Below are 115,343 nucleotides of genomic sequence, written 5' to 3' on the forward strand. Positions count from 1 at the left end.
CCATCTTATTATTCTGACTGGTGTTAAACATAGTTCCAAGACTACCTCTTATTTTAAGAGAGGCGAAGTGTCTGGTGATCTATGGGGCTAATCTAAGTGGAAGAATCCGGACCGTACTTCTTTATCCAGGCGTAAAGACTGTGAGTGGTGATATCGAGACGTGTTGCAACACTGGAAACAGAATGACCACGATCAACAACCTGTTTGACTGCTTCAATTTTAAACTCTTCAGGATAACGCTTACCGCTCATGGGCACCTCTCTTTAAGTCATCTTAAATGACTCTGAGGTGTCTGTTAAACCTGTGGCGATTCAACCACACAGTTAACGTTCGATTTTGCCAAATAATTTCACATATAACCTAAGCCTAGGTTATATGTGAAATGTTAATCCTTGTTGCTGTTTTTCTGTAGGTACCATTATCACACAAGCGTTTACGCCACTGACCGTTCATGAGATCATGTAAACAAACGTTAGCCATGGGACTATTGATTAAATTTGCTGATACATCGTTTGGAATTCGAGCGACCAAGCACCTTGGCAGATCGTCATTCAAACGAAACAAAAACCTTAATTTACAATATGTTATCCGATCAGCTTATATTAATTTCTTTATAAACGAGAAGATTGTTAGATGAAAAAAGTATCTTGTGTTGATTTATTTTGTGGTGCAGGCGGGTTAACACATGGTCTTGTACTTGAGGGAGTACCTGTTGTCGCAGGTATTGATATTGATCCTGCCTGCAAATTTCCCTATGAGACTAATAATCAAGCAAAATTTATTGAGAAAAGCGTAAGCGATTTCACATCTTCAGACTTGAATGACCTTTACGCTGATTCTGATGTGAGGATTCTAGCTGGCTGTGCACCTTGCCAACCTTTCTCAAGCTATGCAAGACGTTATGAGCACGGTGGTAAGGATGGAAAATGGGGGTTATTGTACGAGTTTTCTCGCTTGGCTGAGGAAACTCGCCCCGATTTGATTACCATGGAGAATGTCCCCTCCGTTGCAAAACATGAAGTTTTTAACGACTTTGTCGACACCCTAGAACGCATTGGTTACCACGTTTGGTTTAGTGTTGTTGATTGCACTCAATATGGTGTGCCCCAGATGCGTAAGCGCATGGTACTGCTTGCCTCTTTACATGGTGAGATAAAGCTCTCTGAGTCAACATGTACTCAGCCTGTTACCGTAAGACAGGCCATAAGCAATTTGCCTGCTTTAAAAGCAGGAGAAACTGGTACTGGGGATAAGCTACATGTAACTTCAACGTTGTCGGAAAAGAATATGCAACGTATCAAAGCCTCAAAACCGGGTGGAACATGGCGTGACTGGCCTGAACATTTAATTGCTGATTGCCATCGAACGGATCGAGGCAAAACATACTCTAGTGTCTATGGTCGAATGGAATGGGATAAACCGGCTCCGACTATGACTACTCAATGTTATGGTTTTGGAAATGGCCGCTTTGGTCACCCAGAACAAGATCGCGCTATCTCGTTGAGAGAAGCGGCTATTCTTCAGAGTTTTCCCCAAGATTACGTATTTATACCCAATGAAAGTAATGTAAACCTTAGAGTTCTGGGTCGAATGATTGGAAATGCAGTTCCGGTAAAGCTCGGTCAGGCAATCGCTCGCAGTATAAATTCACACCTTGATGATTTGAACTTAGTCGCAACAAAGTGAAACTTTAAACAGCCATTGGGCGGTACTGAACCGGAATCTGAACATCTTATGGATATTTCAAATCAAGCAGATCAGTCTCAACAAATTACTCCTGAGCCAGGACAGCTCGTTGAAGTTCGCCGACGCCAATGGCTTGTTGTAGAAGTCTCATCTTCTCAATTACCAACCGCTTCATTTCAGCAGCATGCAGTGACTCTTTCTTCTATTGATGAAGATAGTTTAGGGGAACTACTTGAGGTCATCTGGGAAATTGAACCAGGGGCTCAAGTAATTGAACGTGCTGGTTTGCCATCAATTACTGGCCTTGATGACTCTGACACCCTTGAGGCCTTTCTTGATGCTGTGCGCTGGGGGGCAGTAACCAAAGCAGACCACCGTAATTTCTTACAAGCACCTTTTCGTAGTGGCGTCAGCATTGAGGACTTCCAACTGGATCCTTTGGTACGTGCAATTGACATGGCTCGTGTCAATTTACTCATCGCCGATGACGTAGGCCTTGGTAAAACCATTGAGGCTGGGTTAATCATTCAAGAGATGTTACTTCGACATCGTGCTCGTACGGTTTTGATTGTCTGTCCTGCATCGCTGCAGGAGAAGTGGCGTTTGGAAATGCTGGAAAAATTCGGTCTAGAATTTCATATCGTCGACACCAGTTATATCAAGAGATTAAGACGTGAACGAGGAATTCATGCCAATCCGTGGACATCGCATCCACGATTAATCACTTCGATGGACTGGGCCAAGAGCGGCGAGGGCCTACGCGCCATGCGTGATGTTCTCCCCTTAAAGGTCAGTTATCCACGCAAATTTGACATGCTGGTCATTGACGAAGCACACAACATCGCACCAGTAGGTGGAGCAAGCTACGCCATGGAAAGTCAGAGGACTCGATTCATCCGTTCGATCAGTCCTCACTTCCAGCATCGTTTGTTTCTAACCGCTACACCCCATAATGGCTATACCGAGTCTTTCACTTCTTTGCTAGAACTGCTGGACGATCAACGCTTCGCTAGGAACGTACTTCCAGACGAGAAACTGCTGAATCAGGTAATGGTACGTAGACTCAAAAGTGATTTAGTCGATTCTGAGGGTAAGCTGCTCTACGCTCAACGCAAACTCGAAGCCCTATCCGTCGCATACTCAGCACAAGAGCGCTCCATCCACGATCAACTAAATGAATACTGCAAAAGCAGAGAACAAGGTGCAGAGAAAGCTAATAAAATCTTTGGGACTGCCTTTGTCAATCAGCTACTGAAGAAACGACTATTTTCCTCACCTGCAGCCTTCGCATCCACGCTTGAAAAACACATAGCAACTTTAACTCATGGCAAACAAACCAGTGACAAGAACGCTATGGCAGAGCGTATTCTACGTAAAGCAATTCTTCGGGCCGAAGAAGATTACGCCGACGATCAAGAGGTAGAGAATGCCCAAGCAGAGGCCGTTGAAGAAGCCTCTCGTCACACCCTACCGCTCACGCCCAACCAGAAACAGATATTGAATGATCTGCGCCAATGGGCACAAATAGCCAAGAACCAAGTAGATTCTAAAGCTAAGGGTGTTCTTGATTGGATTGACACAAATTTAAAAACACATGGTCAGTGGAATGAACAACGGGTGATTCTGTTCACCGAATATCGAACCACTCATCAATGGATGCACGAGATTCTTGCCAGTCATGGGCTTGGTGGCGAGCGCTTGGCTATTCTTCATGGAAGCATGCCGCAGGATGAACGCGAGAAAGTCAAAGCAGCATTCCAGACATCACCTAAAACCTCTCCCGTTCGCATCCTACTTGCTACTGATGCCGCTTCAGAAGGTATTGATCTTCAAAATTACTGTAATTACCTGATCCATTTAGAGATTCCTTACAACCCTAATGTAATGGAACAACGCAATGGACGTATCGATCGCCACGGACAGCGCCAGAAAGAAGTCGTGATCTGGCATCCCGTGGATGGAAGTGAAAACGGTGATCTTCGTATCGGTGGTCACGGTGACGACATCCTTCGAGCTCTACGAAAACTCGAATCAATGCGAGCAGACATGGGCAGTGTCAATCCAGTCATCGCACCACAAATGTCAGGTTTGATTGAAGGCTCTATCAAAGAAATTGATACTCGTCTAGCTGAATCCAGAATCGCAAAAACCAAACGCTTCATTACAGCTGAGCGCGAACTAAAAGAACGAATTGCTAAGCTACATGATCGACTTCTGTCTGCTAAGCATGATTTTCATCTTACTCCTGAGCATATCCACATGGCCGTTAATACCGGTCTCACACTTGCAGGCCGTCCAAATCTAGAGCATTTTGAGCTACCGGATATACCTCCTGGCTCTGTATTCAAGATGCCTGCTCTGTCAGGTACATGGGCACGCTGTCTTGAAGGATTGCAACACCCCTACACCCAGCAGATTCGCCCCATAACATTTGATCACTCAGTAGCTAAAGGCCGTGATGATGTCGTACTGGTCCACTTGAATCACCGTTTGGTACAGATGTGCCTGCGTTTACTACGAGCCGAGGTGTGGGCACATGATGATGTAAAGAACTTGCATCGAGTTACAGTACGCTCAGTACCAGACACATTACTTGATAGTCCTGCTGTGGCCGTCGTCTCCCGATTGGTCATCATTGGGGGTAATCACCATCGACTTCATGAAGAGTTGACAGTAGCGGGGGGCTATCTTGGTGACAAAGCTTTTCGACGTGAAGAAGGCGTCAATAAAATTCAACAATGGTTGGAACAAGCTAAATCATTGACCACTGAATTTGCGCTATTTGATGCCTTCCGCATTCGTTTTAATCGTGCACAAAACAGCATTCTTCAGTCTGTTGAGGCAAGATCAAAAGACCGTCTGCAAAATTTAACTAATACCCTTCAGACCCGTAAAAATCGTGAATTGGCTGATATCAGTAATGTTCTCAATGAACTTGAAAGAACTATTACTGCTGAGTTGGCGAAAGATCAACAACCTATGCAGTTTTCACTATTCTCAGAAGATGAACGAATACAACTCAGACGTGATAATGCTGCCTTGGAAGCTCGTCTTGCGCGCATACCGACAGAGCGCGAACAGGAAATACAAGCTATTGAAACTCGCTACACCAAAATTGATGACTGCACTTTCCCGGTTGCAGTCATTTTTCTCGTTCCTGAATCTTCTATTCAGAGGGGTGTAGTATGAGTTTGACTAATTTACACGCTGATTGGCTATCACTGATCGACATTTCAGGACCCTTTCTCGCAATCCCCGTACTGATGGAAGCCTTCCCTCAGGGGCTGGAAGAACTCAACGGAACCAAACGCAAACGGGTACGGCAGGCCTATGATGAATGGCGTGAAGCACTGGAACAGGACGATCCTCAGTTAATTGAATTGCACTATGCATGGCTTGATGAGGTCCTATCTCGAGTTCTTGATCTTGATGAAGATAGTAAAAGTGATGTACTAAAACGCGTAGAATGGTGCGCAAACCATCTGGAATCTGTGTTACCGGATCATGGTGTAGCCCAGTATCCAGATTTAGCCGTTGTTGATGAGCAACGTGCAAACAAGCCATTGATGCTCATCCACACCTATACACCGGATGTGGAGCTTGAGGCCACGATGAAAAGGGATGGATGGCTAACTACCCCGGCAGACCGCATGGTCCAGTTATGCCGCTCTCTTGATTGTCGTCTCGGGTTAGTGACTAACGGTGAACGCTGGATGTTAGTAGATGCGCCAGTTGGTGCGGTTACCTCCTTCGCCAGCTGGTATGCACGCCTATGGAACCAAGAGCCAATTACATTGCAGGCTTTTGTGCACCTGCTCGGAATCCGTCGTTTCTTCGTTAATGAATCCGAACAATTACCAGCATTGTTCGACTGTTCGCTAAAATACCAGGACGAAGTGACCGACGCTTTAGGTGAACAAGTCCGCCGCGCCGTAGAAGTATTAATACAGTCCCTCGACAAAGCTGATCAAGATCGTAATCGCGAACTACTGCACAACGTCAAAGAGACCGAGCTTTATGAAGCCGCACTGACTGTCATGATGCGTCTGGTATTCCTTCTCTCGGCAGAGGAGCGCGGACTACTACTCTTGGGCGACGAACGCTACGAGACCAATTATGCGATTTCCACTCTACGCATGCAGTTACGTAAAGAGTCTTCAGAAATCCTCGAACGACGTTGGGATGCCTGGTCACGCCTGCTGGCAATCTTCCGTGCAGTTTACTGCGGCGTAGAGCACGAGAACTTGCGTCTACCCGCATTGGGTAGCTCACTGTTCGATCCCGACCACTTCCCTTTCCTTGAGGGAAGGGCCAAAGATTCTAATTGGCGAACAGATACAGCGAAACCATTGCCAATTGATAACCGTACAGTTCTGCTCCTACTGGAAGCTATTCAACAGTTCCAGGGTCGCACACTCTCTTACCGTGCATTGGACGTAGAACAAATAGGTTATGTCTACGAAGGTCTGCTTGAACGCACCGTCAGGCGCATCGGTGAAGTCACGCTAGAACTAGATGCAACAAAAAAAGCGCAATCACCTTGGGTCAAATTGGCTGAGCTGGATTCTGCAAACATGGATGGTATCGAGTGCTTGGTCGAATTACTGCAAGAACGCTCTGGTAGTTCTGTAAGTAGGGTGCGAAAAGATCTGACTAAGACAGTTGATGACACCTTAGCCGATCGCCTCTTAACAACTTGTCAAGGCGACATACAACTACGCGACCGAATCAAACCCTACGTTCACATACTTCGAACCGATCCTTGGGGTTATCCTTTGGTCTATCCTGCCGGGGCTTTCATCGTCACCAGCGGTTCTAATCGACGCGAGACTGGCACTCACTACACACCGAAATCGCTCACCGAAGCCATCGTTACTGAAACGCTAACACCGATGGTCTATATCGGGCCAGTGGAAGGTACTCCACGTGAAGCGTGGAAACTTAAATCCCCCGCCGAACTTCTTGATATTAAGATCTGCGACCCAGCAATGGGCTCGGGTGCTTTTCTTGTACAAGCCTGCCGCTGGCTGGCCGATCGTCTCGTTGAGGCTTGGTCGCTGGCTGAAGAAGCAGGAAAAACGGTGAGTGCGGATGGCTACGTACTGGAGATGCCTGACACAAAAGAGCTACTGCCACGCGATACCGATGCTCGCATCGTCATCGCCCGCCGCCTTATCGCCGAACGCTGCCTGTATGGTGTCGACTTGAATCCACTGGCAGTTGAGCTTGCTAAGCTTTCCATCTGGCTAGTAACGTTAGCTAAGGGTCGACCATTTGGGTTTCTTGACCACAATTTACGCTGTGGTGACAGTTTGCTTGGCATCCATCGGATTGATCAGCTCACCCAGCTTTCGATGAATCCTACAACTCAAGGACAGCTGCGTCTGTTCGGCAAAGATATTAAGCAAGCTGTACACGAAGCCATTGCGCTGCGCCAGCAATTACGTGAGACACCTATCCGCGATGTGCACGACGTGGAGTCTATGGCACAACTGAACACCAATGCACGAGTCAGACTAGATGTGCCGGGAAGTATTGCAGATGCGTTTATCGGGGAAGTATTAGCAGCGAGAGGCAATGCCGTAGCATTGGAAACCGCTTTAGTATCTCTTGCCATCCAAGCCGAGCAAGCGATGGAAGGTGATAAAGAACAACTTGTGTTAATGCAGCAAAGGGCTATCACTACTTTTTCTACTGATTTACCCGCCAGTAAGCTGCCTCGTAAACCTTTCCATTGGCCATTAGAGTTCCCAGAGGTGTTTGAGTCTTGTGGAGGATTTGACTGTATTGTCGGTAATCCACCATTTTTAGGTGGGCAAAAAATCACTGGTACCATGGGTGATTGCTATCGAGAGTATTTAGTAAACGCAATCGCAGGCGGCAAACGGGGCTCTGCTGATTTGGTTGCCTACTTCTTTATTAAAGCTAATTCTTTACTTGGTCCTAACGGATTTTTTGGGTTGATCGCGGTGAATACCATATCCGAAGGAAATACCAGAGAAGTTGGGCTTGATTCAATACTTAATTTAGGCTCCATCATTTATAGAGCAAACCCAAATTTAATTTGGCCAGGAAAAGCCAATGTTGTTACGAGTAGTGTATTTATTTCAAAGTTATGCTGGAAAGGTCCTATTTATATATCAGATAAACAAGTTCCTGTCGTCAGTGCAGCATTGACGCAGCGAGAAAACTGGCGACCAGTCAAGTTGAAGGATAGTTGCGGTCTCGTGTTTCAAGGCGTTATTACTCTTGGTGATGGCTTTTTAATAGATAATGAAACGTATGAAAAATGGATGGAACGTAGTGACGAGTCCTGTAATGTTGTTTTCGATTATTTGATTGGAAAAGAGGTCAATCAATCACCTGAGCATCATCCCGGTCGGAAAGTAATTAATTTTTTTGACTGGAGTATTGATACCAGTTCAAATTTCAAAAGTGCTTTTGAATATGTGGTTGAATATGTGAAACCATACCGAGAAATCGATAAAGATAAGGGTGCAAGAGAAGCTTGGTGGAGATTTCTCAGACCAAGACCTGAACTTTTCCATTTGCTTGGCAGAGGTCACTCTTTTGAAAAACATCCTAAAGGGTGGCATAGAAACAAAGATCCGCTTGAGAGAGTTATTGTGTTTGCAACAGGTGCAACAAAATATCCCTGTTTTACTCTTGTACCAAACACATATATCTATGCACACACACTCTGTGTTATTGCTAGCGATAGCTATTCACTATTTGCTTGCCTATCATCCGATATTCACGCGGTTTGGGCTTGGGAACATGGTTCTCGAATGAAGCAAGACTTACGTTATACGCACGGAGATATCTTCGAAACCTATCCTTTCCCTTCAGGTGTTATAGATCAAAACGATCAATTATTATCTGCTTTGGGAGCAAGTTTTTTCGAAGAAAGAGCGACATATATGTTGAATAAAAATCAAGGAATGACTAAGTTCTACAATGCCTTCCACAATCCAGCAATATCTTCTCCATCTCTCAGCAAATTACGCAAGCTGCAAGTAAAAATAAATCTAGCTGTGTTACATGCCTATGGTTTCGATGACCTGGACTTAAGCCATGATTTTCATGAAGTGGCATACTTACCAGAAGGAAAAAATATTCGCTATACCATCAGTGAGTTTGCCAGAGAAGAATTGCTCTATCGCTTGGCTAACCTGAACAGAATCCGGCATGAGGAAGAACAAAGAAAAGGATCAAAGTAATAAGAGAAAATAGGTTCCCAAACCAATAGAGCATCGGAACCGTGTATAAGGCAGTATTTTGGGTAAGGAGCCCGTATGACAGAGAAAAGCAAATCAACTATATCGCCTAATGCATGGTTCGCTATTGACCGTGACCGAGTGAAAGATCCCACCTTAGCCTCATTTACGCTGCAATTAAAAGGTGGACGTTCACTTAATCAGGGTATTTCCAATAATGATTGGGTACTGATCCTGGATAAAGCAGGTCATATCACTCGAGTGGGGCGTATTCTGCGAATTCGTTCTGATCTCGAAACCACCACACTCTTTTTCGATCGAATGTTGCAGGTTGAGCCATCGGTTTCAATTGGTATGACCTCCATCAAATTACCTGCTAAAGGAAGCTCTGGTCGCATTCAATGGAAAGATTTCATTGAAATGCTCCCCGATGTACTGCACACGAGCGTTGGTGAAATACCAACGATCGAAGATCAAACCTACATCCGTGAATTACTGCAGTTGGCTGTGATGGATGACTTACTCGGTCCGGCAGCCGGTCCTAATGAACTTATAGTCGATATGGGGGTGAGAGACCGCTATTTGGTCGGTAAGCTTGCGCCACGTGAAGCTGCGGAAAAAGGAATGGAGATTCCAGTAAATCCTGAGGATGCGGTTGATAACCCTCCAGACCTGATTGTGAAGGCTCAGACAGCAAAAGTTAAATCGCCGACAGAACCTGGTCGTGGGGAGCCCGATACACAAGAGGAAATTGATGCCGCTAGCAACCAATCATTGGTACCAAGCAGCCTCGGAATGACTTTCTGTGTAGATGGTGATATTACTCAAATTGAAATCGAAGCTCGTTGGGGTCGTTACGAACGCAGCGAAGATCATGAGATCTACCGGACTCGAAAAAATAAGGAAACTGGAGTCGAAGAACAGACGAAAGCCAAGGTGTGGCAGCGCATCCCTTGCGGTGGAAAATTATCGTTATTGTTAAAAGAAGGGGTAATTTCACCTCAATCACTGGACAGTTCCTCCCCAGAAGTATTGGTACAAGGCACCATCCGTTCAAAGAATCCTAATGGCGATCGTCTGGTCACACTATTCCTTGTAAATACGCAAAAAGAGCCAGAAACCAACCGTGATACAGCATGGATCTTCCAACCCGAATTGATCGTTCGTCCCGAAAAGGATGCAAACGAACAAGCTATTTTCAGACGTAAGCCCGTTCTGGACGCTAACGGTATGGATCCAGAACGCGAAGCACTGGAAATGATTTACCTGAACCGCGTAGAGTTTGCAGTAGGACATGGTGTTGCGGTGCATGCTGAAACTGCAGATAACGTAGAACTAGCAACAGAAATTCGTACGACGGTGATACCTCAGTACGAGGTACAAAGAACTGAGACTCCAGGTCTTGATATATCTGATCGGCCAGCGCTGCAGAAAATGGTAAGTAGTGGTTTCCTTGACATGCAGACACTGGCGACTTTGGATATAGATGCGCTCGTAAATGCATTGAGTATGCTGACCAAGGACTACGATGCTTGGATATGTGAACAGTACTCAAGCATAGGAACCAAGGCTACAAGATTTGACGCCCAAGCCCTAGCAGCCATGGATAGATGCAAAGAGATTCTTATCCGCCTACAACAAGGTATCGACACCCTTAAACATAATGAAAAAGCGTTGACGGCTTTCCGTTTCGCTAACCGGGCAATGGCAACACAGCGCATACGCAGTTTGTACGCACTGGAAAAACGTCGTGGAAAAGATGTTACGGTCGAACAATATAATGAAGAAAAAAACCGCAGCTGGCGCCCTTTTCAGTTGGCATTTCTGTTGCTTTCCATCCCATCGTTGGCGGACCCACGCCATCCTGATCGAGTACAACCTGTAAATGCTTATGCTGACCTGTTGTGGTTTCCTACTGGTGGTGGCAAGACCGAAGCCTATTTAGGCGTAGCAGCCTTCACTATGGCCATACGGCGCCTACAGGGTAATTTAGGCGGGTATGACAGCTCACGCGGCTTGGCCGTGATCATGCGCTACACACTTCGCCTGCTAACACTGCAGCAATTTCAACGTGCAACAGCATTGATTTGCGCAATGGAAGTATTGCGCCGCGAATCAATTGATAATGGAGATAAATCCCTCGGCATAGAGCCATTCACTATAGGGCTTTGGGTCGGAAATAAGGTGACTCCTGGTACTACCGAAGACAGTCATCGAGCCGTAGAAGATGCCCGTAATCCAGACAAATACAATGCTGCAGCAGCGTCACCCGCCCAATTAACAAGCTGTCCTTGGTGTGGTAGCGAAATAGTACCAGGGCAGGATGTTGAAGTTCGCAAGGACAAATCGGGTGGCCAAACCTTCGTTTACTGCGGTGACAAAAAAGGGCGTTGTGATTTTTCAAAGGGCAAATCAAGCAATCATTCACATCCAGGTATTCCAGTATTGGTAGTGGATGAAGAGATCTATCACCGCCCTCCGACGATGATGATTGCCACAGTGGACAAGTTCGCCATGATGGCGTGGCGCGGTCAGGTACGGACACTTTTTGGCCGGGTGGGACAGGAATGTCCGCGACATGGTTTGCTCTGGCCAGGAGCCAACTGCAACGGCAATCATCCAGCCGCCAAGGGGCAACCTTCCACCAAGGCGAAAACTATCGGCCCTATCCGGCCACCAGACCTGATTATCCAAGATGAATTCCATCTAATCAGTGGGCCTCTGGGCACCATGGTAGGATTATACGAAACCGCTGTTGATGAGTTATGTAGTTGGACACTTGATGACAAGAACGTCAAACCGAAAGTCATCGCTTCTACAGCAACCGTCCGAAAAGCTAAAGAACAAGTAAACAGCGTCTTCATGCGCCAAGTAGCAGTGTTTCCACCACATGGATTAGATGTTGAAGATAACTTTTTCTCGGTTCAACGTGCAATAAAAGAGAAGTATGGTCGTCGTTACCTCGGCGTATGTTCACCCGGTAGCTCAAGGCCTGCAATGCTGATTCGCGTTTACACTGCTTTCTTGACCGCTGCACAAGAGTTATTTAACCACTTCGGTGAACCAGCCGATCCCTACATGACTATGGTCGGTTATTTCAACTCGCTACGTGAATTAGGTGGGATGAAACGACTTGCAGAGGATGATGTACAGACACGTTCTTATCGGGTCCAAATGAGTATGGTTGAGCGGCCTGCACTGGCACAACGCAGCATAAGCAACATTCGCGAACTAACTTCCCGTGTATCCAGTCAAGACATTCCTAAATACCTTGATAACTTAGAGGTTAAATTCAAGTCTGAATTTGATACAACTACCGGTAAATATGTTACCAGATGGCAGGAGGGTGATACTCGAGCCATTGATATAGTACTCGCCACCAACATGTTATCAGTAGGCGTTGATATCAATCGACTTGGCCTCATGGCAGTGAATGGTCAACCCAAAGGAACAGCGGAATACATTCAGGCTACCAGTCGCGTGGGACGCTCATTTCCTGGTTTAGTTTGCACAGTACTCACATGGGCTCGTCCGCGAGACTTATCTCACTACGAAACATTTGAACATTATCACGCCACTTTCTACAAACATGTAGAGGCTCAATCGGTCACCCCATTCTCTCCTCGAGCAATGGATCGCGGTTTAACAGGAACTCTGTTAAGTCTTGTACGTCTGGAGAATGATGCATTCAGCCCGAATGAAGGTGCTGGCCAATTGAGTACGTCTAATCAATTCGAGGTCAGCAATGCCATCAAAGTGCTGGCAACACGGGCAGGGAATGTTGCGGAAGACAACTCGCGTAAAAAATTAGCAGAGAATGAATTGAAAGAGCGCGCCGACGAATGGACGAAAAAAGCATCTATGGGTGGAAGAATTCTCGGATATGAAAAGCGTGGGCCTGAAAAGGATAAAACAGTTAATTTAATTGAATCACCAGGTCTGAAGCCCTGGAATAACTGGACGGTTCCAATGTCAATGCGAGAAGTCGAACCTGGCGTACAACTGATAATGAACAAAAGTCATATCACTGATGATAAAGATTGGAAGCCACGTCCAACAACGAAGGATGAGGATTGAATATGAGTCTTGATGAGAAAACACCCGTTGGTGAAGTACGCCCTAGCCAATTACTTTGGACCTATGGGCCTGGAGCACTAATTGATCTTCCAAACCTATCTGTCATAACGCTTGGAATAGATCGGTGGGAAAAGAATCGTTGCCAGCCAATTCAGGAAACCCGGCTGCTTGAGGCGGTTCGGATGAAATTGGGAGATCAAGTCGAAAGTTTGCGTATGCCACCATTTCAGAAAGGTGAAGTGGCCGACAAGTGGTCTGCTGAAGCAAATATAGGAGTTCCCGTACGTCCTTTCCCGCGATGGCTACGTTGCGTAAAGTGCGGGCTTCTTTCACCTTATGATACTGGATTATTTGAGATCAAAGAAAATCGGTATAGACCCGAACGCACTCGCTTTCGCCACAAAGGCTGCCGAGGTTCTAAAGGCGATCAGCCTGCCAGGGACGCGGATGCCGTACCTGCCCGTTTCCTCTTGGCCTGCCGTGATGGTCATCTTGATGATTTTCCATGGCATTACTTTGTTCACGGCGGCAACAACTCGTGCAAAGGGACGCTGCGATTCTTTGAAAGTGGAGCCTCGCTACAAACCGAAAATCTATGGGTAAAATGTGATGAATGTGGGGCCTCAAGGAGTATGGCTCATGCGTTTGGTAAGGCAGGAAAAGAGAATCTTCCTGCATGCAGAGGACGTCACCCTCACCTAGATTACTTCGACACCGAATGCAATGTGGAACCACGTGCAGTATTGTTAGGATCCACAAATAGCTGGTTTCCTATGACGCTGTCTGCACTCGCGATCCCTCTACTACATGTATCACCATTGCATCAAATTATTATTGATTATTGGGATGATCTCGCTGATGTAGAGGATCGTTCTGAGTTGAAAGGGATTCTCAAAGCACTCAATAAAAGGGGGGAGGCCCAAGGCATTGAGAAACATGACCTTGAGGCAATTTGGGAAGCTATTGAAGCAAATCGGTCCGATAGTAGTGAAGAATCTGTCGGTGAGATCGATATCAAAGGGCCAGAGTGGGATGTTCTAATAGAACCGAATCCCCCCGCAGACTACCCACATTTCATGAGTAAGAAGACCCAAACACCGCCACGTTTTTCATCATTTATCGAACGCGTATTGCTCCTAGAACGCTTACGTGAGGTCAATGCATTAATAGGATTTACTCGAGTTGAAGCGCCTGAAGAATCTGACGATCCTAGTGAACGTGTTCCAATGGCTAATCTATCACGAAACAGACCTGACTGGGTACCAGCCAGCCAGGTACATGGCGAAGGCATCTTCCTCCAATTTAATGAAGAAGCCCTAGTTGCCTGGGAGTCTCTGGATGCAGTCAAAAAAGTTGACAGAATGCTCCGTGGTGGACATACCGGATGGCGAAATTCACGTCATCTTGATCCCGAGGAGGGCTATCCGGGTATTCGCTTTGCCATGCTACACACACTTTCACACTTATTGATTCGTGAGATGGCACTGGAATGTGGATACAACGCCTCAAGTATTCGTGAGCGAATCTATGCCAATACAAGCAATGATAACCCTCAAGCTGGTATCCTTATCTATACAGCCGCCGCAGATTCAGATGGAACTTTGGGTGGCCTAGTCGATCTTGGTAAACCAGAAAATCTTGGAAGGTTACTGGAACAAGCGCTGAATCGCTCAACGATTTGCTCCTCTGATCCTCTATGTTCTGAACATGATCCTGAGAAGGACCGTTCGTTACACGGTGCCGCATGCCATGCGTGCAGCTTTGTAGCCGAAACGTCGTGTGAGCGTGGTAACCGTTATTTAGATCGCGCATTACTCGTGTCGACACTTGAGCATACTGCCGCCGCGTTCTTCAAGGATTTCTGAATTGCATAAACTACTAGATACAATAACGACGTTAATATGTCTGATTTCTTTGGAAAAAGTTGAGGCTATTGCTGCACGTATTCGTCAAACCGAAGCTTGCAAAGCCACAGCATCGTTATCAGGCGTGGTAGGAACACCTGCAGCAAATATTGTTATTAAGCAGCTTATAATCGACTGGGAAAATACAAAGATTAGTTCAGATGAGCTTGCGTCCATGCTCCTCGCTGCGAGCTATATATATACAAAAGTTACGGCAGAACAATCAACTGAGCTCGTATGGACTGGCCCAACAACACCTTTCGTATCAGCTCGCCGTACCGAACAAGCTCTTCTACAAATCATTAGCAATGCCAAACAGTCATTATTTATTACTAGTTTTGTGGCTTATGATGTATCTAGTATTGTCAATGCTTTGAACGTAGCAATAAAACGTGGCGTGGTTATCACCATGTTATTGGAATCATCATCAGAATATGGCGGAAGTATTAATTTCGATCATATTTCCAAGATGAAAACACTTATGCCTCATGCTCGAATCTACTTATGGGAAAATAAACCCTCTGAGTTTTCAGATGGTCGCGTACATGCAAAAGTGATCGTCGCCGATAGTAATACATGTTTTATCACAAGTGCAAATCTCACTGGATATGCAATGGAAAAAAATATAGAGGTCGGTGTGCTTATTACAAATGGAAGTATTCCTGCATTGTTGCATGAACATCTGAATTACCTTATAAGCACAAAGGTAATCACTCCTGTTTGAATAATTAACTCAACGATATTAAGGGGTACTATAATGAGACAAGTTCAAAATGGATTACTTGAAGTTGCTTGGTATTTATCAAAGTATGGAAAAAAAAGCCACCGGTATTACTTGGTGTTGACTCATTAAAGGATGCGATATTGTTATTTTATCCAACATTTGGTGCAGGTAAAACTGAAGTCGAATTCTATAACAGTATGAAAAACTATAGGGATCGTTTTGATTCCTGGCTGAGTGATGTGCGCAGAGGTTGGAGAAACGCTGATGGTTCGCCGGGTGATCTTTCATTACCTGCTATTGATGTTATGAACAAAATGAAGGGGTTACCTATTTCCATAGTTGAATAAAAAATTTTATATTGGCTATCTCCAAACCCTTTCATACAAGAAGCGGCCGATTTCTCTTGCCTTCCAGAGGATGAAAATCTGAATGAAACAATGAGAGAGCGATTAATCTCAGCACGACTTGGGCAGGGAGAGTTCAGAAAAAATTGTCTACAATTATTTCCAGTTTGCCCAGTTACAGGAATATTTTTTCATCCATTACTAAGAGCCAGCCATATTAGACCCTGGTCTGTATGTGAGAATGCTCATGACCGTTTAGCCCCTATAATGGAATAATGCTTGCTGCACACATTGATACCCTTTTTGATCAAGGATGGCTTTCGTTTAGAAATAATGGTCAAATATTAATTAGTACTGAACTCAACAATGAAGTAAAAGAATACCTAAGTCTTCCAGAAAAAATATCACCATTTCGATTTTATCACATAATGATCTTGAATGGCATAGGGATAATATACTGAGGTAGCCGTACACTCTTACAACAATAAGAAGAATCACATTATAACCGAATTATTAATTAGCAAACGACGCTAAAGCTTATCCAGCAAGCTATTATTTGACAAACCGAATAATACCCCCAGCATCTCAATAATAACAACAAAGCTATACCAGAGCATAAACCATGTTACTACACATAACTTATAACTGTCGATAAACACACCCTGTAAAATACCAACAGAAAGTGTTAGCACAAGAATTAACATAGGATATGCTAAATCTGAGCTCAACATCAAAACACTGCCAGACGTATTATTTTTTCCTGATATTATTTTTTGAAAGTTGCTTACAACTGACTCACTAAGTACCAATGTTAAAGCATACACTCCTATCCCAAAGCCTATGAGAGATGGAAAAGTCGATACGATTATGCTGCCTGGGTTTTTAGCATTGATAGTACCTTCAATAAAAGTATTTATGTTTAAATATGATGTTATTTCATTACAAAAAACAAGACCTGTTAAAAGTGAAGCCACGACGAACTTACCAAAAAGCTTTTTTATCCACATGGCAAGTGGAGCAAACTTATCGCCTGAACTAAGGTCGCCATTGTAGACATAACTGTTGATAATAAAAATCATTGTCCCAACGACAGGAATTTTTCTGAATAATTTGAACATATTAATCCCCTTGTATCTCATCATTTTTCAGCTCACAAAACTCTCTGATTTTTCTTAAACAACCTCTTAAGAAACCTCGGTCGTCTTTATCAGATTTATTATGGCGGAGATTAAGTTTTAGTGGAGATTTTTCAGAGTCATATGTCATTAATTTTGTTTCATTAGAATTTTGCAATTGAACTCTATATCTTAATTTTATCTTCCCATGAGTTTGTGCTGATTTTAGAATTTTCTTCAAGAAATTAGGTATGCTAATCATACTACTATCGCCGCTTGAACCACTCAATTGTAGTTTTTGCATTTTGCTCTTTCTCATTTCTTCTAAAATATCTTCTGCATCATCTCCATTAGGGGCAAAAACGCTAACTTCAACATTTTTATAGGATATAGCATTTGCAAAAACTTCATCAAGAGCACTAGGGAGAGATAATAAGTTGATAGTTAATGTATATTCAGGGAATAAGTTTTTTACTATTGGGTTAATGTAATACATTAATATTTCAAGTAACTTATCATATTCTTGAGATGGTGCCGCATATTGATCTATTGCTAGAATATGGTTTTTGGCATCAAACACGAAAGGGATTTTCTTTTTACCTGAAACAGCAGCATTTTTTTTACTTTTTGAAAATAAAACCTTATCTGTCAACAAATCAGTTACATCATCACTGTCGTTATATTTTATGAAGTTTCCATTAACCCCACCCTGCTCACTAAAAAACTCATACGGGCCGAAATATGAGTTTTTCCCAACTTTAAAATGATAACTTAAATGATTCCCAGACTTCAGCTCTTCATTGTTTTTTTCTTTTAATAAGCTGAAGATTTTTTTGTATCCTTTAACACCTATTTCTTCAGCGGTTTCATTAGGAAGAACTTGAATGTTATAGAAAATAAAACTAGCCATATACATGATTCCATTCATTATTACCATAGCTTAATGTATATTCATAAGCACTATATGGTCAACAAATAAAAATGAACATCTCATGTTCTACATCGTATTGTGCTAATAACTATCCGAACGGATAAATTCTAGGATTATGCTAATTTGTCATATCCTCGAACTTGTGTGCTGCATGGTTCACTCAAACCGTGCAGCATACATGTTTAGCTTAATCTGGAGATTGCTTTCCAAAATCAAACGGACTAACCCCTTTCTCCCGGTTCGCATCCAGAAAATCAGCCCACCACTGCAGCATTAACCTGCGCTCTCCCAGATGCTCTGCCTTGTGGATGTAAGCTGCTCGCACAGAGCTACGCTCCTGATGGCTCATCTGCCGCTCTACGGCATCCCTCGACCATAGACCCGATTCAATCAATGAGCTACAGGCCATTGTCCTGAAACCATGCCCACACACTTCCTTTTTCGTGTCATACCCCATCACTCGCAAAGCCTTGTTAACCGTATTCTCACTCATCGGCTTACGGGGATCGTGATCGCCAACGAAGATCAGCTCTCGGTTTCCATTCATACTTTTGATCTTTTCCAGAATAGCTAAGGCCTGACGCGATAAGGGAACAAGATGAGGTGTCCGCATCTTTGAACCACGCTGAGAATGCTTAACACCTTCCAGCGGTTCACGCTCTCCGGGAATCGTCCACATAGCCGTTTCAAAATCCACTTCTGTCCAGCGAGCAAAACGTAGCTCGCTCGAACGGATGAAAACCAGTAACGTCAAATCCACGGCTAACCGCGTTAATGGTCTGCCGGTGTAGTTATCAATACGATGGAGTAACTCAGGAATGCGGTTGAGATCTAGCGCAGCGCGATGCTTTCGTTTAGCTGTTGCGATCGCACCAGCGATCTCTTGTGCAGGATTGTAATCAATTAAGCCGTTCTGTACCGCAAAGCGCATTATTGCCGTTGTTCGCTGTTGAAGACGCGCAGCCACTTCAAGGCGTCCTGACTTTTCCACTGCTTTAATTGGAACCAGTAAGTCACGAGTACCAATATCTTTGATATTTCGCTTCCCAACTGAAGCAAATAAATTGTCTTCCAGGCTTTTCAATACACGAGCACTATGCGATGTAGACCATTTCTGATTGCTGGCATGCCAGTCTCTGGCAACCACTTCAAACGTTATCGCCTCTTGCTCCTGCTCTACCTTAACGGCTTTCTTGTTCTCACTGGGATCGACACCATTAGCTAACAGCTTACGGGCTTCATCCCGGCGTGCCCGGGCATCCGCCAACGACACTTCAGGGTATTTTCCCAGCGCCAGCATCTTCTCCTTACCGCCAAAACGATAACGAAGCCGCCAGTATTTCGAGCCGTTGGGGTGAACCAGCAAAACCATGCCATCGCCGTCAGTCAGTTTGTAGGCTTTTGCTTCAGGCTTTGCCGAACGAACCTTCACATCACTCAGAGCCATGATGAGTATCCTTTCAAGGGTTCTGTGTGGGTACAAACATTATCGAACCGGGGTATACCCGCAGTTGTACCCGCATCAGTAAGTTGATGTAGATTGAATCAGGTTGACTTAGGTTGAATGAAAAAGCGAGGAAAGCCTTGCGGATACTGGATTTCAGGCACAAAAAAAGACGTCCGTTGACGTCTATTGATGTTCCGATGGTGCCGAAGGCCGGACTCGAACCGGCACGTATTTCTACGGTTGATTTTGAATCAACTGCGTCTACCGATTTCGCCACTTCGGCACTGAAGGGATACGGAAACGTTGTGGATTATACCTGTCGATGGCCGCCATGCAAGCGGCAGCGTGTGCGTGCAGCGCTAAGTGTCGAAAAAAACAGCGCTTAGGCGTTGCGGAGCCGTGAGAAGTAACATTTTACCCCGCAACTGTCCGCCTTCCACCGCCCATGTTTGCACCGGCTCACGCTACGCTTAGCCGGGCTACCTCGCGGCTCCCTACCGCAATCAACGTAAAACGCTCTTCTCACTCCTAACTCCCTACGCAACCCCACCAGCCTACGTAAATACCGCAACCCTCCTCCTCCTCCCCCATGTTTACCCCAGCTCGCGCTACGCTTATCAGGACGATCCCTTCCCTTGCCCTCCCCACCCATCGCCAAAATTTTTCTCAGTTTTTTCTCAGCAGGTTCTCTTTCTGTACCCTTTATCTCTCCAGCGAATTAAAGAAGACTTACCAATACCAAACCACTTAAATATAAGATTCCAGAATAGATAAAATAATCTCTCAGTTTATTCCAGAAAGTTTTAGTCAATAACTTTTAGCTATTCACTGGCTTAGCGCATTCATATTAATTTCATCAATATTTTTATAACTTTACATTAATGAAAAGTTTTCTTTAGGGCGCTTATTCCAGGATTTTCCTCAGCCGCCAGAGTTCCGGTAAAGACTATTTTTAGGAGTCGCAGTACGAGTCTCGATGGACATATTCACTCGTTGAATTCACTCAGGAGAAAGCACGTGACGATCCTCAAACCCCTGCTGGCCAGAAACCGCAGCTGGGCGCTGCAAAAACGCCAGCGCGACCCGCAATACTTTGACAAGCTGGTCGATGGCCAGCGTCCCCACTCGCTGTGGATCGGCTGCTCCGACAGCCGCGTTCCCGCCGAGGTGCTCACCGGCTCCCATCCAGGCGAACTGTTCGTCCACCGCAATATCGCCAACATGATTGACCCCGCCGACGACAACTTTATGAGCGTATTGCAGTACGCCCTCCACTATCTCGAAGTGGAGCGGGTGGTGCTCTGCGGCCACTACGGCTGCGGCGGGGTGCAGGCGGCGCTGTCGCTGCCGCAGATGGCGCTGGCCCAGGAGTCCTCGGCCCTCTCCCGGCGTATCGGCCAGCTGCGCGAGACCCTGGGTGGCGAAATACGCCAGCTGACGCCCGCCGTTGCGGCGGGAGAGGAGGGGGATGATAAAGAGGCCCTCAACGCCCTGGTGGAAGCCAACGTCCGCGCTCAGTTCGCCCGGCTGACCCGCTGCGAACCGGTGCAGGCGATTCTGCACAGCGGGCGGGCGCTCAGCCTGCACGGCTGCGTCTACGACCTGGCCTCCGGCCACCTGACCACCCTCGTTGAACACCTCTCGCCACAGGAGCACGCCCCATGAATACCCTTCGCCAGGACTCCCTTGCCGGGGTCGTCGTCTTCCTTGTCGCCCTGCCGCTGTGCCTCGGCATCGCCCAGGCCAGCGGCCTGCCGCCGTTTGTCGGCCTGCTGACCGGCATCATCGGCGGTATCGTCGTCACCGCCCTCAGCCCCTCCCGTTTTGCCGTCAGCGGCCCCGCCGCCGGCCTGGTCACCATCGTCGTTGCCGCCATTGAAACCCTCGGCTCCTTCTCCGCCTTCCTGATGGCGCTGGTGCTGGCCGGCGTGCTGCAGCTGCTATTCGGCGTGCTGCGGGCCGGGCGCTTTATCTCCCTCGTGCCCGCCAGCGTGATCAAAGGTATGCTGGCGGCGATCGGTATTTTACTGATTATGCAGCAGATCCCGGTGGCCCTCGGCACCGCTGAAGAGACCGACCTACGCGACCTGGCTGCCGGCGAGGCGGCGTTCTCCATCAGCGCCATCGCCGTCGCGGCGGGCGGCCTGCTGGTGCTGATGCTGTGGGGGTCGCCGCTGGTCCGCCGGGTGCCGAGCCTGCGCTGGATCCCCGGCCCGCTGATCGCCGTGCTGCTCGGCTGCCTCGCCACCCTGCTGCTCTCCCGCCTCGCCCCGGCGCAGCTTGCCGCCCTGCCGCGCATTACCCTGCCGGAGTTCGCCAGCCTCGGCGACCTGCTGGGCGAGCTGGAAGCCCCGGCATGGCGCGCGTGGCGCAATCCGTCGGTATGGGTGGTGGCGGTCACCCTCGCGCTGGTCGCCAGCCTCGAAACCCTGCTCAGCCAGGAGGCGCTGAAAAAGCTGCGTCCACAGAACCCTCCCCCCTCGCCGAACCGCGAAATGGCCGCTCAGGGCGTCGGCAACCTGCTCTCCGGCCTGCTCGGCGCCATGCCGATCACCGCGGTGATCGTCCGCAGTTCGGTCAACGTCAGTAGCGGCGCCCGGAGCAAGCTCTCGATCTTTATCCACGGCGTTCTGCTGCTGATCTGCGGCCTGTGGTTCAGCGGCCTGCTGGCGCTGATCCCGCTCTCCAGCCTCGCCGCGGTGCTGATCTATACCGGCTATAAGCTGGCGACCCCGCGGCTGTTCATCAGCCAGTTCCGCATGGGCGCGGCGCAGTACGTGCCGTTCCTCGCCACCATTGGCGGCATCATCGCCTTTGGCATGCTGGCGGGGATCGGCATCGGTCTCGCCGCCCAGGTGGCGTTCAGCATCTGGCGCAGCCATCGTCACTCGCTGCAGCTGGCGCGCTATGACGACCACTACGTGCTGCGCATTCAGCAAAACCTCACCTTTTTGCACAACCCGCACCTGCTGGCGCTGCTGGCGAAGATCCCCGAGCAGAGCGTGGTGATCGTCGAGCACGATAACGTCGGCTATCTCGACCCGGACGTGCAGGCGGTGCTGGATGATTTTGCCGAGAGCGCCCCCCAGCGCGGGATCCACCTCAACCAGTGGCCGGTCGCTGGCCGCTGACCACTGCCGGGCAGCCTGGCTGCCCGGCTACGATCCCGCCTTCTGCCAGGCGTCGCCCCGCCCCATGCTCTACACTTTCTGTTTATCTCCGCCAAACCAAGGAAATCGTGATGAGCACAATTAAAAGCTACGCCGCCAAAGAAGCGGGCGCCGATCTGTCGCTGTGGGAGTACGACGCGGGCGAACTGCTGCCGCAGGACGTCGAAGTGCAGGTCGACTACTGCGGGATCTGCCACTCCGACCTGTCGATGATCGATAACGAATGGGGCATGTCGAGCTATCCCCTGGTCGCCGGCCACGAGGTGATTGGCCGCGTGGTGGCGCTGGGCAGCGCGGCGCAGGATAAGGGGCTGAAGATCGGCCAGAAGGTGGGCATCGGCTGGACGGCGCGCAGCTGCGGGCACTGCGACGCCTGCATCAGCGGCCACCAGATCAAATGTCTGGCAGGCTCGGTACCGACCATCATCAACCGTGGCGGCTTCGCCGACAAGCTGCGCGCCGACTGGCAGTGGGTGATCCCTCTGCCGGAGAGTATCGATATCGCATCCGCCGGCCCGATGCTGTGCGGCGGGATCACCGTCTTTAAACCGCTGCTGATGCACCACGTCACCGCCACCAGCCGCGTCGGAGTGATCGGGATCGGCGGCCTCGGCCATATCGCGATTAAACTGCTGCGGGCGATGGGCGCGGAAGTCACCGCTTTCAGCTCCAACCCGGCGAAAGAGCAGGAAGTGCTGGCGATGGGCGCCGATCGGGTGGTCAACAGCCGCGATCCTGAAGCCCTAAAAGCGCTGGCCGGCCAGTTTGATCTGATCATTAACACCGTGGCGGTGGATCTCGAATGGCAGCCGTACTTTGAAGCGCTGGCCTACGGCGGCAACTTCCATACCGTCGGCGCGGTGATGAAGCCGTTCCCGGTACCCGCCTTTACCCTGATTAGCGGCGACCGCAGCATCTCCGGTTCGGCCACCGGCAACCCGTCCGAGCTGCGCAAGCTGATGAAGTTCGCCGGGCGTAGCAAAGTGGCCCCCACCACCGAGCTGTTCCCGATGTCGCAGATCAACGAGGCGTTGAAACACGTGCGCGAGGGTAAAGCCCGTTATCGCGTGGTGCTGAAAGCCGATTTCTGACGTCGTCCCTCTCCGCCGGGCGGCACGTCCGCCCGGCACGTTCCTTCAGCAGCCGCCCGCTGAAGGTTCATTAAACGGTCATCTCCCCGCCATCCCTTTGCAGTCAATCGTTCTCACAATCCGGGCTTCCATAAACGCCTGAACGAGACGTCTGCCACCATGAGAAAAACCTGGCTCCCCTGGCTGATACTGTCGCCCTCCCTGCTGTTTTTACTGCTGTTTACCTGGTTCCCGCTGGGCCGTTCGGTGTACGACAGCCTGTTCGATACCCGGATGGCCAGCGACGGCGCGCCGTTCGTCGGGCTGGATAACTTCGTCCGCCTGTTTGCCGATAACGTCTTCTGGCAGTCGCTGCTCAACAACCTGCTCTATATCCTGCTGACGGTGGTCCCCGGCGTGACGCTGGCCCTGCTGCTGGCGGTGGCGCTGAACGAAAACCGCCGCCTCAACCGCTGGCTGCGCACCGCCTTCTTCTTCCCGATGATTATCCCGATGGTCAGCGCCGCCGCGCTGTGGCTGTTTATCTTTATGCCTGGCCTCGGCCTGCTCGACCACTATCTGGCGAAACTGTTCGGGCCGATGAACAACAACTGGCTGGGGCGCAGCAACAGCGCTCTGCTGGCGCTGGCGCTGATCGGCGTGTGGAAGTTCGCCGGCTACTACATGCTGTTTTTCCTCGCCGGGTTGCAGAGCATCCCGGCTTCAACGCGCGAGGCGGCGATCATGGAAGGGGCCACCCGCAGCCAGGTGTTCTTTAAGGTCACCCTGCCGCTGCTGCGCCCGACCCTGAGCTTCGTCATCACCACCGCGCTGATCTACTCCATCACCCAGATTGACCACGTCGCGGTGATGACCCGCGGCGGGCCGGACAACGCCACCACCGTGCTGCTCTACTACATCCAGAACCTGGCGTGGGATACCCACGATCTTGGCAAAGCCTCCGCCGCCACCTTCCTGACGCTGGCCGGGCTGTTCGCCTTCTCGCTGATAAACCTCAAACTGCTGGAGAAAGGAGCCCACTATGAGCGCTGAAGCCTCGCCGCCGCTGCTGCGCGCGCAGGGCGCCCCGCGTCCGCTGTGGCTGCGTCTGCGCCGTTCGCCGCCGTTCACCCTCAGCGTACTGATGTGCTGCCTGGCCCTGCTGTGGATCAGTCCGTTTATCTGGATGCTGGCCACCGCCTTCAGCGCCACCACCTTCGGCGAAGATATGGCCTCGCTGCTGCCGCGCCTGCCGCTGACGCTGGATAACTTCCGCGACGCCTGGGCCAGCGCCGACTGGCTGAGCCTCTACGCCAACACCCTTATCTTCACCTTCGGCACCTTCTTCGTGCAGCTGTTGACCATCACCACCGCCGGCTACGTCTTCGCCTGCCACGAGTTCCGCGGCAAGCAGACCCTGTTCCTGCTGTTTTTGGTCCAGCTGATGATCATGCCGGTGGTGATGATGGTGCCGAACATGCTGACCCTGAAAACCTTCGGCCTGCTCAACACCCTCACCGGGGTGATGATGCCCTACTTCACCTCGGCGTTCGGCGTGTTCCTGATGCGCCAGGCGTTCCTCGCCATCCCCAAAGAGCTGGAAGAAGCCGCCCTGATGGAGGGCTGCCGCTGGTGGCAGGTGCTGTTCCGCGTGCTGCTGCCGATGTCCTGGCCGTCGGTGCTGGCCTTCGCCACCGTCAGCATTACCTACCACTGGAACGAGTATCTGTGGCCGCTGATGATGCTCAACGATCCCGATAAGCAGGTGCTGACCGTGGGGCTGGTCTCCTTCGCCATGGGCGCCGAATCCGGCGGCCAGTGGGGCACCATCGGCGCCGGGACGCTGATGGTCTGCCTGCCGCTGATGCTGGCGTTCATCCTTTTCCAGAAACAGTTCCTGCGAAGCTTCGGCTTCTCCGGGATCAAATAAGGAGTTATCTATGCTGTTAGCCCAGATTTCCGATACCCATTTCCGCAGCCACGGGCAGAAGCTGTACGGCTTTATCGACGTCAACGCCGCCAACGCCGACGTGGTCTCCCAGCTCAACGCCCTGACGGAGCGCCCGGACGCGGTGGTGGTCAGCGGCGATATCGTCAACTGCGGCCGCCCGCAGGAGTACGAAGTTGCCCGCCAGATCCTCGGCAGCCTGAACTATCCGCTGTATCTGATCCCCGGCAACCACGACGATAAAGCACTGTTTCTCGAATACCTGCACCCGCTGTGCCCGCAGCTCGGCAGCGACCCGCAGAACGTGCATTACGCGGTGGACGACTTCGCCACCCGCCTGCTGTTTATCGACTCCAGCCGCGCCGGCACCTCCAGCGGCTGGCTGACGGATGAAACCATCAAATGGCTGGAGGCCCAGCTGTTCGACGGCGGCGATAAACCCGCCACGGTATTTATGCATCACCCGCCGCTGCCGCTGGGCAACGCCCAGATGGATCCCATCGCCTGCGAAAACGGCCATCGCCTGCTGGCGCTGGTGGAGCGCTTCCCTTCCCTGACCCGCATCTTCTGCGGGCATAACCACAGCCTGACCCTGACCCAGTATCGCCAGGCGATCGTCTCCACCATTCCGGGCACCGTCCATCAGGTGCCCTATTTCCACGAGGACCGCCGCCCGTACTACGACCTGTCGCCGGCGTCGTGCCTGATGCACCGCCAGGTGGGCGAGCAGTGGGTCAGCTACCAGCACCCGCTGACCCACCACGCCGGGCCGTGGCTATATGACGAAAACATCAGTTGCCCAACGGAAGAGCGCTAATCCTCATGCTTAGTTTGCAAAACATCAGTAAGCGTTTCGACGGCAAAGCGGCCCTCAACGATCTGTCGCTGGATATCCACGAAGGGGAGTTCGTGGTGCTGGTCGGCCCCTCCGGCTGCGGCAAAAGCACCCTGCTGCGCCTGCTCGCCGGGCTGGAGCCGGTGAGCGAGGGGGAAATCTGGCTGCACGATGAGAACATCACCGCCCTGTCGCCGCGCGAGCGCAACTTCGCGATGATCTTCCAGAACTACGCCCTGTTCCCGCACCTGTCGGTGCAGGACAACATCACCTTCGGCATGAAGGTGCGGAAAGAAGATAAGGCCAGCTGGCAGCCGCGGGTCGATAAAGTGGCGCAGATGCTGCAGCTGGAAACGCTGCTGGACCGCAGGCCGGCGAAGCTCTCCGGCGGCCAGCGCCAGCGGGTGGCGATGGCCCGCGCTATCGTGCGCAACCCGCGGCTGTTCCTGATGGACGAACCGCTCTCCAACCTCGACGCGCGCCTGCGCAGCGAAGTGCGCGACAGCATTATGGATCTCCACCAGCAGTTGAAAACCAGCACCGTCTACGTCACCCATGACCAGACCGAGGCGATGTCGATGGCCGACCGCATCGTAGTGATGAACGGCGGCCACGTCCAGCAGGTCGGGCGGCCGGAGTACCTCTACGCCCATCCGGCCAACCTGTTCGTCGCCGGGTTTATCGGCTCGCCGGCGATGAACCTGCTGTCGCTGCCCTGCGCCGACGGCGAGGTGCGGCTCGGCGACCTGCGCCATCCGCTGCCGCCGCACTATCGCGACGAATCCCGGGTCTGGTTCGGCATTCGTCCGGAACATATCAGCGATCGCGTGGAGGAGAGCCACCTGCGTCTCTCCGCCACCGTGCTGCAACGAGAACTGATGGGAGCCGATTACCTGCTCCACGTCAGCACCCCCATCGGCACCCTGCGCTTTAGCCGCCGCCATCGCGGCGCGGTGCCGGAGAAAGGCGACACGCTGACCCTCGGCTTTTCGCCCGCGGATATTCATCTTTTTCATGCTGAGCAACAGCACAATTTACTCCAGGAGATTGACCATGCTTAAAACCCTGACAGCCGTCGGGCTTGCGCTTGCCCTCTGCGGCACGGCGCTGGCGAAAGAGAAGATCGATTTCATGTTCCCGGCGCCGGTAGACGGCAAGCTGACCATGGAGATGACCCGCGTCATCAAAGCCTTTAACGACTCGCAGCAGGACGTCGAAGTGCGCGGGATCTTTACCGGCAACTACGACACCACCAAGATCAAAGCCGAGTCGGCGCAGAAGGCCGGGCAGCCGCCAGCGCTGGTGATTATGTCCGCCAACTTCACCACCGACCTGGCGCTCAAGGATGAGATCCTGCCGATGGACGAGCTGTTTAAATATGGCGACCAGAAGGCCGGGGACTTCCTGGTCAACGAGTTCTGGCCGGCGATGCACAAGAACGCCCAGGTGATGGGCACCACCTGGGCTATTCCGTTCCATAACTCGACGCCGATCCTCTACTACAACAAAACCCTGTTCGAGCAGGCCGGGATCAAGCAGCCGCCGCAGACCTGGGCCGAGCTGCTGGCGGATGCCCAAAAGCTGACCGATGCGAGCAAAGGCCAGTGGGGGATCATGCTGCCGTCGACCAACGACGATTACGGCGGCTGGATCTTCTCGGCGCTGGTACGCGCCAACGGCGGGAAATACTTTAACGAAGACTACCCCGGCGAGGTCTACTACAACGCGCCGAGCACCATCGGGGCGCTGCGCTTCTGGCAGGATCTGATCTACAAAGACAAAGTGATGCCCTCCGGCGTCCTCAACTCGAAGCAGATCAGCGCCAGCTTCTTCTCCGGTAAGGTGGGAATGGCGATGCTCAGCACCGGCGCGCTGGGCTTTATGCGCGAGAACAGCAAAGATTTTGAGCTCGGGGTGGCGATGCTGCCGGCGAAAGAGCAGCGCGCGGTGCCGATCGGCGGCGCCAGCCTGGTGAGTTTCAAAGGCATTTCCGATACGCAGAAGAAAGCCGCCTATCAGTTCCTGACGTATCTGGTGAGCCCGCAGGTCAACGGCGAGTGGAGCCGTTTCACCGGCTACTTCTCGCCGCGCAAGGCCGCCTACGAGACGCCGGAAATGAAGGCCTATCTGCAGCAGGACCCGCGCGCGGCGATTGCTCTCGAGCAGCTGAAATACGCCCATCCGTGGTACTCCACCTGGGAGACCGTCGCCGTGCGTAAAGCGATGGAGAACCAGCTGGCGGCGGTGGTTAACGATGCCAAAGTGACGCCGGAAGCGGCGGTGCAGGCGGCGCAGAAAGAGGCCGACGCGCTGATGAAACCGTACGTCGACAAAACCGCCCTCGCTGAGGTGAAGTAAGCCTCCTTGTCGCTCCGGCGCCTCTCCCCGGTGGCGCTGCGCTTACCGGGGCTACACGGGATGTGGTAGCCCGGATAAGGCGCTGGCGCCGCCATCCGGGGGTTCCCGCCCGCGCCCGGATATATTCCCCGGTCGCGCTGCGCTTACCGGGGCGACACGGGATGTGGTAGCCCGGATAAGGCGCTGGCGCCGCCATCCGGGGGTTCCCGACCGCGCCCGGATATATTCCCCGCTGGCGCTGCGCTTACCGGGGCTACACGGGATGTGGTAGCCCGGATAAGGCGCTGGCGCCGCCATCCGGGGGTTCCCGCCCGCACCCGGATATATTCCCCGGTCGCGCTGCGCTTACCGGGGCTACACGGGATGTGGTAGCCCGGATAAGGCGCTGGCGCCGCCATCCGGGGGTTCCCACCCGCGCCCGGATATATTCCCCGGTCGCGCTGCGCTTACCGGGGCTACACGGGATGCGGTAGCCCGGATAAGGCGCTGGCGCCGCCATCCGGGGGTTCCCGCCCGCACCCGGATATATTCCCCGGTCGCGCTGCGCTTACCGGGGCTACACGAGATGCGGTAGCCCGGATAAGGCGCTGGCGCCGCCATCCGGGGGGTCTAGCCCGCACCCGGATATATTCCCCGGTGGCGCTGCGCTTACCGGGGCTACAGTCGATGCCGCGCCGCCATCCGGGAACATGTTCCCTGAGGTGATATTGCGCGCCCTTTCCGCGCCAGCCGTTTGATTTTTCAGCGTAAAAAAGGTACTTTTTCACCTTCCCCCCAGCGTGAGCGGTCGTGCATTATGCCTATTATTCAGTCTGTTGAACGTGCGTTGACGATCCTCGACCTGTTTAACGAGCAGGCCACGGAACTCAAAATCACCGACATCAGCAAACGCATGGGCCTGAGTAAAAGCACCCTTCACTCGCTGCTCAAAACCTTACAGCTGCACGGCTATATCGACCAGAACCCGGAAAACGACAAATATCGCCTGGGCATGAAGCTGGTGGAGCGCGGCCATTTCGTGGTCGGCACCATGGATATTCGCCAGAAGGCGAAAAGCTGGCTGACGGATCTCTCGCAGCGCACCGGGCAGACCACCCACCTCGGCATTCTCGACGGCCACGAAGGCGTCTATATTGAGAAAATTGAAGGCAAGCTCGCCGCCATCGCCTACTCGCGCATCGGCCGCCGGCTGCCGATCCACGCGACGGCGATCGGCAAGGTGCTGATCGCCTGGCTCAGCGAGGCGGAGCTGCATACCCTGCTGGAAGGCTATCAGTACACGCCGTTTACCCCTGCGACCCTCACCTCCCGCGAGGCGCTGCTGGCGACGCTGGCCCGCACTCGCGCCCAGGGTTACGCCCTGGATAGCGAAGAGAACGAACAGGGGGTTCGCTGCGTGGCGGTGCCGGTGTGGAACCATGAATCCCGCGTCATCGCGGCGCTGAGCCTGTCGACGCTCACCTCCCGCGTCGATGACCACGAGCTCGCGCGCTATCGAGCTTTACTGGAAGAGGCCGGGCGCCAGCTGTCGAAAGCGCTGGGCTACCCGGCCTGAGGCTTACCCGACTACCGGCTCATAGCTGAAGTAGTCAAAATCGGCGTGGCAGCCGTCGCCGCTGATATCCTCGCAGTGCAGGCCGACAAAGGCGCCGGTAAAGAACCCGCGCCCGCCGATATAATCATCCGACAGCTTCCAGGCGGCATATTCCACCGGCACGCTGTGCCACGCCTCGCCGTCAAACGAGTAGCTGTAGCGATAGACGAGATGGTCGACATCGACCCGCAGCCACACGCTCTGCGCCGCGTCCGGCACCGCAATCGGCCGTTCGTGCAGCGGCCACGACGGCACGTTGTGGTCAAGCTGCAATACCTTAATGGTTCTGCCCTGCCCCTCTTCATAGTCAACGAAGCAGTAGCTCCAGTTTTTGCTGTTGTAATAGCAGGTTAACCCGGCGCTCTGCTGGAAGTTCTCCGGGGCAAACTCCATCCGCGTTTCGGCGCGAAAGGCAAAGTGCTGCCAGCGCCGCGCCACGGTGGACTGGGTAAAGGTGGAGTTGAGCGAATCGTTGCCGTACAGGCGCAAAAAGCCCGGCCGCGCGCTGAGGGAACCCAACGTGTCGTCAAACGGAATACGCAGGGTCTGCAGCTGCGGATTGAGCGCCGGGCCGCTAAACTCATCCCGCCAGCTCTCGTCAGCGACGACGCGACTTTCGGCCATTTGCGGCCCCGGCACGCTCAGCTGGGCGTGTTTGCCCCCTGCCACCGACGGCCAGCCGTCGTGCCAGTTGATGCGCGCAATCCCGGTTTCCCGCCCCAGCGAACAGTAGCCGCGCCCGCCGGAGGCCAGCAGCGGCACGCCGGGTAAGCGCTGCGGGCGGCTGGTGAGATAGGCCATATACCACTCCCCGGTGTGGGTCTCCAGCAGCGACCCGTGGCCGCTCTTCTGCAGCGGGTTCTCCGGCAGATGCCAGCTGGTCATCAGCGTCCCGTCCGGGTGCTGTTCGTACGGCCCGTCGATATTTTTCGCTCTGAGCACCACCACCGCGTGCTCGTAGCTGGTGCCGCCCTCGGCGACCAGCAGGTAGTACCAGCCGTCCTTGTGATAAAGGTGCGCCCCTTCGGTGTAGCGCAGCGCCGTGCCGGTAAACAGGGTTTTGCGCGTCTTCGCCAGGCTCCGGGTCTGCGGGAAATACTCCTGCAGCACGATGGTGCAGTGCGGGTCGCTGTGGTGGCGCGGCCCCCACGGCCGGTAAATATAGTATTTGCGCCCATCGCTATCGTGGAACAGCGACGGGTCGAAGCCGCCGTTGCCCATCGCAATCGGCTCGCTCCACGGCCCTTCGATCGACGGCGCGGTAACCAGATAGTTGCGGCCGTTTTTCCACGGCGAATCAACGATTTTCACATCGGTATACAGCAGCCAGAACAGCCCGTCGGCGTAGCTCAGGCACGGCGCCCAGATGCCGCCGGAGTCGGGGTTGCCTTTCATGTCCAGCATCGACACGCGATCCAGCGGCGTGCTCACCAGCGACCAGTTTTTCAAATCCCGCGAGTGGTAAATGCGCACGCCCGGAAACCACTCGAAGGTGGAGGTGGCGATGTAGTAATCCTCTCCCTGACGGCACAGCGACGGGTCCGGGTTAAAGCCGGTGAGAATCGGGTTAGTAATGGTGTACATATTGGCCTCCTCGTTAGTTGGACGTCGCGGCGGCGACGGCAGGCACATCCTCTTCCTGCTCCGCGCGGTGCTTGCGTAATTGCTGACTGATGGCCTCAACCCGGGCATCGCTCAGTTTGTAGAGTGAGAGCATGATGAACATGCCGACGTAGAGCACCACCGGCACCACGCAGAACAGAATTTTGATAGTGGTTAAGACCGCCACCGGCTGCACGCTGCTGCTGGCGGAGTAGTTTACGTAGGCCAGGATCCAGCCCACCACCGCGCCGCCAATGGCCAGACCGATCTTCAGGCTGAACAGATAGGTGGAGAACACCAGCCCGTCGAGACGGCGGCCGCTGCGGCTCTCTTCGTAGTCAACCACGTCGGAGGCCATCAGCCACTGCAGCGGCGTGGTGGTGTTAAAGACGAACAGGAAGAGGATATTGAGCGCGAAAATCAGCGCAATGTACTCCACCGGGGTGACAAAAATCAGCAGGCTGATCAGGGAATAGACCACGATAATCGCTTTAAAAGCCTTCACCCGGTCGAAGCGGCCCAGCAGGCGCGAAGAGGCCAGCGAACCGAACATGGTGGCAATGCTGCCGTAGAGCAGAAACTGCATCGCCAGTTCCGGATGGTCCATGACGTATTTCACGAAGTACAGCGTCGCCCCGCCGCGCACCACGTTGGAGCAGGTCGCCATCATTTTGAAAGTACACATGATTCGCCACTGGGTGTTGCCGAACAGCAGCCGGAGATCTTTCGCCACCGACGACCCCGGCTGCACCTCGAAGGTGTAGCGCTCTTTGGTGGTAAAGAAGCAGACGTACAGCAGCACCACGCCGGTCAGCCCCAGGACGCACATCGCGCCAAAATAGCCCACCTGCTCATTGCCTTTGCCGATGATATTCACCAGCGGCAGCGCAATCCCGCTGATCGCCAGCGAGCCCGCCGCGGCGAGGAAAAAGCGCCACGACTGCAGCGCATGGCGCGCTTTCGGGTCGGCGGTAATAACCCCCGGCATCGCGCAATAGGGCACGTTGACGAAGGTGTAGACCAGCGTCAGCAGGATGTAGGTCACGCAGGCATAGATGATTTTGCCCTGCGCGGAGAAGTCCGGCGTGTAGAAGGTGAGCATGCAGACGACGCCAAACGGAATCGCCCCCCACAGCAGGAACGGGCGGAACTGTCCGTGACGAGTGCGGGTGCGGTCCACCAGCAGGCCCATCAGCGGATCGGTGACGGCATCGAGCACGCGGGAAACTAAAAACAGCGTCCCCATGATGCCTGCGGACAGGCCGAACACATCGGTGTAGAAATAGGCCAGCAGAAACATCGTCGCCTGCCAGACGAAGCCGCAGGCGGTGTCACCCAGCCCGTAACCGATTTTATCTTTCATGGTTAATTGCATATTTATCCCCAACCCCAGAGAGTGGATATGGTGCAAACGTCAGGGACCTGAAAAGGGCAATAAATAGCCGCTGCGGCGTCAGGAATACACCCATGATGCGTGTGCTGAATTCACGTATTCGTGTTAATTGAGTGTAAGAAGTTGTTCCTTTTTACAGCAATGGTCATTTTTTATTTATGAATTATGTTATTTGGTTTTTGTGATTACCGTCGGGATTAACCACAAAATAGGATTAATATTTTTATCTTTTATTTTTAGCGAGTTATGAAATGTATAAAACGCGAGAAATACGCTTATTTCAGGCGCGACAAAGCCGCCTGCGAAATATTTTCCGCAGGCGAAAAAATCTATTTCTTATTACAGTCCGAGCGCTTTTTTACCGGCGTTAATCACCTCAATAATTTTATCGGTGTCATATATACAGCCTTTCCATGTGCCGCCGCTGACCGACTGCAGCGCCGCCCACAGGCGGGTATCGTCGGGTAAACAATCATGAGCGTGCAAATCGGGATGCGGCTCTCGCGCCGCTAATTCCGCCGCCCCCTCTTCCGCCGTCAGCCGCCGCTGCGCCGTGCCGATGAAATTAACGCTGCCGGTTAAGGCGAGACGATCGACCGCGATCTCAATGATGTCGCCATCGCGCAGCTTGCCGATGGGCCCACCCGCCAGCGCCTCGGGGGCGACATGGCCGAAACAGGCGCCGGTCGACACCCCGGAGAAACGGGCGTCGGTGATCAGCGATACCGTTTTCCCCCACGAGACGTGCTTCAACGCCGAGGTGAGCTGGTAAGTCTCTTCCATGCCGGTGCCGGACGGCCCGCCGCCGATCACCACCATAATATCGCCCTGCGCGATCTCGCCGTTTTTGATCGCCCCGATCGCCCGCGCTTCCGAGATAAACACCCGCGCCCGCCCGGTATGGCGATACACGCCGTCGTCGTCCACTACGGAGGGATCGATCGCCGTGGCTTTGATCACCGATCCTTCCGGGGCAATATTGCCCACCGGGAAGGCCACCGTTGAGGTCAATCCTTTGGCTTTCGCCCGCGCCGGCGGGAGGATCACATCATCCGGATCGACGCCGTCCTGCTCGCGCAGACACTGGCGGAATTTCTCGCGCCGCCCGGAGGTTTGCCACCAGTCGAGGTTTTCCCCCACCGTCTGGCCGGTCACCGTCATCGCATCCAGATGCAGCAGGCCCAGATCGCGCAGGTGCAACATCACTTCCGGCACCCCGCCGGCGAGGAACGCCCGCACCGTCGGGTGGTAGTCCGGCCCGTTCGGCAGCACGCTGACCAGCCGCGGGACTTTGCGGTTAATCCGCGTCCAGTGGGCAACGTCAGGGATCGTGCAGCCCGCCGCATGGGCGATGGCGGGAATGTGCAGCAGCAGGTTGGTCGAGCCGCCGAACGCCGCGTGGATCACCATCGCATTTTCGATCGCCTTATCGGTCAGGATATCGCGGGTGGTGATGCCGCGATTATCCAGCTCGCTGACCGCCCTTGCCGACTGGCGCGAGATTTCCAGCCATACCTGCTGCCCCGACGGCGCCAGCGCCGAATGCGGCAGCGCCAGGCCGAGCGCCTCCGCGACCACCTGCGAGGTGCCCGCCGTGCCTAAAAACTGGCAGCCGCCCCCCGGCGAAGCGCAGGCGCGGCAGCCCAGCTCGGCGGCCTCCTGCAGCGACAGTTCGTGGTTGGCGTAGCGCGCGCCGATGGTCTGCACTTTTCCGGCGTCTTCGCCGAAGGTCGGCGGCAGCGTCGCTCCGCCGGGCACCAGAATGGTCGGCAGATCGTGCATCGCCGCCAGGGCGATCATCGTCGCCGGCAGACCTTTGTCGCAGGTGGCGACGCCAATTACCGCCCGCCGCGTCGGCAGCGAGCGGATTAGCCGGCGAAACACAATCGCCGCGTCGTTGCGGTACGGCAGGGAGTCGAACATCCCGTGGGTGCCCTGGGAGCGCCCGTCGCACGGGTCGCTGACGAAGGCGGCAAACGGAATGCCGCCGTTGCGGGTGATCTCTTTCGCCGCCGCCTGCATCTGCAGGCCAATCTCCCAGTGGCCGGTGTGGTAACCCAGCGCCACCGGGCGACCGTCGCCGGCGCGAATCCCGCCCTGGGTGCCGATAATCAGCACCTCTTTTCCGGTGAGCTTATTGGCATCCCAGCCCATGCCGGCGTTTTGCGTCATCCCGAACAGATTGCCGCTCGGCGACTCCATCAGCATCTGCGGCGTCAGCGGCAGCGCCCCCTGCGGGCCGGCCGCATGGGTGACGACCTCATAAAAGTCCGCGTCCTGGGGGGTAAAAATCTTCTCTATCGCCATCTTATTTTTCCGGTTCAGCAGAGTCTGAGCTGTTGCAGCAGCGTGGTAAGCCGCGCCTTTTTCGCCGCATCCAGCGGGGAGGCCGGAGGCAGCACGTGCGTTGAGATCGGCCGGCCGCACAGCACGATCGCCTCTTTAATCACATTAACGAACGGCGTATCCAGCTGATAGATCTGCGGGATTTGCAGCAGCGTTTGATGATAGCGCGCCGCCTGCGCCAGATCGCCGTCGCGGAAGGCCTGCAGCAGCTTAACCGATAGCTGCGGCGCAAAGTTGCCGCTGGCCGAGATCGCTCCGTCGCCGCCCAGCAGCAGGGTGTTAAACAGATGGTCATCGTAGCCGCACAGCACCGAGAAGTGCGGGTGCGCCGATTTGACCGTCGCGATCATGCTGCGCAGATGGGCCACCGAGTCGATGGTGTCTTTGATGCCGACGATATTGCGCCGCGAATCCGCGAGGGTTTTCACCAGCTCGGGAGTCAGGTCCTGCCCGCTCAGGGCCGGGAAGTTATACAGCACCACCGGCAGGGTGACGCTGTCCGCCACCTGCTGGAAGTAGCGCAGCAGGTTGGGCTCAGAGACTTGCCAGTAATAGGGGTTAATCACCACGATACCGTCGGCGCCGACCTCCTGGGCGTGCTGGCTGAGTTCGATGGTTTCCCGGGCGTTGGTGCCGCCGGTGCCAATCAGCACCGGCACCCGACGATCCACGTGGGCGACGGCAAAGGCGGCGATGGTTTTGCGCTCGTCGGCGTTGAGCTGAGAGAACTCCCCGCCGCTGCCGAGGAAGAACAGGCCATCGACGCCAGAGGCGATCATATCGTCGATCAGCGCGGCGGTGCCCGCTTTATCGAACTGGCCGTCGGCGGTGAAAACGGTGGAGACAGGCGGAATAATCCCCGAGAACTGCACGGTTTGCTGCATGAGATCTCCTTGCTGAATCATTTTGTTCTACATTATAGAACAGTGTTCTTTTATTTAACGATCATACTATGCCGCCAGCAAAGAGAAGGTAAATGACAAGCCCGCCGGAAGTGCGCGTTTTTCAAACTGGATCACAGAATGGCACACCTGCCCGCCAATCAGCTGCCCGGGGAACACCCCGGATCGCGGCGTCAACGCGCCTGTCCGGCCCCCCACTCTGCTCCGGCCATAGTCCCGGTAAGCGCAGCGCCAGCGGAGAAGTTCCAGATTGCAGGGGACGGTGTAAGCGAGCGTATTCCGCCGTTTGGCGTGGCCGGAAGGAGAAGCGCCGTGCGGGATGGCTTGCCGGGGCGATTGGCCTGGCATTGACGGAACGGGAGATGCGGAAAAAAGCAGGCCACAACGCGGTGCGGCCTGCAAGTGGATCAACGATTAGATTCCTGCCGTTTCACGAATATATTTACGCGCTTTGAGGGCGTATTCGAAGGGGTTGGCCAGCGCCGGATCCTGCTCGGCCTCCACCACCATCCAGCCTTTGTAACCAAAATCATCCAGCACCTTGAACACCGGGCGGAAGTCGATCACTCCGTCGCCGGGAACGGTGAAGGTGCCTTTTTTCACGCCGTCGAGGAACGACAGCCCTTCGCGACGCACCTGTTCAATCACCGGTGGGCGCACGTCTTTCAGGTGCACATGGTTGATACGCGGCAGGTATTTTTTGAGGATCGCCAGCATCTGCTCTTCGCCGCCTTCGGAGTACCAGGCATGGCCGGTGTCGTACAGCAGGAAGACGCCGTCATCCACCAGCGACATAAATTTATCGATCTCTTCCGTCGTTTGAACGCCGGTGCCCATGTGGTGGTGCAGGCAAACCTGCATCCCTTTTTCAGCGGCCAGACGCCCCAGGGTGTTGTAGCCTTCCGCTACCCGCTGCCACTCTTCTTCGCTGAAGCAGGGCTTCGCTTCGCCCAGAATCGGCTTCTCCAGCCCCTGGATACTGCCGCTCTGCTCGGAGCAGCCAATCACTTTCGCCCCCATCGCATGCAGGAAATTCATGTGATTCACAAACTCATCGATGGTCTTTTCCCGCTGCCCGTTGGCAAAAAAGGTGCTGAACCAGGCGTTGCAAATTTGGATGCCGCGAATATCGAGCATCGGCTTCAGCACCGCCGGATCGCGCGGGTATTTGCTGCCCACTTCGCTGCCGCTAAACCCCGCCAGCGCCATTTCGCTGACAATTTGCTGGAAGGTATTTTCACTGCCCAGCTCCGGCATATCATCGTTGGTCCAGCCAATCGGGGCGATGGCCAGTTTGACATTCTCTTTGTTCATAAGATTGCTCCTGCCGCCGCATCCTGACGACGCGGCTATTCATAGTCGAGAGGCTCACGCCTGCCGCCGTCGGCCGGTTTACCGGACGACGCGCGAGCGTTTACCGTTCCATAAGCAACGGGGGATTTAACGCCGGTAGAACGCCGGACACTCCGGCAGCGTCACCTCGACCGGTCCGCTGCTCTCCTGCGCCTGCAGGCAGGCGTCGGCCGCCACGGAGGCCGCATAGCCATCCCAGGCCGACGGGCCGTGCAGCTGGCCGGCTTTCACGTCATTGATAAAGGCCTGCAGCTCCACGTCGTAGGCCTTGATAAAGCGGTCTTTCCAGTCGGTGAGGATCGCCGTCGACAGGTTGGCGCTTTTACGCATCTGAATCGCTGACGGTTCCGGCAGCCGGGCAATCCCCGTTTCTCCCACCACTTCACACTGAATGTCGTAGCCGTACTGGCAGTTGACGAAGACTTCCACGTCGATCAGGGTGCCCTTGCGCGTTTCGAAGGAGACAATCTGCGGATCTCGCAGGCGCGCATGGGTATGGGAAGTGGAACGCGGAAAGCGTACCTGTACCGAGCGATAGTCGTCGTTAAGCAGCCAGCGCAGCACGTCCAGCTCGTGGATCAGGGTGTTGGTGATCGCCATATCGGTGGTGTAGTTCTCACCTACCGACTGATTGCGGTGCGCGCAATGCAGCATCAGCGGCGCGCCGATGTCGCCATCATCGATGACTTTTTTCAGCGCCAGATAGCCTTCATCATAAGGGCGCATAAAGCCAACCTGCACCAGACGACGGCCGGCTTTCATTTCGGCGTCCACGATGCGGCGGCAGCCTTCGGCGCTCAACGCCAGCGGCTTTTCGCAGAATACCGGTTTACCGGCGGCGATGGCGGCGAGGGTATACTCCTCATGCGTCGGGTCCCATGAGGTCACCAGAATGGCATCCACGTCGCTGGCGTTAATGACGTCATGCCCGTCGGTGTAGATTTCCGCCTGCACGCCCGGCAAGGCAACCGCCGCGCGCGCGCTGTCCGCATTGATATCCGACACCGCCACCACGGTGGCCCCCTGTAAGACCTGGGTACAACGCCGGATATGTTCTTTACCGATGGCGCCAGCGCCGATGACACCTAGCTTGAGTGACATAGTGGTTTTCTCCGTGATTCTGTAGGGTTCAAGGTGAGCATTCTGTTCTAGTAATCTCGCGCTTCAGCGCGTTTTTCATTAATCATTTCAGCCACTTTGCGAATACGTTCCGACAGTGCCGCCTGGGCGATACCGACGTTCCACCAACTGCCGTACGAGTGGACCATGGTTTTCGGCAGCACTTTAATATCGATCAGGGTGCTGACCGTTTCGCGGCGCGCGGCATCCAGGGCATGGCGCAGTTCATCGAGGGTGGTGACGCGCCAGGTTTTGCAGCCGTAGCCGGCGGCGATGGTGGCGAAATCGACCGGTATCAGCCCGCCCTGCAACTGCCCGTCTTCCGCCGAGCGATAGCGGAACTCGGTACCGAAGCTGCCCATACCGTGGCCAATCTGCAGGTTGTTAATACAGCCGTTGGCCATGTTGTCGAGCAGCACGATGTTGATCTTCGCCCGCTCCTGCAACGAGGTGACCAGCTCGGAGTGCAGCATCATGAAGGAGCCATCCCCCACCAGCGAATAGACCTCGGTTTGCGGCTGCGCCAGCTTCACCCCCAGCGCGGCATTCACTTCATAACCCATGCAGGAGTAACCGTATTCCACGTGGTAGGTGTTGGGCGCCCGGTTGCGCCAGACGCGTTGCAGATCTCCGGGTAAGCTGCCCGCCGCCGCCACGATCACCGCGTCGGCCGGGAGCGTGTCATTAAGTACGCCGAGCACGCTGCTCTGGGTCAGCGTGGAGTCGGTGATCTGGCGGAATTCGCGATACACCGACTCACGATCGAGAGCATCATCGACTTCCGGGACGAAACTCTTTTCCTGCCATACGGCCTGATAGACGCGCTGCGTCTCTTTCAGCTGGCGACTTTGCACGCTGTCAATCTGCGCCCCCCAGTTCGCCTGCCAGCCGTCGTCCGCCAGCGCGCCGTCCAGCGCGGTCAGCGCTTCGCGGGCATCGGCCAGCAGCGGAATCCCGTCGAGCTTCCAGGCATCGAAGTTGCTGACGTTGACGTTCAGGAAGCGCACGCCAGGGTGCTGGAACAGCCATTTAGAGGAGGTGGTGAAGTCGCTAAAACGGGTGCCGATACCGATGATCAAATCGGCCTCTTTTGCCAGCAGGTTCGCGGCCAGGCAGCCGGTTTCGCCGACGCCGCCGACGTTCAGCGGATGGGAGGAGACCACCGTCCCTTTCCCGGCCTGGGTTTCTGCAAAGGGAATGCCGTAGCGTTCCGCGAAGCGGGACAGCGCTTCCCCGGCACCGGCATATTTCACTCCGCCGCCGCAAATAATCAGCGGCTTGCGGCTGGCCTTAATCGCCGCCACCGCATCCGCCAGCTGGGCGGCGCTGGCCGGGCGGCGATCGAGACGATGCACGCGGCGAACAAAGAACGACTCCGGGTAATCCCAGGCTTCGCCCTGCACATCCTGCGGCAGACAGAGAGTGACGGCGCCGGTTTCCGCCGGATCGGTGAGGACCCGCATGGCGTTAATGCAGGCGCTCATCAGCTGTTCCGGGCGCGTCACGCGATCCCAGTATTTGCTCACCGCCCGGAAGGCGTCGTTGGTGCTGATGCTGAGGTCATAGCTCTGCTCAACCTGCTGCAGCACCGGGTCCGGCTGCCGGCTCGCAAACACGTCGCCGGGCAGCAGCAGCAGAGGAATGCGGTTGGCGGTGGCCGTCGCCGCGGCGGTAATCATATTGGCCGCGCCCGGGCCGACGGAAGAGGTGCAGGCAATGATCTGCCGGCGCAGAGACTGGCGAGCGAAACCGGTGGCCGCATGCGCCATCCCCTGTTCGTTACGCCCCTGGAAGACCCGCATTTCGCCGCTATCCTGTTCCAGCGCCTGGCCCATCCCCAGCACGTTGCCGTGGCCAAAGATGGCGAAAATACCCTTGACGAATTTATGCTCTTCGCCGTCGACGTCCAGAAACTGGTTATCAAGGAATTTTACCAGCGCCTGCGCCATGGTCAGTCTCAGTTTGCCCATCTTGCACAATCCTTATTGTTCAGTATTTGTGTGTGGGTTAGCGCGTTTTCCCTGCGCAGCAACGCTTGTCACGGCGGCGGGAAATCGTTAACGTCCACTGGAATACTTCTGGATTATAGGCAAACAATTTTTTCATTAAACATAAATACAGAAAAAACATTTCATTTTGCGAGAAGGATCAAACTCTCCCTTCATTTCATGCGTTTCACGGGCCGCCGCCCGCAGATAGCCCGCCGCGTCGGGCCGGCCATATCTGATATATCCTCTTAAAAATCATGTATAAAGCGCTAACCTGTCGTCCCCTTTCACCCCAGGGACGCTAGCGACCCGTCGTCCTTAGTCTCATGAGGCCTGGCGCGGCAGAGTGGTAGATCCCTCACACTTTTGGTTTTTTAATTTCGATCCAATTTGCAAATGAAATATTTATTTCTCAAACTAGGGGTAACCGTTCACCTCAGGCTGTTTGTGGAGGTCCCGTCGGCATCCCGACCCTTCCGTACAGCAGATATGCAAAAGGAAATCCTAGCTATGAATGCAGCAGTAAAGCGGCTTGATGTCATCTGTATTGGCCGGGTGGCAGTCGACCTCTACGCCCAGCAGATCGGCGCGAGGCTGGAAGACGTTGCCAGTTTCTCTAAATATCTGGGCGGCTCCTCCGGCAACGTGGCCTTTGGCACCGCCATTCAGGGATTAAAATCCGCGATGCTGGCTCGCGTCGGCGATGAGCACAATGGCCGTTTTTTGCGTGAAACGCTCAGCCGGGCGGGGGTCGATACCGAATACCTGATTACGGATAAACAGCGCCTCACCGCGCTGGTGATGCTGGGGATCAAAGACCAGGAAACCTTCCCGCTCATTTTTTACCGTGATAACTGCGCCGACATGGCGCTGGCGCCTGAGGATATTGCTGAGGAGTACATCGCCTCTTCCCGTGCGCTGGCGGTCACCGGCACCCATCTTTCTCATGCAAGTACCCGCGCGGCGGTGCTGAAGGCGCTGGAATACGCCCGCCGTCACGGCCTGCGCACCGCGCTGGATATCGATTACCGTCCGGTGCTGTGGGGCTTAACTTCGCTGGGCGACGGTGAAACGCGTTTCATCGAATCCGGTCAGGTCACCAGCCAGCTGCAGGAAGTGCTACATTTATTCGATTTAGTGGTCGGTACGGAAGAAGAGTTTCATATTGCCGGCGGCAGCACCGACACCCTGACCGCGCTGAAAAACGTGCGTCATGCCACCCAGGCGACGCTGGTGTGTAAACGGGGTCCGATGGGCTGCGTGGTGCTGGAAGGCGACATTCCCGATAGCTGGGACAGCGTCCCGCTGCAGCAGGGCGTACGGGTCGAGGTGCTCAATGTGCTGGGCGCGGGCGACGCCTTTATGTCCGGCCTGCTGCGCGGCTGGCTGAATGATGAAGGCTGGGAGCAGGCCTGCCGCTATGCGAACGCCTGCGGCGCGCTGGTGGTTTCGCGCCACGGCTGCGCGCCGGCGATGCCGACCCGGGTCGAGTTAGATGACTATCTGCTGCGGGCGGAATCCGTTCCGCGTCCGGATATTGATGCGCGTCTGAACCATTTACACCGCGTCACCAGCCGCCGCCAGCAGTGGCCGGAGCTGTGCATTTTCGCTTTTGACCACCGTAAGCAGCTGGCGGATCTGGTCCAGGAAACCGGGCGCGATGAGAGCTGCATCCCGCAGCTCAAGCTGCTGCTGCTGGCCGCGGCGGAAGCCGCCGCGCAAGAGGCGGGCCTCGAGCAGCGAAGCGGCATTCTCTCTGACGGCACCTACGGTCAGCGGGCGCTGAACGCGATTACCGGCAAAGGCTGGTGGATCGGTCGCCCGATTGAGCTACCCGGCTCCCGACCGCTGCGCCTGGAACACGGCAATATTGGCTCTCAGCTGATCGACTGGCCGCTGGAGCAGGTGGTGAAATGTCTGGTCTTCTATCACCCGGCCGATCCGGCTCCGCTGCGGGCTGAACAGGATGCGCTGCTGCTGGAGGTCTGGCAGGCCTGCAACAAGTCCGGGCACGAGCTGCTGGTGGAAGTGATCCTCCCGGAAAACGGCCCGGACAAAGACGAGCGCCATTACTACACGATGCTGGAACATTTTTACCAGCTCGGCATCCAGCCAGACTGGTGGAAGCTGCCGCCGCTCTCCAGCGCCAGCTGGGAAAAAATCAGCGCCCTGATCGAACGCGAAGATCGCTGGTGCCGCGGGATCCTGATCCTGGGCCTCGACGCCCCTTCCGATCGTCTGCGCGCCGGTTTTGCCGAGGCCGCCGGCCACCCGATCATCAAAGGTTTCGCCGTGGGACGCACCATCTTCGGCCAGCCTTCCCGCCGCTGGATGCAGGGCGAACTGAGCGACGAAGCGCTGATCGATGAGGTGAAACGTAACTACCTGACCCTTATCGACTACTGGCGCGAAGCCCGCGGTTAACCCTGATAAAGCCCGCCCCGCCCCCCCTGGGGCGGGTTTTTTACGCTTTCTTCGTGAAATGAATCGCGTATTTCATCGCAATAAATGAAAAATTCGCTTCATTTGGTACACTGGAAGTTATATTCCTTTCATTTTCTCAGAGCGCACCCTATGGCCAATAATCCGACCCAACTGACCATCCTGCAGGATGAAATACGGCGTCGCTACGATACCTTAAGCAAACGCCTGAAACAGGTGGCGCGCTATATTCTGGATAACAGCAATAGCGTGGCTTTCGATACCGTGGCCTCCATCGCCCAGCAGGCGGACGTCCCGCCTTCGACCCTGATCCGTTTCTCGAATGCGTTTGGCTTCAGCGGCTTTAACGAAATGAAGCAGATGTTCAGACAGCATCTGATGGAAGAGACCGCCAACTATACCGAGCGCGCGCGTCTGTTTCGTCAGACCACCAACGATGAAACCTCCCCGCCGGAAACGCCGACGGAAATCCTCAATATGTTTACCATGGTGAACACCCAGGCGCTGCAGCAGCTGGCGATGCAGACCTCCGGCGATGACCTTGAGCGCGCGGTCGCCCTGCTGGCGGAAGCGGAGAATATCTACGTGATTGGCCTGCGCCGTTCATTTAGCGTCGCCTCCTATCTGACCTACGCGCTGCGCCATCTCGATCGCAAAGCGTTCCTGATTGACGGTCTCGGCGGGATGTTTACCGAGCAGCTGAGCCTGGTGGGGCCGAAAGACGTGGTGGTCGCCGTCAGCTTCTCGCCTTACGCGCGTGAGGTGGTGGAGCTGGTGGAGCTGGGCGCCCAGCGTAAAGCCCGGCAAATCGCCATTACCGATAGCCAGGTGAGCCCGCTCGCGGCGTTCAGCGACGTCTGTTTCGTGGTGCGTGAGGCGCAGGTTGACGGTTTCCGTTCGCAGGTGGCCTCCCTGTGCCTGGCCCAGACGCTGGCCGTTTCCCTGGCGCTGAACAGCAGTAAAGAACCACAGCCCCAGCAGAATCACGCCTGACCCGGCCTCCCTCTCCCGGATTGCCGCGCCTGCGCCTGATCCGGGCGACCCCTCTCCCCATGTAGCCCCGGTAAGCGTAGCGCCACCGGGGAAGATCACCGGCGCCGTCGCGAAACCTCCCGGATTGCCGCGCCTGCGCCTGATCCGGGCGCCCCCTCTCCCCATGTAGCCCCGGTAAGCGTAGCGCCACCGGGGAATACCTCCGGGCGGCCACCGGGGAACAACAGAAGACAAAAAGGGCCGCTAAGCAAAACTTAGCGGCCCTTTGAACGCTTGCGAACCGTCAGTCGTGGCGGGGATAGTCCGGACTATTGATCCACGCGTGGTCCTCTTCCCAGGTAAACAGCCATTTCCGCTGCGGGCCGGCCATCACGTTCAGATAGTAGCTGTCATACCCGGCGATCGCCGCGACCGGATGGTAGCCGCGCGGCACCATCACCACATCGTGGTTGTAAGGCGCCATACAGACATCGAGGCTGCGGTCATCGGTATAGACACGCTGCAGGGCAAAACCCTGCGGCGGATCGAAACGGTGATAGTAGGTCTCTTCCAGCTGGGTCTCTTTCCCCGGCAGCGCGGTATCATGCTTATGGGACGGCCACGAGCTGGTCGCCCCCTCGTCGGTATACACCTCGACCACCAGCAGACAGTCGGCCTGCGCGTTATCCGGCAGGATGTTGTGCACCAGCCGTTGATTGCGCCCTTTGCCGCGATGCTCCACGCCCACCTCCTGCGGCGGAATCACCCGCGCCGGCAGCGTCCCCTTGCCCGGGGCGCTACACACCGCCAGTTCCAGATCGGAATCCGCCGTCACCTCCACCTTGTCCTGCGTCGGAACGTACACCGACCACGGCGGAGTGCGCTCAAATGGCGACATCCGCTGACCAAGGTTGGGAAAATCGGCCTGCGCGGTTTTCACCGAGGCCAGCCCGGCGACCAGCACCAGGCACAGCTCGCGTTCACCGCTTTCCAGGGTAATGGTCTGCCCTTTTTTCAGCAGCCACACATCGAAGCCGATATAGCGCCATCCGGCGCTTTGCGGCGTAATGTGCTGGATCTGCCCCTCTTTTCGCGATTTTGCCAGTAACGACATGGCGTTCTCCTTCGCCGGTTAACCTAAAGTCGGCATACTGAATTCAGATACGGTTTGCTGCCCTTCCGGCCAGCGCACGGTGGCGGTTTTCATGCGGGTATAAAAACGCACGCCGTCCGGTCCGTGGACATTCAGCGCGCCAAACACCGAACGTTTCCAGCCGCCAAAGCTGTGGAACGCCATCGGCACCGGCACCGGAACGTTGACCCCGACCATGCCAGCCTGAACATCATGCACAAATTCCCGCGCGGTGTGGCCGTTGCTGGTAAAGACGGCGCTGCCGTTGCCAAATTCGTGGCTGTTCACCAGCGCCAGCGCGCCAGCGTAATCCGCCACGCGCACAATCCCCAGCACCGGGCCAAAAATCTCTTCGCGCCAGATGGTCATCTCGGGCGTCACGTTATCGAACAGCGTACCGCCGACGTAGTAGCCTTCATCATAGCCCGCCACGCGCAGCTTGCGCCCGTCGACCACCAGTTTCGCCCCTTCGCTGGCGCCTTTATCAATATAGCCGAGCACTTTTTTCTGATGGGTATCAGAAACCACCGGGCCCATTTCGTTCTCTTCTTTGCCGCGCATGCAGCCCGGGCCGACCTTCAGCGCTTCCACCAGCGGCTTCAGACGCGCAATCAGTTTGTCCGCCGTTTCATCGCCCACCGCGACGACGACCGGCAGCGCCATGCAGCGCTCGCCCGCGGAGCCAAAGGCGCCGCCCATAATGGCATTAACGGTCGCATCGAGGTCCGCATCCGGCATGACGATGGCGTGGTTTTTCGCCGCGCCAAAGGCCTGGACGCGTTTGCCATGCGCACTGGCGGTCTTATAAATATATTCGGCGACGCCGGACGAGCCGACGAAGCTGACCGCCGCAATGCGCGGGTCGGTATACAGCTGCTCGGCGTCTTCGTTGCTGCAATGTATGACGTTAAAAACGCCGTCCGGCAGACCGGCTTCCTTCAGCAGTTCGCCCAGGCGTACCGCGGCCGTCGGGGCCAGCGCCGGTGGTTTGAGGACGAAGCTGTTGCCGCAGGCCAGCGCCAGCGGGAACATCCACATCGGCACCATCGCCGGGAAGTTAAACGGCGTAATCCCCGCCACCACCCCCAGCGGCTGCATCAATGAATAGCTGTCCACGCCGGTACCGACGTCTGATGAATATTCACCTTTAATCAGGTGCGGGATCCCGCAGGCAAACTCCACGACTTCCAGGCCGCGGGTCAGCTCGCCCAGCGCGTCTGACCATACCTTGCCATGCTCGCTGACGATAATGCCCGCCAGCTCATCCGCGTGTTGTTCAAGCAGCATTTTAAAGTTGAACAGCACGCGGGCGCGGCGCAGCGGCGTGGTGCGCGACCAGCTTTCAAACGCATCACGGGCAACCTGAATGGCATCAGAGACTTCCTGAGCGGTCGACAAGGTGACTTCGCGCACCACCTTGCCCGTCGCCGGGTCATACACCGGCATCGTTTCATTGCTGCTGCTGGTAACGGTTTTCCCGCCAATAAAGTTTCCTGTGATCGTCATGTTCTCGCCTCATGGTGTGGAAGGCCAACGCTGCGGCCCATCTCCGATTTTGCTGTGCTATAACCGTAGTAAAATGAAACTTATATTTCAATGATGATATTAAATGAAATTCTATTTTGGTGATAACTGTCGCATTTCTCCGCAATGGCGCTTCCGATCGCCGACAAAAGCGCGATCGATACGTTTCAGACAGGGCAACCCCTGCGCCGGATAGCCATCAGACACAGCATGAACGATTATTTGCGAAGCTGTTCAAAGAACCATCATTTCACTCATTGCTAATTTTGAAATAAATGTTTTGACTAACGGGTAATCGAACAAACCATCCACCTTCTTCCTGGAGAGTCACATGGCTATCGCCCTGCAACGTTTCTGCATCAACCGCAAGATCGCCCCCGCGCTAAGCATCGACGCTTTTTTCCGCCTGGTGAACAGCCTGGGGCTGAACAAGGTCGAACTGCGTAATGATTTGCCCGGCGGTCAAGTGACCGACGATCTCAGCCATCAGCAGGTGCGGGAACTGGCTGACCGTTATCATATTGAGATTCTGACCATTAATGCGCTGTATCCTTTCAACCGTCGTACGGAACAGGTTCGCAGCCTGGCCGAATCGCTGCTGAAAGAGGCCCAGGCCATCGGCGCAAAAGCCCTGGTCCTGTGCCCGCTCAACGATGGCAGCGAGGTGGCCGCCGCTGAAACCCTGCACGCCCTGCGCGACCTCTCCCCCCTGTTTTCGTTTTACGGCGTGCGGGGCCTGGTTGAACCGCTCGGCTTCCCGCAGAGCTCGCTGCGTTCCGCCGCCCAGGTGCAGAGGCTGATTCGCGATGCCCAGGTACCGTTTAAGCTGCTGATTGATACCTTCCACCACCACCTGTATCCGCAGGCGGAGGCCGAGTTTAGCCTGCTGGATGTTGCAGAGGTCGGCCTCGTGCACCTCTCCGGCGTGGACGACGCCCGGCCGCGGGAAAGCCTGACCGATGATGAACGCATCATGCTGACGGCCAAAGACCGGCTGCAGACCGCTGAGCAGGTCAAACAGCTGGAAGCGCGCGGTTACCAGGGCGCCTACTCCTTCGAACCCTTCGCCCCGGCGCTGGCGACATGGAGCGAAGACGATATCCGCCGCGAGATAGCGCAGAGCATCGCGCTGATTCAGCAGCACTGCGCCTGAGGCCCCATCAACGCCATTCCCGACTAACGTGGCGATTTCTTCGCTCTTTTTGCGCCCGGGTTGCCTATAATCGACGCAGGATAAATGGAGGAATCAACCATGAGCTCACCCCTGCTGATTGCGCGCACGCTGGAAAAACAGCTGCATTTGTTACCCGGTATGGCCAACCGTCACGGCCTGATCACCGGTGCCACCGGGACCGGGAAAACCGTCACCCTGCAGAAGCTGGCGGAATCATTTTCGCAAATCGGCGTCCCGGTGTTTATGGCCGATGTAAAAGGCGATCTGACCGGGATCGCCGCAGCGGGCCAAAGCTCGGAGAAACTGCAGGCACGGCTGGAAAAGATCGGCGTTACCGACTGGCAGCCCCACGCTAACCCGGTGGTAGTGTGGGATATTTTCGGCGAGAAAGGCCATCCGGTTCGCGCAACGGTATCCGATCTCGGGCCGCTGCTGCTGGCGCGGTTATTGAATCTCAACGAGGTCCAGTCCGGAGTGCTGAATATCATTTTTCGCATTGCCGACGATCGCGGCCTGCTGCTTCTCGACTTTAAGGATTTGCGCGCCATCACCCAGTATATCGGCGACAACGCCAAAGCCTTTCAAAACCAGTATGGCAATATCAGCACCGCGTCGGTCGGGGCTATCCAACGCGGTTTACTGACGCTGGAGCAGCAAGGGGCGGAGCACTTCTTTGGCGAGCCGATGCTCGATATCGCGGACTGGATGCGCGTCGATGAGGATGGCAAAGGGGTAATTAATGTCCTCAGCGCCGAGAAGCTGTACCAGATGCCGAAGCTGTATGCGGCCAGCCTGCTGTGGATGCTCTCAGAACTCTATGAACGTCTGCCGGAAGCCGGGGATCTGGAAAAGCCGAAGCTGGTCTTTTTCTTCGATGAAGCCCATCTGCTGTTTAACGACGCCCCCCAGGTATTGCTGGATAAAATCGAGCAGGTGATCCGCCTGATTCGCTCCAAAGCCGTGGGGGTCTATTTCGTCTCGCAGAACCCGTCGGATATACCCGATGCGGTCCTGGGCCAGCTGGGCAACCGGGTCCAGCACGCCCTGCGCGCCTTCACGCCGAAAGATCAGAAAGCGGTGAAAACCGCCGCGCAGACCATGCGCGCCAACCCGGCCTTCAGCACCGAGCAGGCCATTCAGGAACTGGGCACCGGCGAAGCGCTGATCTCATTCCTTGATGAGAAAGGCAGCCCGTCGGTGGTCGAGCGGGCGATGGTTATCGCCCCGTGCTCGCGGATGGGACCGGTGAGCGACGACGAGCGTAACGGCCTGATTAACCACTCGGCGCTGTACGGCAAATATGAAGAAGAGGTCGATCGCGAGTCCGCGTTTGAAATGTTGCAAAAAGGCGTGCAGGCCGCCGCCGGACAGCAGGAGACGCCGCCGGCGCAAGGCCAGACCAGCGACGACGACGACGGTCTGCTGGGCGGGCTGAAAGATATCCTGTTTGGCACCACCGGCCCGCGCGGCGGCAAGCGCGACGGCATCGTGCAAACGGCGGCCAAAAGCGCGGTGCGTCAGGTGACGAATCAGATAGTGAGAGGCATGCTGGGGAGTTTACTCGGCGGGCGAAAACGTTGATCTCATCCCCCTCCCGGCGCAAGGGAGGGGGATGCGGGACTAATTTTTTTTCATCATCAGCCACAGGCTAATCAGGAAGAAGCTGAAGCTCGGCAGCAGCGCGCCGATAATCGGCGGAATACCGTAGACCAGCGTCAGCGGGCCAAAAATCTGGTCGAGGACGTAGAAGATAAAGCCAAAGCTGATCCCGGTGACCACCCTGACGCCCATCGCCACGCTGCGCAGCGGGCCGAAGATAAACGACAGCGCCATCAGCATCATCACCGCCACCGACAGCGGCTGGAAGATCTTGCTCCACATATTTAGCTGATAACGTCCCGGATCCTGCCCGCTGGACTTCAGATAGGTGACATAGTTATGCAGGCCGCTGATCGACAGCGCATCCGGGTCCAGGGCCACAACCCCCAGCTTGTCCGGCGTCAGCTTAGTTTTCCAGGTCCCGCTCACCATCTGTGAACCGGTGATCTGTTTCGGGTCGGTCAGGTTGGACTCATCAACCTGCGACAGGCGCCAGACTTTCGTCTCGTTATCGAATTTCGCCGAAGCGGCGTAGCGCACGGTCTGCAAGCGGCGCTGGTCGTTGAAGGCGTAAATGCTCACCCCGCCCAGCTCGTCGTTACCTTTCACCCGTTCGATATAGACGAAGTTATGCCCGTCTTTCGCCCACAGCCCCTGCTGAGTCGACAGCAGCGACCCGCCGTACATCTGCTGAGCGCGGTAGTTACGCGCCATCTGCTCGCCCTGCGGCGCGACCCACTCGCCTATCGCCATGGTCAGCAGCACCAGCGGAATCGCGGTTTTCATCACCGCCAGCGCCACCTGCAAGCGGGTGAAGCCAGAGGCCTGCATGACCACCAGCTCACTGCGCTGCGCCAGCATCCCCAGCCCGAGCAGCGCGCCGAGCAGCGCCGCCATCGGGAAGAAGATCTGCACGTCTTTCGGCACGCTGAGAAGGGTGTACAGCCCGGCGCCCAGCGCGTCATAACTGCCCTGACCGGCTTTTTTCAGCTGATCGACAAACTTGATAATGCCCGAGAGCGAAACCAGCATGAACAGCGTCATCATGATGGTGTTGAAAATCGTCTTACCGATATAACGGTCAAGTACGCCAAACGCCTGCATCACGCCGCTCCTTTATTAAAACGGGCACGGAAGCGGCGCATCGGCACCGTATCCCACAGGTTCAACAGCACGGCCAGCGCGAAATAGAGCAGGTTGATGGCCCACATCCAGATCATCGGGTCGATTTTCCCTTTGCCGCCGTTGGACTTAATCGAGGTCTGCAGCAGGAAGAACACCAGGTACAGCAGCATCGCCGGCAGCATCGACAGCACCCGGCCCTGACGCGGGTTCACCACGCTCAGCGGGACCACCATCAGCGCCATAATGAACACCGTCGCCACCAGCGTGAAACGCCAGTGCAGCTCCGCGCGCGCGCGGTCGGTATCGGTGCGCCACAGCGTGCGCATCCCCATCTGTTCGGTATCGTCAGGATCCGACGCCACCGCCTGATGGCCGACAATCGCCTGATAATTTTTGAAATCCGTAATGCGGAAATCGCGCAGCATCGCCGTGCCTTCGAAGCGGGTGCCCTGATTCATGGTCACCACCTGCGAGCCGTCTTTCTGCTGGGTGAGCTCGCCCGAATCCGCCACCACGACCGACGGACGCGCGTTGCCTTTCGGCTTCAGCTGCGCCAGGAACACATCCTGGAAGCGCTTGCCGTTGACGTTTTCAATAAACAGTACGGCGCTGCCATCGCTGGCCTGCTGGAACTGCCCCTGGGCCAGCGCGGCCATCCCGGGGTTGGCTTTGGCTTCCGCCAGCACCTCATCCTGATGTCGGGACGACCAGGGGCCGGCCCACATCACGTTCACCGCCGCCACGGCGCCGGTAAACAGCGCGAGGATCATCGCCGCTTTCACCAGTACGGCCTTACTCAGACCGCAGGCATGCATCACCGTGATTTCACTTTCGGTATACAGTTTGCCCAGCGTCATCAGCAGCCCGAGGAATAAGCTCAGGGGCAGAATCAGCTGCGCCATTTCCGGCACGCCCAGCCCTAACAGCGAGAGCACCAGATTGGTCGGGATATCGCCATCCACCGCGGCGCCGAGGATCCTGACCAGCTTCTGGCAAAAGAAAATGAGTAACAGGATGAACAGGATCGCCAACTGGCTTTTCAGCGTCTCACGAACCAGATATCTTATGATTATCACTATAAATACGCCCGTAAAAACCCGTCTTATTGCAGGAAAATTGCTTGTTTCATGGCTTAAACGTCATTTATTCTCTTTGGTCTTCGAAATCATCGCTAAGATTAAATGACTCATTGGTTCCGCGTATCAGGTTTTTTTCTGACGAACCAAAGCCGTAATAACGTTAAGATTAACACGAAGTCACCGCAACCGCGGTCATGAGTTACGAAAGCTTTCAATTCTATCCGTAGCCACCGTCGTTGTCTTTAAGATTCAGGAGCGTAGTGCATGGAGTTCAGTGTAAAAAGCGGTAGCCCGGAGAAACAGCGGAGTGCCTGTATCGTAGTCGGCGTCTTTGAACCGCGTCGCCTCTCCCCGATTGCCGAGCAACTCGATAAAATCAGTGACGGTTATATCAGCGCGCTGCTGCGTCGCGGTGAACTGGAAGGTAAGCCTGGCCAGACGCTGCTGCTGCACCATGTGCCCAACATTCTGTCAGAACGAATTCTGCTGATTGGCTGTGGCAAGGAGCGTGAACTGGATGAGCGTCAGTATAAACAGGTCATTCAGAAAACCATCAACACGTTGAATGATACCGGTTCGATGGAAGCCGTCTGCTTCCTGACCGAACTGCACGTGAAAGGGCGTAACAACTACTGGAAAGTTCGCCAGGCCGTTGAGACCGCCAAAGAGACGCTGTACAGCTTCGATCAGCTGAAGACCAACAAAAGCGAGCCGCGTCGTCCGCTACGTAAAATGGTCTTCAACGTCCCGACCCGCCGCGAACTGACCAGCGGCGAGCGCGCCATCCAGCACGGTCTGGCGATTGCCGCCGGGATCAAAGCGGCGAAAGATCTGGGCAATATGCCGCCCAACATCTGCAACGCCGCCTACCTGGCTTCTCAGGCGCGTCAGCTGGCCGATACCTACAGCAAGAATGTCATTACCCGCGTGATCGGCGAACAGCAGATGCGCGAGCTGGGCATGAACTCGTACCTGGCGGTCGGCAACGGTTCGCAGAACGAATCGCTGATGTCGGTTATCGAATACAAAGGCAATCCGGCAGAAGATGCGCGTCCGATCGTGCTGGTCGGCAAGGGGCTGACCTTTGACTCCGGCGGGATCTCCATCAAACCTGCCGAAGGCATGGACGAGATGAAGTACGACATGTGCGGCGCGGCGGCGGTCTATGGCGTGATGCGCATGGTCGCGGAGCTGCAGCTGCCGCTGAACGTGATCGGCGTCCTCGCGGGCTGTGAAAACATGCCTGGCGGCCGCGCCTATCGCCCGGGGGACGTTCTGACCACCATGTCCGGCCAGACGGTTGAAGTGTTAAACACCGATGCCGAAGGCCGCCTGGTGCTATGCGACGTGCTGACCTACGTTGAACGTTTCGAGCCGGAAGCGGTGATTGACGTCGCGACGCTGACCGGCGCCTGCGTGATTGCGTTGGGCCACCACATCACCGGCCTGATGTCGAACCACAATCCGCTGGCCCACGAGCTGATCGGCGCCTCCGAGCTGGCGGGCGACCGCGCCTGGCGCTTGCCGCTGGCCGACGAGTTCCAGGATCAGCTGGAGTCTAACTTCGCGGATATGGCCAACATCGGCGGCCGCCCTGGCGGAGCGATTACCGCCGGTTGCTTCCTGTCGCGCTTCACCCGCAAATACAACTGGGCGCACCTGGATATCGCCGGCACCGCCTGGCGCTCCGGTAAAGCCAAAGGCGCCACCGGTCGTCCGGTCGCCCTGCTGTCGCAGTTCCTGCTCAATCGCGCCGGATTTAACGGCGAAGAGTAAGTTTGCAGGCCGGATCGCGCGAGGCGTATCCGGCCTGCAAAACGGCAGTAAACCGTAGGCCCGGCCAGCGCAGCGCAGCCGGGCAGTACGTTTAAATTCACCACAAGAAGCCCCATATCATGAGAAACGCAACGTTCTACCTTCTGGACAACGACACTACACAGGATGGCCTGAGCGCCGTCGAGCAACTGGTGTGTGAACTTGCCGCAGAACGTTGGCGCAGCGGCAAGCGCGTGCTGATCGCCTGTGAAGACGAGCAGCAGGCCATCCGCCTGGATGAAGCGCTGTGGACGCGCCCCCCGGAAAGCTTTGTGCCGCACAACCTGGCGGGAGAAGGGCCAAGAGGCGGCGCGCCGGTGGAGGTCGCCTGGCCGCAAAAGCGCAACAGCAGCCCGCGCGATATTCTGATCAGTCTGCGGCTAAACTTTGCAGATTTTGCCACCGCTTTCACAGAAGTGATAGACTTTGTCCCTCACGAAGACTCTCTGAAACAACTGGCGCGCGAACGTTATAAAGCGTACCGCATGGCTGGTTTCAACCTGAACACGGCAACCTGGAAATAATGGAAAAGACATACAACCCACAAGATATCGAACAGCCGCTTTACGAGCACTGGGAAAAGCAGGGCTATTTCAAACCGAATGGTGATGAAAGCCAGGAGAGCTTCTGCATCATGATCCCGCCGCCGAACGTCACCGGCAGTTTGCATATGGGTCATGCCTTCCAGCAAACCATCATGGATACCATGATTCGCTACCAGCGCATGCAGGGTAAAAATACCCTGTGGCAGGCCGGGACCGACCATGCGGGTATCGCTACCCAGATGGTGGTTGAGCGTAAGATTGCCGCCGAAGAAGGGAAAACCCGCCACGACTACGGTCGCGAGGCCTTTATCGATAAAATCTGGCAGTGGAAGGCGGAATCCGGCGGCACCATCACCCGGCAGATGCGTCGCCTTGGCAACTCTGTGGACTGGGAGCGCGAGCGCTTCACCATGGATGAAGGTCTTTCCAACGCCGTCAAAGAAGTCTTTGTCCGCCTGTACAAAGAAGATCTGATTTACCGCGGCAAGCGCCTGGTCAACTGGGATCCGAAACTGCGCACCGCCATCTCCGATCTCGAAGTGGAAAACCGCGAGTCCAAAGGCTCGATGTGGCACATCCGCTACCCGCTGGCCGACGGCGCGAAAACCGCTGACGGTAAAGATTACCTGGTGGTCGCCACCACCCGTCCGGAAACCCTGCTGGGCGACACCGGCGTGGCGGTGAATCCGGAAGACCCGCGTTACAAAGACCTGATCGGCAAATTCGTGATTCTGCCGCTGGTTAACCGCCGCATTCCGATCGTCGGCGACGAACACGCTGACATGGAAAAAGGCACCGGCTGCGTGAAAATCACCCCGGCGCACGACTTTAACGACTATGAAGTCGGGAAACGTCACGCCCTGCCGATGATCAACATCCTGACCTTTGACGGCGACATCCGCGAAAGCGCGCAGGTGTACGACACCAAAGGCGAAGAGTCCGCGGTTTACTCCGCAGAGATCCCGGCTGAATTCCAGAATCTGGAGCGTTTCGCTGCGCGTAAAGCCGTTGTGGCGGCCATCGATGCGCTCGGTCTGCTCGAAGAGATCAAACCTCACGATCTGACCGTGCCGTACGGCGACCGCGGCGGCGTGGTCATCGAGCCGATGCTGACCGACCAGTGGTACGTTCGCGCCGACGTGCTGGCGAAGCCCGCCGTAGAAGCGGTTGAAAACGGCGACATCCAGTTCGTGCCGAAGCAGTACGAAAACATGTATTTCTCCTGGATGCGCGATATTCAGGACTGGTGTATCTCCCGTCAGCTGTGGTGGGGTCACCGTATCCCGGCATGGTATGACAACGAAGGCAACGTTTACGTGGGCCGCACCGAAGACGAAGTGCGTCAGGAAAATAACCTCTCCGCCGACGTCGCCCTGCGCCAGGACGAAGATGTTCTGGATACCTGGTTCTCCTCCGCGCTGTGGACCTTCTCCACCCTCGGCTGGCCGGAAAACACCGACGCGCTGCGTCAGTTCCATCCGACCAGCGTGATGGTTTCCGGCTTTGACATCATCTTCTTCTGGATTGCCCGCATGATCATGATGACCATGCACTTCATCAAAGATGAAAACGGCAAGCCGCAGGTACCGTTCAAAACGGTCTATATGACCGGCCTGATTCGCGACGACGAAGGGCAGAAAATGTCCAAATCCAAGGGTAACGTCATTGACCCGCTGGATATGGTCGACGGCATCTCCCTGCCGGAGCTGCTGGAGAAACGTACCGGCAATATGATGCAGCCGCAGCTGGCGGAAAAAATCGCCAGACGCACCGAGAAACAGTTCCCGAACGGCATTGAGCCGCACGGCACCGATGCCCTGCGCTTCACTCTGGCGGCGCTGGCCTCCACCGGCCGCGACATCAACTGGGATATGAAGCGTCTGGAAGGTTACCGTAACTTCTGTAACAAGCTGTGGAACGCCAGCCGTTTCGTGCTGATGAATACCGAAGATCAGGACTGTGGCTTCAACGGCGGCGAAATGGTGCTCTCCCTGGCCGATCGCTGGATCCTCGCGGAGTTCAACCAGACCGTCAAAGCGTATCGCGAGGCGCTGGATAACTTCCGCTTCGATATCGCCGCCGGCATCCTGTATGAGTTCACCTGGAACCAGTTCTGCGACTGGTATCTGGAGCTGACCAAACCGGTGATGACCGGCGGTTCCGCAGCCGAGCTGCGCGGCACGCGTCATACGCTGGTGACCGTGCTGGAAGCTCTGCTGCGTCTGGCGCACCCGATCATTCCGTTCATCACTGAAACCATCTGGCAGCGGGTGAAAACCATCGTCGGTATCGATGCGGACACCATCATGCTGCAGCCGTTCCCGGTTTACGATGCGGCGCAGGTTGATGAAGCGGCGCTGGCCGATACCGAATGGCTGAAGCAGGCGATCGTCGCGGTGCGTAATATCCGTGCGGAAATGAACATCGCGCCGGGCAAACCGCTGGAACTGCTGCTGCGCGGCTGCAGCGAAGATGCGATTCGTCGTGTTAACGACAACCGCAGCTTCCTACTCAACCTGGCGCGCCTGGAAAGCATCACCGTGCTGCCTGCCGATGATAAGGGTCCGGTTTCCGTGACCAAAATCATCGACGGCGCCGAGCTGCTGATCCCGATGGCGGGGCTGATTGACAAACAAGCCGAGCTGGCGCGTCTGGCGAAAGAGGTCGCGAAAGTCGAAGCGGAGATTGGCCGTATCGAAGGTAAGCTCGCCAACGAAGGCTTCGTCGCCCGCGCGCCGGAAGCGGTGATTGCCAAAGAGCGCGAGAAGCTGGAAGGCTACGCGGAAGCGAAAAGCAAACTGATCGAACAGCAGGCCGTTATCGCCGCGCTGTAATCCTCCCGCCCCTTGCCTGTTCAGGCAAGGGGCGTTTTTATCCACGATACGCGCTTGCGCTCCCCCCGCTCCCGATGTTATTAACAACACCATCCGTCATTTTTTTGCTATGAGTAATCGTATGAATACGATCGCGACCGTTACGGCGTCGCTGCGCCGCATCACCGCTGAAGACAATGCTGCTATCGCCAACGTTATCCGCCAGGTTTCTGCGGAATACGGGCTGACGGCCGATAAGGGCTACACCGTAGCCGACCCCAACCTCGATGAGCTTTTTGAGCTCTACAGCCAGCCGGGCTCCGCCTACTGGGTGGTTGAACAGGATGGTCGGGTGGTCGGCGGCGGCGGAATTGCCCCGCTGGCTCATAGCGAACCGGATATCTGCGAACTGCAGAAAATGTATTTTATGACCTCTGCCCGCGGACAGGGGCTGGCGAAAAAGCTGGCGCTGCTGGCGTTAGATCACGCCCGCGAGCAGGGGTTCAAACGCTGCTATCTGGAAACCACCGCCTTTCTGAAAGAGGCCGTCGGGCTATATGAGCACCTGGGGTTCGAACATATCGACGGGCCCCTTGGCCGCACCGGACATGTGGATTGCGAAGTGCGAATGCTGAAAACGCTGTAAGCGCTTGCCCCGCCCGCGCGCTGCCTGCGGCGGCTCCCGGCACTCAGGTCACCCGGATAAGACGCGCAGCGTCGCTATCCGGGAACATCGCATCAGGCGATAACCGGCACGCCGCTGTGAAAGCGGAACTCCGCCTCCGGAGCGTTAATTAACGCCGCTTCCGCCTCGCCAAGCTGGCGTATGCGTTCGCTGATATCCTCATCGGCGATCTGCTGCGCCAGGTCCAGGTAGTCCTGATAATGGCGCGCCTCCGAACGCAGCAGCGACAGGTAAAACTTCTGCAGGTCTTCCTCCAGCCACGGCGCCAGCGCGGCAAACCGCTCGCACGAGCGCGCTTCAATATAGGCGCCGCAAATCAGCTTATCGATCAGCATCACCGGTTCGTGAGAACGCACCTCTCTGCGCAGCCCGCGGGCGTAGTTGCTGGCGGTGATTTTGACGTACGGGATGTCGTGCGCCTGCATCATTTCGCGCACCTGCCAGAAGTGATGCAGCTCTTCTTTAATCAGCAGGACCATGCTATCTATCAGCTGGCGGCCCCAGGGGTCGTCGGTTTGCGGCATGGTGCTTTTATTGATTCGCTTATGCAGCGCGACGAAATCCGGCTCCGGCCCCCAGCGGTAGGTGAAGTCCTCATACGGCTTGAGACAGGCCAGCAGTTCGTCGGCCCCCTCTTTATCGGCGACATATTTACGCACCAGCAGCAGCGCATTTTGCGCCGCCTTTAGCTCACAGACCATGTGATCGGTCAGCAGCAGCGGAAGATTTTCCGCTTTACGGGCTTCATCAATCCACGCCTGAGGCGTTGGACAGTGCAGGAAATTCAGTACGGGGGCGAGTATTTGCGGGTAATCCATGAATGATCCTTGCTATACGGCGGCGGGCGCCGCCGTATCCATCTGCAACCTTAGTGGCGAACCCCGTCGTCGTCTTCATCGACGAGATCGTCATCGTCTTCTTCGTCGCCGTCTTCGCCGTTAGGATCTTCGTAGTACGTGCCCCAGCCGTCATATTCCACGCCGAATTTTTCCGCCAGGTTCAGCAGCTGCTCAACCTGGGCGTCGATCAGCTCCACTTTCAGCGCGCTTTCGCTCAGGATATCGCAGCAGATAACCACATCGCCTTCTTCGACTTCCAGCTCTTCCGGCTCGGTCACTTCATAACCCAGTTTGAACGCTTCTACCGCCACTTTCTCCAGCGTTTCGAAGTCGTCGGCAGAGAGATGGTGCTCAATGGTGTACAGGGCGTCCGGATCGCTGCCGTCTTCGAGCAGCTCTTCGATTATCAGACGCGTTTCTTCACGCTGTTCTTCCAGTAGTTCCGGGTTTGCCATGGCTCGTTCCTCATAATGTGCGGCAGATACTTCTATTGTCACATACCGCCGTGATTGCCTCCACCTTTGCGCGAAAGATTTGTGCAATGGGGTTGCAAATGAATATTCATACATATAAATTGAATTTTAATTCAATAAGTGGCTTAAGCCATGTGAGGGAACCATGTCCGAGTTTTATCAGAAGCATTTTTTAAAGTTGCTTGATTTTACCCCAGCAGAAATTACCGCCCTGCTGAAGCTGGCGGCCAGACTGAAAACCGATAAGAAAAACGGTATTGAAATCCAGTATCTTGCTGGCAAAAACATCGCGCTCATCTTCGAAAAAGACTCTACCCGCACCCGATGCTCTTTCGAAGTTGCCGCATACGATCAGGGTGCCCGCGTCACTTATCTCGGGCCAAGCGGCAGCCAGATCGGCCACAAAGAATCGATTAAAGACACGGCCCGCGTGCTGGGGCGGATGTATGACGGTATTCAGTACCGCGGCCATGGCCAGGAAGTGGTCGAAACGCTTGCCGAATATGCCGGTGTTCCGGTGTGGAACGGCCTGACCAACGAATTTCATCCCACCCAGCTGCTGGCGGACCTGCTGACCATGCAGGAACATCTGCCGGGGAAAGCCTTCAACGACATGACCCTGGTCTATGCCGGCGACGCCCGCAACAATATGGGCAACTCGATGCTGGAAGCGGCGGCCCTCACCGGGCTGGATCTGCGCCTGGTGGCCCCGACGGCCTGCTGGCCGGAGGAGGGCCTGGTGGCGAAGTGCAAAGCGCTGGCGCAGAAAAACGGCGGTAACATTACCCTGACCGAAGATATCGCGGCGGGGGTTAAGGGCGCCGACTTTATCTATACCGACGTGTGGGTGTCGATGGGCGAAGCCAAAGAGAAGTGGGCCGAGCGTATTGCGCTGCTGCGTGATTACCAGGTGAACAGCGCGATGCTGGCGCTGACCGGCAATCCGCAGGTGAAGTTCCTGCACTGCCTGCCGGCGTTCCATGACGATCAAACCCTCCTGGGCCAGCAGATGGCGGCGGAATACGGCCTGCACGGCGGGATGGAAGTGACCGATGAGGTCTTTGAGTCGCCCGCCAGCATCGTCTTCGATCAGGCGGAAAACCGGATGCATACCATCAAAGCGGTGATGGTCGCGACGCTGGCGAAATAACCTTATCAGCTCTGAGTTATCCTCCCGGATAGCGGCGCCAGCGCCTTATCCGGGCGACCTGACTCAGCACCCTCGCGCCGGCCAGCATAACGCCACCGGGGCTGGGGTTACGCCACCCGCATCTTCACCACCGCCTTACGCACTTTTGCCGGCTCCCCCACCGCACACAGCGGCTTATGCACTTCTCCGGGATAAAACACCACAAAGTCGCCCTCATTGAGGATCACGGTTTGCTCCTGCTCGCCGGCGGGCAGAAACGCGATGTCTTTCTCCGCCAGCCAGTCGGTATCCGGCGCCCCGGCAGGCCGCGTGCTGAAGGTCATCCCCTCCTGGCCGCGCAGTACGATCTGGATATCCAGATAACGCACATGATATTCGGCGCGGCGAGCGGCGAGCGGTTCGGTACTGTCTTCTGAGATCAGATAAAACAGCGTGTTGCCGTCAATATCGTGTTTACCGGGCGGCGTCTCCGCGGTGACGTGCGCTTTAATGTATTCAATCGCCTGACGCAGCGCGTCCGGCAGCCAGGCCTGCAGATGGTGAATGTGACCGACGATCATAATAACCCTCAAATATAAAACGGCTTTTCATTTTCGTTTTTATACGCCCCCTGGCGGTACCATACCAGCTCTTTTTTATGCTTTTTTGCGCTGACGCAAGCTTATCGAAGCAATCGTTTTCTTGTTTGCGTACTAATCGCTTGATCCGAAATTTGAGCTGCGTATAATGCCGGTCGATTTGCCGGGAGGAAGCATGGTCTACTGCGTACGACATTCTGTCTTACCGCGTCTGAAAACAGGCGCTGGCGTAGCGTTTTTCTTTCCGTTGCTCAAGAATTCTCGAAGCCCCTTATTCAAGGGGCTTTTTTTTTGCCCAGGCGTCAGGAGATAAACATGGCTAACCCGCTATATCAAAAACATATCATTTCCATAAACGATCTCAGCCGAGAAGACCTCGAACTGGTCCTGGCGACCGCTGCAAAACTAAAAGCGAATCCACAGCCAGAACTGCTGAAGCATAAGGTTATCGCCAGCTGTTTCTTTGAAGCCTCCACCCGTACCCGTCTGTCGTTTGAAACCTCGATGCATCGCCTCGGCGCCAGCGTGGTGGGCTTCTCCGACAGCAGCAACACTTCGCTGGGCAAAAAAGGCGAAACCCTGGCCGACACCATTTCGGTCATCAGCACCTACGTTGACGCCATCGTCATGCGTCACCCGCAGGAAGGGGCCTCGCGCCTGGCCACCGAATTTTCCGGCGGTATTCCGGTGCTCAACGCCGGCGACGGGGCGAACCAGCACCCGACGCAGACCCTGCTGGATCTGTTCACCATTCAGGAAACCCAGGGGCGCCTGGAAAACCTCAACGTCGCGATGGTCGGCGACCTCAAGTACGGCCGCACCGTCCACTCGCTGACCCAGGCGCTGGCGAAGTTTAGCGGCAACCGTTTCTACTTCATCGCCCCGGACGCGCTGGCGATGCCGCAGTACATCCTTGATATGCTGGATGAAAAAGGAATTGCCTGGAGCGTGCATAGCGCCATCGATGAGGTGATGGAAGAGGTGGATATTCTGTACATGACCCGCGTCCAGAAAGAGCGTCTGGATCCATCCGAATACGCCAACGTCAAGGCGCAGTTTGTCCTGCGTGCCGCCGACCTCGAAGGCGCCCGACACAACATGAAAGTGCTGCATCCGCTGCCGCGCATTGATGAAATCACCACCGATGTCGATAAAACGCCGCACGCCTGGTATTTCCAGCAGGCCGGCAACGGCATCTTCGCACGCCAGGCGTTACTGGCACTGGTACTGAATAGCGAGCTGGCTCTGTAAGGGGGAACGACCATGACACACGATAATAAATTGCAGGTAGAAGCCATTAAACGTGGCACCGTCATTGACCATATCCCTGCGCAGGTGGGCTTTAAGCTGCTGACGCTGTTCAAGCTGACCGAAACGGACCAGCGCATCACCATCGGCCTGAATCTGCCGTCAGGTGAAATGGGCCGCAAGGACCTGGTAAAAATCGAGAATACCTTCCTCACCGACGAGCAGGTTAACCAGCTGGCGCTGTACGCCCCGCATGCCACGGTCAACCGCATCGACGATTATGAAGTGGTGGGTAAATCGCGCCCGAACCTGCCGGATCGGATCAACAACGTGCTGGTCTGCCCGAACAGCAACTGCATCAGCCACGCTGAGCCGGTTTCTTCCAGCTTTGCGGTCAAAAAGCGCGCCAATGATATCGCGCTGAAGTGCAAATATTGTGAAAAAGAGTTTTCACATTATGTCGTTCTGGCCAACTAATTGAGGTTGGTATTGGCGACCCGGCTCCCTATAATGGCCGGGTCCCCTACGCGCTATCCTGCAAGCGGCCTCTTTGTCGGCGGCGTGAGCGCCCACGGCGACTCGCTCCCTGCCGCATCGATGCAACCCCAAGGATTCCGCGTCACTACTTAATCATGCTGTTATTCAGGAGAACTCATGTCTAAAACTATCGCGACGGAAAATGCACCAGCAGCAATCGGCCCGTACGTTCAGGGTGTTGATCTGGGTAGCATGATCATCACTTCCGGCCAAATCCCCGTCGACCCGAAAACCGGTAGCGTGCCGGAAGATGTCGCCGCGCAGGCGCGTCAGTCTCTGGACAACGTGAAAGCTATCGTGGAAGCGGCAGGCCTGAAAGTGGGCGATATTGTTAAAACCACCGTATTCGTCAAAGATCTCAACGATTTCGCCACCGTGAATGCCGCTTATGAAGCGTTTTTCAGCGAGCATAATGCGACCTTCCCGGCACGTTCCTGTGTTGAAGTGGCGCGCCTGCCGAAAGATGTGAAGATCGAGATCGAAGCGATCGCGATTCGTCGCTAAGCGCTTCTTTCCCCTCACCCGCCCGCTGTTAAGTCACGCGTCGGGTGAGGGAGTTTCCTCACTCTACCTTCGTCGCCCGCAGCAGCTTCTCCAGCGGATAGACCGCCGCAATCACCAGCTCATCCTGGGTTTTCGCCGCCTCGTCGAGCTGCGCCTGAACCGAAGCATACTCTTTATCGTCCAGCGTCCCCTGACGCGCCACCAGATCGGTCAGCCGCAGGCCTAACGTCGCCAGTTTATCCACCTGCTGTACCACCGGCCCGATCGCCGCCAGCTGATAGCTATTTTCCGTCAACGCCTGAACATCGGCGGTGTTATTTTGCCAGCGGCTAAAGATATGGCGTAACGCGTCCGCGCTTTCGTTGTCTTCCGCATCGCTGATTAAACGTTCCGCCCAGCGGTCGAGGCTGCGGACGGTGGCGCTTTCCGCGGGCAGCGCATCGGCCAGGCGGTTTAACGGCTCGAACAGATCGTAATGGTTGGCCTGGAATTTCAGGTGCTGACGGGTGTAGTAGTGCGCCGGTTCCAGCGCCTGGGCGAGGATTTGCAGCGGCAGGGTGCTGCTGCCGTTGGCCAGGCGCGTGAACTGCACCAGCTGCTGGGTATGCTGCTGCAGGCCGACCGAGACCGTTGACCAGCTGTCCATCGCCTGCAGGCGCTGATACATATTGTCGCTATCGTTAACATCCTGCGCCGACCACAGCCGCTCCGCCACCGCGAAGGCCCGCGGCCACAGTTTAATATCCAGCACCGGCGCCGCGACGTTTTCCGCCCACAGCGCCGCTTCACCGCCGAGCAGGTTCTTCTGCTGGTCCGCGCCGGGGACCACCGGCGGCGTGCCCTGAGGCACCGCTTCCAGCCTCTGCCCGCTGACAGGATAGCGGGCGTTGCCCAGCAGGAAATAGCCGCTCAGCTTATCGTCGTTCACGCTCAGTACCGGCCGGGTTTCCCCCATCCAAGTGTCGACGCGGAAGGTCAGCCGATCGTCGCCTGACCATTCAATATCCTGCACCGCACGGCGGGATTTACCTGTGAAGTCAATAAAGCCGCGCCAGCCGCCCTCGCCTTTGACCAGGGTAAAAGTGCCCTCTACCGCGCTTCCCTTCAGCCTTGGCATGGTGAAGCTCCAGCTCTGGGCGCTGTCGTTGTCGCTAATCGTATCAACGCCGTTGAGCCCCTGCGGCACGATCTCATTGCGGTAGTGGTAGGCGGTGTACTGCGGCTGGTCGAGATAAAAACCGGTGGAAAGGATCCCGCGATAGCCCTGTTTGGTCACCTCTCCCAGCGCGTCCTGCCCCTGCCAGGACTGGATCAGAATGCTTTTTGGCAGATCGGGGTGATAGATTTCATCCCAGCCCACCATCTGGCGATGGTATTTTTCGAGGATCGTCTCCAGCTTACGGTTGAAATACGCCTGCAGCGCGTGGCTATCGGCCAGCCCCTTCTGGCGCATAAATTTCTGGATCGCCGGGTTCGCCTGCCATTGGCTGTCATCGACCTCATCGCCGCCGATATGCAGATAGGGATCGGGGAAGATCGCCGCCAGTTCGCCGATCATCGCCTCGGCAAAGGCGTAGGTGGCCTCTTTCGTCGGATCGAGTACCGGTTTGAGTACTCCCCAGTGGCGCTCCATTTCATACGGCCCCGGGGCGCTCATCAGCTCCGGGTAGGCCACCGCAATCGCCGACGCATGACCGGGCATATCGATTTCCGGCACCACCCGGATACCGCGTTCCGCGGCATAGCGCACCACCTCTTTCATCTGCGCCTGGGTGTAATACAGCCCGTCGCTGGCCTTCTGCTGCAGTTTCGGATAGCGCGTGGAGCAAAGCGCCAGCCCTGATCGTCAGTCAGATGCCAGTGGAAAACGTTCAGTTTGGCCGCCGCCATGCCGTCGATCTGCCGCTTGATGGCGTCCAGCGGCATAAAGTGGCGCGCGGAGTCCAGCAGCAGCCCGCGCCACGGGAAGCGCGGCGCATCATCGATCGTAACGTAAGGAATCGCGGTATTCTCGGGCCCGTTCTGAATCAGCTGGAGCAACGTTTCCATGCCGCGCAGCGCGCCAAAGCGGGTGTTCGCCCGCAGCGTCACCCCGTCGGCCGCGACCGTCAGCTGATAGCGTTCGTCGCTATCGGGACGGGGGAGCGGCGGCACTTTTTTGCCAATCACTACGTTAATCGTCGGCGTTTTCACCGGCGCCACCTGCGGCTGCAGCGTCCAGCCGGTCTGGCGGGCAATACGTTCCCGCCAGCGCCCCACGGCGTCGCCAAGATCGTCGCCGCTGACGCTCAGCGTCAGTTGGTTATTGAGTACTAACGCGCCCTGCGATTGCGGGCGTTCAACGTGGGCCGGCCACGGCATCAGCGGCAGGTCGCCGGCCGGGGCGGCCTGGGCCAGAGCGCCGAAGAGTAGTCCGCTGCTCAGCAGGCCGTAGCGCACAGTGTTAAGCATGAGTTTTCCTTTTGATGACGGGCCAAAAAAAAGCAAAACATTGGGTTAACATGCGCGCAAAAGAGCGTCAAGAGAATGGGATGACGGGGTTCACAACTTTCTGAGATTTAAGAGAAATGCCAGAATAGCCTCTCTCCTGGCGGCGGAGAGAGGCGGCGGGGAAAATTGCGCTTACTGCCAGCCGTAACGGCGGCTATAGAAGCCTTTCACCATCTGGGTCAGCGTCATGTAGCCCGCCAGAATGGCAATCAGCCACGGGAAGTAGCTCAGCGGCAGGGCCTGCAGCTGCAGATAGCCGGCCAGCGGCGAGAACGGCAGCGCGATGCCGACGATCATCACCACCAGCGTCATGGCGAACAGCGGCCACGCGGCGCGGCTCTGGACGAACGGAATACGTCGCGTACGGATCATATGCACAATCAGCGTTTGCGACAGCAGCCCTTCGATAAACCAGCCCGACTGGAACAGCGTCTGCGCTTCCGGGACGTTGGCGTGGAAGACCCACCACATCAGACAGAAGGTCAGGATATCGAAAATCGAGCTTATCGGGCCAAAGAAGACCATAAAGCGCCCCAGCTCGGCGGGGTTCCAGCGCTGCGGTTTGCGAATCTGCTCATCATCGACGTTATCAAACGGAATCGCCACCTGGGAGACATCGTACAGCAGGTTCTGGATCAGTAAGTGCAGCGGCAGCATCGGCAGGAACGGCAGGAATGCGCTCGCCACCAGCACGCTGAAAACATTACCGAAGTTCGAACTGGCGGTCATTTTGATGTACTTCAGCATGTTGGCAAAGGTGCGGCGCCCTTCGATCACCCCCTCTTCCAGCACCATCAGGCTTTTTTCCAGCAGAATGATATCCGCCGCTTCACGGGCGATATCCACCGCGCCATCGACGGAAATACCGATATCCGCCGCGCGCAGCGCCGGGGCGTCGTTGATGCCATCGCCCATGAAACCCACCACATGCCCTTCGCGTTTGAGCAGCGTAACGATACGCTCTTTATGCAATGGCGCGAGACGGGCAAACAGGGTGGTACGTTTAGCCAGCGCCGCCAGCTCGTCATCGCTCAGGGTTTCAATCTGGCTGCCGGTCACCACCTCGCCGGCATCCAGCCCCACCTCATGGCACACCTTCGCCGCCACCAGCTCGCTATCGCCGGTAAGAATTTTGACGTTAATTCCGCTGGCCTTCAGCGCTTTCAGCGCCGGGGCGGTGGTCTCTTTCGGCGGATCGAGGAAGGCGATGTAGCCTTCCAGAATCAGGTCCGACTCATCGGCCCGCTGATAATCCCCTTCGCGAGCGGGCAGATAGCGGGTCGCTACCGCCACGACGCGCAGCCCCTGGCGGTTGAGCGTATCGGTCACCCGGCGGATACGGCGCAGCATGGTGTCGTCCAGCGGCACGATTTCGCCGTTGTAGTTCACCTGAGTCGAGACGTTAAGGATCTCCTGCAGCGCCCCTTTGCAGATCAGCTGATGAACGCCTTCCAGCTCGCTCACCACCACCGACATCCGGCGGCGTTCAAAATCGAACGGGATCTCATCCACTTTCTGCCAGCGCTCGGCAAGCTGGCGGGCGGCATCCAGCTCGACCCCTTCCAGCACCGCGGTATCCAGCAGGTTTTTCAACCCGGTCTGATAGTGGCTGTTCAGCCATGCGGCGTGCAGCACGCGTTCGCTGACCTTGCCGGAGACGTCGGTATGGTTTTCCAGCACGATTTTATCCTGGGTCAGGGTACCGGTTTTATCGGTGCACAGGATGTCCATCGCGCCAAAGTTCTGGATCGCATCGAGGTGTTTCACAATCACTTTCTGTTTCGACAGCTTCACCGCCCCGCGCGCCAGGGTGGAAGTGACGATCATCGGCAGCATTTCCGGCGTCAGCCCGACCGCCACCGACAGCGCAAACAGCGCCGCTTCCCACCAGTCGCCTTTGGTGTAGCCGTTAATCAGCAGCACCACCGGCGCCATCACCAGCATAAAGCGAATCAGCAGCATACTGACGCGGCTGATGCCTTTCTGGAAGGCGTTAGGTTCGCTCTCCTGCTCGCTGACCCGCCCGGCCAGCTGACCAAACCAGGTGTTGCCGCCGGTCGCAAAGACCATCGCCTGCGCCGTACCGCTCACCACGTTGGTGCCCATAAAGCACAGGGTATCGCACTCAAGCGGGTTGCTTTGCTGCGGGTCGCGGCTGCGGGCCACTTTTTCCACCGGCAGCGATTCGCCGGTCAGCGACGCCTGCGCCACGAACAGATCCCGCGCCTGGAGGATGCGCAGGTCCGCCGGGATCATATCCCCGGCCGACAGCTTGACGATATCGCCCGGCACCAGCCGATCGATCGGCAGCTCGCACCAGCGGCTTTCCCCCTGCTCATTGACCACCCGCAGCACCGTCGCGGTGTTGCTGACCATCGCCTTCAGGGCATCCGCCGCCTTGGTTGAGCGAGCTTCCTGAATAAAGTTGAGCAGCGTGGAGATCCCGACCATCAGCGCAATCACGCCCGCGGCGAACAGATCTTCCGTCGAATAGGAGACGATGCCCAGCACCGTCAGCAGCAGATTGAACGGGTTGCGATAGCAGGTCCACAGATGAACCCACCACGGCGCCGGCTTCTGCGCCGGAATTTGGTTATCGCCGTGCTCGGCGATTTTCTGCGCGACTTCGCCCTCGTTGAGCCCTTCCGGGTGGCTGGCGAAGGCGCGCCAGATTTCATTGTCGTCCATCGCCGCGACGTCCAGGCAGCGTTTGCCTAGCGAGTCCGGGATCGGCGCGCTGGTCAGATTACGCGCATCAGGTAATGGATCGCGCTGAACCAGTCGGCGCGGCAAGTGGCGGCTAAGCTGCGCGAACAGCTGCCGGGTCATATTTTTCAGCATAAACAGTCCCTCCGCGCTCGCACGGGCGAACGCAGCACAACGGACAGGCACGATAAAACCATACCCGTCAGGTATTATTTTTTTATGGCAGGGACATCAAGGACGTCACTGCTTTACGCTTCCGGTAAAGCAGTGCTAAGCAGGCTTACCGGAAAAAGGGGTAACTCCATCGCGGATGAGGAGTGGGATCGGGGTCCATAAAATCTCCGGTAAGTGAGTAAAAAAAACGGCGCTGAGTATACCGCGCACGGCGGACAACTCGTAGCCACTTTCGCAATGATAACCCCGCGTAACTAAACCAGACGTAAACCAGACTTTGCTCATTGCGATTGGGTTGAGTAGCATTAGGCTCACTAAAACTGGATAGCGACGAGAACCCTGCATGCAAAACCGGCTGACCATCAAAGATATCGCGCGCTTAAGCGGCGTCGGGAAATCGACGGTGTCACGAGTGCTCAACAATGAAAGCGGTGTTAACGAGCGCACCCGTGAACGGGTAGAAGCGGTGATGCTGCAATACGGTTTCTCGCCCTCCCGCTCCGCGCGCGCCATGCGCGGCCAGAGCGACAAAGTGGTGGCCATCATCGTCACCCGTCTCGATTCGCTGTCGGAAAACCTCGCCGTGCAGACCATGCTGCCGGCGTTTTACGAGCAGGGTTACGATCCGATTATGATGGAAAGCCAGTTCTCCCCGGCGCTGGTTGCCGAGCATCTGGGGATCCTCGCCCGCCGCAATATCGACGGCGTGGTGCTGTTTGGCTTTACCGGCATTAGCGAAGAGATGCTGACGCCGTGGCGGGAAACGCTGGTGCTGCTGGCCCGCGACGCGCCGGGCGTCGCCTCCGTCTGTTACGACGACGACGGCGCGGTGAAAATGTTGATGCAGCGTCTCTACGAGCGCGGGCACCGCCATATCAGCTTCCTCGGGGTGCCGCACAGCGACGTCACCACCGGGCAACGCCGCCATCAGGCCTATCTCGATTTCTGTACGCAGTACCAGCTCACCCCTACCGCCGCCCTGCCGGGGCTGGCCATGAAGCAGGGTTATGAAAATGTCGCCAGCGTCCTGACTCCCGACACCAGCGCGCTGCTTTGCGCCACCGATACCCTCGCCCTCGGCGCCAGCAAATATTTACAAGAGCAGCGTATCGATAGCCTGCAGCTTGCCAGCGTCGGCAGTACGCCGCTGATGAAGTTTCTCCATCCGGAGATCATCACCGTCGATCCCGGCTATGGCGAGGCCGGACGCCAGGCGGCACAACAGCTGATCGCCCAGATCGCCGGCCAGGCGGATCCCCGTCAGATAGTGATTCCCGCCGCGCTTATTTAAGCCCGCCCGCGGGATTTATGTGATCGTTGCTGCGTTTCGGGAACGTTCCCATTTTGCAAATGAAGCGAACCGGTTAGGATTCGTCTCAGGTCATTACGCAATCTCTTCCCTCTGTTTTGAGGCCTTACAATGAGTAAAGTAAATCAGCAGGACATCGATAAATTGATCGAACTGGTGGGCGGGCGCGACAACATCGCCACCGTCAGCCACTGTATTACCCGTCTGCGCTTTGTGCTGAACAATCCGGCCATCGCCAAACCAAAAGAAATTGAACAACTGCGCATGGTGAAAGGCTGCTTTACCAACGCCGGGCAGTTCCAGGTGGTGATCGGCACCGAGGTCGGCGATTACTACAAAGCCCTGCTGGCCACGACCGGCAAGTCCTCGGCGGATAAAGAGCAGGCCAAGAAGGCCGCGCGGCAGAACATGAAGTGGCACGAGCAGCTGATCTCGCACTTTGCCGAGATCTTCTTCCCGCTGCTGCCGGCGCTGATCAGCGGCGGCCTGATCCTCGGCTTCCGTAACGTGATCGGCGACCTGCCGATGAGCAACGGGCAGACGCTGGCGCAAATGCACCCGTCGCTGAAAAGCATTTATGACTTCCTGTGGCTGATTGGCGAAGCCATCTTCTTCTATCTGCCGGTCGGGATCTGCTGGTCGGCGGTGAAGAAAATGGGCGGCACGCCAATCCTCGGCATCGTGCTCGGCATCACCCTGGTCTCTCCGCAGCTGATGAACGCCTATCTGCTGGGTCAGCAGCTGCCGGAAGTGTGGAACTTCGGCCTGTTCACCATCGCGAAGGTCGGCTATCAGGCGCAGGTGATCCCGGCGCTGCTGGCGGGCCTGGCGCTCGGCTTTATCGAAACGCGTCTGAAACGTATCGTCCCTGACTACCTCTACCTGGTGGTGGTGCCGGTCTGCTCCCTGATTCTGGCGGTGTTCCTCGCCCACGCCTTCATCGGCCCGTTTGGCCGCATGATTGGCGACGGCGTCGCCTTCGCGGTACGCCACCTGATGACCGGCAGCTTCGCGCCGGTTGGCGCCGCGCTGTTCGGCTTCCTGTATGCGCCGCTGGTGATTACCGGGGTCCATCAGACCACGCTGGCTATCGATATGCAGATGATTCAGAGCATGGGCGGCACCCCGGTGTGGCCGTTGATTGCCCTGTCTAACATCGCTCAGGCCTCCGCGGTGGTCGGCATTATTATCGCCAGCCGTAAACAGAATGAGCGTGAAATCTCGGTACCGGCCGCCATCTCCGCCTACCTCGGCGTGACCGAACCGGCGATGTACGGGATCAACCTGAAGTACCGCTTCCCGATGCTCTGCGCGATGGTCGGCTCCGGTCTTGCCGGCCTGCTGTGCGGCCTGAATGGCGTCATGGCGAACGGTATCGGCGTCGGCGGCCTGCCGGGCATCCTCTCCATCCAGCCGACTTACTGGCAGGTCTATGGCTTGGCGATGGCCATCGCGGTAGTGGTGCCGATTGTTCTCACCACCTTCGTCTACCAGCGTAAATTCCGTCAGGGCACCTTACAGATTGTCTGATTTTTTTCTTCCGGGGCGCGATGGCGCCCCCTTCGTTGTAGCAGGAAAGCGATATGAATACCCTTCCCCTCTGGTGGCAAAACGGCGTTATTTACCAAATTTATCCGAAGAGTTTCCAGGACACGACCGGCAGCGGTACCGGCGATCTGCGCGGGGTAACCTCGCGCCTCGACTATCTGCAAAAACTCGGGGTGGATGCCCTCTGGCTGACGCCGTTCTACGTCTCGCCGCAGGTTGATAACGGCTACGACGTGGCGAACTATACCGCCATCGATCCCGCCTACGGTACGCTGGATGATTTCGACGAGCTGGTCGCCGGGGCGAAAGCCCGCGGGATCCGCATCGTGCTGGATATGGTTTTCAACCATACCTCTACCGCCCACGCCTGGTTTCGCGAGTCGTTAAATAGCGCGAGTCCGTACCGCCAGTTTTATATCTGGCGTGACGGCGAGCCCACCACGCCGCCCAATAACTGGCGCTCGAAGTTTGGCGGCAACGCCTGGCAGTGGCACGCCGGGAGCGGGCAGTACTACCTGCACCTGTTCGCCGCGGAACAGGCGGATCTCAACTGGGAAAATCCGACGGTCCGCGCCGAACTGAAAAAGGTCTGCGAATTCTGGGCCGATCGCGGCGTCGACGGCCTGCGCCTCGATGTGGTCAATCTGATTTCTAAAGACCAGGCGTTCCCGTCGGACCCGCAGGGCGATGGCCGCCGTTTTTATACCGACGGCCCGCGGGTCCACGAGTTCCTGCAGGAGATGAGCCGCGATGTCTTTACGCCGCGCAACCTGATGACGGTAGGCGAGATGTCCTCGACCTCGCTGGAACATTGCCAGCAGTACGCGGCGCTGGACGGCCGCGAGCTGTCGATGACCTTTAACTTCCACCACCTGAAGGTGGATTATCCCGGCGGCGAAAAGTGGACTCTGGCGCGCCCGGACTACGTGGCACTGAAAGCGTTGTTCAGCCACTGGCAGCAGGGGATGCACAACCGGGCGTGGAACGCGCTGTTCTGGTGTAACCACGATCAGCCGCGTATCGTTTCGCGCTTCGGCGACGAGGGCGAATATCGCGTACCGGCGGCCAAAATGCTGGCGATGGTGCTGCACGGTATGCAGGGCACCCCTTATATCTATCAGGGGGAAGAGATTGGCATGACCAACCCGCACTTCTCGCGCATCAGCGATTATCGCGACGTCGAAAGCCACAATATGTTTATTGAACGTTCGGCGCAGGGCCAGGCGCCCGATGAGCTGCTGGCGATCCTTGCCAGTAAATCACGTGATAACAGCCGGACGCCGATGCAGTGGGACTGCCGCGAACAAGGGGGGTTCACCGAGGGCGAACCGTGGATTGCGCTGTGCGATAACTACCGGACGATCAACGTCGACGCGGCGCTGGCGGACCCGGATTCGGTCTTCTACGTCTATCAGCAGCTGATTACGCTACGCAAAACGACGCCGGTGTTGACCTGGGGCGACTACCGGGACCTGCTGCCGGAACACCCGTCTCTGTGGTGCTACCGCCGTCAATGGCAGGGGAAGACGCTGATCGTCGCCGCCAACCTGAGCCGCGAGTTCCAGACCTGGCAACCGGACGAGATGGACGGCGAGTGGCGGGTGCTGATGAGCAACTACGCGGAGGCGGCAAACCGTCCGGCGGCCACCACGTTGCGTCCGTTCGAAGCGGTGTGGTGGCTGCAGGAGTAAAACCGTTCCCCCGCTCGCGCTACGCTGAGCGGGGTTACGCTCTGTCGGCGGAGGACAGGGCGGCGCTGGCTTCCTGCTGCGTCGACGCATGCTCCTCTTTCGCTTTCAGCCGGTCCCACGCGCGGAAGAACGGGTAATAGACCAGCAGCGAGATGCCCAGGTTAACCACCTGCAGGATGGTCCCGGAAAGATGTCCGCCGGTGGCCAGATAGCCGCTGACGAAAATCGGGGTGGTAAACGGCAGCGCAATCCCCGCCGGCGGCGCCACCAGCCCGGTGGCCATCGCGGTATAGGAGACAATCACCAGCAATACCGGGGTCAGAATAAACGGCAGGAAGAACCAGGGGTTCATCACCAGCGGGATCCCAAACACCATCGGTTCGCTGATATTGAACAGCGCCCCCGGCGCGGCAATTTTGCCCAGCTGCTTCATCTGCTGGCTGCGACTGCGGAACAGCATAAAGATCACCAGCCCGAGCAGCGCTCCGGTACCGCCGGGAGCAATCCACAGGTCGTAAAACTGCTGAGTGATGATGTGCGGAATCGGCTGACCGTTCTGAAACGCCGTCAGGTTTTCCGACATATTCGCCAGCCACACCGGCTGGATAAATACCAGCACGATGGCATCGCCGTGCAGACCCAGGGTCCACAGAATCCCGATCAGGATAACCGAGACGATCATCCCCGGCAGCGTACCGCCGACATGATGCATCGGAATACCGATAATCGTGGCGATCATGCTGTTAATATCGCCGAACGGCGAGGCTTCCACGATCAGACGCAGCGCCAGCACCACCGCCAGCACGCAGAAGCCGGGGATCAGCGCGAGGAATGATTTCGCCACCGCCGGCGGCACGCCGTCCGGCATGCGGATCACCAGGTTGCGCCCGGCGACAAAGCGGTAAATCTCGGTGGAGAGCAGCGAAATGACGATAGCGACAAACAGCCCCTGGCTGCCAACCAGGCCAACCGGAATCACCCCTTTAACCACCTCCGCCGCGCCGTGTACCGGGGTAAACAGCGTGTGCTGCGGGATGGTCATCACAAAGGCCACCAGCGACATCGCCCCGGCGGTGAGCGGGTCCAGGGTACGGTATTTCTCCGCCAGCCGGTAAGCGATGCCGAAGCTTGAGATCAGCGCCATGATGTCGTAGGTCGCCTTCACCGGATAGAGAATTTTATCGCGCCAGACGTCGCCAAACAGGCTGCTCATCATGTCGGCGTAGCCGGGGATGGGCAGATAGGCGAAAATCAGGAAAAACGAACCAATCAACATAAACGGCATATTCAGAATAATGCCGTCACGCACGGACAGGACATGTTTTTGCCCGGCGATTTTCAGCGCCGCCGGCATGACGTAGCGTTCAATGAAAGTAGTGTTCGACATGTGCGATCCCCGAAGGAAAAAACGGTCAGTTAAATTGCGTCAGCCATTGACGGTTGATGGTTAACACTTCATCCAGCAGCGCCTGGGCATCGGTGACATTCCCCACCAGCGGGTTGGTCACCAGCGCCAGCAGCGCGCTGTCGCGACAGCCGTGTACCGCCGCCTCAATGGTCAGTCGTTCAAAGGCTTTTACCTGCTGCGTCAGGCCATTCATCGCCGGAGGCAATGGGCCAAACGTCAGCGGACGGGCGCCCTGCGCGTCAATAATGCTGTTGGTCTCCACCACCGCATCGTCGTCCAGGCCATGGATCGCCCCGTTATTACGGGTGTTCACCACCATCTCCTTGCCGAGATTGTTGTGGATGGCATTAATCAGTTCCACCGCGACTTCAGAGTAGTACGCGCCGCCGCGGAAGCTGAGCTGCTCCGGTTTCTCATCCAGATGCGGATCGGCGTACAGCGCGAACAGCTCCTGTTCGACCTTCATCACCTGCTCGGCGCGGGTGCCTTTGTTTTTCGCCGCGGCGATCTCTTCCGCCAGCATCGCCGGCGTCAGCCAGAAATAGCGGTGATACGGGCAAGGAATCGCCTTCAGCGCCCGCAGAAATTCCGCCGGCCACGGCAGCTCCTTGATGTTGTTCATCGACAGCGCCTGGCCATCGCACAGCATATCGATCACCTGGCGGGTCACATCCTGGCGCCCCTGCATCACCCGGTGCACCCAGACCATATGGTTGAGTCCGGCAAAGCGCAGTTTGACCTCTTCCTCTTTTGCCCCCAGCATGCCAACAATCATGTGCTGCATATTAATCGGTACGTTGCACAGGCCAATAATCTTCGCCTTGCTGTAGCGGCTCACCGCTTCGGTCACTATCCCGGCCGGGTTGGTGAAGTTGAGAATAAAGGCCTCCGGCGCCAGCGCCTCCACCTTCCGCGCCACCTCAAGGATCACCGGGATCGTCCGCAGCGCTTTGGCAAACCCGCCGACGCCGGTGGTCTCCTGGCCCAGCAGGTTGTACTTCAGCCCCAGACGTTCATCCGCGGCGCGCGCCGCCAGCTGTCCAACGCGCAGCTGGGTCAATACAAAGCTGGCGCCGCGAATCGCCTCATCAAGCGCAAAGTGGACGCTGACGACGACGTGTTCCAGCCCCTGGCGTTTAAGCATCCGCCGCGTCAATGCGGCGATAATCTCCACCTTTTCACGGCCTGATTCCACGTCAACCAGCGCCAGCTCCGTGACCGGAAGCTGCTCATAACGAACGATAATTCCTTCAATCAGCTCCGGCGTGTAACTACTCCCGCCGCCAATAACGGCGATTTTCAGCGTGTGCATAGAGACCTCTTTTCGGCATGCAAAGAGCCGCACGCAACCCGCATGATTGCGCGTAATGGTTCAGGTTTTAGAGAGAAAAATCAGTGATTCAGCAGCGCGAGCGCCTTATCAAGCACGGCGGCGCCGCGCATCATCCCGTAGTCGGCCATATCAATCACCGCCACCGCTTTACCGTGCGGGGCGGCCAGCGCGCTCAGGCGTCCGGCTTCATATTTCACCTGCGGCCCCAGCAGGATCACATCCGCATTGGCCAGCTCACGCTCAAACTCCGCCACCGCCACCGCGTAAATATCGAGCGACAGCGCGCGCTGCTGCGCTTCCGCTTTCATCTTGCTGACCAGCATGCTGGTCGACATCCCCGCGGCACAACACAGAACGATTCGTTGCATAACCTTTCCTCTTTTGGCTTCGTGATCTGGCCCATGAGGGCATACACGAATATATTGTTAAGATTGTGTGAAAGTGAAGGCTATATGAAAATAATTTTCACCGATGTGATCGAAGCGTAATTTTTCATCATTATTACCTCCCCTCTCCGGGGAATAAAGCGGTCAGTCATAGGAAATAGCCGGCGCTGATGCTATAAATAGCCCTCATCGGTAAGTGAAAAATATTTTCATGCCATGTTCTGCAGAAAGGAACAGTCAGGATGGATATCGTAGGTCAGTTGCAGGAAGGGTTCGTTCGTTTTAGCGCCCAGGAGTCGCGGGTCGCCGCGTTTATCCTCGAAAACTTAAGCTTTACCGCCAGCGCCTCCATCGACGAGCTGGCCGCCAGCGCCGGCGTCAGCCCGGCGACCATCACCCGCTTTGCCCGCTCCGTCGGCTGCGAGGATATTCGCGATTTGCGCAAGCAGCTGGCGCAGGCCAGCGAACGCCGCGCCAGCTGGCTCAACCCCGGCAGCGACGCCCTGCCCGCCGCCTGGCGGGATAAGCTGAGCTATCTTGGCGATACGCTCACGCGTCAGTTGACGCATACTTCAGAAGCGGCGCTCGACAAGCTCAGGTCCCGTCTGCGCAGCGCCCGCGCCGTCCACTGCTTCGCCCTTGGCGCGCAGGATACCGCCCTGGCCACCTTGTTACAGCATCAGCTCCTGCCCTCCGGCATTGCCATTAATCTGTGTCAGGACGCGGCGTTGATGCGGATGACCGCCAGCACCCTCACCGACGATCACCTCCTGCTGGTACTGGTGACCGCCGGAGCCGACACGATTTTACAAAGCGCCACGCTACAGGCGCGGACGCAGGGCGTCACCATCCTCGCCCTGACGCCGGAAAATCATACGCTGGCGAATATGGCCGCCGACATTATTCCCCTGCCGGAAAACCCGCAGCTGGCCCGCTACGCCCTGCTGCTGCTGGTCGATCTGCTCAATGACACCCTGATGGCCTGAAAGCGCGTCACGCCGGGTCTGGCTGTTCGCCATCCAGGCCCGTTTTTTGCTTATTTTATAAGCAGATAAATTTACATTCGCCCGCACGCCCCACCATCCGTACTCTCCTGTTTTTACTTTGTTCTGCATCAATAAAATCGCAAACATCTTTGATGCAAATCACTACATATAGAACTTAAAATGCACCCCGGCCCCACATATTGTATTAATCGTCTATTATGTCAGCACATCCCATCCTTACCAGGCGGTGGCGGGATGTGGATAAAAAGGGCCGGAACCGAAGGTAAACGGCGGCAGAGATAGCCCCCCGCGACTCCGGTGCCCCTTCCGCCTCTGTGGATAACCTGTTCTATAAAGTATGGAGTGACTATGACACCGCATGTGATGAAACGAGATGGCTGTAAAGTGCCGTTCAAATCTGAGCGCATTAAAGAAGCAATTCTGCGTGCAGCTAAAGCAGCGGGAGTCGATGACGCAGACTATTGCGCCACCGTCGCGGACATCGTCAGCCAGCAAATGCAGGACCGTAGCCAGGTGGATATCAACGAGATTCAGACCGCCGTTGAGAACCAGCTGATGTCCGGCCCGTGGAAACAGCTGGCCCGCGCCTATATCGAATATCGCCACGATCGCGATATCGAGCGTGAAAAACGCGGCCGCCTGAACCAGGAAATTCGCGGCCTGGTTGAGCAAACCAACGCCTCCCTGCTCAACGAAAACGCCAACAAAGACAGCAAAGTGATCCCGACCCAGCGCGACCTGCTGGCGGGTATCGTCGCCAAACACTATGCCCGTCAGCATCTGCTGCCGCGCGATGTCGTCCTTGCCCACGAGCGTGGGGAGATTCACTACCACGATCTCGACTATTCGCCGTTCTTCCCGATGTTCAACTGCATGCTGATCGACCTCAAAGGCATGCTGACCCACGGCTTTAAAATGGGTAACGCCGAGATTGAACCGCCGAAGTCCATCTCTACCGCCACGGCGGTGACCGCGCAAATCATCGCCCAGGTCGCCAGCCATATTTATGGCGGCACCACCATCAATCGTATTGATGAGGTGCTGGCGCCGTTTGTCAGCGCCAGCTTTGCAAAACATCGCCAAACCGCCGAAGAGTGGCAGATCCCCGATGCCGAAGGCTATGCCCGTTCCCGGACCGAGAAAGAGTGCTACGACGCCTTCCAGTCGCTGGAATACGAAGTGAATACCCTGCATACCGCCAACGGCCAGACGCCGTTCGTCACCTTTGGCTTTGGCCTCGGCACCAGTTGGGAATCACGCCTGATTCAGCAGTCCATTTTACGTAATCGCATCGCCGGGCTGGGGAAAAACCGTAAAACGGCGGTGTTCCCGAAACTGGTGTTCGCGATTCGCGACGGTCTGAACCACAAAGCGGGCGATGCCAACTACGACATTAAACAGCTGGCGCTGGAGTGCGCGAGCAAGCGCATGTACCCGGACATTCTGAACTACGACCAGGTGGTGAAGGTCACCGGTTCGTTCAAAACGCCCATGGGCTGCCGCAGCTTCCTCGGCGTGTACGAAGAAAACGGCGAGCAGATCCACGACGGCCGCAACAACATCGGGGTGATCAGCCTGAACCTGCCGCGCATCGCGCTGGAAGCCAAAGGCGACGAAGCCGCCTTCTGGAAGCTGCTCGACAGCCGCCTGGATCTGGCTTACAAAGCGCTGATGACGCGGATTGCCCGTCTCGAAGGGGTGAAAGCGCGCGTCGCGCCAATCCTGTATATGGAAGGCGCCTGCGGCGTGCGGCTGAAAGCCGACGACAATGTGGCGGATATCTTTAAAAACGGTCGCGCCTCGATCTCGCTGGGCTATATCGGCATCCATGAAACCATCAACGCGCTTTCCGGCAACCAGCACATGTACGACAGCGACGCGCTGCGAGCCAAAGGCATCGCCATCGTCCAGCGTCTGCGCGACGCGGTAGAGCAGTGGAAGGAAGAGACCGGCTACGGCTTTAGCCTCTACAGTACGCCGAGCGAAAACCTGTGCGACCGTTTCTGCCGTCTCGACACCGCCGAGTTTGGCGTGGTTGATGGCGTCACCGATAAGGGCTACTACACCAACAGCTTCCACCTGGACGTCGAGAAAAAGGTCAACCCGTACGACAAGATTGACTTCGAAGCGCCCTACCCGCCGCTGGCGAACGGAGGCTTTATTTGCTATGGCGAATACCCCAACATCCAGCACAACCTGAAAGCGCTGGAAGACGTCTGGGATTACAGCTATCAGCACGTGCCCTATTACGGCACCAACACGCCGATCGACGAGTGCTATGAATGTGGTTTTACCGGCGAGTTCGCATGCACCAGCAAAGGCTTTACCTGCCCGAAATGCGGCAACCACGATGCCTCCCGCGTGTCGGTCACCCGTCGGGTCTGCGGTTATCTCGGCAGCCCGGACGCCCGCCCGTTCAACGCCGGCAAGCAGGAAGAAGTTAAACGCCGCGTGAAGCATTTGGGTAACGGGCAGATCGGTTAATTTCGACACTATTATTGCCCGGCAATGCGACGCTTTTCGCAAAGCTATTGGCGCCAGGACAAGGCGGCAAGCCAGCGAATCCCGGGTCACTTACATAAGTCAGTGACCCGGGTAAGCGAGCGCAGCCAACGCAGTAAGGGCGTCAATTGAGAAGCGAACATGAATTACCATCAATACTATCCGGTAGACATCGTCAACGGCCCCGGTACCCGCTGCACCCTGTTTGTCTCGGGCTGCGTCCACGAATGCCCCGGCTGCTATAACAAAAGCACCTGGCGGCTTAACTCCGGGCTGCCGTTCACCTCCGCCATGGCCGATCGTATCATCGCCGACCTCAACGATACGCGCATCAGGCGCCAGGGGATTTCCCTCTCCGGCGGCGATCCGCTGCATCCGCAGAACCTGCCGGAAATTGTTAAGCTGGTGCGGCGGATCCGCGCCGAATGCCCCGGGAAGGATATCTGGGTGTGGACGGGCTATAAGCTGGCCGAACTGAACGACGCGCAAATGGCCGTCGTCGATCTGATCAACGTCCTGGTCGACGGCAAATTTGTGCAGGATTTAAAAGACCCGGCGCTGATCTGGCGTGGCAGCAGCAACCAGGTGGTCCATCATCTGCGATAGTCGGGGTTAAAACCGGCTGACGCACTCCAGCGCCAGCGCTTTAAACTCATCGAAACTACGGGTTGCGGCAAGGCGGGTCATCGCCCGCTCGCGCAGGAAGGTGACGAAAATATCGTAGATCGCCATCGCCTCTTCATACTCGCTTTTACTGATGGCCAGCAGGAAGATGATATGGGCGGTTTCGTCGCCCCAGGCGATACCGTTTGGCGCAATCACGGTATAGACCACGGTTTTTTGCGCCAGCAGGCCCAGGGCGTGCGGCAGCGCAATCCCGTCGCCCAGCATGGTGCTGACGATAGCTTCACGTTCGACGACGGAATCATGGAACCCGGCATCGACAAACCCTTCGCGCTGCAGCTGCTCGCACAGCTCGGCAAACAGCGTCTGCCGATCGACCGGCGTGTCGATCACCCGGAAATGGGCCGCATCGAAATATTTATTCAGCACCCAGGGGCGGGTCCGGTCCACCAGCACCAGCTTGCCGATTTGCTCCAGCTGATAGTCGGTCGGGAAGGGCGCAATGGTCACCACCGGCTTATCTTTTTCGCCGATCCGCACCGTTGAGATGACAAAATCCTCGGCAATCGCCTCCCGCTGCTCGTACTCCCGCTGCGACAGCGTGGCGGCAATTTCGAGCTGCGGATATTTACGCTGCAAAATCGCCTCGATCATCCGCACCATCGCATTGCTGGTGTCGCACACCAGCAGCACCCGCGGCTGACGCTGATAACCCACGTTGTAATGGCGCTCCAGGCCGACGCCAATATGCAGCACGAGGAAACCAATCTCATTTTCGCTGATGGTATAGGGCGTGTACTTGCCCCAGCTGGTCACCGCCGCCAGGGTCATATCCCACGACATCGGATAGTGCTGCTTAATATTATCCAGCAGCGGATTGGGGATCATAATCTGGTAGCGCACCCGGGTGATCATGGTCTTAATATGGGTCAGCAGATCGGCATGCAGCTGGGCGTCATCCAGCAGATTGTAGTTATACTGGCTGTTGATATAGCTCAGAATATAGTTCACCAGCGCTTCGCCATCATCGGCGCTGATGGTGCCCGGATCGACATCCTGGACCTGGCGGGCGGCAAGGTGCACGCACAGCCACGCCTCTTCTGCCGGAGAGAGCGCTTTTCCCGCCAGCTGCTGTAGCGCCCCGGTGAGATCGCGCGCGGCATCGCGCACGTTTTGCGCGACATCTTCCGCGCTAAATTCCGCCAGCGGATAGCCCTGACTGACGCGACGCACCACCACCGCGGCATACAGACGGATAAAACGTTCGCCCTCATCGGTCAGGCGAACATGGTGGCGGATCAGTATCTCCTGCAGGACGCGGCCGAGCTGTTCCTGCATCGCCGCATCCAGCCCTTCTTCCTCCCCCAGCGGATTGAGTCCCCCCTGCTGCGCCTGTTGCCACAGCAGGTCGGTCAGACAGGCGCGAATCGACACTTCGCTGCCAAACAGCTTCATACCGTGGCGCGGGCGGGTCTCCAGCGTCAGCTGATAGCGCTGAAAACGCTCGCGGACCTCGGCCATATCGCTCTGTAGCGTCGCCCGGCTGACGAACCACTCGTCCGCCAGATCTTCGAGCTTAAGGGAGAAGGGAGAAATCAAAAAACGCACCAACAGAAAGTTGATGCGATCCTGGGCGGTGCGCGGAATAAGCTGCGGCTTCGGCGCGTTCTCTTCCAGCGTCTGGAAGCGCGCCGGGTCGTCAACTTTCAGTTGATACCCGCTGCCGCGAGTGAGAATAAATTGCGCGCCGTAATGGACCAACAGCGCGTTAAGCGCGGTAATATCGGCGCGCACGGTACGAGTAGAAACCGACAGCCGCTGCGCCAGCTCATCCTGCGGCAGCGTTTCGTTTTGCAGCAAAGTAAACAGTTGCGCTAAACGTTGGTTGGGAAATCGCATGTCAGTTCCTTCATCTCACGGCTCAAGGTTGAGCGGATATCACCATTTGTGATGGGCTGCCTACCGGGGTGTAATCCGGGGCAAAGGTCAGCTTGCCGCTCTGCGGCGCCACGCTAAAACGGGTAATATTATCGCTACGCTGGTTCATGACGTACAGCCATTGCCCCTGATTATCCAGCGTCAACGTCCGCGGGTAGTCGCCGCGGGTCCAGATATCCTCCTGATGGCTCAGGCTGCCGTCGGCCAGCACGCTAAAATGCGCGATGCTGTTATGCAGGCGATTCGCGACGTACAGCTGTTTGCCATCGGCGCTGAGGACCAGTCCGGCGGCAAAGCTGGTGCCTTTGTAGCCTTTCGGCAGTGCGGAAACCGTTTTGCCTTCGCGCAGCAGCCCGCTTTGCTTATCAAGATGATAGAACGTCAGCGTTGAAGATTCTTCATTAATCAACCACAGTCCGTCGCCTTTCGGCGTAAAGACAAAGTGACGCGGCCCGGCGCCGGCCGAAGAAGCGGCGATAAACGGCGGATCGTTCGGCGTCAGCTTGCCGCTGCTATTGTCGATCCGGTACTGATAGATCCGATCCAGCCCCAGATCGGTAGAGTAGACGAATTTCCCGCTGGGATCGGCGGCGATCATATGGGCATGCGGGCCATTGTGATCGCTGATGGCAAAGCTGCCCTCAACGGCCGCCGCCGGCCGTTGCGCACCGGCTGGTCCCTGATCCTGATGGACGTCCACCGCCTCGCCGAGGCTACCGTCTTCTTTCACCGGCAACACCGCCGTCGTGCCGCTGACGTAGTTCGCCACCAGCAGATGACGGCCGTCCGGCGTCAGCGACAGATAGACCGGCCCGGCGCCTGCCGAGGCGACCTGGTTCAGAGCGGTCAGTTCACCACTGGCCTCAATCCGCCACGCCTGCACCACCCCCTTTTCGACTTCGCTGGCGGCATACAAAGTTTTACCGTCCCGCGACACGGTGAGCTGTGCGACGTTCGGCAGCGCGCTGACCAGCGCTTTATCACGTAGCGCGCCGGTTTTGCCATCGACGGTAAAGCGATACAGCCCTTCACCGTTGGGATTATAGGTCCCCACCCAGGCATACTGAGTTTGGGCGGCGGCGGCGGCGGCAAGCAGGGAAAGGGAAGCAACAAGCAGGTGACGAGCGGTGGGCATAGCGACTCCTTGATGGTTCGATAGGTGTTTTTTTATTCGCGCGCGCCGCTGACGCAGCCGCGCGCGATGAGGACAACGATCCTACTGCACTAACGCTTTAGTCATCTCCAGCAGCTGGCGAACGTCCGCCGGGCGGGTATTACCGCTGGCTTTATCAATAATCGAGCTGTAAATGTGCGGAATGATTTTGCTGACCCCCGCATCCAGCGCGATCTGCAGGATTTCGCTGTAGTTGTCCAGATCGATGCCGCCGGTTGGCTCCAGCCAGAAATCGTGGCGGGCGCAGGCCTGGGCGACCGCGACGAACTCATCGCGGTGTTTCAGGCCGCCCATCGGGAAATATTTGATTGAGCTGCCGCCCATATCCTTCAGCAAGGCGATGGCGGTTTCCAGCGGCACAATCCCGTCCGGCGCGCCGCTGCTCAGCGGCCCGGTGGAAATCTTGACCATCCCCGGCGTGCCGGTCGGTGACACCAGACCGTTGACCACGGTGTCGTTCTGCCCCAGCAGCGCGCGGCTGGCGCCGACGCCGGTAAACACCTGGTTAACGTGCTGCGGCTGTACCTGACGGGAAATTTCGCTGACCATCGCCGACTGGTTCGGGTCGCCCGCGCCCAGCCCGACGGAGAGCGCGTTATCGATCAGCCGGGCATATTCACGCATATCCGCCACCGCGCTCGCGACGTCCGGATAGTTTTTGGAGAGCACGCCAACCAGGACGTGACCTTCCGCGGCCTCGTAGATTTCGCGGGCGTTGTCTTTGCTGCCCGCCAGGACGTTCAGGCATACGCGGTCACGGTAAAAATTCGGCGTCAGTTTCATGCTTTTTTCTCCTTGTTCAGAACCTCGGCGATGCGGCGGGAGACAATTTCCAGCTGCTGCGCGTTCACGCTGCGGACATCGGCCTCAATAATGCCTTCGTTGGCCTTGTAGCCGCGGAAGTAGATGGCGTATTCGCCCTGTTTCAGCGCGTCGACCAGTTCGCCGGTGGCGACACCGGTGACGGTTTCATCGAATTTGATTTCAGCGCGGGCGATGTCGCGGCCGGCGCTGTCCCAGACCACCCGGGCGGTAACGCCGTTGAGGGTATTGAGCTGGTCAATAAACGGCGTCATCTTCGCCACCATCTCATCGCCGCTCTCTTTACGCGCCGTCAGGTAGTGCTCGATCGCGCAGGTCAGACCGAGGATCCCCTCTTTACCGACCTTCATCGCGCGGCCAATCCCCGCCGACTGGCGTTTCACCCACTCGACGTACTGGGTTTTCCCCACCACCAGGCCGCTGGTCGGCCCTTCGATCGCCTTCGCGCCGCTGTAGATCACCAGGTCGGCGCCGGCGCGGTAGTAACACTGCAGATCCTCTTCCGCGGCCGCATCGACGATCAGCGGCAGGTGGTGTTTGCGCGCCACCACCACCGCCTGCTCGACGCTGAGCATGCTTTTCTGCACGCAGTGGTGAGATTTGATATACAGAATGGCCGCGGTACGCGGGGTGATCGCCGCCGCCAGCTGGTCAGCGGAACATTCGTTGGCGTAGCCCGCTTCCACCAGCTTGCCGCCCCCCAGCGCCACCATCGACCCCACCGGCGCGCCGAAGTTGACGTTGTGGCCTTTCGGCAGCACGATTTCATTGTTTTCAATCGGCGTGACGTGGAGGTTTTCCAGCAGCCAGCCGCTGTCTTTTACCAGCACCGCCGCCACCGACTGGGCGATCCCCGCCGAGGCGCAGGAGACGACGGTCGCCCCTTCCACGTCCAGCAGCTTCGCAATGTATTCGCCGGTTTTGTTCACCAGGTCTTTCATTTCGAAGTAGTGGTTCATGCCGCTCATCACCGCATCCACCACCTCCGGACGCGGCGTGGAGACGCCCAGCGCCGTCATCCGGCCGGAGGTATTAATGACTTGTTTGAGATGGTATTTTTCAAAAATCGAAGGCATTTTCCGCGCTCCCTTGTTCGGTCAGATAGCCCTTGCCCGCGCGAATCGCGGCAAGCGGCACCAGAATATTGTCAGCCTGCAGGCTCTCTTTTTCCGCGTCGACCAGCACCGTCGGCGCATGCTGCACGGTAAACAGCGTTAAATCGGCATCGTAGCCCACCGCCAGCCGCCCTTTTTGCGTCAGACGCAGCCCATCGGCCGCGCTGGCGGTCACGCACTCAATCACCTGCGGCAGCGTCATGCCGATGGCGAGAAACTTCGACATCACCAGCGCCAGGGAACGTACCGGCCCGTCGATGCGGTTGCGGCAGTAGATATCGGAGCTGATGGTGTGCGGCAGAATCCCCAGCGCGATGGCCCGTCGCGCCACTTCAAAGCTGAAGCTGGCGGTACCGTGGCCGACATCGAGGCGCACGCCGCGCCGCAGCGCGCGGGTAATCGAGGCGCGCAGCTCGCCTTCCGGCGTCAGGATGCGGTTCGGTTTGCCGTTATAGCAGTGGGTAATGATGTCGCCTGCGCTGAGCAGGTCGGCGATTTCATCGAGGTTCGGCGGGTTATTGCCAATATGGACCATCAGCGGCAGATCGCCGTTTTCCTGCTGAATGGCCTTCGCCCGCTCCAGCGGCGTAATCCCGTTCTCGCCAACCACGCTGCTGCTCATCCGCGCTTTCAGGCCGACGATAAAATCAGGGTGACGTTGCAGCGCCTGCTTCACCGCCTCCGCGTCGATATTAGCCATGTTGGCCAGTTCGTTCTGGGCAATCAGCCCGACGCGGGAGATATTGAGCAGCGCATAGACCTCGGTCGCCGCTGCGCGGGTCAGCTGATAAAAATCATCAACGTCGTCCGCTCCGGTGCTGCCGGCATCGATAACGGTGGTGACGCCGGTGGCGATGCCGACGCTGTCCGGCTGGTCGTGGTAAATCGGTGAATTCGGGTAGCAGTGGACGTGGGAATCAATCCAGCCGGCGCTCACGTAATAACGCCCGTCCAGCGCCACGGTTTTACGCGCTGACGCGCTAATCTCGCCCAGCGCGGCAATTTTTCCGTCCTGGATGGCGATATCGGTCAGGGTATCGTCGACGAGGCGCGCACCGCGCAGGAGTAAATCAAACATGGGTCTCTCCTGGTAAAGCGGGCGCCTGAGCGCCCGCAGGACTTAACCAATAGCAATCGGGAAAAGGGATCCCAGAATCATCGCGCCGAGAATGGCGCCGCCGGTGATCGGCTTCTGCCAGATGTAGAACAGCAGCGCCCCAACCAGAGAACCGATACCGATAGGAATCGAGGCGGTCATCGCGCTGAGGATAATCAACGGCCCAAGGAAGCGGCCGGAGGCGTTACCGGCACCCATCATCACGTCGGCGCCGTAGGTGGAGTCGCTCTGATTGATGGTGAACTTACGCGCCAGAATGATGATGTAGCCCACCGCCAGCCCCAGCGCGAGGCCGGTCGCCAGCGAGGCGGCAAAGTTCGCCACCGGGAAAACGAAGCCAGCCCCTAACAGCAGCGCCGGCACGCCAAGGCCGATACCGGTCTGAATCGCTCCGCCGATATCGAGGATCCCCACCAGCGAGCCTTCGATAATCCGGGCGAACAGGAAGCTGGCGCCGAACGCGGCCACTGCGCCATAAGCCCCGGTATCAATGCCCGCTTTCAGCATCGCCACGAAGGCTACTTCGTTAAACGCGCCGATGCCGTAGAGGTAGTACATATGGGTCCCGGCGAAGACGCCGGAGGAGAGCAGACCAACAAAGATCGGAAACGACCAGTCGGCATACCAAAAACCTTTATTCTGTTCCATTTCGAGGCTCCTGTTATTTGCCGCTGAGCGAGCTGTGGATCAGATCCAGCCAGTTCGGCACGGTCAGATGGAAGGACTCCAGCGTCTTGATATCAAAGCCGCGGAAGAAGGCGCTCAGGACAAACAGCGCAACAATGGCGGACATCATCACTTTGGTGACGCGGTTCCAGCCGCTCTCTTCAACGCCCTTACCGATCAGAATGCCCAGCACCAGACCCGGCACGGCGTTACCCATAATCAGCTGCGCCGCGCCGCCGAAAATGGTGGCCCAGAAGCCCGACTTTTTACCGGCATCGATAGCCGCCAGCCAGAAGATAACCGGCATCACGGTATTCACCAGCAGGTTAGCCGCCGGGACCAGCACCTTCACCGCGGTGACCTGCAGCGCTTCCGGTACGGAAGAGGCGGTCAGGTTTAAGAAGGAGACCACCAGCATGCCGATGATGCCGCAGGCAATCGCCATCTTCTTCGGATCGTGCAGCGTTTCGCCGACGTTACGGTTTTTCAACATCAATGCCGCGGCGCCCCAGTTAGGGATAATGCGGTGATCGACGTCCTGGGTAAATGAACCTGCTGCAACGGAAGAAGCCCAGGCGTTAAAGAAGAAGCCCAGACCAAAGGAGAAGTGGGAAGCCGGATCGCCTTCGCAGGAATTCAGCTCGCCCAGGGTACGAAACGCCCCCATCCCCTGGGTGGTAGGCGCATGAAACATGCGTGCCGCTCCGGCGCCCACGCCGACGCCGACCAGGCCGCCGATAATGAGCGATTTTATTAAAATTATCAGGAACATAGTCTGACCCTATGGTGAAAATCAGGTGTGCGTGACGAAATCCACTTTATCGAGATTAATGGCGGTCACGTTGACGGTGACATCCAGCTCCACGCTGTAGGTCCGTCGTTCACGGCGCAAAAAGAAGAATAAGAACGCTTCTTTACGCACCGCTTCACGCGCATGAACAACCTTCACATCCTGTGGCTCAATACGCAGTAAGATATGCGGTGAGGTTTTCATCACCGCTGCCTGTACGTGATTCAGGGCGTCGGCGAAGGCCCGTGTTTTGCTCTCGCCTTTGCCCGTCACGCTCACCGTAGTGGTGAATTGCTCTTTCATGCTCAGGCGCCGTATTTCTTTTTCCAGGCTTCAACCAGGCGCTCGCCCAGCTCTTCTTTATCCATGAAGCCGAAACCCAGTACGTTGTAGCCTTCGTTGATGGCGGTCACGCCTTCGTCAACGGAGCGCATGCCATATTTCGCCTTGTAGCCGTGTTTGTTTTGCGCGGTGATGGCGCCAGCGCCGCCGCTGCCGCAGAAGGAGATACCAAAGCTGGCGTTTTCTGCTTTCATCACGTCGCCAAGTTTCATATCCGCGGCAACGCCCGGTACGACCACGGCATGCGCGCCGGCTTTTTCCGCGCCCGCGGCCACTTTTTGTCCTTTACCCAGACGGTCGCCAATCACTACGGTAATCTGTTCCATTTGCTACTCCTTACAGGTTGTCTTTTGCTACTTCGAAGTGGACGGACAGCAGCCAGGACTCTTCTTCTGGCAGGTTGCCGAACTGCGCAACCACTTCGCGGGCAAGCATCATTGAATCTTCTGAAATCTCTTCAAACAGGCTGGCGTCCACTTCCGGCAGCGGTTCGCCGCTAATCGACCGGTGGGCCATCGCCCGCACGTGGGATGTCAGCATCTGTTCCTGGACGGCGTTGGGGATGATATTGCGACGGCTTAACAGTGCATAAACCTGCTGCAGCATCTTCTCAGCAAGCTGCTCAGTTTGCGTCGCCTGGTCCCCTACGTCGTTTGTTACCGCTCCGTTATTCACTTGTGTTACCCCGTTGATGTCTCTGGGGATAAAACTAGCGCCGGGGAGGAGGAGTTTGTAGCGAGTTGTTTTCCACTTCGAAGTGGAAAGGCGGACGGGCTGCGTGATCCAATGCACATAATTGCCGTGAAAATGGCATTTTCGGCGAAATTACGTGATGCACATCACAGGACAATCGTGGTTTGCGTGGGAAGAGCGGTGCGAATAACCGTAGAAGAAAAAAGGAAAAGTGTGATGTCAACGGGGTTTTATGACGGGAAACGAGCAGGAGGTATCGGCTGATACCTCCTGCAACGGGGTTTAACGGTACTTCTGATGGTAGGTGTTGCGGGTCGTTTTAAACGCTTCCGCGGCGGCCTGCGCCTCTTTCACTTTACCTTCATTCGCCAGCTTCAGCGCGCCGTCAATCTGGCCAATCAGGATATCCAGACCGTGGCGATAATCTTTCATTTCTGCGCTGTCGGCGGCTTTCCCTTCCAGCTTCGGCGGGGTCTCTTTCTGCGCATCCGCAGCGGCGGCGCGCATTTTGCTCAGGGCCGCCTTCAGCTCGCCCGCATCGGAGGTTTTCTGCACCACCTGCAGGTTTTCCGCGATGGTGTCCATATCCTCACCCAGTTCGGCGGCCAGCGCCGACGCGGAACCCATTGCAAGGGCGGAGACAGCCAACATTGCTAACAGTTTTTTACGCATTGCTCACTTCCTTTTTTATTATTTAAGCAAACGGGCGCCGCAGGAGCGCCCTTCTGTAAACGTTATTCGGCAAACTGCATCTTGAATAATGAAGGTATAACGGTATTACTGTCCGGCGATTTTCATCTCAGGCAGCAGCACGGAGCCGCACTGAATATTGCTGCGCGTTTCGATATCGTCACCAACGGTCACGATATTACGCCACATCTCTTTCAGATTGCCTGCGATAGTGATTTCGCTTACCGGATACTGAATTTCGCCATTCTCAACCCAGAAGCCGGAAGCGCCGCGTGAGTAATCGCCGGTCACGCCACTGACACCCTGCCCCATCAGTTCGGTGACGACAAGCCCGGTGCCCATCTCTTTAAGCAACTTTTCAAAACTCAGGCCGCGGCCGTTAATCCGCCAGTTGTGGATGCCGCCCGCGTGACCGGTGCTCTTCATCCCCAGCTTGCGCGCAGAGTAGTTGGTCAGCAGCCACTGGGTCAGCACGCCGTCTTTAATGATGTCCCGACGTTCGGTACGCACGCCTTCGCTGTCGAACGGCGTTGAGGCCAGCCCTTTCAGCAGATGCGGATGCTCTTCGATGGTCAGCCAGTCCGGCAGGATCTGCTGGCCGAGTGAATCCAGCAGGAAGGTGGATTTGCGGTATACCGCGCCGCCGGCGATCGCCCCGACCAGGTGACCAAACAGCCCGGTCGCGACTTCGTTGGCAAAGATAACCGGTGCTTTCATCGTCGAGAGCTTACGCGGCGTCAGCCGTGACAGGGTGCGGCGGGCGCACTCGTCACCGACCCACTCCGGGGTGCGTAAATCTTCCAGCGCGCGGCCAATGGTGTACGCGTAGTCGCGCTCCATATCGCCGTTCTCTTCCGCGATCACGCAGCTGGAAAGGGAGTGGCGGGTGGAGCAGTAGCTCTGCAGCATACCGTGGCTATTGCCGAACACTTTGATGCCGTAGTGGCTGTTGAAGCTGCCGCCTTCGGTGTTGGTGATGCGTTTGTCGGCCTGCAGCGCCGCCTGTTCAGCGCGGGCGGCCAGCTCAATCGCCTGATCCGGCGTCACTTCCGCCGGATGGAACAGGTCGAGGTCCGGCGCGTCAAAGGCCAGCAGCGCTTTATCCGCCACGCCCGCGAACGGATCCGGCGAGGTATAGCGGGCGATATCCAGCGCCGCCTGCACCGTGCGGGCAATGGCCTGCGGGCTAAGATCGGTTGAGGAGGCGCTCCCCTTGCGGTTCTGGTGATAAACGGTGATGCCGAGCGCACCATCGCTATTAAATTCCACGTTCTCCACCTCGCCGTAGCGGGTGCTGACGCTGATGCCGGTCGTCTTGCTGACGGAGACTTCCGCCCCGTCCGATTTGCCTGCCGCCAGTTCCAGCGCCGTGGTCACGGCCTCTTCCAGCGTCTTACGCTGCTGTGCAACTTGAGAGATGACTTTCATCGCTAATGCCATAATGTAGGAAGGTGTTAAGTGAAGTCTAACAGAGAACCGTTTTTCAGTGCGCGCCTTAACTGGTAACATTAGCCTCTTTTTTTAAGGAGCCTGAGATGACTAAGCAGCCCGATGACTGGCTCGACGACGTGCCCGGTGATGACGTTGAAGATGAAGACGATGAAATTATCTGGGTCAGTAAAAGTGAAATTAAACGTGACGCGGAAGAACTGAAGCGTCTTGGCGCCGAAATGGTGGAGCTGGGGAAAAACGCGCTGGATAAAATCCCGCTCGATAGCGACCTGCGCGACGCCATTGAACTCGCCCAGCGCATCAAGAAGGAAGGCCGCCGCCGCCAGATGCAGCTGATTGGTAAAATGCTGCGCAGCCGCGATGTCGATCCGATTCGCCAGGCGTTAGACAAGCTCAAGAACCGCCACAACCAGCAGGTTGCGCTGTTCCATAAGCTGGAGATGATTCGCGATCGTCTGATTGAGGAAGGCGATGATGCGGTACCTGAAGTATTGAACCTGTGGCCTGACGCCGATCGTCAGCAGCTGCGTTCGCTTATCCGTAACGCCAAAAAAGAGAAAGAAGGCAACAAGCCGCCGAAGTCCGCGCGTCTGATCTTCCAGTATCTGCGTGAACTGGCGGAAGGCGAAAGCTAATCGTTTCCTGTAGCCCCGGTAAGCATCGCGTGACCGGGAAAAATCCCGGATGCCGGCGCGCTGCGCCTTATCCGGGCTACAGCCCTACTCCCGCCATCACCACCTGTCGTAAATCCCCGGCGAAACGCCGATACTGCGAGGCGTCAATCGCCTGCGGATAGCTCAGCACAATCAGTTCATGATCGGCGATACCGCGATGATAGGTCGGGTGACGATGCGGCCACGGGTTGGCGCAAAAGCCCATCGTGGCATAAAAACGCAGCCGCTTATGGGCAATCTCGGTGGTTAACGGATCGATTTCCAGAATGGTCAACGGCGCCCGTTGCAGGAGCCCCGCCAGCAGGCGTTTACCGTAGCCGCGCGAGCGCAGCGTATCGTCAATCGTCAGATGCTCAATATAGCGGTAGCCGGCAAACTGCCAGCAGCCGCTCAGCCCGATAAATACCCCGTCATCGAACCACGCCTCCAGCAGGTAGCGCGGGTCGCGCAGCGCCTGCCGCTTTGCCGCCGGCTCGCGCTGCTCGTGCCACGGAAACGCTTTGTCGTACAGCGCGTCTACGGCAGTAAAGTGGACACCGTCGGCAGCGGTGATTTTTTGCGATGTCAGCATGACACATCCACGGTCGCTAAAAGAAATCTGCCCTCACACGGAGGGCAGAGAGAGACGGCACGGCGCTTATTCTGCCGCGGCCGCCTTGCTGGCCAGCTTGTCCAGCAGCTTCTGATGAATGCCGCCAAAGCCGCCGTTGCTCATCACCAGAATGTGATCGCCCGGATGCGCGGTTTTAACAATCATATCGGCCAGCACATCAACATCGGCGCTCCAGTGCGCAGGCTGCACGCAGGCTTCCGCCACTTCCGCCACCTGCCATGGAATATGCTGCGGCTGGAGCAGGAACACTTCGTCCGCGCGGCCCAGCGCGGGGGCCAGGTCGTCTTTGCATACGCCCATTTTCATGGTGTTGGAACGTGGTTCCAGCACCGCGAGGATCCGCGCAGTGCCGCCGACTTTACCGCGCAGCGCCTGCAGGGTCGCCAGAATCGCCGTTGGGTGATGGGCAAAATCGTCATATACGGTGACGCCATTCGCTTCGCCGCGCAGTTCCAGACGACGGCGGGCGTTGATAAAGCTGCCCAGCGCAGCGGCGGCATCGGCCGGCACCACCCCCACATGCCGGGCCGCGGCGATCGCCATCAGACCGTTATGCATATTGTGTTCGCCCACCAGCTCCCACTTCACTTCACCGACTTTTTCACCGTCCAGCCACACTTCCCACTGCGAGGCATCGGCGTTCAGCTTCTTCGCCTGCCAGCGCCCCTGCTCGCCCACCAGCTCCTGCTCGCTCCAGCAGCCCATCGCCAGCGTCTGTTTCAGATTGATATCGTTTTCCGGCAGGATAATTTTGCCTTTGCCCGGCACGATGCGCACCAGATGATGGAACTGTTTCTGGATCGCTTTCAGGTCGTCAAAGATATCCGCATGATCGAACTCAAGGTTATTGAGGATCAGCGTACGTGGGCAGTAGTGTACAAATTTGGAACGCTTATCGAAGAAGGCGCAGTCATACTCATCGGCTTCGATAACAAAGAACGGGCTCTCGCCGAGACGGGCGGAAACCTCGAAGTTACCCGGTACGCCGCCGATGACAAAGCCTGGCTTATAGCCGCAGGCTTCGAGGATCCATGTCGCCATTCCCGCGGTGGTGGTTTTACCGTGAGTACCGGCAACCGCCACAACCCAGCGATCGCGCAGGACGAAGTCATGTAGCCACTGCGGGCCGGACATATACGGAATATTGTTTTCCAGGACCGCTTCGACGCACGGGTTGCCGCGCGTCATCGCATTACCAATGATCACCAGATCCGGCCGTGGGTCCAGCTGGCTGGCATCATATCCTTGAATTAAATCGATTCCCTGGTTTTCCAGCAGGGTGCTCATTGGCGGATAGACGTTAGCATCCGACCCCGTTACCTCATGACCGAGGGAACGAGCCAGCATCGCCAGTCCCCCCATAAACGTGCCACAGATACCTAAAATATGAATGCGCATTCGTCACTTCCCTCTTTAATCTGGCGCACATTTTACCCATATGTACGGCATCAGAGAAATGCATTTCAGGTTAATCCGTTTTTTGCTGGCGCGATTCACCTGTGCGAACTTTTTTTATTCTTTGTTAAGATTGTTGCGTTCGTTTTACTTCACATAAACATGCAGGGAACGGGTTATGAAAACGTTAGGTGAATTTATTGTCGAAAAGCAACACGAGTTCTCCCACGCAACCGGCGAGCTTACTGCTTTGTTGTCGGCGATAAAGTTAGGCGCCAAGATCATCCACCGCGATATCAACAAGGCCGGTCTGGTCGATATCCTGGGTGCCAGCGGTGCTGAGAACGTTCAGGGTGAGGTACAGCAAAAACTCGACCTGTTCGCCAATGAAAAATTGAAAGCTGCACTGCGAGCGCGCGATATCGTCGCCGGGATCGCCTCTGAAGAAGAAGATGAGATCGTCGTCTTTGAAGGCTGTGAACACGCGAAATACGTGGTGCTCATGGACCCTCTGGATGGTTCCTCTAACATCGACGTTAACGTCTCCGTGGGGACGATCTTCTCCATCTACCGTCGCATAACTCCGGTTGGCACACCGGTCACCGTTGAAGATTTCCTGCAACCGGGCAGTCAGCAGGTCGCCGCAGGCTACGTGGTTTACGGCTCCTCCACCATGCTGGTCTACACCACCGGCTGCGGGGTACACGCCTTTACCTACGATCCTTCACTCGGCGTGTTCTGCCTGTCCCAGGAGCGCATGCGCTTCCCGGAAAAGGGCAACACCTACTCGATCAACGAAGGCAACTACATCAAGTTCCCGCTGGGCGTGAAGAAGTACATCAAATTCTGTCAGGAAGAGGATACCGGAACCCAGCGCCCGTACACCTCGCGCTATATCGGCTCGCTGGTGGCGGATTTCCACCGCAACCTGCTGAAAGGCGGGATCTATCTGTATCCAAGCACCGCCAGCCACCCGGACGGTAAGCTGCGTCTGCTGTACGAATGCAACCCGATGGCGTTCCTTGCCGAACAGGCGGGCGGTAAAGCCAGCGACGGTAAAGAGCGTATTCTGGACATTATCCCGACCAGCCTGCACCAGCGCCGTTCTTTCTTCGTCGGCAACAACCACATGGTTGAAGACGTCGAAAACTTTATTAAAGAGTTCCCGGACGCGTAAGGCATCCCTGTTCCCCTCTCGCCTGGCGGGAGGGGTCTCTGCTGCTAACGGTGCGCCGTACCGCTCACCCGCGTGACCGGCGAGTTCTGCCGATTCTCCCACAGCACCGTCAATCCGCGCTGCAGCGCGATAAAGATAAACAGCAGGATGCCGATGGCGATTTTCGTCCACCACGAACTGAGGGTCCCGTCGAAGTTGATGTAGGTCTGAATCAGCCCCTGAATCGCCACCCCGAACAGCGTTCCCAGCACCGTACCGACGCCGCCGCTCAGCAGCGTGCCGCCAATCACCACCGACGCAATCGCGTCCAGCTCGACGCCGACGCCGGCGAGGGCATAGCCGGCCTGGGTGTAAATCGAAAACACGATCCCCGCCAGCGTCGCCAGCCCGGTGGACAGCATATAGATCCGAATCGTGGTGCCGCGGGTCGAAATCCCCATCAGGTTAGCCGAAATCGCGCTGCCGCCGAGGGCATACACCTGGTTGCCGAAGCGGGTACGGTGGGCCATAAAAATGCCCGCCACCACCACCAGCAGCATCAGCAGCCCCATCGCGCTCAGGCGACCGCCGCCGGGAATCGTCCACGCCAGCCCGGACAGAGTGTCATACAGCGGGTGATCGATAGGAATCGACTCTTCGGACACCAGATAGCTGACGCCGCGCAGAAAAAACATGCCGGCGAGGGTAATGATGAAAGCCGGGATCTTCAGGGTATCGATGAGCCAGCCCATCAGCGCGCCGAAGACGCAGCCCATCGCCAGCACCAGCGGGAACGCCAGCAGCGGGTCGATCCCCCAGGTACCAATGGCTTTCGCCAGGAACACGCCGGTGAAGGCGATCACCGACCCCACCGACAGATCGATCCCGCCGGAGAGGATCACGAAGGTCATCCCCACCGCAATGATGCCGAGAAAGGCGTTATCGGTGAGAATATTGCAGATGACCCGCGTCGAAGCAAAGCCGGGAAACTGGGTTAAGCAGTAGAGATAGCCCAGCGCGAAGACGGCGAGGGTGATCATCAACGGTAAATTACGTTTTATCATGGCCACGCACTCCTTTCAGTAAGCCGATAAAGCGCGGCGACTGGACGATCAACACGCACAGTACCACCACCGCCTTGACGACCTGGTTCAGCTCCGGCGGGAACCCCGACAGCAGGATCCCGGTATTCATCCCCTGGATGATCAGGGCCCCAACCACCGACAGCAGCAGGTTAAAGCGACCGCCCATCAGCGACCCGCCGCCGATCACCACCGCCAGGATGGCGTCGAGCTCCAGCCACAGCCCGGCGTTGTTGGCATCGGCGCCGCGGATATCCGCCGTGACGATAACCCCGGCAATGGCTGCGCAAATCCCACTCAGCACATAGGCCAGCATCACCACAATCCGGGTATTAACCCCGGCGTTTTTCGCCGCCCGAATGTTGATCCCCACCGCTTCGATAAACATCCCGAGCGCCGTTTTACGGGTAAACAGCCAGAACAGCAGCAGCGTCATGGCGGCGATCAGCACCGGCATCGGCAGCAGCAGCAGCGAGCCGCTGCCGAGCCATGCCAGATGCGGCGAGTCAAAGGTGACAATTTGCCCGGAGGTGATCAGCTGGGCGACGCCGCGTCCGGCCACCATCAGGATCAGCGTGGCCACGAACGGCTGGATCTTCAGCACCGCCACCAGTACACCGTTCCATAGGCCGGCCAACGCTCCGGCCGCCAGCGCCGACAGCAGCACCACCGGCAGGCTGTGACCGGAGACGGTCATCGAGGCCGCGGTGGCGCCGGCAATCGCCATCACCGCGCCGACCGACAGGTCAATCCCGCCGGTGGCAATCACCAGCGTCATCCCCATCGCCAGCAGCGCCACCGGCGCGGCGCGATTGAGAATATCCACGGGGCTGCCGAACAGACGGCCATCCTGCAGCACAATCTGGAAGAAGTGCGGCGACACCAGGCTGTCCACCACCAGCACCAGGATCAGGGCGATAAGTTGCGGCATGCCCTTCGGCCAGGTGAAGCGCCGTTTGGGCTGGCCGGTTTGCGGAAGAGATCGAGGCATCATGGTTTACTCCTTTATGCCGCAATAGCGTTCATGATCGCCGGCACGGAGAGCTCGGCGAGGGGGATCTCCGCCACCTGTTGGCGATCGCGCATGATAATCACCCGATCGGCATAGCCCACCAGCTCCTCCAGCTCCGAGGAGATCACCAGCAGCGCCAGGCCGTCGGCGCACAGGGTTTCAATCAGCCGGATGATCTCCGCATGCGCGCCGACATCGATACCGCGCGTCGGCTCATCAAGGATCAGAAATTGCGGCCTGGTCAGCAGCCAGCGGGAGAGCAACACCTTCTGCTGGTTGCCGCCGGAGAGAAATTCAATCGGTTGTTCGCGGCTGGGGGTACGAATACCCAGCTGGCGGATAAAGCGATCGGCAATGTCATTTTGCTCGCGCCGGGGGATGGGGCGCAGCCAGCCGCGCTGGGCCTGCAGCGCCAGCACGATATTTTCCCGCACCGAGGCCGCGGCGATAATGCCGTCGGTCTTGCGATCCTCAGGGCAGAAACCGATTCCCAGGCTGGAGGCCTGATGCGGCGAGCGCAACGCCTGCTGTTTCCCTTTGATCCACGCTTTGCCGCTGTCGGCCGGTTTAATCCCGAAAATGACCTCCGCCGTTTCGGTACGCCCGGAGCCCAGCAGCCCCGCCAGGCCGACAATCTCGCCGGGGCGAACCTGCAGATCAAACGGGGCGATGGTGCCTTTCTTACCAAAACCGGCGAACGCCGCCACCGGTTTGTCGCTGAGCAAGGTACGGCCCGCACGATGCAGGGCATCATGCTCCAGCTCGCGGCCAAGCATCATTTTCACCAGCTCGATCTGCGGCAGCTCGGCGGTTTCCCGGCAGCCGACAAAACCGCCGTTGCGCAAAACGGTAATCCGGTCGCTGACGGCATACACCTGGTCAAGGAAATGGGTGACGAAAATCAGGCTGACGCCGTCATCGCGCAGCTGGCGCATCAGGGTGAAGAGCATCTCCACCTCCTGGGTATCCAGACTGGCGGTCGGCTCGTCGAGGATCAGCACTCTGGCCGAGAGGTCAATAGCCCGGCAGATGGCGACAATCTGCTGCATCGCCACCGAAAAGCGGTTAAGCGGTTCGCGGACGTCGAGGGAAAAACCGTAGGAGGCCATCAGTGACGTCGCGCGCTTTTCCATCTCTTTGCGCCGCAGCAGGCCAAAGCGACGGGGTTCACGACCGATAAACAGATTGTCCGCCACCGACATGTTGGGCAGCAGATTCACCTCCTGATACACCGTGCCGATGCCCAGCTGCTGGGCATGAGCGGTATTTTTCGGCGATATTTGCTCTCCTTCCAGCCATATCGCCCCACGATCGGCATGATAGACGCCGGTGAGCGCTTTGATCAGCGTCGACTTGCCCGCCCCGTTTTCGCCCAGCAGGGCCATGATTTCGCCGCGCCGCAGGCTGAAATTGACGTTATCCAGCGCTTTAACGCCGGGGAAGAATTTGCTAAGTCCTTCCGTGCGAAGGATTTCCTGGCGTGCCTCGGCGTTCATATTCGCTCTCACCCTCCCAGTATTTCAGGCTAGCCCGGGCGGCGCAGCGCCCCGCCCGGCTATCGGTTTCGCACACCACTCAGTAGCCCATATTTTTCTTCTTCTCGAGCTCTTCTTGCGCCGTATCCGGCAGGTAGAGCATCGATTTGGTCAGGGTCAGCTTCTCAGGCACGGTGCCGTCTTTCTTATATTTCTCCAGCGCATCAAACGCCGGGCCGGCCATGTTCGGCGTCAGTTCGACGTTAGCGTTCGCCTCGCCCGCGATCATCGCTTTATAAATATCCGGTACGCCGTCAATCGAGCCGGTGAGGATATCTTTGCCCGGTTTCAGCCCCGCTTCTTTAATCGCCTGGATAGCGCCGATCGCCATGTCATCGTTATGGGCGTAAACCATGCAAATGTTCTTGCCGTTGTTTTCGGCTTTGATAAAGCTCTCCATCACCTCTTTCCCTTTGCTGCGGGTAAAGTCGCCGGACTGAGAGCGAATAATTTTGATGTTGGAGGCTTTGGCAATCGCGTCGGCAAAGCCTTTCTTACGGTCAATCGCCACGCTCGCCCCGACGGTCCCCTGCAGTTCCACCACGTTGCACGGCTTACCGGCGACGGTTTTCACCAGCCAGTCGCCAATCAGCTGGCCTTCCAGCACGTTGTTGGCGGTCACGGTGGTCATGTAGAGATCTTTGTCTTTCACCTCAATCGAGCGGTCGAGCAGGAACACCGGAATTTTGGCCTCTTTGGCCTCTTTCAGCACCGGCTCCCAGCCGGTGGCCACCACCGGAGCGATAAAGATGGCGTCGACGCCCTGAGCAATAAAGGAGCGGACGGCCTTAATCTGGTTTTCCTGTTTTTGCTGACCGTCGGCAATCTTCAGGGTGATACCGCGTTTAGCGGCCTCCTCCTTCGCGACGTTGGTTTCGGCCGCACGCCAGCCGGATTCAGATCCGACCTGCGAAAATCCTACGGTCAGAGGGGCAGCCATTGCCATAGACGACATAGCTGCGGAAACTGCTGTGACAAGAAGTAAGCGCTTCCACATAAAATGATCCTCGTCGGGTTGCTGTAAGTTAAATCGTCATCTGCGGACAAACTATAGACAACCCGTGATGTAACTGAATGCGTTACATCACACTTCGAAAAAGTAAATCAAATGTTAAGTTCCGCGATTTACTGTCGCTGAGAGCGGATAAGGCTTCGCGGCTCTCGCTGCCAATATCGTGTCAGTCAAAATTTTTCACCGGTTGTGATAGCAAACAGATGCAGTGTAAGCGATTACATTATTTTATTCAGGATGCGGCTATGTTTATGGATTTTCAGGTTGTTTTGCGCTGAAAAATTCAGACTTCTTCCCGGCGCCCGGAAGAAAAAGAAGCGAAGACATTCGATGTGAGTTGGCTATAATACCGGGCACTTGTTTGCCATACATTTTAAAGGAAACAGACATGAGCTTACTCAACGTACCTGCGGGTAAAGATCTGCCGGAAGATATCTACGTCGTGATCGAGATCCCGGCTAACGCGGACCCAATCAAATACGAAGTCGACAAAGAGAGCGGTGCACTGTTCGTCGATCGCTTCATGTCCACTGCGATGTTCTATCCGTGCAACTACGGCTATATCAACCACACCCTGTCTCTGGACGGCGACCCGGTTGACGTGCTGGTCCCGACGCCGTATCCGCTGGAGCCAGGTTCAGTGATCCGCTGCCGTCCGGTTGGCGTTCTGAAAATGACCGATGAGTCGGGTGAAGATGCGAAGCTGGTTGCGGTACCGCACACCAAGCTGAGCAAAGAGTACGATCACATCAAAGATGTGAACGACCTGCCGGAACTGCTGAAAGCTCAGATCACTCACTTCTTCGAGCACTACAAAGATCTGGAAAAAGGCAAGTGGGTGAAAGTTGACGGTTGGGACAATGCTGAAGCGGCGAAAGCTGAAATCATTGCTTCCTTCGAGCGCGCTGCGAAGAAATAAGTTCGCTTCTGCCTCACAACCCTGAACGCCGGTCTCCCGGTCAGTAGGGGTTTTTTTATGCCTGCGATTTACCTGCGCCGCGCCAATCCGCGATAGCCGCAAAAAAACAACGCCACCCGAGGGTGGCGTTGCCGTGGTTAATACTGGTCTCTGTCTAACCAGTTGCCGTTCTCTATCAGCGTGAAGCCCTCAACGGGGCGTTGATAGACATACATCCATGCGCTGCCATAAGGCGTCTGGATCAGGTGACGTGCGTATTCACCGCCTTTAGTGCGCAGGGCGTCCAGTTCGGCCAGCGTCGATGCGTCAATACGATACACTTCACCATGTACTGTGCCCTCACCCGGCACCGCGCCTGGATAGTGGCCCAGGCTGTACAGCTGATAATCGTTGACACTATGATCGCCCAGCCACTGAGCGTTAGTCATCCAGTGGCTGTTGCCTTGTTTGCGTCGTAAACTGCCGTAAACAAATATTCGCATTGCTAAAACTCAAACTGATAGAGCAAATCGAGAGCCTGGTCTACGCCAGACACCGCTTCCATATATAGCTTAGGCATCAGGCGATAGCGTAATGTCAGCGTCGCCAGGGAATCAAAGATACCGACCCCATATTTTACCTGCAGACCTGGCAGTACATAGCCGCTGACTACCACCTGGGAGGAGTCGCCTACTCCCTGGGTATCCAACGCCAAATTGCTTACGCCAAACGTCTCGCCGATTTTACCCACAACCTGACCACTTTGTGCAACCCCCATCCCAATAAGCATTGATGTCATTGCGGCACTATCGCTCTGTCCGCTGCTTAAACCCTGGCCACGCAGCAGGTAAGAAAGCGCTTCCTGTTGCGACATCGCCGGGTCGGAGAAGATTTCCGCCTTCGGCTGATCGGCAGACCCGGTCACCCGTACGCCGGCAATCACATCGTCCTCCGTCGAATCCGGGTTACGAATCGCTTCGATATTCAGCAATGGCTGATCCGGCGGGCCGGAGAACAGCAGCTCCCCTTTCCGTACGATCAGGTCCTGACCGTAAGCGTGGAAGCGGCCGTCCGGGATATTAATCTGCCCGTTCAGCCCCAGGCCCTGTTTATCCTGGGCGACCTTCAGATCGCCGGTCAGCCGCGCCTTCAGGCCAAAGGCGTCAAGACGGACGTTATTGCCGACGTGGATCGTCAGATTACTGTTAATCGGAATACCGGCGCTCTGCTTCTCGATCGGCTGCAGATTTTTATCCAGCATCACCTCATCTGAAGAGACCCCGACGGCGCTCTCCGGCACATCGTTAACGACAATACGCGCCCACGGTACATCCACGCTGCCATCGAGGCTGAACAGGCTCGGGGTGGCGGTAAAGACCACGTCCGGCGACACGTCCAGACGCACCATCGGCGGCACGGTAATCCGGACCCGATTGCCTTTGGCCGCCACCTGCGCGCGCCAGTTGTCGATCTGGGTCCAGTCGGCGTTGCCGCTCAGGCTAATTTGCCCCTGTCTGGTATTCACGGTGCCCTGGAGCGTCGAACGGGTGCCGGTGAAATTCATCGCCAGCTGGCTCGGCTGCATATCGAACGGCATAAAGTTACCGTCGATCTCCACGCCGTTGAGCTGCATCTGGCCATACAGCTGCGGGCTTTGCAGGTTGCCGCCGAGGCGCAGACGAGCGTTGAGCATCCCCGCCGCTTTTTCTCCCCGGGAGAAGATCGGGTTAATCATGGCCAGCGAGAAGTTACTGATGTTCACATTGCCGCCGAGGTTACGTCGGCCCTGCGGGTCGCTGATCTGCACCTGCCCATCCAGCTGTCCGTTGTTGGTCAGGCGGATCAGCCAGCCGAGCTGGGCGCGGTTGTTATGCAGATCGGCGGTGAGGTTCAGAGTATCAAAGGCCACCGGCAGCGGCGCATCGTTGACCGTCTGGGTCACTTTCACATTCCGCCCGCTCAGCGTCACCTTGCCCTGCGGCAGCCCCTCTTTGGTGGTGTCCCAGCTGACATCGGCATTACCGCTGAACACGCCGCTGGCCTGGGTCTCCTGCGGCATAAACGGCTTCAGCATCGCCAGGTCAAAGCGGTTGAGATTGACGACCGCCCGCCCGGAGGCGCCGGCATCGATGGTTTGCGGCACGCACAGCTCGGCATTCGGGTTGCTCCAGCAATGCGGCCCGATACTGATTTTTTGCTCGCGGTTACGATAATCCAGCGCGATGTTGCGCGTCAGGGAAAGCGGACCGACCGGCGTCTGGAAACGGGTGTTGCTCAGCGTCCCCTTCCAGCGCTCTTCTTTACGATCGAAGCTCCCCGCCAGCGACAGCTGCCCGGAGACCGGATCGCCCTGTACCTTCAGCTGCAGGTCGTGCTGTTTTTCGTTGCCTTTGGCGTTCAGCTGCACCAGGCTGATGTTCACGCCCGGCTGGCTGATACGATCGACGCGCACGTCGAGGTTGCCGCCAATCTGGTCGCTGGACTTCACGTCCCCTTTGACGTTGACCTGGGCGATGGTCAGCTCCTGCCAGCGCAGCGCTCGCGCGGTAATATCCGCCAGCAACTGCGGCGCCTCGACGGTACCGCGAACTTTCAGCAGCCCCTTCGCCGTTCCGCCGAGACCCGGCAGCGCATTGTCCAGATTCGGCGCATCGATGGTGGCATCCAGATTCAGATCTTTAACCCCCAGCTCGCCCTTCACTTCGGCGCTGTTCTTACCGAGCGCCAGATGCAGCCCGGGGATTTTCCACTGCATGTAGCTGTTACCCTGCAGCGAACCGCTGACGTCGACCTTATTCTGTTTCACGTTACCGGCGATCTTCAGTTCCGGCACCGACATCTGCCAGCTCCCGCCGTACAGGCTGCCCTGCGTTTTAATCAACCCGTTCAGTTTCGACGGCCAGTCCGGTACCTCTTTCGCCGTATTGATGCCGTCGAGGGTCAGCTCGCCGCGCCAGCTAATCGCCTGCTGCCAGTCCAGCAGCGCCTTCAGCTCGGTTTTCCCTTCCAGCGCGGCGATAGTCAGCTTATCAAGATTGATCTGCTGTTCATTGCCCTTCGCATTAAGGGTAATTTTGGCCGGCGGCAGCGACTGCCCTTTTACCGCGGTACTGAAGGCCATGGTGTAGTCGGTCATCTTGCCGCTAAATGTCAGCTGCAAATCGTCGGCCTGGAACTGCTTTTCTCCGCTAAACGGCCAGTACAGCTGTTTGCTCTTCAGCGTCATATTCAGCGGCAGGCCGGCTTCCGCCAGCTGCGCTTCGGCACGCAATGTCATCGCCACGGCGCCGGCTAAATCAACGCCGACCTCCAGCTTTTTGCGCACCTCGCCGGCCACTTTCACCGTCACCTTCTCCCCCTTCAGCGGATCGATGTTCAGCGTGCTGTTGAGGGTGATATCGACCGGCCAGTTGTCCTGCAGCTGGGCGGTTCCCGAGGCGGTTACTTTACCCTGGTCAGAATCGATATCCAGCGTATCCAGCTTCATCTGTCCGTCGATGCTGCTGACTTTCAGCAGCATGTTATAGACGGTCATATCGGTGTCGCCGGTGACCCGCAGCTGCTCGCCACGGAACTCCTGAATATTGAGGTTCAGCGGCAGGTGGACGTCGGCCATTTCCGGCAGTAACGGCTGCGAGAACAGCGCTTTCATCGTCTCGCCGAGCGGTTTTTCCTCCTGCTGCGGATTCTCGATCTTCGGTTCAACCACCTGCTCCTGCGCCACTTTCGCCACCTTCGGCAGGGCGATCAGCAGCCCCTGCAGCGACGTTGGCGTCAGAGTCAGGTTTTTTTCCTGCCACTGAAGGCCGGTGGCGAAGTCGCGGACCGAAACGGCGGTGTCATCGATTTTAACGTTCACGTTGTGCAGCGCGACGCGGCTCAGGGTGATGGGATACGGAGTTGCAAGGTTCAGCGGCTCCGCATCCTTCTCTTCCACCGGCGCCGCAGGCGGCATTTTGCTGGTATCGATCGCCACGTAGATATCGCGCAGCGAAATGTCGTTGACGCACAGGCTGCTGTCCCACAGGCACTGTACTTTGACCGCCAGATGGAACTGCCCGGCGGTGACCGCCACGCCAGGCTGAGCAAAACGCACGTTCTGTAGCGTCAGGTCACGCCAGCCGCCGGTTACCTTGCCAATTTCCAGACCGGGAACCCAGCGATCCGCCGCCTTCAGCACCAGATGCAGGCCGCTGGTGGTTCCGACCAGCAACGCCACCGTCCCCAGCAGCAGGACTAAAAAGACCAGTACCCCGAGGCTTATTTTCTTCCATAAACTCATAATTCAGGCCCCAGACCGATGTAAAACTGTAAACCGTGCTCTTCTTTGTCGCCGATCGGTGCGGCGATATCCAGCTTGATAGGCCCCACCGGCGACTGCCAGCGAACGCCGACGCCGGTGCCGGTTTTAAAATCGCTTTTGCGGATATCGCTGACCGCTTCGCCGCCGTCGATAAACACCGCGCCCCACCATTTCCCGCTGACGTTGTACTGATACTCCAGCGAGCCGGTTGCCAGCTTCGAGGCGCCAAGCAGCTTGCCATCGTCATCTTTTGGCGAGATGGATTTGTATTTATAGCCGCGAATACTGCGGTCCCCCCCGGCGAAGAAACGCAGGTCCGGCGGCACTTTGTTGAAGTCATCGGCCTCAATCCAGCCGAGGTTGCCGCGCACGACAAAGCGGTGGCGGTCGTAGAGGGTACGGATCCACACATCCTGCGCCTGGGCGACGACGAAGTTAATATCCGACCCCCACAGGGTGTTGGAATAGTCCACCGAGTAGCGCTGGGAGTCGCCCCAGGTCGGCATCAGGCCGCCCCGCGAGCGGGTGCGGTTCACCGAGACCCCGGGATAGATAAGCATGGTGGTGTTGGTGACGTTCGCCTGGGTAAAGTGGTCAAGGCTCCAGCGCAGGTTGATGGCGCGCTGCCAGCCGCTGGAGAGCTCCCAGTAACGCGAGACCGCCAGCGTCGAGGAGTCGGCTTTAGTATCGTTGAGATCCGTACGCTTAAAGCCGCCCTGCATCAGGTAATACTGTTCCAACGGGTTCTTCAGCAGCGGGACTTTATAGCTAAAATCGAGCTGTTGTTCGGGCGCGGAAAGGCTCAGGCTGGAAGTTAAGCTGTGGCCATAGGAGTTGATCCACGGTTTTTTCCACGTCGCTTTGACCCGCGGCCCGACGTCGGTCGAATAGCCGACCCCGGTTTCCACGGTGTTTTCTTTCCGCGGCGACACCACGCCATGCAGCGGCAACACCTTGGTTTGACGCGCTTGCGCAAACTCCGGCGCCACCACCACCGAACTGAACCAGCCGGTGGCCGACAGGCGGCGGTTCAGCTCCGCCAGATCCTCAGAGGTGTAGTAATCCCCCTGCTTAAAGGGCACCAGATTTTGCAGATACTCTTCGCGGATCTGCGAGCCGCTGAAGGAGACAGGGCCAAAGCGGTAGCGTTCGCCGCTGTTGTAATCGATATCCCAGAAGGCCTGATGGCGATCGAGAGAGACGCCGAGCTGGCTTTTATTGAATTCGCTGTCAAAATAGCCTTTGCGCAATGCGACGCGGGTAAGCGAACCCTTGAAGCCGTCATAATCGGCGTGATTCAGCACGGTGCCGATAGCCGGACGTTTTTTTAACAAATCCAGATAGTCGCGATCTGTACGCGCCCCGCCGCGCAGAATGACCTCCGTGCCGCCAATACGCACCGGTTCGCCGGGCGTGACTTTGGCAATCAGCACCTGACGGCCTTTTGCCGGTGGCGGACGTAAGTCGAAATCGATCGTCGGTTCGTAGTACCCCAGGGCTTTCAACCCTTCGCGGATGGCATCATCAACGCGCGCGCGAAAGCGTCGATCCGGCGTGACTTCATCGCTCTGGATCGTGGATAGCTGAGCCCGGACGTTTTTTTCCAGCTCCCCGGATAACCCCTCAACCTGCAAACGCACGCTCGCGGCGCTAGCGACCCCGCTGACCAGCAAAAGGCTGGTGACACATAACTGGCGGATTTGTAGCACGTTTTCTCCTGAATATCCTTGTTTCCCCCCGCAGGAAACGAAAGCGCCGTTCCACGGCTTAACAAAACCCCAACAACTTAGGGTTGAAAAAGTGACGCTAACCCAAATAATTCTTATGTTTAAATCTAGACGTATCGCGCGTGTTTATTGTGTTAAAAGACACGCTTCGTTACAACCTTAACCACGACTTATGTTTTTGAGAGGCCAACCGTGAGTCTATTTGATAAAACGCATCTTGTCGCCCAGGCCGATGCGCTGCCAGGACGCAACACTCCCATGCCGGTGGCAACACTCCACGCTGTCAATGGCCACTCCATGACCAACGTTCCGGCCGGGATGGAAGTTGCGCTGTTCGCCATGGGCTGCTTCTGGGGAGTCGAGCGCCTGTTCTGGCAGCTGCCCGGCGTTTACAGTACCGCCGCAGGCTATACCGGGGGCTACACGCCGAACCCGACCTACCGTGAGGTCTGTTCCGGCGAAACCGGGCATGCCGAAGCCGTACGCGTCGTGTACGATCCGCAGGTCATCAGCTACGATCAGCTGCTGCAGGTATTCTGGGAAAATCACGACCCGGCCCAGGGGATGCAGCAGGGCAATGACCATGGCACCCAGTACCGCTCTGCCATCTATCCGCTGACCCCGGAGCAGGACGAAGCGGCGAAGGCCAGCCTGGCGCGTTTCCAGGCGGCGATGCGCGATGCCAACGACCAGCGCGCGATCACCACCGAAATCGCCACCGCCAAGCCGTTCTACTATGCCGAAGATGACCATCAGCAGTACCTGCACAAAAACCCGTACGGCTACTGCGGTATCGGAGGGATTGGCGTCTGCCTGCCCCCACAGCCATAACAGGGATTATCGTCAGGTGAGTCATTAACGCTCTGGCGGCTTTACAGTCGCTTACGCTATACTACCCTGTGTTATAGCCGGTCCAGTGCCTTCGGACCGGTTTTTTATGTGTTCCACATGAGAGTTATCAACTTCCCTTCCGAGGATCTGGCCTCAACGGCTGGATAAACTATGTTAAATAGTATTTTAGTCATTCTTTGTCTGATTGCCGTCAGTGCGTTTTTTTCGATATCGGAGATCTCACTGGCAGCCTCACGTAAGATCAAACTCAAACTGCTGGCTGATGATGGCAACGTGAACGCTCAACGCGTTCTCAAAATGCAGGAAAACCCGGGCACTTTCTTTACCGTCGTGCAGATCGGCCTCAACGCCGTGGCAATTCTCGGTGGTATCGTCGGTGACGCGGCCTTCTCGCCGGCTTTCCACAGTCTGCTGAGCCAGTACATGTCTGCCGAGCTTTCAGAGCAATTGAGCTTTATCATCTCCTTTACCCTGGTCACCAGCCTGTTCATTCTGTTTGCTGACCTGACTCCGAAACGCATCGGTATGATTGCGCCAGAAGCGGTGGCTTTGCGTATCATCAACCCGATGCGCTTCTGCCTGCTGATCTTCCGCCCGCTGGTGTGGCTGTTCAACGGCATGGCGAACAACATCTTCCGCCTGTTCAAAATACCGATGGTGCGTAAGGACGATATCACTTCCGATGATATTTACGCCGTAGTGGAAGCCGGTGCGCTGGCCGGGGTGCTACGTAAGCAGGAGCATGAGCTGATCGAGAACGTTTTCGAGCTGGAATCACGTACCGTTCCGTCCTCCATGACCTCACGCGAAAATATTATCTGGTTCGATCTGCACGAAGATGAGCAAAGCCTGAAGAACAAGGTAGCGGAGCACCCGCACTCCAAATTCCTGGTCTGTAACGAAGATATCGACCATATCATCGGCTATGTGGACTCTAAAGATCTGCTCAATCGCGTGCTGGCGAATCAAAGCCTGGTGCTGACCGGCGGCGTACAGATTCGCAATACGCTGATTGTTCCCGATACCCTGACGCTATCAGAAGCGCTGGAGAGCTTTAAAACCGCCGGTGAAGACTTCGCGGTGATCATGAACGAATATGCGCTGGTGGTGGGGATTATCACCCTTAACGACGTCATGACGACCCTGATGGGCGATCTGGTCGGCCAGGGGCTGGAAGAGCAGATCGTCGCGCGTGATGAAAACTCGTGGCTGATTGACGGCGGTACGCCGATTGACGACGTCATGCGCGTGCTGGATATCGACGAATTCCCGCAGTCCGGCAACTACGAGACCATCGGCGGTTTTATGATGTTTATGCTGCGTAAGATCCCGAAACGCACCGATGCGGTGAAATTCTCGGGCTACAAGTTCGAGGTGGTGGATATCGATAACTACCGTATCGACCAGCTGCTGGTGACGCGCATCGATAACAAACCAACGGTGCTGGTACCGAAGCAGCCGGGTGCCGCGGAAGATGAGCAAGGCGTGGCATAACGCTCAACGCTAAAAACACTAACGGCTCCCATCAGGAGCCGTTTTTTTACCGCATAGCTATATCACTTTCAGGTTAAGCCATCTCCGTTTGCAGACGCAAAACCTGACGATTGACTTCAGACATCACAGACAAATGCTGCTTGTCTTTGACCTTCGGGATAAGGATTTTGCCCTTATCAAACTCAAAAGCGCCAACGTCCTTGATATATAACCGTCCACGGAACAGGATCTTCACGTACTTCGCTACTTGTAGCGGATTGTAGCGTTGGAAAATTTTCATTGTTGTCTCCTGCCAGGGTTACGCTCTTGTGGTACCACATCCGGACCACGATTCGGGAGCGCAAATTTTAATGCCCTGAAACTATAGTCCAGAACTTCTGTAATACCCAGCATGCATAAGTTTATTTACCTTTTGATGACAATAATTAAGAACTTTCTTTTCAAACATACGTAGAAGCTAGTATAAGTCGCCGATTTCCTTCGATTATGTGCGTTAACACGCAAACTGGCACCCTGATTGCGTGTAATGCCGGTAAATCGCATTTATGCTTAAGCAAGACCAAGTGGTCGGATCACCTGCATAAAATAAGGACCCATCATGACCCTACGTAACCTACTGGCGGCTTCATGTCTGCTGTTGCCGCTGATGGCCTCAGCGCATAATTTTGTCGACGGCCAGCGCGTCGCGCCGGTTGGCATTGCCGACCGGGGAGAATTAATTCTGGATAATGATAAGTTTAGCTATAAAAACTGGAATAGCTCACAGCTGGCGGGAAAAGTACGCGTAGTGCAGCACATCGCCGGACGCACCTCGGCCAAAGAGAAAAACGCCACCCTGATAGAGGCGATCAAAGCCGCGAAATTACCGCACGATCGCTATCAGACCACCACCATCGTCAATACCGATGATGCCATCCCGGGTTCCGGGGTATTTGTGCGCAGCAGCATTGAAAACAACAAGCAGCTCTACCCGTGGTCGCAGTTTATTGTCGACAGCAACGGTGTGGCCCGCAAAGCCTGGGATCTGCAGGAAGAGAGCTCAGCCATTGTGGTACTGGATAAGGATGGACGCGTCCAGTGGGCGAAAGACGGGGCGCTCACCCAAGGGGAAGTGCAGCAGGTCGTCGCGCTGCTGCACAAGCTGCTTAGTAAATAGAGACCCGGAAGCCGGGGTTAAGGAACGATTCACGCGGCGTATAGTCCAGACTCCGCCCCTGCCAGTCATGAACGTGCGCCCCGGCGGCGACCGCAACGGCGTGGCCGGCGGCGGTATCCCAGGTACTGGTCGGCCCGAAGCGCGGGTAGAGCTGGGCCTGGCCTTCCGCCACCAGGCAGAATTTCAGCGACGAACCGATCGACGTCGTCTGGTGCTCGCCGATCTGTTGCAGATACTCCTCCAGCTCCGGATCGTTGCCGTGAGAGCGGCTGATCACCACCAGCGGCGGCCGGGCATCACGCACCTGAATCTGCTTACGCACCCCGCATTCGTCCTTCCACGCCTTGCCGCCTTCCGCGCTGTACAGCACCTTTAACACCGGCGCGTACACCACGCCCAGAACGGGTTTCCCTTGTTCAATCAACGCAATATTGACGGTAAATTCACCGTTACGTTTAATAAATTCTTTGGTGCCGTCCAGCGGGTCCACCAGCCAGTAGCGCTGCCAGTGCTGACGGACTTCCCATTCGGGAGGATCTTCTTCAGACAGCACCGGGATGTCGGGCGTCAGCGCCTGCAGGCCGCTCATAATCACTTTGTGTGCGGCGATATCCGCCGCGGTCACCGGAGAATCATCCTTCTTACTGGCCACCTCCAGCGGTTGCTTACCATCATAGACGTCCATGATGGCATCCCCTGCGGCTCGTGCCAGCTGACATACTTGTTCTAACATTCTCCACCTCGTCTGGTTACAGTGGCGTTAACTCGTTGTTTTAGTTATATCGCATCGCTGCGAGTTCCGCTATCTGTGATAGCGATGGCGGTTTCACAACTCATTTTTCTGGCATGATTCACACTTCTGTAAGCAACAGAATGTACATACATTTCCTTCTGTGCCATTGCTCATAAAAAGGACGCCTCTGATGATTAAGTTTAGCGCAACGTTACTGGCCACGCTGATCGCGGCCAGCGTGAATGCCGCGACGGTCGATTTGCGGATCATGGAAACCACCGATCTACATAGCAACATGATGGATTTCGACTATTACAAAGACGCCGCAACGGAAAAATTCGGCCTCGTGCGTACCGCCACGCTGATTGAAAAAGCCCGCCAGCAAGCCAAAAACAGCGTGCTGGTCGACAACGGCGACGTCATTCAGGGGAGCCCGCTGGGCGACTATATGGCGGCCAAAGGGCTCAAAAGCGGCGATGTGCACCCGGTGTATAAAGCGATGAACACCCTCGACTACGCGGTGGGCAACCTCGGTAACCACGAGTTCAACTACGGTCTCGATTTTCTGCACAAAGCGCTGGCCGGGGCGAAATTCCCCTACGTAAACGCCAATATTATCGATGCTAAAACCGGCAAACCGATGTTTACGCCGTACCTGATCAAAGAGACGATGGTAAAGGATAACGACGGCAAAACGCAGACGCTGCGCATCGGCTACATCGGGTTTGTGCCGCCGCAAATTATGACCTGGGATAAAGCCAATCTCAGCGGCAAAGTCACCGTCAACGACATTACGCAAACCGCCCGTCAGTACGTGCCGCAAATGCGCGAGGAAGGGGCCGATATCGTGGTGGTGGTCGCCCACTCCGGCCTTTCCGCTGACCCCTACCAGGCCATGGCGGAAAACTCAGTTTACTATTTAAGCCAGGTGCCGGGCGTGGATGCCATCATGTTTGGCCACGCGCATGCGGTGTTCCCGGGGAAAGATTTCGCCGACATTAAAGGCGCGGATATCGACAAAGGGACCCTTAACGGCGTTCCGGCCGTGATGCCCGGCATGTGGGGCGACCATCTCGGCATCGTCGATCTGGTACTGAACAACGATGGCGGAAAGTGGCAGGTCACCGGGGCCAAAGCCGAGGCGCGCCCGATCTATGACGCGGTAGCGAAGAAATCGCTGGCGGCGGAAGATACGCGGATGGTGCAGGTGCTGAAAGCCGACCATGAGGCCACCCGCGAGTTCGTCAGCCAGCCCATCGGCCAATCTTCAGACAACATGTATAGCTACCTGGCGCTGGTCCAGGACGACCCCACCGTGCAGGTGGTGAACATGGCGCAGAAGGCCTATGTTGAACACTTTATCCAGGGCGATCCGGATCTGGCGAAGCTGCCGGTGCTTTCCGCCGCCGCGCCGTTTAAAGTCGGCGGCCGTAAAAACGACCCGGCCAGCTTCGTTGAGGTGGAAAAAGGCCAGCTCACCTTCCGCAATGCCGCCGACCTGTATCTCTATCCCAACACCCTGGTGGTGGTGAAGGTCAGCGGTAAAGAGGTCAAGGAGTGGCTGGAGTGCTCCGCGGGGCAGTTTAATCAGATTGACCCTGAGAGCAGCAAACCGCAGTCCTTAATCAACTGGGACGGTTTCCGCACCTATAACTTTGATGTGATTGACGGGGTGAACTACCAGATTGATGTCAGCCAGCCGGCGCGCTACGACGGCGAATGCCAGATGATTCACCCGCAGGCGGAGCGGATTAAGGAACTGACCTTTAACGGCCAACCGATCGATCCTCAGGCCACCTTCCTCGTCGCCACCAATAACTACCGCGCCTACGGCGGTAAATTTGCCGGTACCGGCGATAGCCACATTGCTTTCGCCTCCCCGGACGAGAACCGCTCGGTGCTGGCGGCGTGGATCGGCGCGGAGTCGAAAAAAGCGGGCGCGATCCACCCGGCGGCCGACAACAACTGGCGGCTGGCCCCTATTCATAGCACAGCGCCGCTGGATATCCGCTTTGAGACCTCCCCGGGTGAAAAAGCGGCGGCGTTTATCAAAGAGAAAGCGCGGTATCCGATGCATCAGGTCGCCACCGATGATATCGGCTTCGCGATTTACCAGCTGGATTTGAGTAAATAACGAATTGCATTCCCCGCTCGCGCTGCGCTTCGCGGGGCTACAAAGCAGGAGTCCAACGCGCGGCGACAGGCCGGAGCAGGTACTGCCGCCGCGATCCGGCTTCTCGCGTCAGGCGACAGCCTGCTCGTGGTTCGCCAGAATCACGGGCAGATTCAGTTCAATCCAGTCGGCCAACGCCGCAACTTTCTCACTCACCTGCTCACCGAGCGGGGTCAGACTATACTCTACGTGCGGCGGCACCACCGGATACGCAACCCGGTTGATAAAGCCGTCCTGCTCCAGCGCCTGCAGCGACTGTGCCAGCATCTTTTCACTGACGCCGCCCATCTTGCGGCGTAAATCGCTGAAGCGGTGGGTTCCCGTACGCAGCGCGATCAGGATTAACACTCCCCAGCGGCTGGTCACATGTTTCAGCACGTCCCGTGATGGGCACTCTTCCGCAAACAGATTGCCATCGCGCATCTGTTCGCTCAGCGTCGGATTCGCCATTTTCATACTTACCTTTTTGTACGTACTTACTAAAAGTTAGCTAAGGTGTTAGCTTACCACAACTGCCACTCGACACGAAGGAGAATACTGATGATCGCTATTACCGGCGCGACCGGCCAGCTTGGCCACCTCGTCCTGCAGCATCTGTTAGAAACTGTCCCCGCCAGCCAGATTGTGGCGATTGTGCGTAATCCGGCAAAAGCCGAAGCGCTGAGCCAGCAGGGTGCGATCGTCCGCCAGGCCGATTACACTGACGAAGCGGCATTCACCGCGGCGCTACAGGGCGTCGACAAGCTCCTGCTGATCTCTTCCAGCGAAGTGGGCCAGCGGGCAGCGCAGCATCGTAACGTGATTAACGCCGCCAAAGCCGCCGGGGTGAAATTTATTGCCTACACCAGCCTGCTGCACGCCGATAAGTCGCCGCTAGGCCTGCACGTTGAGCATGTGGAAACCGAGCGAATGCTCGCCGACTCCGGCATTCCTTATGCTCTGCTGCGTAACGGCTGGTACACCGAGAACTATCTCGCCAGCGCCCCGCCGGCGCTTGAGCATGGCGTGTTTATCGGTGCCGCCGGTGACGGCAAAATCGCCTCGGCGACCCGCGCCGATTATGCCCAGGCCGCCGCCCGCGTCGTCGCGGAAGAGGGTCACGCCGGGAAGGTCTATGAGCTGGCCGGTGACGAGGCCTGGACGCTCAGCGAGCTGGCCGCCGAGCTAAGCAAGCAGAGCGGTAAAAACGTGGTCTATCAGAACCTCAGCGAAGCCGACTTCGCCGCGGCGTTGAAGGACGTTGGCCTGCCGGCTGGGCTGGCGGATATGCTCGCCGACTCGGATATCGGCGCGTCTAAAGGCGGTCTGTTTGACGACAGCCGTACCCTGAGCGCGCTGATTGGCCGCCCGACGACGCCGCTGGCTGAGAGCATCAAAGGCATCCTGTAACAGTTGCAAAAAGGTTAATTTTTGTAGCATCCCGGCGGGTCATCCCCAATAATGACAGGATGTCCGTCGGGAGTAATTTGATGCAGGGCGTACCGGAACAGTTCCACGATGAAAGAGACAGCGCGCGTTTTCGCCATCTGGCGCAGGTGCCCGGCGTTGAGCTGTATCATGCCCATATTTCCCGCTACGCCTTCGAACCGCATACCCATGAAGCCTTCGGTATTGGCGCGATAGAACTGGGGGCCGAGCGTTTTCGCTATCGCGGCAGCCTGCACGTGGCTGCGGCGAACTCCATCGTCACGATGAACCCGGACGAGCTGCACACCGGCGAAGCGGCCACCGCCGACGGCTGGCGCTATCGTATGGTCTATCTCGATCCCCGGATGCTGGAAGAGGTGACCGGCGTACGCCATTGGTGGTTCAGCGAAGTGGTACGACAGGATCCGCAGCGCTCGCAGCAGCTCTGCGGGCTTATTTATGGCCTCTGGCACACCGACGATCCGCTGGCCCAGCAGGGCCTGCTGCTCGATGTGATTGATACCTTCCGTCCGCTGGCGCACCACGCCCCCGTCCAGGCGGAAGCGGCTCACCGCTTTGAACGCGTGCGCGACTATCTGCACGACAACTATATGCGGGCAATTTCCCTCGATGAGCTGGCGCAGGTTGTCGCCCTGAGTCCATACCATTTTCAACGCCAGTTTAAGGCCCATTTCCACGTTACTCCCCACCAGATGCTGATGGCCATTCGTCTGTGGCGGGCGAAAGCGTTTCTCACCCACGGCATGCCCGCCGCCGAAGTCGCCGC

General features: G+C 56.8%; 91 protein-coding genes, 1 tRNA gene and 2 pseudogenes (1 of these 94 running past the window's edge). 45 read left to right on the top strand and 49 right to left on the bottom strand.

The genetic code is table 11. The features are described from left to right. Window positions 1-110: 110 nt before the first annotated feature. A pseudogene (locus EDF73_RS16050) lies at window positions 111-251 on the bottom strand (transposase); the annotation flags it as partial. Between the two features lie 382 nt (window positions 252-633). Between EDF73_RS16050 and EDF73_RS16055 the strand changes: the two are divergent. The 8 genes from EDF73_RS16055 (at window position 634) to EDF73_RS27700 (ending at window position 16,413) form a co-directional block, all read left to right on the top strand. Beyond that, window positions 634-1,686, top strand: coding sequence for a DNA cytosine methyltransferase (locus EDF73_RS16055; protein ID WP_040020405.1), 1,053 nt, complete (start codon window positions 634-636; stop codon window positions 1,684-1,686). A 48-nt stretch (window positions 1,687-1,734) separates the two neighbouring features. Then, window positions 1,735-4,875 (top strand): DISARM system SNF2-like helicase DrmD, encoded by a 3,141-nt coding sequence (drmD, locus tag EDF73_RS16060; RefSeq protein ID WP_132730098.1) that lies wholly within the window; start codon window positions 1,735-1,737, stop codon window positions 4,873-4,875. Beyond that, complete coding sequence (locus EDF73_RS16065) at window positions 4,872-8,906, top strand: type IIL restriction-modification enzyme MmeI (protein WP_132730099.1); 4,035 nt, start codon at window positions 4,872-4,874, stop codon at window positions 8,904-8,906. Before drmD ends, EDF73_RS16065 begins: the two co-directional genes overlap by 4 nt. A gap of 75 nt (window positions 8,907-8,981) precedes the next feature. Next, window positions 8,982-12,980 (top strand): DISARM system helicase DrmA, encoded by a 3,999-nt coding sequence (gene drmA, locus EDF73_RS16070; protein ID WP_132730100.1) that lies wholly within the window; start codon window positions 8,982-8,984, stop codon window positions 12,978-12,980. A 2-nt stretch (window positions 12,981-12,982) separates the two neighbouring features. Continuing rightward, complete coding sequence (locus tag EDF73_RS16075) at window positions 12,983-14,845, top strand: DUF1998 domain-containing protein (protein ID WP_132730101.1); 1,863 nt, start codon at window positions 12,983-12,985, stop codon at window positions 14,843-14,845. Window position 14,846: 1 nt separating this feature from the next. Then, window positions 14,847-15,608 carry a DISARM system phospholipase D-like protein DrmC gene (gene drmC, locus EDF73_RS16080; RefSeq protein ID WP_132730102.1) on the top strand — a complete coding sequence of 254 codons (762 nt, stop codon included), beginning with the start codon at window positions 14,847-14,849 and terminating at the stop codon, window positions 15,606-15,608. A 68-nt stretch (window positions 15,609-15,676) separates the two neighbouring features. Beyond that, window positions 15,677-15,955, top strand: a complete 279-nt coding sequence (locus EDF73_RS27695; protein ID WP_243655225.1) for a hypothetical protein — start codon at window positions 15,677-15,679, stop codon at window positions 15,953-15,955. A gap of 272 nt (window positions 15,956-16,227) precedes the next feature. Continuing rightward, a complete protein-coding gene (locus EDF73_RS27700) occupies window positions 16,228-16,413 on the top strand; it encodes a hypothetical protein (RefSeq protein WP_243655226.1) in 186 nt (61 codons plus the stop codon). A gap of 69 nt (window positions 16,414-16,482) precedes the next feature. On the opposite strand, the gene EDF73_RS16090 is transcribed toward EDF73_RS27700, so the two are convergent. The 4 genes from EDF73_RS16090 to EDF73_RS16105 all read right to left on the bottom strand — a co-directional run bounded on the left by EDF73_RS16090 (window position 16,483) and on the right by EDF73_RS16105 (window position 19,728). Next, window positions 16,483-17,070 (bottom strand): hypothetical protein, encoded by a 588-nt coding sequence (locus tag EDF73_RS16090; RefSeq protein WP_132730103.1) that lies wholly within the window; start codon window positions 17,068-17,070, stop codon window positions 16,483-16,485. A gap of 1 nt (window position 17,071) precedes the next feature. Further along, entirely contained in the window at window positions 17,072-17,977 is a 906-nt protein-coding gene (locus EDF73_RS16095; RefSeq protein WP_165905731.1) for a DUF4747 family protein, read from the bottom strand. Window positions 17,978-18,185: 208 nt separating this feature from the next. Further along, window positions 18,186-19,445, bottom strand: a complete 1,260-nt coding sequence (locus EDF73_RS16100; protein WP_132730105.1) for an integrase arm-type DNA-binding domain-containing protein — start codon at window positions 19,443-19,445, stop codon at window positions 18,186-18,188. Window positions 19,446-19,643: 198 nt separating this feature from the next. Then, window positions 19,644-19,728: transfer RNA gene (locus EDF73_RS16105), tRNA-Leu, on the bottom strand. A gap of 734 nt (window positions 19,729-20,462) precedes the next feature. Here EDF73_RS16105 and EDF73_RS16110 point away from each other — a divergent pair. From EDF73_RS16110 to EDF73_RS16150, 9 genes are all read left to right on the top strand, one after another. Beyond that, window positions 20,463-21,110, top strand: a complete 648-nt coding sequence (locus EDF73_RS16110; protein ID WP_132730106.1) for a carbonic anhydrase — start codon at window positions 20,463-20,465, stop codon at window positions 21,108-21,110. Then, the gene (locus EDF73_RS16115) at window positions 21,107-22,576 is read left to right on the top strand and encodes a solute carrier family 23 protein (RefSeq protein WP_132730107.1); all 1,470 of its coding nucleotides are present in this window, start codon (window positions 21,107-21,109) and stop codon (window positions 22,574-22,576) included. The genes EDF73_RS16110 and EDF73_RS16115 overlap by 4 nt, the downstream gene beginning before the upstream one ends. Before the next feature lie 110 nt (window positions 22,577-22,686). Beyond that, complete coding sequence (locus EDF73_RS16120; RefSeq protein ID WP_132730108.1) at window positions 22,687-23,706, top strand: NAD(P)-dependent alcohol dehydrogenase; 1,020 nt, start codon at window positions 22,687-22,689, stop codon at window positions 23,704-23,706. Between the two features lie 159 nt (window positions 23,707-23,865). Continuing rightward, on the top strand, window positions 23,866-24,738 hold the full coding sequence (locus EDF73_RS16125) for a sugar ABC transporter permease (protein ID WP_132730109.1): 873 nt from the start codon (window positions 23,866-23,868) through the stop codon (window positions 24,736-24,738). Further along, on the top strand, window positions 24,728-25,615 hold the full coding sequence (locus EDF73_RS16130; RefSeq protein ID WP_132730110.1) for a carbohydrate ABC transporter permease: 888 nt from the start codon (window positions 24,728-24,730) through the stop codon (window positions 25,613-25,615). The genes EDF73_RS16125 and EDF73_RS16130 overlap by 11 nt, the downstream gene beginning before the upstream one ends. 10 nt (window positions 25,616-25,625) lie before the next feature. After that, window positions 25,626-26,450 carry a phosphodiesterase gene (locus tag EDF73_RS16135; protein WP_132730111.1) on the top strand — a complete coding sequence of 275 codons (825 nt, stop codon included), beginning with the start codon at window positions 25,626-25,628 and terminating at the stop codon, window positions 26,448-26,450. Between the two features lie 5 nt (window positions 26,451-26,455). Then, window positions 26,456-27,529 carry an ABC transporter ATP-binding protein gene (locus tag EDF73_RS16140; RefSeq protein WP_132730112.1) on the top strand — a complete coding sequence of 358 codons (1,074 nt, stop codon included), beginning with the start codon at window positions 26,456-26,458 and terminating at the stop codon, window positions 27,527-27,529. After that, complete coding sequence (locus EDF73_RS16145; RefSeq protein ID WP_132730113.1) at window positions 27,522-28,826, top strand: ABC transporter substrate-binding protein; 1,305 nt, start codon at window positions 27,522-27,524, stop codon at window positions 28,824-28,826. The genes EDF73_RS16140 and EDF73_RS16145 overlap by 8 nt, the downstream gene beginning before the upstream one ends. 796 nt (window positions 28,827-29,622) lie before the next feature. Further along, on the top strand, window positions 29,623-30,381 hold the full coding sequence (locus tag EDF73_RS16150; protein ID WP_132730114.1) for an IclR family transcriptional regulator: 759 nt from the start codon (window positions 29,623-29,625) through the stop codon (window positions 30,379-30,381). Between the two features lie 3 nt (window positions 30,382-30,384). Here EDF73_RS16150 and EDF73_RS16155 read toward each other — a convergent pair whose 3' ends face one another. The 7 genes from EDF73_RS16155 to iolD all read right to left on the bottom strand — a co-directional run bounded on the left by EDF73_RS16155 (window position 30,385) and on the right by iolD (window position 41,105). After that, window positions 30,385-32,004, bottom strand: a complete 1,620-nt coding sequence (locus EDF73_RS16155) for a glycoside hydrolase family 43 protein (RefSeq protein WP_132730115.1) — start codon at window positions 32,002-32,004, stop codon at window positions 30,385-30,387. A gap of 13 nt (window positions 32,005-32,017) precedes the next feature. Continuing rightward, window positions 32,018-33,397, bottom strand: a complete 1,380-nt coding sequence (locus EDF73_RS16160) for a glycoside-pentoside-hexuronide (GPH):cation symporter (RefSeq protein ID WP_132730116.1) — start codon at window positions 33,395-33,397, stop codon at window positions 32,018-32,020. Between the two features lie 357 nt (window positions 33,398-33,754). Further along, the gene (locus tag EDF73_RS16165) at window positions 33,755-35,722 is read right to left on the bottom strand and encodes a YjhG/YagF family D-xylonate dehydratase (protein WP_132730117.1); all 1,968 of its coding nucleotides are present in this window, start codon (window positions 35,720-35,722) and stop codon (window positions 33,755-33,757) included. A 14-nt stretch (window positions 35,723-35,736) separates the two neighbouring features. Continuing rightward, window positions 35,737-36,645 (bottom strand): dihydrodipicolinate synthase family protein, encoded by a 909-nt coding sequence (locus tag EDF73_RS16170; protein WP_132730118.1) that lies wholly within the window; start codon window positions 36,643-36,645, stop codon window positions 35,737-35,739. Between the two features lie 432 nt (window positions 36,646-37,077). Further along, a complete protein-coding gene (gene iolE, locus EDF73_RS16175; protein ID WP_132730119.1) occupies window positions 37,078-37,977 on the bottom strand; it encodes a myo-inosose-2 dehydratase in 900 nt (299 codons plus the stop codon). A 126-nt stretch (window positions 37,978-38,103) separates the two neighbouring features. Continuing rightward, a complete protein-coding gene (locus EDF73_RS16180) occupies window positions 38,104-39,117 on the bottom strand; it encodes a Gfo/Idh/MocA family oxidoreductase (protein WP_132730120.1) in 1,014 nt (337 codons plus the stop codon). A 47-nt stretch (window positions 39,118-39,164) separates the two neighbouring features. Next, a complete protein-coding gene (gene iolD / locus EDF73_RS16185) occupies window positions 39,165-41,105 on the bottom strand; it encodes a 3D-(3,5/4)-trihydroxycyclohexane-1,2-dione acylhydrolase (decyclizing) (protein WP_132730121.1) in 1,941 nt (646 codons plus the stop codon). A gap of 528 nt (window positions 41,106-41,633) precedes the next feature. On the opposite strand from iolD, the gene iolC reads away from it, so the two are divergent. Both iolC and EDF73_RS16200 read left to right on the top strand, forming a co-directional pair. Next, the gene (iolC, locus tag EDF73_RS16195) at window positions 41,634-43,547 is read left to right on the top strand and encodes a 5-dehydro-2-deoxygluconokinase (RefSeq protein ID WP_132730123.1); all 1,914 of its coding nucleotides are present in this window, start codon (window positions 41,634-41,636) and stop codon (window positions 43,545-43,547) included. Window positions 43,548-43,697: 150 nt separating this feature from the next. Then, window positions 43,698-44,558 carry a MurR/RpiR family transcriptional regulator gene (locus tag EDF73_RS16200; RefSeq protein ID WP_132730124.1) on the top strand — a complete coding sequence of 287 codons (861 nt, stop codon included), beginning with the start codon at window positions 43,698-43,700 and terminating at the stop codon, window positions 44,556-44,558. A 283-nt stretch (window positions 44,559-44,841) separates the two neighbouring features. On the opposite strand, the gene iolB is transcribed toward EDF73_RS16200, so the two are convergent. After that, complete coding sequence (gene iolB, locus EDF73_RS16205; RefSeq protein WP_132730125.1) at window positions 44,842-45,651, bottom strand: 5-deoxy-glucuronate isomerase; 810 nt, start codon at window positions 45,649-45,651, stop codon at window positions 44,842-44,844. A gap of 18 nt (window positions 45,652-45,669) precedes the next feature. Then, window positions 45,670-47,175, bottom strand: coding sequence for a CoA-acylating methylmalonate-semialdehyde dehydrogenase (locus tag EDF73_RS16210; protein ID WP_132730126.1), 1,506 nt, complete (start codon window positions 47,173-47,175; stop codon window positions 45,670-45,672). Between the two features lie 349 nt (window positions 47,176-47,524). On the opposite strand from EDF73_RS16210, the gene EDF73_RS16215 reads away from it, so the two are divergent. Both EDF73_RS16215 and EDF73_RS16220 read left to right on the top strand, forming a co-directional pair. Continuing rightward, window positions 47,525-48,346, top strand: coding sequence for a TIM barrel protein (locus EDF73_RS16215; protein ID WP_132730127.1), 822 nt, complete (start codon window positions 47,525-47,527; stop codon window positions 48,344-48,346). Window positions 48,347-48,445: 99 nt separating this feature from the next. After that, window positions 48,446-49,948 carry a helicase HerA-like C-terminal domain-containing protein gene (locus EDF73_RS16220; RefSeq protein WP_132730128.1) on the top strand — a complete coding sequence of 501 codons (1,503 nt, stop codon included), beginning with the start codon at window positions 48,446-48,448 and terminating at the stop codon, window positions 49,946-49,948. Window positions 49,949-49,987: 39 nt separating this feature from the next. Here EDF73_RS16220 and lptG read toward each other — a convergent pair whose 3' ends face one another. Together lptG and lptF are read right to left on the bottom strand one after the other, a co-directional pair. After that, window positions 49,988-51,070: an LPS export ABC transporter permease LptG gene (gene lptG / locus EDF73_RS16225; RefSeq protein ID WP_132730346.1), complete on the bottom strand. Its 1,083-nt coding sequence runs from the start codon at window positions 51,068-51,070 to the stop codon at window positions 49,988-49,990. Continuing rightward, window positions 51,070-52,167 carry an LPS export ABC transporter permease LptF gene (gene lptF / locus EDF73_RS16230; RefSeq protein ID WP_132730129.1) on the bottom strand — a complete coding sequence of 366 codons (1,098 nt, stop codon included), beginning with the start codon at window positions 52,165-52,167 and terminating at the stop codon, window positions 51,070-51,072. Before lptF ends, lptG begins: the two co-directional genes overlap by 1 nt. Window positions 52,168-52,434: 267 nt before the next feature. Between lptF and pepA the strand changes: the two genes are divergently transcribed. The 4 genes from pepA to EDF73_RS16255 all read left to right on the top strand — a co-directional run bounded on the left by pepA (window position 52,435) and on the right by EDF73_RS16255 (window position 57,989). After that, window positions 52,435-53,946, top strand: a complete 1,512-nt coding sequence (gene pepA, locus EDF73_RS16240; protein WP_132730130.1) for a leucyl aminopeptidase — start codon at window positions 52,435-52,437, stop codon at window positions 53,944-53,946. Window positions 53,947-54,065: 119 nt separating this feature from the next. Next, a complete protein-coding gene (holC, locus tag EDF73_RS16245; RefSeq protein ID WP_132730131.1) occupies window positions 54,066-54,509 on the top strand; it encodes a DNA polymerase III subunit chi in 444 nt (147 codons plus the stop codon). Beyond that, window positions 54,509-57,364 carry a valine--tRNA ligase gene (locus tag EDF73_RS16250; RefSeq protein WP_132730132.1) on the top strand — a complete coding sequence of 952 codons (2,856 nt, stop codon included), beginning with the start codon at window positions 54,509-54,511 and terminating at the stop codon, window positions 57,362-57,364. The genes holC and EDF73_RS16250 overlap by 1 nt, the downstream gene beginning before the upstream one ends. A gap of 121 nt (window positions 57,365-57,485) precedes the next feature. Next, window positions 57,486-57,989, top strand: coding sequence for a GNAT family N-acetyltransferase (locus EDF73_RS16255; RefSeq protein ID WP_132730133.1), 504 nt, complete (start codon window positions 57,486-57,488; stop codon window positions 57,987-57,989). Window positions 57,990-58,081: 92 nt separating this feature from the next. Here EDF73_RS16255 and miaE read toward each other — a convergent pair whose 3' ends face one another. Both miaE and rraB read right to left on the bottom strand, forming a co-directional pair. Continuing rightward, on the bottom strand, window positions 58,082-58,846 hold the full coding sequence (gene miaE / locus EDF73_RS16260; RefSeq protein WP_132730134.1) for a tRNA isopentenyl-2-thiomethyl-A-37 hydroxylase MiaE: 765 nt from the start codon (window positions 58,844-58,846) through the stop codon (window positions 58,082-58,084). A gap of 50 nt (window positions 58,847-58,896) precedes the next feature. Then, entirely contained in the window at window positions 58,897-59,322 is a 426-nt protein-coding gene (gene rraB, locus EDF73_RS16265; protein WP_132730135.1) for a ribonuclease E inhibitor RraB, read from the bottom strand. Window positions 59,323-59,485: 163 nt separating this feature from the next. On the opposite strand from rraB, the gene argF reads away from it, so the two are divergent. After that, window positions 59,486-60,490 (top strand): ornithine carbamoyltransferase, encoded by a 1,005-nt coding sequence (gene argF / locus EDF73_RS16270; RefSeq protein WP_132730136.1) that lies wholly within the window; start codon window positions 59,486-59,488, stop codon window positions 60,488-60,490. A gap of 107 nt (window positions 60,491-60,597) precedes the next feature. Here argF and EDF73_RS16275 read toward each other — a convergent pair whose 3' ends face one another. Then, window positions 60,598-61,050, bottom strand: coding sequence for a YhcH/YjgK/YiaL family protein (locus EDF73_RS16275; RefSeq protein ID WP_132730137.1), 453 nt, complete (start codon window positions 61,048-61,050; stop codon window positions 60,598-60,600). A 193-nt stretch (window positions 61,051-61,243) separates the two neighbouring features. On the opposite strand from EDF73_RS16275, the gene pyrL reads away from it, so the two are divergent. The 4 genes from pyrL (at window position 61,244) to ridA (ending at window position 63,357) form a co-directional block, all read left to right on the top strand. Then, complete coding sequence (gene pyrL, locus EDF73_RS16280; RefSeq protein WP_165905732.1) at window positions 61,244-61,381, top strand: pyr operon leader peptide; 138 nt, start codon at window positions 61,244-61,246, stop codon at window positions 61,379-61,381. A gap of 2 nt (window positions 61,382-61,383) precedes the next feature. After that, window positions 61,384-62,319 (top strand): aspartate carbamoyltransferase, encoded by a 936-nt coding sequence (gene pyrB / locus EDF73_RS16285; protein ID WP_132730139.1) that lies wholly within the window; start codon window positions 61,384-61,386, stop codon window positions 62,317-62,319. 12 nt (window positions 62,320-62,331) lie between these two features. Beyond that, complete coding sequence (pyrI, locus tag EDF73_RS16290; protein ID WP_132730140.1) at window positions 62,332-62,793, top strand: aspartate carbamoyltransferase regulatory subunit; 462 nt, start codon at window positions 62,332-62,334, stop codon at window positions 62,791-62,793. Window positions 62,794-62,970: 177 nt separating this feature from the next. Next, on the top strand, window positions 62,971-63,357 hold the full coding sequence (gene ridA, locus EDF73_RS16295; RefSeq protein ID WP_032689775.1) for a 2-iminobutanoate/2-iminopropanoate deaminase: 387 nt from the start codon (window positions 62,971-62,973) through the stop codon (window positions 63,355-63,357). Between the two features lie 58 nt (window positions 63,358-63,415). Here ridA and EDF73_RS27995 read toward each other — a convergent pair whose 3' ends face one another. From EDF73_RS27995 to mgtA, 3 genes and pseudogenes are all read right to left on the bottom strand, one after another. Beyond that, a complete protein-coding gene (locus EDF73_RS27995) occupies window positions 63,416-64,474 on the bottom strand; it encodes a family 20 glycosylhydrolase (RefSeq protein ID WP_347812716.1) in 1,059 nt (352 codons plus the stop codon). Window positions 64,475-64,609: 135 nt separating this feature from the next. Beyond that, a pseudogene (locus EDF73_RS28000) lies at window positions 64,610-65,808 on the bottom strand (family 20 glycosylhydrolase); the annotation flags it as partial. Window positions 65,809-65,979: 171 nt separating this feature from the next. Continuing rightward, the gene (gene mgtA / locus EDF73_RS16305; protein ID WP_132730141.1) at window positions 65,980-68,688 is read right to left on the bottom strand and encodes a magnesium-translocating P-type ATPase; all 2,709 of its coding nucleotides are present in this window, start codon (window positions 68,686-68,688) and stop codon (window positions 65,980-65,982) included. Window positions 68,689-69,070: 382 nt separating this feature from the next. Here mgtA and treR point away from each other — a divergent pair, with 382 nt between their 5' ends. From treR to treC, 3 genes are all read left to right on the top strand, one after another. Continuing rightward, window positions 69,071-70,018 (top strand): trehalose operon repressor TreR, encoded by a 948-nt coding sequence (gene treR, locus EDF73_RS16315; protein ID WP_132730142.1) that lies wholly within the window; start codon window positions 69,071-69,073, stop codon window positions 70,016-70,018. A 129-nt stretch (window positions 70,019-70,147) separates the two neighbouring features. Beyond that, a complete protein-coding gene (treB, locus tag EDF73_RS16320; protein ID WP_132730143.1) occupies window positions 70,148-71,566 on the top strand; it encodes a PTS trehalose transporter subunit IIBC in 1,419 nt (472 codons plus the stop codon). 53 nt (window positions 71,567-71,619) lie between these two features. Continuing rightward, window positions 71,620-73,275: an alpha,alpha-phosphotrehalase gene (gene treC, locus EDF73_RS16325; protein WP_132730144.1), complete on the top strand. Its 1,656-nt coding sequence runs from the start codon at window positions 71,620-71,622 to the stop codon at window positions 73,273-73,275. A gap of 34 nt (window positions 73,276-73,309) precedes the next feature. On the opposite strand, the gene celB is transcribed toward treC, so the two are convergent. The 3 genes from celB to EDF73_RS16340 form a co-directional block, all read right to left on the bottom strand. Continuing rightward, entirely contained in the window at window positions 73,310-74,662 is a 1,353-nt protein-coding gene (gene celB / locus EDF73_RS16330) for a PTS cellobiose transporter subunit IIC (RefSeq protein WP_132730145.1), read from the bottom strand. Window positions 74,663-74,687: 25 nt separating this feature from the next. Beyond that, entirely contained in the window at window positions 74,688-75,995 is a 1,308-nt protein-coding gene (locus EDF73_RS16335; RefSeq protein ID WP_132730146.1) for a 6-phospho-beta-glucosidase, read from the bottom strand. Window positions 75,996-76,075: 80 nt separating this feature from the next. Further along, window positions 76,076-76,384, bottom strand: coding sequence for a PTS sugar transporter subunit IIB (locus EDF73_RS16340; RefSeq protein ID WP_132730147.1), 309 nt, complete (start codon window positions 76,382-76,384; stop codon window positions 76,076-76,078). A 260-nt stretch (window positions 76,385-76,644) separates the two neighbouring features. Here EDF73_RS16340 and EDF73_RS16345 point away from each other — a divergent pair, with 260 nt between their 5' ends. From EDF73_RS16345 to nrdG, 3 genes are all read left to right on the top strand, one after another. Then, complete coding sequence (locus tag EDF73_RS16345) at window positions 76,645-77,388, top strand: MurR/RpiR family transcriptional regulator (protein ID WP_132730148.1); 744 nt, start codon at window positions 76,645-76,647, stop codon at window positions 77,386-77,388. A 369-nt stretch (window positions 77,389-77,757) separates the two neighbouring features. Next, on the top strand, window positions 77,758-79,893 hold the full coding sequence (gene nrdD / locus EDF73_RS16350; RefSeq protein WP_132730149.1) for an anaerobic ribonucleoside-triphosphate reductase: 2,136 nt from the start codon (window positions 77,758-77,760) through the stop codon (window positions 79,891-79,893). A gap of 159 nt (window positions 79,894-80,052) precedes the next feature. Next, on the top strand, window positions 80,053-80,517 hold the full coding sequence (nrdG, locus tag EDF73_RS16355) for an anaerobic ribonucleoside-triphosphate reductase-activating protein (RefSeq protein ID WP_132730150.1): 465 nt from the start codon (window positions 80,053-80,055) through the stop codon (window positions 80,515-80,517). Between the two features lie 6 nt (window positions 80,518-80,523). On the opposite strand, the gene EDF73_RS16360 is transcribed toward nrdG, so the two are convergent. From EDF73_RS16360 to pmbA, 12 genes are all read right to left on the bottom strand, one after another. After that, on the bottom strand, window positions 80,524-82,434 hold the full coding sequence (locus EDF73_RS16360; protein WP_132730151.1) for a PRD domain-containing protein: 1,911 nt from the start codon (window positions 82,432-82,434) through the stop codon (window positions 80,524-80,526). Window positions 82,435-82,456: 22 nt separating this feature from the next. Beyond that, the gene (locus EDF73_RS16365) at window positions 82,457-83,608 is read right to left on the bottom strand and encodes a lactonase family protein (RefSeq protein ID WP_132730152.1); all 1,152 of its coding nucleotides are present in this window, start codon (window positions 83,606-83,608) and stop codon (window positions 82,457-82,459) included. Between the two features lie 81 nt (window positions 83,609-83,689). Further along, complete coding sequence (locus tag EDF73_RS16370) at window positions 83,690-84,430, bottom strand: KDGP aldolase family protein (protein WP_132730153.1); 741 nt, start codon at window positions 84,428-84,430, stop codon at window positions 83,690-83,692. After that, on the bottom strand, window positions 84,427-85,545 hold the full coding sequence (locus tag EDF73_RS16375; protein ID WP_132730154.1) for a DgaE family pyridoxal phosphate-dependent ammonia lyase: 1,119 nt from the start codon (window positions 85,543-85,545) through the stop codon (window positions 84,427-84,429). The genes EDF73_RS16370 and EDF73_RS16375 overlap by 4 nt, the downstream gene beginning before the upstream one ends. Then, a complete protein-coding gene (locus tag EDF73_RS16380) occupies window positions 85,529-86,662 on the bottom strand; it encodes an amidohydrolase/deacetylase family metallohydrolase (protein WP_132730155.1) in 1,134 nt (377 codons plus the stop codon). The genes EDF73_RS16375 and EDF73_RS16380 overlap by 17 nt, the downstream gene beginning before the upstream one ends. 42 nt (window positions 86,663-86,704) lie before the next feature. Further along, a complete protein-coding gene (locus EDF73_RS16385; protein ID WP_032689791.1) occupies window positions 86,705-87,349 on the bottom strand; it encodes a DUF4310 family protein in 645 nt (214 codons plus the stop codon). Between the two features lie 13 nt (window positions 87,350-87,362). After that, window positions 87,363-88,139 (bottom strand): DUF4311 domain-containing protein, encoded by a 777-nt coding sequence (locus EDF73_RS16390; RefSeq protein WP_132730156.1) that lies wholly within the window; start codon window positions 88,137-88,139, stop codon window positions 87,363-87,365. A gap of 21 nt (window positions 88,140-88,160) precedes the next feature. After that, complete coding sequence (locus EDF73_RS16395) at window positions 88,161-88,460, bottom strand: DUF4312 family protein (RefSeq protein ID WP_132730157.1); 300 nt, start codon at window positions 88,458-88,460, stop codon at window positions 88,161-88,163. 2 nt (window positions 88,461-88,462) lie between these two features. Further along, the gene (locus tag EDF73_RS16400; RefSeq protein ID WP_132730158.1) at window positions 88,463-88,825 is read right to left on the bottom strand and encodes an SFCGS family glycine-rich protein; all 363 of its coding nucleotides are present in this window, start codon (window positions 88,823-88,825) and stop codon (window positions 88,463-88,465) included. Between the two features lie 10 nt (window positions 88,826-88,835). After that, complete coding sequence (locus EDF73_RS16405) at window positions 88,836-89,174, bottom strand: glycine dehydrogenase (protein ID WP_132730159.1); 339 nt, start codon at window positions 89,172-89,174, stop codon at window positions 88,836-88,838. Window positions 89,175-89,474: 300 nt separating this feature from the next. After that, entirely contained in the window at window positions 89,475-89,864 is a 390-nt protein-coding gene (cybC, locus tag EDF73_RS16410) for a cytochrome b562 (RefSeq protein ID WP_132730160.1), read from the bottom strand. 105 nt (window positions 89,865-89,969) lie between these two features. Then, window positions 89,970-91,322 carry a metalloprotease PmbA gene (pmbA, locus tag EDF73_RS16415; protein ID WP_132730161.1) on the bottom strand — a complete coding sequence of 451 codons (1,353 nt, stop codon included), beginning with the start codon at window positions 91,320-91,322 and terminating at the stop codon, window positions 89,970-89,972. Window positions 91,323-91,417: 95 nt separating this feature from the next. Between pmbA and yjgA the strand changes: the two genes are divergently transcribed. Next, window positions 91,418-91,969 (top strand): ribosome biogenesis factor YjgA, encoded by a 552-nt coding sequence (gene yjgA, locus EDF73_RS16420; RefSeq protein ID WP_004857200.1) that lies wholly within the window; start codon window positions 91,418-91,420, stop codon window positions 91,967-91,969. A gap of 76 nt (window positions 91,970-92,045) precedes the next feature. Here the strand turns inward: yjgA and EDF73_RS16425 are convergent, their stop codons facing one another. Further along, window positions 92,046-92,579, bottom strand: a complete 534-nt coding sequence (locus EDF73_RS16425; RefSeq protein WP_132730162.1) for a GNAT family N-acetyltransferase — start codon at window positions 92,577-92,579, stop codon at window positions 92,046-92,048. A 66-nt stretch (window positions 92,580-92,645) separates the two neighbouring features. Then, window positions 92,646-94,019 carry a UDP-N-acetylmuramate:L-alanyl-gamma-D-glutamyl-meso-diaminopimelate ligase gene (mpl, locus tag EDF73_RS16430; protein ID WP_132730163.1) on the bottom strand — a complete coding sequence of 458 codons (1,374 nt, stop codon included), beginning with the start codon at window positions 94,017-94,019 and terminating at the stop codon, window positions 92,646-92,648. Window positions 94,020-94,194: 175 nt separating this feature from the next. Here mpl and fbp point away from each other — a divergent pair, with 175 nt between their 5' ends. Next, a complete protein-coding gene (gene fbp, locus EDF73_RS16435) occupies window positions 94,195-95,193 on the top strand; it encodes a class 1 fructose-bisphosphatase (protein WP_132730164.1) in 999 nt (332 codons plus the stop codon). Window positions 95,194-95,237: 44 nt separating this feature from the next. Here the strand turns inward: fbp and yjfF are convergent, their stop codons facing one another. The 4 genes from yjfF to ytfQ all read right to left on the bottom strand — a co-directional run bounded on the left by yjfF (window position 95,238) and on the right by ytfQ (window position 99,798). Then, window positions 95,238-96,236, bottom strand: coding sequence for a galactofuranose ABC transporter, permease protein YjfF (gene yjfF / locus EDF73_RS16440; protein WP_132730165.1), 999 nt, complete (start codon window positions 96,234-96,236; stop codon window positions 95,238-95,240). Further along, window positions 96,223-97,248, bottom strand: a complete 1,026-nt coding sequence (gene ytfT / locus EDF73_RS16445) for a galactofuranose ABC transporter, ATP-binding protein YtfT (RefSeq protein WP_132730166.1) — start codon at window positions 97,246-97,248, stop codon at window positions 96,223-96,225. The genes yjfF and ytfT overlap by 14 nt, the downstream gene beginning before the upstream one ends. A gap of 11 nt (window positions 97,249-97,259) precedes the next feature. Continuing rightward, on the bottom strand, window positions 97,260-98,762 hold the full coding sequence (gene ytfR / locus EDF73_RS16450; RefSeq protein WP_132730167.1) for a galactofuranose ABC transporter, ATP-binding protein YtfR: 1,503 nt from the start codon (window positions 98,760-98,762) through the stop codon (window positions 97,260-97,262). A 79-nt stretch (window positions 98,763-98,841) separates the two neighbouring features. Next, window positions 98,842-99,798 (bottom strand): galactofuranose ABC transporter, galactofuranose-binding protein YtfQ, encoded by a 957-nt coding sequence (ytfQ, locus tag EDF73_RS16455; protein ID WP_132730168.1) that lies wholly within the window; start codon window positions 99,796-99,798, stop codon window positions 98,842-98,844. Window positions 99,799-100,201: 403 nt separating this feature from the next. On the opposite strand from ytfQ, the gene ppa reads away from it, so the two are divergent. Beyond that, window positions 100,202-100,732 carry an inorganic diphosphatase gene (gene ppa / locus EDF73_RS16460; protein WP_008460444.1) on the top strand — a complete coding sequence of 177 codons (531 nt, stop codon included), beginning with the start codon at window positions 100,202-100,204 and terminating at the stop codon, window positions 100,730-100,732. Between the two features lie 137 nt (window positions 100,733-100,869). Here ppa and EDF73_RS16465 read toward each other — a convergent pair whose 3' ends face one another. Genes EDF73_RS16465 through tamA form a run of 3 tightly spaced genes read right to left on the bottom strand, consistent with a single transcriptional unit; the run spans window position 100,870 to window position 106,723 of the window. Beyond that, window positions 100,870-101,214: a gamma-glutamylcyclotransferase gene (locus EDF73_RS16465; RefSeq protein WP_004857174.1), complete on the bottom strand. Its 345-nt coding sequence runs from the start codon at window positions 101,212-101,214 to the stop codon at window positions 100,870-100,872. Between the two features lie 2 nt (window positions 101,215-101,216). Then, entirely contained in the window at window positions 101,217-104,993 is a 3,777-nt protein-coding gene (gene tamB / locus EDF73_RS16470; protein WP_132730169.1) for an autotransporter assembly complex protein TamB, read from the bottom strand. After that, a complete protein-coding gene (gene tamA, locus EDF73_RS16475; RefSeq protein ID WP_132730170.1) occupies window positions 104,990-106,723 on the bottom strand; it encodes an autotransporter assembly complex protein TamA in 1,734 nt (577 codons plus the stop codon). The genes tamB and tamA overlap by 4 nt, the downstream gene beginning before the upstream one ends. Window positions 106,724-106,933: 210 nt before the next feature. Here tamA and msrA point away from each other — a divergent pair, with 210 nt between their 5' ends. Together msrA and EDF73_RS16485 are read left to right on the top strand one after the other, a co-directional pair. Then, entirely contained in the window at window positions 106,934-107,572 is a 639-nt protein-coding gene (gene msrA, locus EDF73_RS16480) for a peptide-methionine (S)-S-oxide reductase MsrA (RefSeq protein ID WP_132730171.1), read from the top strand. A 171-nt stretch (window positions 107,573-107,743) separates the two neighbouring features. Further along, entirely contained in the window at window positions 107,744-109,087 is a 1,344-nt protein-coding gene (locus EDF73_RS16485; RefSeq protein ID WP_132730172.1) for a hemolysin family protein, read from the top strand. A 73-nt stretch (window positions 109,088-109,160) separates the two neighbouring features. Here the strand turns inward: EDF73_RS16485 and EDF73_RS16490 are convergent, their stop codons facing one another. Beyond that, window positions 109,161-109,367: a DUF1107 domain-containing protein gene (locus EDF73_RS16490; RefSeq protein ID WP_004857160.1), complete on the bottom strand. Its 207-nt coding sequence runs from the start codon at window positions 109,365-109,367 to the stop codon at window positions 109,161-109,163. 318 nt (window positions 109,368-109,685) lie between these two features. On the opposite strand from EDF73_RS16490, the gene EDF73_RS16495 reads away from it, so the two are divergent. Then, on the top strand, window positions 109,686-110,243 hold the full coding sequence (locus EDF73_RS16495; protein WP_132730173.1) for a YtfJ family protein: 558 nt from the start codon (window positions 109,686-109,688) through the stop codon (window positions 110,241-110,243). Here the strand turns inward: EDF73_RS16495 and cysQ are convergent. Continuing rightward, entirely contained in the window at window positions 110,233-110,976 is a 744-nt protein-coding gene (gene cysQ, locus EDF73_RS16500; protein ID WP_132730174.1) for a 3'(2'),5'-bisphosphate nucleotidase CysQ, read from the bottom strand. The genes EDF73_RS16495 and cysQ overlap by 11 nt on opposite strands. Before the next feature lie 190 nt (window positions 110,977-111,166). Between cysQ and EDF73_RS16505 the strand changes: the two genes are divergently transcribed. Continuing rightward, on the top strand, window positions 111,167-113,110 hold the full coding sequence (locus tag EDF73_RS16505; protein WP_132730175.1) for a bifunctional 2',3'-cyclic-nucleotide 2'-phosphodiesterase/3'-nucleotidase: 1,944 nt from the start codon (window positions 111,167-111,169) through the stop codon (window positions 113,108-113,110). A gap of 108 nt (window positions 113,111-113,218) precedes the next feature. Here the strand turns inward: EDF73_RS16505 and EDF73_RS16510 are convergent, their stop codons facing one another. Next, entirely contained in the window at window positions 113,219-113,605 is a 387-nt protein-coding gene (locus EDF73_RS16510) for a helix-turn-helix domain-containing protein (RefSeq protein ID WP_132730176.1), read from the bottom strand. Window positions 113,606-113,689: 84 nt separating this feature from the next. Here EDF73_RS16510 and EDF73_RS16515 point away from each other — a divergent pair, with 84 nt between their 5' ends. Together EDF73_RS16515 and EDF73_RS16520 are read left to right on the top strand one after the other, a co-directional pair. Continuing rightward, window positions 113,690-114,538 (top strand): SDR family oxidoreductase, encoded by an 849-nt coding sequence (locus tag EDF73_RS16515; protein WP_132730177.1) that lies wholly within the window; start codon window positions 113,690-113,692, stop codon window positions 114,536-114,538. An 80-nt stretch (window positions 114,539-114,618) separates the two neighbouring features. Next, window positions 114,619-115,343 carry the 5' portion of an AraC family transcriptional regulator gene (locus EDF73_RS16520; RefSeq protein WP_132730178.1) on the top strand. The gene runs 100 nt beyond the window's last position, so the window shows 725 of its 825 coding nt (coding positions 1-725); its start codon is at window positions 114,619-114,621; the stop codon falls past the right edge of the window.

It is taken from the genome of Klebsiella sp. BIGb0138 (assembly GCF_004342285.1).
Lineage (GTDB): Bacteria > Pseudomonadota > Gammaproteobacteria > Enterobacterales > Enterobacteriaceae > Klebsiella.

Coding starts and splice junctions, on each gene's coding strand:
- EDF73_RS16385 (WP_032689791.1), bottom strand. CDS start 87,349: ATGGAACAGAATAAAGGTTTTTGGTATGCCGACTGGTCGTTTCCGATC.
- EDF73_RS16055 (WP_040020405.1), top strand. CDS start 634: ATGAAAAAAGTATCTTGTGTTGATTTATTTTGTGGTGCAGGCGGGTTA.
- EDF73_RS16115 (WP_132730107.1), top strand. CDS start 21,107: ATGAATACCCTTCGCCAGGACTCCCTTGCCGGGGTCGTCGTCTTCCTT.
- lptG (WP_132730346.1), bottom strand. CDS start 51,070: ATGCAGGCGTTTGGCGTACTTGACCGTTATATCGGTAAGACGATTTTC.
- EDF73_RS16510 (WP_132730176.1), bottom strand. CDS start 113,605: ATGAAAATGGCGAATCCGACGCTGAGCGAACAGATGCGCGATGGCAAT.
- iolB (WP_132730125.1), bottom strand. CDS start 45,651: ATGTCGTTACTGGCAAAATCGCGAAAAGAGGGGCAGATCCAGCACATT.
- EDF73_RS16125 (WP_132730109.1), top strand. CDS start 23,866: ATGAGAAAAACCTGGCTCCCCTGGCTGATACTGTCGCCCTCCCTGCTG.
- EDF73_RS16345 (WP_132730148.1), top strand. CDS start 76,645: ATGGATATCGTAGGTCAGTTGCAGGAAGGGTTCGTTCGTTTTAGCGCC.
- ytfR (WP_132730167.1), bottom strand. CDS start 98,762: ATGAACGCCGAGGCACGCCAGGAAATCCTTCGCACGGAAGGACTTAGC.
- EDF73_RS16425 (WP_132730162.1), bottom strand. CDS start 92,579: ATGCTGACATCGCAAAAAATCACCGCTGCCGACGGTGTCCACTTTACT.
- EDF73_RS16160 (WP_132730116.1), bottom strand. CDS start 33,397: ATGCAATTAACCATGAAAGATAAAATCGGTTACGGGCTGGGTGACACC.
- pmbA (WP_132730161.1), bottom strand. CDS start 91,322: ATGGCATTAGCGATGAAAGTCATCTCTCAAGTTGCACAGCAGCGTAAG.
- EDF73_RS27995 (WP_347812716.1), bottom strand. CDS start 64,474: ATGCCAAGGCTGAAGGGAAGCGCGGTAGAGGGCACTTTTACCCTGGTC.
- EDF73_RS16170 (WP_132730118.1), bottom strand. CDS start 36,645: ATGCAGCAAACCGTGCAGTTCTCGGGGATTATTCCGCCTGTCTCCACC.
- EDF73_RS16215 (WP_132730127.1), top strand. CDS start 47,525: ATGGCTATCGCCCTGCAACGTTTCTGCATCAACCGCAAGATCGCCCCC.
- EDF73_RS16095 (WP_165905731.1), bottom strand. CDS start 17,977: ATGGCTAGTTTTATTTTCTATAACATTCAAGTTCTTCCTAATGAAACC.
- ridA (WP_032689775.1), top strand. CDS start 62,971: ATGTCTAAAACTATCGCGACGGAAAATGCACCAGCAGCAATCGGCCCG.
- EDF73_RS16140 (WP_132730112.1), top strand. CDS start 26,456: ATGCTTAGTTTGCAAAACATCAGTAAGCGTTTCGACGGCAAAGCGGCC.
- EDF73_RS16365 (WP_132730152.1), bottom strand. CDS start 83,608: ATGCCCACCGCTCGTCACCTGCTTGTTGCTTCCCTTTCCCTGCTTGCC.
- miaE (WP_132730134.1), bottom strand. CDS start 58,846: ATGGATTACCCGCAAATACTCGCCCCCGTACTGAATTTCCTGCACTGT.
- EDF73_RS16485 (WP_132730172.1), top strand. CDS start 107,744: ATGTTAAATAGTATTTTAGTCATTCTTTGTCTGATTGCCGTCAGTGCG.
- nrdG (WP_132730150.1), top strand. CDS start 80,053: ATGAATTACCATCAATACTATCCGGTAGACATCGTCAACGGCCCCGGT.
- treC (WP_132730144.1), top strand. CDS start 71,620: ATGAATACCCTTCCCCTCTGGTGGCAAAACGGCGTTATTTACCAAATT.
- EDF73_RS16220 (WP_132730128.1), top strand. CDS start 48,446: ATGAGCTCACCCCTGCTGATTGCGCGCACGCTGGAAAAACAGCTGCAT.
- iolE (WP_132730119.1), bottom strand. CDS start 37,977: ATGAACAAAGAGAATGTCAAACTGGCCATCGCCCCGATTGGCTGGACC.
- EDF73_RS16250 (WP_132730132.1), top strand. CDS start 54,509: ATGGAAAAGACATACAACCCACAAGATATCGAACAGCCGCTTTACGAG.
- EDF73_RS16505 (WP_132730175.1), top strand. CDS start 111,167: ATGATTAAGTTTAGCGCAACGTTACTGGCCACGCTGATCGCGGCCAGC.
- rraB (WP_132730135.1), bottom strand. CDS start 59,322: ATGGCAAACCCGGAACTACTGGAAGAACAGCGTGAAGAAACGCGTCTG.
- EDF73_RS16370 (WP_132730153.1), bottom strand. CDS start 84,430: ATGAAACTGACGCCGAATTTTTACCGTGACCGCGTATGCCTGAACGTC.
- pyrL (WP_165905732.1), top strand. CDS start 61,244: ATGGTCTACTGCGTACGACATTCTGTCTTACCGCGTCTGAAAACAGGC.
- drmD (WP_132730098.1), top strand. CDS start 1,735: ATGGATATTTCAAATCAAGCAGATCAGTCTCAACAAATTACTCCTGAG.
- EDF73_RS16135 (WP_132730111.1), top strand. CDS start 25,626: ATGCTGTTAGCCCAGATTTCCGATACCCATTTCCGCAGCCACGGGCAG.
- mgtA (WP_132730141.1), bottom strand. CDS start 68,688: ATGCTGAAAAATATGACCCGGCAGCTGTTCGCGCAGCTTAGCCGCCAC.
- EDF73_RS16275 (WP_132730137.1), bottom strand. CDS start 61,050: ATGATCGTCGGTCACATTCACCATCTGCAGGCCTGGCTGCCGGACGCG.
- tamB (WP_132730169.1), bottom strand. CDS start 104,993: ATGAGTTTATGGAAGAAAATAAGCCTCGGGGTACTGGTCTTTTTAGTC.
- EDF73_RS16180 (WP_132730120.1), bottom strand. CDS start 39,117: ATGTCACTCAAGCTAGGTGTCATCGGCGCTGGCGCCATCGGTAAAGAA.
- ppa (WP_008460444.1), top strand. CDS start 100,202: ATGAGCTTACTCAACGTACCTGCGGGTAAAGATCTGCCGGAAGATATC.
- iolD (WP_132730121.1), bottom strand. CDS start 41,105: ATGGGCAAACTGAGACTGACCATGGCGCAGGCGCTGGTAAAATTCCTT.
- EDF73_RS16395 (WP_132730157.1), bottom strand. CDS start 88,460: ATGAAAGAGCAATTCACCACTACGGTGAGCGTGACGGGCAAAGGCGAG.
- cysQ (WP_132730174.1), bottom strand. CDS start 110,976: ATGTTAGAACAAGTATGTCAGCTGGCACGAGCCGCAGGGGATGCCATC.
- celB (WP_132730145.1), bottom strand. CDS start 74,662: ATGTCGAACACTACTTTCATTGAACGCTACGTCATGCCGGCGGCGCTG.
- EDF73_RS16155 (WP_132730115.1), bottom strand. CDS start 32,004: ATGTACACCATTACTAACCCGATTCTCACCGGCTTTAACCCGGACCCG.
- EDF73_RS16255 (WP_132730133.1), top strand. CDS start 57,486: ATGAATACGATCGCGACCGTTACGGCGTCGCTGCGCCGCATCACCGCT.
- EDF73_RS16400 (WP_132730158.1), bottom strand. CDS start 88,825: ATGGAACAGATTACCGTAGTGATTGGCGACCGTCTGGGTAAAGGACAA.
- pyrI (WP_132730140.1), top strand. CDS start 62,332: ATGACACACGATAATAAATTGCAGGTAGAAGCCATTAAACGTGGCACC.
- cybC (WP_132730160.1), bottom strand. CDS start 89,864: ATGCGTAAAAAACTGTTAGCAATGTTGGCTGTCTCCGCCCTTGCAATG.
- EDF73_RS16360 (WP_132730151.1), bottom strand. CDS start 82,434: ATGCGATTTCCCAACCAACGTTTAGCGCAACTGTTTACTTTGCTGCAA.
- EDF73_RS16465 (WP_004857174.1), bottom strand. CDS start 101,214: ATGCGAATATTTGTTTACGGCAGTTTACGACGCAAACAAGGCAACAGC.
- yjfF (WP_132730165.1), bottom strand. CDS start 96,236: ATGATAAAACGTAATTTACCGTTGATGATCACCCTCGCCGTCTTCGCG.
- iolC (WP_132730123.1), top strand. CDS start 41,634: ATGAATGCAGCAGTAAAGCGGCTTGATGTCATCTGTATTGGCCGGGTG.
- EDF73_RS16200 (WP_132730124.1), top strand. CDS start 43,698: ATGGCCAATAATCCGACCCAACTGACCATCCTGCAGGATGAAATACGG.
- pyrB (WP_132730139.1), top strand. CDS start 61,384: ATGGCTAACCCGCTATATCAAAAACATATCATTTCCATAAACGATCTC.
- EDF73_RS27700 (WP_243655226.1), top strand. CDS start 16,228: ATGCTTGCTGCACACATTGATACCCTTTTTGATCAAGGATGGCTTTCG.
- EDF73_RS16490 (WP_004857160.1), bottom strand. CDS start 109,367: ATGAAAATTTTCCAACGCTACAATCCGCTACAAGTAGCGAAGTACGTG.
- EDF73_RS16380 (WP_132730155.1), bottom strand. CDS start 86,662: ATGTTTGATTTACTCCTGCGCGGTGCGCGCCTCGTCGACGATACCCTG.
- fbp (WP_132730164.1), top strand. CDS start 94,195: ATGAAAACGTTAGGTGAATTTATTGTCGAAAAGCAACACGAGTTCTCC.
- ytfT (WP_132730166.1), bottom strand. CDS start 97,248: ATGATGCCTCGATCTCTTCCGCAAACCGGCCAGCCCAAACGGCGCTTC.
- EDF73_RS16210 (WP_132730126.1), bottom strand. CDS start 47,175: ATGACGATCACAGGAAACTTTATTGGCGGGAAAACCGTTACCAGCAGC.
- EDF73_RS16120 (WP_132730108.1), top strand. CDS start 22,687: ATGAGCACAATTAAAAGCTACGCCGCCAAAGAAGCGGGCGCCGATCTG.
- yjgA (WP_004857200.1), top strand. CDS start 91,418: ATGACTAAGCAGCCCGATGACTGGCTCGACGACGTGCCCGGTGATGAC.
- EDF73_RS16375 (WP_132730154.1), bottom strand. CDS start 85,545: ATGCCTTCGATTTTTGAAAAATACCATCTCAAACAAGTCATTAATACC.
- EDF73_RS16165 (WP_132730117.1), bottom strand. CDS start 35,722: ATGGCGATAGAGAAGATTTTTACCCCCCAGGACGCGGACTTTTATGAG.
- nrdD (WP_132730149.1), top strand. CDS start 77,758: ATGACACCGCATGTGATGAAACGAGATGGCTGTAAAGTGCCGTTCAAA.
- EDF73_RS16515 (WP_132730177.1), top strand. CDS start 113,690: ATGATCGCTATTACCGGCGCGACCGGCCAGCTTGGCCACCTCGTCCTG.
- EDF73_RS16100 (WP_132730105.1), bottom strand. CDS start 19,445: ATGGCTCTGAGTGATGTGAAGGTTCGTTCGGCAAAGCCTGAAGCAAAA.
- ytfQ (WP_132730168.1), bottom strand. CDS start 99,798: ATGTGGAAGCGCTTACTTCTTGTCACAGCAGTTTCCGCAGCTATGTCG.
- EDF73_RS16130 (WP_132730110.1), top strand. CDS start 24,728: ATGAGCGCTGAAGCCTCGCCGCCGCTGCTGCGCGCGCAGGGCGCCCCG.
- EDF73_RS16340 (WP_132730147.1), bottom strand. CDS start 76,384: ATGCAACGAATCGTTCTGTGTTGTGCCGCGGGGATGTCGACCAGCATG.
- EDF73_RS16150 (WP_132730114.1), top strand. CDS start 29,623: ATGCCTATTATTCAGTCTGTTGAACGTGCGTTGACGATCCTCGACCTG.
- EDF73_RS16390 (WP_132730156.1), bottom strand. CDS start 88,139: ATGTTCCTGATAATTTTAATAAAATCGCTCATTATCGGCGGCCTGGTC.
- holC (WP_132730131.1), top strand. CDS start 54,066: ATGAGAAACGCAACGTTCTACCTTCTGGACAACGACACTACACAGGAT.
- treB (WP_132730143.1), top strand. CDS start 70,148: ATGAGTAAAGTAAATCAGCAGGACATCGATAAATTGATCGAACTGGTG.
- EDF73_RS16090 (WP_132730103.1), bottom strand. CDS start 17,070: ATGTTCAAATTATTCAGAAAAATTCCTGTCGTTGGGACAATGATTTTT.
- drmA (WP_132730100.1), top strand. CDS start 8,982: ATGACAGAGAAAAGCAAATCAACTATATCGCCTAATGCATGGTTCGCT.
- EDF73_RS16335 (WP_132730146.1), bottom strand. CDS start 75,995: ATGCACACGCTGAAAATCGCCGTTATTGGCGGCGGGAGTAGTTACACG.
- EDF73_RS16065 (WP_132730099.1), top strand. CDS start 4,872: ATGAGTTTGACTAATTTACACGCTGATTGGCTATCACTGATCGACATT.
- treR (WP_132730142.1), top strand. CDS start 69,071: ATGCAAAACCGGCTGACCATCAAAGATATCGCGCGCTTAAGCGGCGTC.
- EDF73_RS16075 (WP_132730101.1), top strand. CDS start 12,983: ATGAGTCTTGATGAGAAAACACCCGTTGGTGAAGTACGCCCTAGCCAA.
- mpl (WP_132730163.1), bottom strand. CDS start 94,019: ATGCGCATTCATATTTTAGGTATCTGTGGCACGTTTATGGGGGGACTG.
- EDF73_RS16145 (WP_132730113.1), top strand. CDS start 27,522: ATGCTTAAAACCCTGACAGCCGTCGGGCTTGCGCTTGCCCTCTGCGGC.
- EDF73_RS16495 (WP_132730173.1), top strand. CDS start 109,686: ATGACCCTACGTAACCTACTGGCGGCTTCATGTCTGCTGTTGCCGCTG.
- argF (WP_132730136.1), top strand. CDS start 59,486: ATGTCCGAGTTTTATCAGAAGCATTTTTTAAAGTTGCTTGATTTTACC.
- pepA (WP_132730130.1), top strand. CDS start 52,435: ATGGAGTTCAGTGTAAAAAGCGGTAGCCCGGAGAAACAGCGGAGTGCC.